Source organism: Achromobacter sp., from assembly GCF_049647645.1.
GTDB lineage: Bacteria > Pseudomonadota > Gammaproteobacteria > Burkholderiales > Burkholderiaceae_B > Achromobacter.
In genome coordinates this window covers 1-94,896 of the sequence record NZ_JBARYB010000306.1, presented here as the reverse complement: position 1 = coordinate 94,896, position 94,896 = coordinate 1, and the positions used below count along the sequence as shown (strand labels likewise).

Annotated in this window: 83 protein-coding genes and 1 tRNA gene; 46 read left to right on the top strand and 38 right to left on the bottom strand. The window is 66.1% G+C overall.

Annotation, left to right across the window (positions count from 1 at the left end; translation table 11 throughout):
- Positions 1-1,878, top strand: a 1,878-nt coding sequence (locus tag WBB14_RS34830) for an acetate--CoA ligase family protein (RefSeq protein WP_424243794.1), incomplete at its 5' end; no start/stop codon positions are given.
- Positions 1,879-1,897: 19 nt separating this feature from the next.
- Here WBB14_RS34830 and WBB14_RS34825 read toward each other — a convergent pair.
- The 4 genes from WBB14_RS34825 to WBB14_RS34810 form a co-directional block, all read right to left on the bottom strand.
- Positions 1,898-3,163 carry a type II toxin-antitoxin system HipA family toxin gene (locus tag WBB14_RS34825; RefSeq protein WP_424243793.1) on the bottom strand — a complete coding sequence of 422 codons (1,266 nt, stop codon included), beginning with the start codon at positions 3,161-3,163 and terminating at the stop codon, positions 1,898-1,900.
- On the bottom strand, positions 3,160-3,429 hold the full coding sequence (locus WBB14_RS34820) for a helix-turn-helix domain-containing protein (protein WP_207469482.1): 270 nt from the start codon (positions 3,427-3,429) through the stop codon (positions 3,160-3,162). Before WBB14_RS34820 ends, WBB14_RS34825 begins: the two co-directional genes overlap by 4 nt.
- 261 nt (positions 3,430-3,690) lie before the next feature.
- Positions 3,691-5,589 (bottom strand): molecular chaperone HtpG, encoded by a 1,899-nt coding sequence (gene htpG / locus WBB14_RS34815; protein WP_424243792.1) that lies wholly within the window; start codon positions 5,587-5,589, stop codon positions 3,691-3,693.
- A gap of 174 nt (positions 5,590-5,763) precedes the next feature.
- Positions 5,764-7,167 (bottom strand): DKNYY domain-containing protein, encoded by a 1,404-nt coding sequence (locus WBB14_RS34810; RefSeq protein ID WP_424243791.1) that lies wholly within the window; start codon positions 7,165-7,167, stop codon positions 5,764-5,766.
- 172 nt (positions 7,168-7,339) lie between these two features.
- Between WBB14_RS34810 and WBB14_RS34805 the strand changes: the two genes are divergently transcribed.
- A complete protein-coding gene (locus WBB14_RS34805) occupies positions 7,340-8,728 on the top strand; it encodes a uracil-xanthine permease family protein (RefSeq protein ID WP_424243790.1) in 1,389 nt (462 codons plus the stop codon).
- A gap of 166 nt (positions 8,729-8,894) precedes the next feature.
- Positions 8,895-8,979, top strand: a tRNA-Leu gene (locus WBB14_RS34800).
- 126 nt (positions 8,980-9,105) lie between these two features.
- Here the strand turns inward: WBB14_RS34800 and WBB14_RS34795 are convergent.
- Both WBB14_RS34795 and WBB14_RS34790 read right to left on the bottom strand, forming a co-directional pair.
- Positions 9,106-10,095, bottom strand: a complete 990-nt coding sequence (locus WBB14_RS34795; protein WP_424243789.1) for a tripartite tricarboxylate transporter substrate binding protein — start codon at positions 10,093-10,095, stop codon at positions 9,106-9,108.
- Positions 10,096-10,294: 199 nt separating this feature from the next.
- Entirely contained in the window at positions 10,295-11,110 is an 816-nt protein-coding gene (locus WBB14_RS34790) for a LysR family transcriptional regulator (protein ID WP_424243788.1), read from the bottom strand.
- A gap of 111 nt (positions 11,111-11,221) precedes the next feature.
- Here WBB14_RS34790 and WBB14_RS34785 point away from each other — a divergent pair, with 111 nt between their 5' ends.
- Positions 11,222-11,956, top strand: a complete 735-nt coding sequence (locus WBB14_RS34785; protein ID WP_424243787.1) for an SDR family oxidoreductase — start codon at positions 11,222-11,224, stop codon at positions 11,954-11,956.
- Positions 11,957-11,990: 34 nt separating this feature from the next.
- On the opposite strand, the gene gstA is transcribed toward WBB14_RS34785, so the two are convergent.
- A complete protein-coding gene (gstA, locus tag WBB14_RS34780) occupies positions 11,991-12,590 on the bottom strand; it encodes a glutathione transferase GstA (protein ID WP_424243786.1) in 600 nt (199 codons plus the stop codon).
- Between the two features lie 99 nt (positions 12,591-12,689).
- Between gstA and WBB14_RS34775 the strand changes: the two genes are divergently transcribed.
- Positions 12,690-13,598, top strand: coding sequence for a LysR family transcriptional regulator (locus tag WBB14_RS34775; protein ID WP_424243785.1), 909 nt, complete (start codon positions 12,690-12,692; stop codon positions 13,596-13,598).
- A 37-nt stretch (positions 13,599-13,635) separates the two neighbouring features.
- On the opposite strand, the gene WBB14_RS34770 is transcribed toward WBB14_RS34775, so the two are convergent.
- Positions 13,636-16,962, bottom strand: a complete 3,327-nt coding sequence (locus tag WBB14_RS34770; protein ID WP_424243784.1) for an autotransporter outer membrane beta-barrel domain-containing protein — start codon at positions 16,960-16,962, stop codon at positions 13,636-13,638.
- Between the two features lie 371 nt (positions 16,963-17,333).
- Positions 17,334-17,783, bottom strand: coding sequence for a hypothetical protein (locus WBB14_RS34765; protein ID WP_424243783.1), 450 nt, complete (start codon positions 17,781-17,783; stop codon positions 17,334-17,336).
- 253 nt (positions 17,784-18,036) lie between these two features.
- Between WBB14_RS34765 and WBB14_RS34760 the strand changes: the two genes are divergently transcribed.
- Complete coding sequence (locus tag WBB14_RS34760) at positions 18,037-18,885, top strand: DMT family transporter (protein WP_424243782.1); 849 nt, start codon at positions 18,037-18,039, stop codon at positions 18,883-18,885.
- 21 nt (positions 18,886-18,906) lie between these two features.
- Here the strand turns inward: WBB14_RS34760 and WBB14_RS34755 are convergent, their stop codons facing one another.
- On the bottom strand, positions 18,907-20,037 hold the full coding sequence (locus WBB14_RS34755; RefSeq protein ID WP_424243781.1) for an FUSC family protein: 1,131 nt from the start codon (positions 20,035-20,037) through the stop codon (positions 18,907-18,909).
- 256 nt (positions 20,038-20,293) lie between these two features.
- Between WBB14_RS34755 and WBB14_RS34750 the strand changes: the two genes are divergently transcribed.
- Positions 20,294-21,310: an amino acid ABC transporter substrate-binding protein gene (locus WBB14_RS34750; protein ID WP_424243780.1), complete on the top strand. Its 1,017-nt coding sequence runs from the start codon at positions 20,294-20,296 to the stop codon at positions 21,308-21,310.
- A gap of 32 nt (positions 21,311-21,342) precedes the next feature.
- On the opposite strand, the gene WBB14_RS34745 is transcribed toward WBB14_RS34750, so the two are convergent.
- Positions 21,343-22,263: a LysR family transcriptional regulator gene (locus tag WBB14_RS34745; RefSeq protein ID WP_424243779.1), complete on the bottom strand. Its 921-nt coding sequence runs from the start codon at positions 22,261-22,263 to the stop codon at positions 21,343-21,345.
- 192 nt (positions 22,264-22,455) lie between these two features.
- Between WBB14_RS34745 and WBB14_RS34740 the strand changes: the two genes are divergently transcribed.
- From WBB14_RS34740 to WBB14_RS34730, 3 genes are all read left to right on the top strand, one after another.
- Positions 22,456-23,430: a tripartite tricarboxylate transporter substrate binding protein gene (locus WBB14_RS34740; RefSeq protein WP_424243778.1), complete on the top strand. Its 975-nt coding sequence runs from the start codon at positions 22,456-22,458 to the stop codon at positions 23,428-23,430.
- 11 nt (positions 23,431-23,441) lie between these two features.
- A complete protein-coding gene (locus WBB14_RS34735) occupies positions 23,442-24,887 on the top strand; it encodes a M81 family metallopeptidase (protein ID WP_424243777.1) in 1,446 nt (481 codons plus the stop codon).
- Between the two features lie 159 nt (positions 24,888-25,046).
- Entirely contained in the window at positions 25,047-25,328 is a 282-nt protein-coding gene (locus WBB14_RS34730) for a peptidylprolyl isomerase (RefSeq protein WP_006385706.1), read from the top strand.
- An 83-nt stretch (positions 25,329-25,411) separates the two neighbouring features.
- Here the strand turns inward: WBB14_RS34730 and WBB14_RS34725 are convergent, their stop codons facing one another.
- The 4 genes from WBB14_RS34725 to WBB14_RS34710 all read right to left on the bottom strand — a co-directional run bounded on the left by WBB14_RS34725 (position 25,412) and on the right by WBB14_RS34710 (position 29,681).
- Positions 25,412-26,152, bottom strand: coding sequence for an ATP-binding cassette domain-containing protein (locus WBB14_RS34725; RefSeq protein ID WP_424243776.1), 741 nt, complete (start codon positions 26,150-26,152; stop codon positions 25,412-25,414).
- A gap of 12 nt (positions 26,153-26,164) precedes the next feature.
- The gene (locus WBB14_RS34720; RefSeq protein WP_424243775.1) at positions 26,165-27,127 is read right to left on the bottom strand and encodes a sugar ABC transporter substrate-binding protein; all 963 of its coding nucleotides are present in this window, start codon (positions 27,125-27,127) and stop codon (positions 26,165-26,167) included.
- 19 nt (positions 27,128-27,146) lie between these two features.
- Positions 27,147-28,088 carry an ABC transporter permease gene (locus WBB14_RS34715; protein WP_424243774.1) on the bottom strand — a complete coding sequence of 314 codons (942 nt, stop codon included), beginning with the start codon at positions 28,086-28,088 and terminating at the stop codon, positions 27,147-27,149.
- An 84-nt stretch (positions 28,089-28,172) separates the two neighbouring features.
- Positions 28,173-29,681 (bottom strand): xylulokinase, encoded by a 1,509-nt coding sequence (locus WBB14_RS34710; RefSeq protein WP_424243773.1) that lies wholly within the window; start codon positions 29,679-29,681, stop codon positions 28,173-28,175.
- Between the two features lie 338 nt (positions 29,682-30,019).
- Between WBB14_RS34710 and WBB14_RS34705 the strand changes: the two genes are divergently transcribed.
- Genes WBB14_RS34705 through WBB14_RS34695 form a run of 3 tightly spaced genes read left to right on the top strand, consistent with a single transcriptional unit; the run spans position 30,020 to position 33,025 of the window.
- Positions 30,020-30,955: a 3-keto-5-aminohexanoate cleavage protein gene (locus WBB14_RS34705; RefSeq protein WP_424243772.1), complete on the top strand. Its 936-nt coding sequence runs from the start codon at positions 30,020-30,022 to the stop codon at positions 30,953-30,955.
- A gap of 29 nt (positions 30,956-30,984) precedes the next feature.
- Entirely contained in the window at positions 30,985-32,184 is a 1,200-nt protein-coding gene (locus tag WBB14_RS34700; RefSeq protein ID WP_424243771.1) for an ABC transporter substrate-binding protein, read from the top strand.
- Between the two features lie 22 nt (positions 32,185-32,206).
- Positions 32,207-33,025, top strand: a complete 819-nt coding sequence (locus WBB14_RS34695) for an SDR family oxidoreductase (protein ID WP_424243770.1) — start codon at positions 32,207-32,209, stop codon at positions 33,023-33,025.
- A 9-nt stretch (positions 33,026-33,034) separates the two neighbouring features.
- Here the strand turns inward: WBB14_RS34695 and WBB14_RS34690 are convergent, their stop codons facing one another.
- The 4 genes from WBB14_RS34690 to WBB14_RS34675 form a co-directional block, all read right to left on the bottom strand.
- Positions 33,035-33,964, bottom strand: coding sequence for a LysR family transcriptional regulator (locus WBB14_RS34690; RefSeq protein ID WP_424243769.1), 930 nt, complete (start codon positions 33,962-33,964; stop codon positions 33,035-33,037).
- Between the two features lie 97 nt (positions 33,965-34,061).
- The gene (locus WBB14_RS34685) at positions 34,062-35,525 is read right to left on the bottom strand and encodes a DUF1254 domain-containing protein (protein WP_424243768.1); all 1,464 of its coding nucleotides are present in this window, start codon (positions 35,523-35,525) and stop codon (positions 34,062-34,064) included.
- Between the two features lie 139 nt (positions 35,526-35,664).
- Entirely contained in the window at positions 35,665-36,213 is a 549-nt protein-coding gene (locus tag WBB14_RS34680; RefSeq protein WP_424243767.1) for an ureidoglycolate lyase, read from the bottom strand.
- Positions 36,210-36,449 (bottom strand): Arm DNA-binding domain-containing protein, encoded by a 240-nt coding sequence (locus WBB14_RS34675; protein WP_424243766.1) that lies wholly within the window; start codon positions 36,447-36,449, stop codon positions 36,210-36,212. The genes WBB14_RS34680 and WBB14_RS34675 overlap by 4 nt, the downstream gene beginning before the upstream one ends.
- A gap of 83 nt (positions 36,450-36,532) precedes the next feature.
- On the opposite strand from WBB14_RS34675, the gene WBB14_RS34670 reads away from it, so the two are divergent.
- Positions 36,533-36,913: a cupin domain-containing protein gene (locus tag WBB14_RS34670; protein WP_424243765.1), complete on the top strand. Its 381-nt coding sequence runs from the start codon at positions 36,533-36,535 to the stop codon at positions 36,911-36,913.
- 7 nt (positions 36,914-36,920) lie between these two features.
- On the opposite strand, the gene WBB14_RS34665 is transcribed toward WBB14_RS34670, so the two are convergent.
- Entirely contained in the window at positions 36,921-38,162 is a 1,242-nt protein-coding gene (locus WBB14_RS34665; RefSeq protein WP_424243764.1) for an MFS transporter, read from the bottom strand.
- A 325-nt stretch (positions 38,163-38,487) separates the two neighbouring features.
- Here WBB14_RS34665 and WBB14_RS34660 point away from each other — a divergent pair, with 325 nt between their 5' ends.
- Both WBB14_RS34660 and WBB14_RS34655 read left to right on the top strand, forming a co-directional pair.
- Positions 38,488-41,616, top strand: coding sequence for a WG repeat-containing protein (locus WBB14_RS34660; RefSeq protein ID WP_424243763.1), 3,129 nt, complete (start codon positions 38,488-38,490; stop codon positions 41,614-41,616).
- The gene (locus WBB14_RS34655) at positions 41,613-44,489 is read left to right on the top strand and encodes a WG repeat-containing protein (protein ID WP_424243762.1); all 2,877 of its coding nucleotides are present in this window, start codon (positions 41,613-41,615) and stop codon (positions 44,487-44,489) included. Before WBB14_RS34660 ends, WBB14_RS34655 begins: the two co-directional genes overlap by 4 nt.
- 10 nt (positions 44,490-44,499) lie before the next feature.
- Here the strand turns inward: WBB14_RS34655 and WBB14_RS34650 are convergent, their stop codons facing one another.
- The gene (locus WBB14_RS34650) at positions 44,500-45,360 is read right to left on the bottom strand and encodes an isocitrate lyase/PEP mutase family protein (RefSeq protein WP_424243761.1); all 861 of its coding nucleotides are present in this window, start codon (positions 45,358-45,360) and stop codon (positions 44,500-44,502) included.
- A gap of 103 nt (positions 45,361-45,463) precedes the next feature.
- Between WBB14_RS34650 and WBB14_RS34645 the strand changes: the two genes are divergently transcribed.
- A complete protein-coding gene (locus WBB14_RS34645) occupies positions 45,464-46,342 on the top strand; it encodes a LysR family transcriptional regulator (RefSeq protein ID WP_424243760.1) in 879 nt (292 codons plus the stop codon).
- Positions 46,343-46,382: 40 nt separating this feature from the next.
- On the opposite strand, the gene WBB14_RS34640 is transcribed toward WBB14_RS34645, so the two are convergent.
- The 4 genes from WBB14_RS34640 to WBB14_RS34625 all read right to left on the bottom strand — a co-directional run bounded on the left by WBB14_RS34640 (position 46,383) and on the right by WBB14_RS34625 (position 49,932).
- Positions 46,383-47,198 carry a siderophore-interacting protein gene (locus WBB14_RS34640; RefSeq protein ID WP_424243759.1) on the bottom strand — a complete coding sequence of 272 codons (816 nt, stop codon included), beginning with the start codon at positions 47,196-47,198 and terminating at the stop codon, positions 46,383-46,385.
- A gap of 25 nt (positions 47,199-47,223) precedes the next feature.
- The gene (locus WBB14_RS34635) at positions 47,224-47,979 is read right to left on the bottom strand and encodes a PadR family transcriptional regulator (RefSeq protein WP_424243758.1); all 756 of its coding nucleotides are present in this window, start codon (positions 47,977-47,979) and stop codon (positions 47,224-47,226) included.
- Between the two features lie 77 nt (positions 47,980-48,056).
- On the bottom strand, positions 48,057-48,950 hold the full coding sequence (locus tag WBB14_RS34630) for a DMT family transporter (protein WP_424243757.1): 894 nt from the start codon (positions 48,948-48,950) through the stop codon (positions 48,057-48,059).
- 91 nt (positions 48,951-49,041) lie between these two features.
- Entirely contained in the window at positions 49,042-49,932 is an 891-nt protein-coding gene (locus WBB14_RS34625) for a helix-turn-helix transcriptional regulator (protein ID WP_424243756.1), read from the bottom strand.
- 96 nt (positions 49,933-50,028) lie between these two features.
- Between WBB14_RS34625 and WBB14_RS34620 the strand changes: the two genes are divergently transcribed.
- Positions 50,029-51,501 (top strand): MFS transporter, encoded by a 1,473-nt coding sequence (locus WBB14_RS34620; protein ID WP_424243755.1) that lies wholly within the window; start codon positions 50,029-50,031, stop codon positions 51,499-51,501.
- A 2-nt stretch (positions 51,502-51,503) separates the two neighbouring features.
- On the opposite strand, the gene WBB14_RS34615 is transcribed toward WBB14_RS34620, so the two are convergent.
- From WBB14_RS34615 to WBB14_RS34605, 3 genes are all read right to left on the bottom strand, one after another.
- Positions 51,504-52,271, bottom strand: a complete 768-nt coding sequence (locus WBB14_RS34615; protein WP_424243754.1) for a phytanoyl-CoA dioxygenase family protein — start codon at positions 52,269-52,271, stop codon at positions 51,504-51,506.
- Positions 52,272-52,276: 5 nt separating this feature from the next.
- Positions 52,277-53,377, bottom strand: coding sequence for an AI-2E family transporter (locus WBB14_RS34610; RefSeq protein WP_207468079.1), 1,101 nt, complete (start codon positions 53,375-53,377; stop codon positions 52,277-52,279).
- 150 nt (positions 53,378-53,527) lie between these two features.
- Entirely contained in the window at positions 53,528-54,595 is a 1,068-nt protein-coding gene (locus tag WBB14_RS34605) for a LysR family transcriptional regulator (protein ID WP_424243753.1), read from the bottom strand.
- 383 nt (positions 54,596-54,978) lie between these two features.
- On the opposite strand from WBB14_RS34605, the gene WBB14_RS34600 reads away from it, so the two are divergent.
- The 3 genes from WBB14_RS34600 (at position 54,979) to WBB14_RS34590 (ending at position 60,971) form a co-directional block, all read left to right on the top strand.
- Positions 54,979-56,175, top strand: a complete 1,197-nt coding sequence (locus WBB14_RS34600) for an efflux RND transporter periplasmic adaptor subunit (protein WP_424243752.1) — start codon at positions 54,979-54,981, stop codon at positions 56,173-56,175.
- Positions 56,176-56,200: 25 nt separating this feature from the next.
- Positions 56,201-59,416 carry an efflux RND transporter permease subunit gene (locus WBB14_RS34595; protein WP_424243751.1) on the top strand — a complete coding sequence of 1,072 codons (3,216 nt, stop codon included), beginning with the start codon at positions 56,201-56,203 and terminating at the stop codon, positions 59,414-59,416.
- 76 nt (positions 59,417-59,492) lie between these two features.
- Positions 59,493-60,971 carry an efflux transporter outer membrane subunit gene (locus WBB14_RS34590; RefSeq protein WP_424243750.1) on the top strand — a complete coding sequence of 493 codons (1,479 nt, stop codon included), beginning with the start codon at positions 59,493-59,495 and terminating at the stop codon, positions 60,969-60,971.
- A 328-nt stretch (positions 60,972-61,299) separates the two neighbouring features.
- Here WBB14_RS34590 and WBB14_RS34585 read toward each other — a convergent pair whose 3' ends face one another.
- Positions 61,300-61,845 (bottom strand): hypothetical protein, encoded by a 546-nt coding sequence (locus WBB14_RS34585; protein WP_424243749.1) that lies wholly within the window; start codon positions 61,843-61,845, stop codon positions 61,300-61,302.
- Positions 61,845-62,780, bottom strand: coding sequence for a LysR family transcriptional regulator (locus tag WBB14_RS34580; RefSeq protein WP_424243748.1), 936 nt, complete (start codon positions 62,778-62,780; stop codon positions 61,845-61,847). The genes WBB14_RS34585 and WBB14_RS34580 overlap by 1 nt, the downstream gene beginning before the upstream one ends.
- Before the next feature lie 167 nt (positions 62,781-62,947).
- Between WBB14_RS34580 and gtdA the strand changes: the two genes are divergently transcribed.
- The 9 genes from gtdA (at position 62,948) to WBB14_RS34535 (ending at position 71,279) form a co-directional block, all read left to right on the top strand.
- Positions 62,948-64,000: a gentisate 1,2-dioxygenase gene (gtdA, locus tag WBB14_RS34575; protein WP_424243747.1), complete on the top strand. Its 1,053-nt coding sequence runs from the start codon at positions 62,948-62,950 to the stop codon at positions 63,998-64,000.
- Positions 64,001-64,077: 77 nt separating this feature from the next.
- Positions 64,078-64,776, top strand: a complete 699-nt coding sequence (locus WBB14_RS34570; protein WP_424243746.1) for a fumarylacetoacetate hydrolase family protein — start codon at positions 64,078-64,080, stop codon at positions 64,774-64,776.
- Between the two features lie 17 nt (positions 64,777-64,793).
- Positions 64,794-65,432 carry a maleylacetoacetate isomerase gene (gene maiA, locus WBB14_RS34565; RefSeq protein ID WP_424243745.1) on the top strand — a complete coding sequence of 213 codons (639 nt, stop codon included), beginning with the start codon at positions 64,794-64,796 and terminating at the stop codon, positions 65,430-65,432.
- A gap of 32 nt (positions 65,433-65,464) precedes the next feature.
- Positions 65,465-66,676: a 3-hydroxybenzoate 6-monooxygenase gene (locus tag WBB14_RS34560; RefSeq protein WP_424243744.1), complete on the top strand. Its 1,212-nt coding sequence runs from the start codon at positions 65,465-65,467 to the stop codon at positions 66,674-66,676.
- Between the two features lie 29 nt (positions 66,677-66,705).
- The gene (locus tag WBB14_RS34555) at positions 66,706-67,881 is read left to right on the top strand and encodes an ABC transporter substrate-binding protein (RefSeq protein WP_424243743.1); all 1,176 of its coding nucleotides are present in this window, start codon (positions 66,706-66,708) and stop codon (positions 67,879-67,881) included.
- A gap of 66 nt (positions 67,882-67,947) precedes the next feature.
- A complete protein-coding gene (locus tag WBB14_RS34550; protein ID WP_424243742.1) occupies positions 67,948-68,862 on the top strand; it encodes a branched-chain amino acid ABC transporter permease in 915 nt (304 codons plus the stop codon).
- An 11-nt stretch (positions 68,863-68,873) separates the two neighbouring features.
- Positions 68,874-69,842 carry a branched-chain amino acid ABC transporter permease gene (locus WBB14_RS34545; RefSeq protein ID WP_424243741.1) on the top strand — a complete coding sequence of 323 codons (969 nt, stop codon included), beginning with the start codon at positions 68,874-68,876 and terminating at the stop codon, positions 69,840-69,842.
- Positions 69,835-70,587 (top strand): ABC transporter ATP-binding protein, encoded by a 753-nt coding sequence (locus WBB14_RS34540; protein ID WP_424243740.1) that lies wholly within the window; start codon positions 69,835-69,837, stop codon positions 70,585-70,587. Before WBB14_RS34545 ends, WBB14_RS34540 begins: the two co-directional genes overlap by 8 nt.
- Complete coding sequence (locus WBB14_RS34535) at positions 70,587-71,279, top strand: ABC transporter ATP-binding protein (RefSeq protein WP_424243739.1); 693 nt, start codon at positions 70,587-70,589, stop codon at positions 71,277-71,279. The genes WBB14_RS34540 and WBB14_RS34535 overlap by 1 nt, the downstream gene beginning before the upstream one ends.
- 14 nt (positions 71,280-71,293) lie before the next feature.
- Here the strand turns inward: WBB14_RS34535 and WBB14_RS34530 are convergent, their stop codons facing one another.
- From WBB14_RS34530 to WBB14_RS34505, 6 genes are all read right to left on the bottom strand, one after another.
- Positions 71,294-71,656, bottom strand: a complete 363-nt coding sequence (locus WBB14_RS34530) for a glyoxalase superfamily protein (RefSeq protein ID WP_207468043.1) — start codon at positions 71,654-71,656, stop codon at positions 71,294-71,296.
- A gap of 534 nt (positions 71,657-72,190) precedes the next feature.
- Positions 72,191-73,207 (bottom strand): Bug family tripartite tricarboxylate transporter substrate binding protein, encoded by a 1,017-nt coding sequence (locus WBB14_RS34525; protein WP_424243738.1) that lies wholly within the window; start codon positions 73,205-73,207, stop codon positions 72,191-72,193.
- A gap of 176 nt (positions 73,208-73,383) precedes the next feature.
- Entirely contained in the window at positions 73,384-74,124 is a 741-nt protein-coding gene (locus WBB14_RS34520) for an amino acid ABC transporter ATP-binding protein (RefSeq protein ID WP_173144228.1), read from the bottom strand.
- Between the two features lie 60 nt (positions 74,125-74,184).
- Positions 74,185-75,285 (bottom strand): amino acid ABC transporter permease, encoded by a 1,101-nt coding sequence (locus tag WBB14_RS34515; protein ID WP_424243737.1) that lies wholly within the window; start codon positions 75,283-75,285, stop codon positions 74,185-74,187.
- A 1-nt stretch (position 75,286) separates the two neighbouring features.
- The gene (locus tag WBB14_RS34510) at positions 75,287-76,477 is read right to left on the bottom strand and encodes an amino acid ABC transporter permease (protein WP_424243736.1); all 1,191 of its coding nucleotides are present in this window, start codon (positions 76,475-76,477) and stop codon (positions 75,287-75,289) included.
- A gap of 131 nt (positions 76,478-76,608) precedes the next feature.
- Positions 76,609-77,625, bottom strand: a complete 1,017-nt coding sequence (locus WBB14_RS34505; protein WP_013396509.1) for an amino acid ABC transporter substrate-binding protein — start codon at positions 77,623-77,625, stop codon at positions 76,609-76,611.
- A 289-nt stretch (positions 77,626-77,914) separates the two neighbouring features.
- Between WBB14_RS34505 and WBB14_RS34500 the strand changes: the two genes are divergently transcribed.
- The 6 genes from WBB14_RS34500 to WBB14_RS34475 all read left to right on the top strand — a co-directional run bounded on the left by WBB14_RS34500 (position 77,915) and on the right by WBB14_RS34475 (position 83,202).
- Positions 77,915-78,670, top strand: coding sequence for a cell division ATP-binding protein FtsE (locus WBB14_RS34500; RefSeq protein ID WP_424243735.1), 756 nt, complete (start codon positions 77,915-77,917; stop codon positions 78,668-78,670).
- Positions 78,667-79,575 (top strand): cell division protein FtsX, encoded by a 909-nt coding sequence (locus WBB14_RS34495; protein ID WP_424243734.1) that lies wholly within the window; start codon positions 78,667-78,669, stop codon positions 79,573-79,575. Before WBB14_RS34500 ends, WBB14_RS34495 begins: the two co-directional genes overlap by 4 nt.
- 286 nt (positions 79,576-79,861) lie before the next feature.
- Positions 79,862-80,608, top strand: a complete 747-nt coding sequence (gene cheD, locus WBB14_RS34490; protein WP_424243733.1) for a chemoreceptor glutamine deamidase CheD — start codon at positions 79,862-79,864, stop codon at positions 80,606-80,608.
- A 47-nt stretch (positions 80,609-80,655) separates the two neighbouring features.
- Positions 80,656-81,186, top strand: coding sequence for an RNA 2',3'-cyclic phosphodiesterase (gene thpR / locus WBB14_RS34485; RefSeq protein WP_424243732.1), 531 nt, complete (start codon positions 80,656-80,658; stop codon positions 81,184-81,186).
- A 46-nt stretch (positions 81,187-81,232) separates the two neighbouring features.
- A complete protein-coding gene (locus tag WBB14_RS34480) occupies positions 81,233-81,793 on the top strand; it encodes a 5'-3'-deoxyribonucleotidase (protein ID WP_424243731.1) in 561 nt (186 codons plus the stop codon).
- 71 nt (positions 81,794-81,864) lie between these two features.
- Complete coding sequence (locus WBB14_RS34475; protein WP_424243730.1) at positions 81,865-83,202, top strand: NAD(P)H-dependent oxidoreductase; 1,338 nt, start codon at positions 81,865-81,867, stop codon at positions 83,200-83,202.
- A 41-nt stretch (positions 83,203-83,243) separates the two neighbouring features.
- Here WBB14_RS34475 and WBB14_RS34470 read toward each other — a convergent pair whose 3' ends face one another.
- Positions 83,244-83,990: a FadR/GntR family transcriptional regulator gene (locus tag WBB14_RS34470; protein WP_424243729.1), complete on the bottom strand. Its 747-nt coding sequence runs from the start codon at positions 83,988-83,990 to the stop codon at positions 83,244-83,246.
- Positions 83,991-84,092: 102 nt separating this feature from the next.
- Positions 84,093-84,830 carry an SDR family NAD(P)-dependent oxidoreductase gene (locus WBB14_RS34465; RefSeq protein ID WP_424243728.1) on the bottom strand — a complete coding sequence of 246 codons (738 nt, stop codon included), beginning with the start codon at positions 84,828-84,830 and terminating at the stop codon, positions 84,093-84,095.
- A 239-nt stretch (positions 84,831-85,069) separates the two neighbouring features.
- Between WBB14_RS34465 and WBB14_RS34460 the strand changes: the two genes are divergently transcribed.
- The 10 genes from WBB14_RS34460 to WBB14_RS34415 form a co-directional block, all read left to right on the top strand.
- Positions 85,070-85,894 (top strand): shikimate dehydrogenase family protein, encoded by an 825-nt coding sequence (locus tag WBB14_RS34460; protein ID WP_424243727.1) that lies wholly within the window; start codon positions 85,070-85,072, stop codon positions 85,892-85,894.
- Between the two features lie 42 nt (positions 85,895-85,936).
- The gene (locus WBB14_RS34455; RefSeq protein ID WP_424243726.1) at positions 85,937-87,172 is read left to right on the top strand and encodes a branched-chain amino acid ABC transporter substrate-binding protein; all 1,236 of its coding nucleotides are present in this window, start codon (positions 85,937-85,939) and stop codon (positions 87,170-87,172) included.
- Positions 87,173-87,340: 168 nt separating this feature from the next.
- Positions 87,341-88,282 (top strand): branched-chain amino acid ABC transporter permease, encoded by a 942-nt coding sequence (locus WBB14_RS34450; protein ID WP_424243725.1) that lies wholly within the window; start codon positions 87,341-87,343, stop codon positions 88,280-88,282.
- Positions 88,279-89,547: a branched-chain amino acid ABC transporter permease gene (locus WBB14_RS34445; protein ID WP_424243724.1), complete on the top strand. Its 1,269-nt coding sequence runs from the start codon at positions 88,279-88,281 to the stop codon at positions 89,545-89,547. The genes WBB14_RS34450 and WBB14_RS34445 overlap by 4 nt, the downstream gene beginning before the upstream one ends.
- A complete protein-coding gene (locus WBB14_RS34440; RefSeq protein WP_424243723.1) occupies positions 89,544-90,296 on the top strand; it encodes an ABC transporter ATP-binding protein in 753 nt (250 codons plus the stop codon). The genes WBB14_RS34445 and WBB14_RS34440 overlap by 4 nt, the downstream gene beginning before the upstream one ends.
- Positions 90,293-91,012 carry an ABC transporter ATP-binding protein gene (locus WBB14_RS34435; RefSeq protein WP_424243722.1) on the top strand — a complete coding sequence of 240 codons (720 nt, stop codon included), beginning with the start codon at positions 90,293-90,295 and terminating at the stop codon, positions 91,010-91,012. Before WBB14_RS34440 ends, WBB14_RS34435 begins: the two co-directional genes overlap by 4 nt.
- A gap of 34 nt (positions 91,013-91,046) precedes the next feature.
- Entirely contained in the window at positions 91,047-91,835 is a 789-nt protein-coding gene (locus WBB14_RS34430) for an SDR family NAD(P)-dependent oxidoreductase (RefSeq protein WP_424243721.1), read from the top strand.
- 35 nt (positions 91,836-91,870) lie between these two features.
- Positions 91,871-94,054: an alpha-ketoacid dehydrogenase subunit alpha/beta gene (locus tag WBB14_RS34425; RefSeq protein WP_424243720.1), complete on the top strand. Its 2,184-nt coding sequence runs from the start codon at positions 91,871-91,873 to the stop codon at positions 94,052-94,054.
- Entirely contained in the window at positions 94,051-94,539 is a 489-nt protein-coding gene (locus WBB14_RS34420) for a VOC family protein (protein WP_424243719.1), read from the top strand. The genes WBB14_RS34425 and WBB14_RS34420 overlap by 4 nt, the downstream gene beginning before the upstream one ends.
- A 10-nt stretch (positions 94,540-94,549) precedes the next feature.
- Positions 94,550-94,896 (top strand): biotin/lipoyl-containing protein (locus WBB14_RS34415; RefSeq protein WP_424243718.1); only part of this gene is annotated, 347 nt, incomplete at its 3' end.

Below are 94,896 nucleotides of genomic sequence, written 5' to 3'. Positions count from 1 at the left end.
GGCCAGGTCGGCGCGGCGGTGGTGTTCACCTCCGGCTTCTCCGAGACCGGCGCAGAAGGCGCGGCGCAGCAGGAGCGGCTCTGCGCCATCGCGCGCGAGCGCGGCATCCGCCTGCTGGGCCCCAACTGCCTGGGCTTCATGAACGTGCGGCGCAAGGTCTATGCGACGTTCTCGCCGGCCCCGGCCAACGGCGTCGTCGCCCCCGGCGGCATCGGCATGGTGTCGCAGAGCGGCGCATTCGGCGCCTACGCCTACAGCATGGCGCGCGATCGCGGCCTGGGCCTGTCGCACTGGATCAGCACCGGCAACGAGGCCGACATCGACGTTGCCGACTGCATCGAATGGCTGGCGCGCGACGCCGAGACCCGCGTCATCATGGCCTATATGGAAGGCTGCCGCGACGGCGCCAAGCTGCGCCGCGCGCTGGCCGCGGCGCGCGCGGCTGGCAAGCCCGTGGTCGTCACCAAGATCGGCCGCACTCAAGCCGGCGCGCAAGCCGCGGCCTCGCATACGGCAGCCCTGGCCGGCGACGACGCCGTGTACGACGCGCTGTTCCGACAATACGGCGCCCTGCGCGCGCGCACCATCGAGGAATTCTTCAATCTGGGCTATGCGCTGGACACCTGGAAACGACCGCCGCAAGGCCGGCGCCTGGGGATTTTCACCATCTCCGGCGGAGTCGGCGCGTTGATGGCCGACGAAGCCGCCGACACCGGCCTGGCACTGCCCGAGCCCGCCGCCGATGCGCAAGCCCGGCTGCTGGAGCGCGTGCCCTTCGCCAGCGGTCGCAATCCGGTGGACGTCACCGGCCAGGCAGTGTCCGAACCGGGGTTGCTGCTGGCCACCGCCGACGACATGCTGGCCGACGGCCGCTACGACGCGCTGGCCGTCTTCCTGGCCGCCGCCGGATCATCCGAAATCCTGTGGCCCACCTTCGAAGCCTTCGCACGGCAAATGCAGGCTCGCCATCCCAACGTGCCGCTGGCGATCTGCGCGCTGTTCCCCCCCGCGCGCCGCCGCGAACTGGAACAGCTGGGCTGCCTGGTGTTCCCTGACCCCAGCGCCGCCATCCGCACGATAGGCGCGGTGGCCGGGCTGGCGGCCAATGCGGATCACGACAAGGCTGAGGAAGATCCCGCAACCCAGTCAGCCGACACTCCGCCGCTGCTGGGCGCCTATAACGAAGTTCAGGCAATGGAGCTGCTGCGCCAGGCCGGCTTGCCCGCCTCTCCCTGCACGCTGGCCACCGACGCCGACGCCGCAGTGCGCGCCGTTGCCGCCATGAGCGCAACCGGCCGCGAGGCCTCGGGCGATAGCGTCCCCGTGGTGCTTAAGGTGGTATCGCCCGACATCACGCACAAGAGCGACGTGGGCGGCGTGAAACTCAACATCCGCGGCGAGGACGCGCTGCGGCGCGCCTACGCCGACATCATGGCCTCGGTGCGCCAGCACCGGCCCGACGCCCGCGTCGACGGCGTGCTCGTCGCCCCCATGGCGCCCAAGGGCGTCGAATGCATCGCCGGCGTGCATTGCGATCCGGTCTTCGGCCCGGTCGTCATGTTCGGCCTGGGCGGCGTCTTCGTCGAAGTGCTCAAGGACGTGAGCTTCCGCCTCGCGCCCTTCGGCCGCGACGAGGCCATGGCGATGATCCGCGAGATCAAGGGCTACGCGCTGCTGCAAGGCGCGCGCGGCGCGCCCCCTTGCGACATCGATGCGCTGGCCGACGCGCTGGCAGCTCTGTCCCGTTTCGCCCACGCGCGTAGCGCGGACTTCAGTTCGGTGGAGATCAATCCCTTGCTGGCGCTGCCCGAGGGACGAGGCGCCATGGCGCTGGATGCAGTGGTGATACGGGGCGGGGGAGTTGCCCAGACGGTCTAACCCATGCGGCCACGGGCGGCTACGCGCCCATTGCCCACCGCTTGGCATGCTTGCGGGTGTTGGCCTTGATCCAGCGCCCCAAGCGCTCGATCAGCGTGCGTTCCGCGCCCTCCGACACCTGCGCCATCAGCCCTACCTGCACCTCGTCCAATGCAGCGGGAAGCGCATCCACCAAGGACTCCCCTACCGCCCTGACGTAGCGCAGGGCAAAGCCCAACTCCTTGGCCATGGCCGCGATATGTTCCGCGTCGATGCTGCCGGGCTTCATTTCGCCGCCAATCGCAAACGCGAAATTGCGGGCCAGCCCGGAGTACATGCCCGTGCACATCAGGTCATAAAAGGGAGCCAGCCGGTACAGGCCGTCCGGCGTCTGCAGCACGGACAGGTTCTTGGCATGGCTATCGTTGTTGCCGACGCACAAGTTGAAGAATATCCATTGCAGGAAACGCTTCAAATCCGCGGCGCCTATGCCCATGCCTCCCAACAACTCCCGACATTGCTGCAGCGATGGACCACCGTCGGACTCATACTTCACGTCGGACGGCTTGCCGGCCAGCTGGCAGAGATCCAACTGATGCAGACGCAGCAAGCCGCCCTTGCCGTCAGGCTTGCGGTCATACCGAGTAATCAGGCATGCGTGCGTATCGGGCTGATAGTGGACTTCCGCCACGCCCAGGCCCATTCTGGCGGCCAGCTGCATGACCAGCGTCTCGTTCAAGGCCGACGACCACACGCCGTCGAGGCCGCGAATATCCGGCTTCAGAATATGCGTGGACGGCGCCGCACCCTCGGGGATCGCCGGCGAACCATCGGGCATGACCGTCAATAGGAGCTTGTCTTGCGCTCCGGCCAGAGAAATGCGGGCGCCCTCGGCGTTCTCTGCCGCCAACGCGGGCACAACCACGTCCTGCAAGCGCACTGCCACGTCCCGCCACGTCGCAGGCCGGTGGCGCGCCGGCGCGGGCTGCTCGCCTTGCGGCAATATGGTCAACCCACTGGCGGTGTCCCCGCCCACGCTGCGCAACAGACCGAAGACCGTGGTGGCATGGCGGCTGACCTGCAAGAACTTGCGCACATGCCCTTCGGGCAACAGGTTTTCAAAGAATGCATGCGCCGCATCGTCCGCATGATCGCCGCTGCGCAAAGGCATCGATGGCGAAATGGCGTGCGCACCAGCCCAATTCAGCCAAGCGTCGTCATACACGAAGCGCAACGGCCGCTCGTCGAACAAGCGACCGACCTTGCGGTCCGCGTGATAGATGTCCAGCGCGTCGGCGACGGTCATGGCAGCCTCGGGCGCTTGGGCGCCACCTGCACTTCCAGGCCCAGCAGATCCAGCATGTCCAGCACCTTCTGCAATTGCAGCGTGGGCTTGCCGCGCTCCAGATCCACCACATAGCGGTTGCCGGTGCCGGACAGACCGGCCAGGTCAGCTTGCAGCAAACCCTGCGAGCGCCGGACGGCCTTCACCAACTCGCCCAGTTCGGTCGAGGTGCGGATCGTTACGCCGGCCCCGCCTGCAAGCGCGGCAGGAATATCGTTCGCGGGCATGAGCGCCTCCAAAATTACCGTTCGGTAATTTTAGGACAATAATATGATCGGCGTGGCAAAAAAATTACCGATCGGGAAAAATTTACCGCAGCATGGTTTTCTTAGTCCGCAAGATTACCGAACGGGAAGAATTTTTCGATCCAGGCCTGATTTTCACACAAAATTACCGATCGGTAATTTCTTGGCCGTCGTCCATGGAGCGGCGCCTCAAACGAAAAAAGGCGCCCAAGGCGCCTTTTCGTCTTCAAGCACGCGTCCCGCTTACTTCAGCAGCAACGCATTCAACCGCTTCACAAACGCAGCCGGGTCGGCAATCTGCGCGCCTTCGGCCAGCAGCGCCTGATCCAGCAGCAGACGCGCCCACTGGTCGAACTCGCCGTCTTCGGCGGCGCGGATGCGGGCCAACAACGGGTGTTCGGGATTGATTTCCAGCACCGGCTTGACGTTGGGCGCTTCCTGGCCGGCTGCCTTCAGCATGCGCAGCAGGTGCGGGCTGAGTTCGTTCTGGCCCACCACCACGCAAGCCGGCGAATCCACCAGGCGCAAGGTCACGCGCACTTCCTTGACCTGGTCTTCCAGCGTCTTCTGCAGGCGCTCGACCAGCGGCTTGAAGTCCTCGGCCACCTCGGCCTGGTGCTTCTTTTCTTCCTCGTCGGCCAGCTCGGCCAGGTCCAGGCCGCCCTTGGCCACCGACACCAGCGACTTGCCGTCGAATTCACGCAGATAGGACAGCATCCATTCGTCCACGCGGTCCGACAGCAGCAGGACTTCAATGCCCTTCTTGCGGAAGATTTCCAGATGCGGGCTGTTGCTGGCCGCGGCGAAGGTATCCGCCGTGACGTAGTAGATCTTGTCCTGGCCTTCCTTCATGCGCGACACGTAGTCGGCGAAGGACACGGTCTGGGCCTGGTCGCCCGTCTGCGTCGACGCAAAGCGCATGAGCTTGGCAATGCGTTCCAGGTTGGCCGAGTCCTCGCCCGCACCTTCCTTCAGCACCTGGCCGAACTCCGACCAGAACGTGGCGTAGTCTTCCGGCTTGTTCTCCGCCATGTCTTCCAGCAGCGACAGGATGCGCTTGGCCGAACCTTCGCGGATCGCGCGCACGTCGCGGCTTTCCTGCAGGATTTCACGCGAAACGTTCAGCGGCAGGTCCGCCGAATCGATCACGCCGCGCACGAAACGCAGATACGAGGGCAGCAGCTGGTCGGCATCGTCCATGATGAAGACGCGCTTCACGTACAGCTTCACGCCGTGGCGGCCGTCGCGGTCCCACATGTCCATGGGCGCATGCTTGGGCACGTACAGCAGCTGCGTGTATTCGCTGCGGCCTTCCACGCGGTTGTGGGTCCAGGCCAGCGGGTCGTCGTAGTCGTGCGACACCGTCTTGTAAAACTCGCGGTACTGCTCTTCCGTGACGTCGGACTTGCTGCGGGCCCAGAGCGCATTGGCCTGGTTCACCGTTTCCAGTTCTTCGGTCTTGACCTGCTCGCCCTTTTCCTGGTCCCACTCTTCCTTGGCCATGCGGATGGGCAGGGAGATGTGGTCCGAGTAGCGGCGCAGGATCTCGCGCAGCTTCCAGCCATTGAGCAGTTCGTCTTCGTCGGCGCGCAGATGCAGCGTGACGTCCGTGCCGCGCGTGGCTTTTTCGGCGGCGGCAATGGTGAACTCGCCCTGGCCGTCCGATTCCCACTGGATCGCGTCCGTGACGCCGGCGCGGCGGCTGACCACCGTGACCTTGTCGGCCACGATGAACGAGGAATAGAAGCCCACGCCGAACTGGCCGATCAGCTGCGCGTCCTTTTGCTTGTCGCCCGTCAGCTGGGAGAAGAACTCCCGCGTGCCGGAGCGCGCGATCGTGCCCAGGTTGGCCACCGCCTCATCGCGCGACAGGCCGATGCCGTTGTCCGAGATCGTGATGGTACGGGCGGCCTTGTCGTAGCTGACCGTGATGGCCAGTTCGCCATTGCCTTCCAGCAGCTCGGGCCGATCGATGGCCTCGAAGCGCAGCTTGTCGCAGGCATCCGATGCGTTCGACACCAGCTCGCGCAGGAAGATTTCCTTGTTGCTGTACAGCGAATGGATCATCAGGTGCAGCAGCTGCTTCACCTCTGCCTGGAACCCCAGGGTTTCGGACGTGGAAGGCGTGGCGGTTTGGCTCATAGTTCTACGTGGCTAGGTAAGTAAATTGGGGACAGATATTGGCTGCCGGGACATCTGGCCCGCGCGGCCGCCGGGAAACCCTACTGATGTGGGGGCCACTGGCGCGTTTTCAAGGGCAGGCGGAAATTCCCGCCCCGTTTGCAGCCTCCCATTTTGGGGAGTGGCGGCGGCGCATCAGAAAATCGAGAACACCTTGCGGTAGCGTGTTTTCGCCTCCAGCACGGCTTCATGCTGCGGCACCGCCAGCTTGCCGCCCCGGATCAGCTTGCGGATGTCCGCTGCCGTGATCTGCCGCGTCTCCTGCGAGCGCAGCAGGAAATCCGCCGTACCGCGGTCCAGGATTTGGTAGATCGAGTTGGAGACAAGCTGCGTGGGGCCCAGCTCGTCCAGATAGTAGAGCGTGTCGCCCTTTTGCCAGACCGTGCCGAAGCCGTGATAAACCGCGCCCAGCTTTTTCCAGTTCCCATCCGGCGCGCCCTCCAGCCGATTGATCAGCGTGGACCGCGAGACCAGCCCGCCGCCACTGCCCCGGGAGGAACGAGCCCAGGATTCCTGCGCCCGCAGGAACAGCGTCTGCCTGCCGTCCGTGTACACGTAGGGCGACAACTCGATGTATGCCCCCGAGACGAACGGATCGTCGCCAGCCCGCTCCACCTGCCGCGTCTGCGTGTTGTAGAAATAGATACCGTCCTTGGTCGCGAATAGTGCGTGGTAGACGTGCCGCCCCTGCTCGTTCAGCAGCCGATACGGCGCATGCGCCGCGTCGAAGGGCTGCGCGCCCACGTACACCATGCCGTCGCGCGGATCACGGAGATAGGGTTGGCGGTACAGGTCGCCCACCATGAAGGTGTACAACGCCGGATCGTCCGACAGCGGCAGCAACTGCTCGTGGAAGTAAACGCGGCGGCCATCGGCGAAGAAATCGTCGCTGGGCCGCACGTCGCCATCCCTGCCCGCCGGCAGGCGGCGCAGCGAGGCCGGCTGCGCCTGCGGCATTTCGCGGCCCCGGTAGTACACGCGCGCATCGTCGGTGGCCAGCTCGCTGTCAAGCAGCGGCCGGTAGGGCCGGGCGCTGGCCGGCAGGGCGACGAACGGATACAGGTAGGTCTGTGGCTTAGGGCCGGCATCCGCCCGGTACAGGATCTTCTGCCAGAACTCGTCCAACATGCCCAGTTCCTCGTTGCGCACGCTGTGCATCGAGCAGAAATACGTGGCCGCGCCATCGCTGAAATAGCTGTTGCCCAGATAACGCGCCAGCGCCGGCTTCAAGTCCGGCAGAACCTGGTTGCCGCAATACACGTGACGCTGGTCCCGGGCCGCCTGCCTGCCGTCGAATGCCCCGGTATCGAATGCCTGGAAACTGGCGGGATCGGCCTGGTCCAGGCGGTAATAGCCATTGCTGGGAACGGCGGCGTAGACGCCGCCCTGATGGTTCTTGTAGATGCTGTTGCCGTAGGACTGCCCATGGTCGACGGCCGCGAAATCGTCGCCGTCCATCAGCCAGAACAGCAGGAACATCGGCAGCGCGGCGATGATCAGGACCAAGGTAATCACGGTCCATTTGGCGCGTTTTTGCATGGAGAGGCAGCGGCTGACGGCCCTTGATTGGCGACCAGGGATTCTAACCAGCGGCCGCAATGCCGGCCTCAACCTGGTCCCTACCCGAACCTACCCCGGACGGCGCGGGGCCTTCCCCGCTAAAATCCCGCACTTTCCTCCCCTACCCCGCCCCCTGGCCGGCCCATCCGCCATGCAACCCGCCTCCCTGACCCAACCCGCCCCCCACGGCGCCTCCGAAGCCGATCCCAGTCACGACCTGGTCTACGGCCCCGATGACCGCCCCGCGCCTCCCGTCGCCTTCGTCGCCGCCCTGCAGCACCTGCTGGCCATCCTGGTTCCCATCGTCACCCCCGGCCTGTTGATCTGCCAGGCCCTGGGCGTCAGCAGCCGCGACACCACCCTGATCGTGTCCATGTCGCTGGTCATCTCCGGCATCGCCACCTATGTCCAGTGCAAGCGCTTCGGCCCCCTGGGCGCCGGCCTGCTTATCGTGCAAGGCACCAGCTTCAACTTCGTCGGCCCGCTGATCGCCGGCGGCTCGGTCATGGTCAAGCAAGGCACCCCGGTCGAAGCCGTCATGGCCGCGATCTTCGGCGTGGTCATCGCCGGTTCCTTCGTCGAAATGGGCATCAGCCGCATCCTGCCCTTCGTCAAGCGCCTGATCACCCCGCTGGTCACAGGCATCGTGGTGCTGCTCATCGGCCTGACCCTGATCAAGGTCGGCCTCATCAGCATGGGCGGCGGCTACAGCGCCATGGGCAACGGCACCTTCGCCAGCGCCGAGAACCTGACCCTGTCCGGCCTGGTCCTGGGCACCATCATCCTGCTGAACCGCGTGCCGGTCGTGTGGGTGCGCAGCACCGCGCTGGTGCTGGCCCTGGCCGTCGGCTACATCGCCGCCGCCTACATGGGCCGCCTGGACTTCACCGGCGCCCGCGAAGCCGCCCTGTTCCAGATCCCCACGCCGCTGCACTTTGGCCTGGGCTTCTCGTGGGCGCTGTTCGTGCCCATGCTGATCATCTACCTGGTCACGTCCCTGGAAGCCATCGGCGACGTCACCGCCACCAGCAAGGTGTCCAAGCAGCCCGTCGAGGGCCCGCTGTGGATGCAGCGCATCAAGGGCGGCGTCCTGGTCAACGGCGCCAACTCGCTGCTGGCCGGCGTCTTCAACACCTTCCCGAGCTCGGTCTTCGCGCAGAACAACGGCGTGATCCAGCTGACCGGCATCGCCAGCCGCCACGTCGGCGTGTGGATCGCCGGCATGCTGATCCTGCTGGGCCTGTTCCCGGCGGTGGCCGGCATCCTGCAGGCCGTACCCGAACCCGTCCTCGGCGGCGCCGCCATGGTCATGTTCGGCGCGGTCGCCGCGTCCGGCATCAACATCCTGGCCGGCATCCACCTGGACCGCCGCGCGCTGCTCATCATCGCCGTGTCCCTGGCCCTGGGCCTGGGCGTGTCGCAAGTGCCGGAAATCCTGTCGCACCTGCCGCATGCCGTGAAGAGCGTGCTGGAGTCGGGCGTGGCCACCGGCGGCATCTGCGCGCTGGTGATGAACTGGTTCCTGCCCGAGAAGAAGTAAGGCGGCGGGCCCCTCAGGGAGCCGGTCCCGGCCGCGCCTGCGCGCGGGGACTGGCTCCTGTCAGACGGCTTGCTTCGGGGCCGCCTGACAATTTATGAAAGACCGCATATAATCGCCGTCTTCGCTTCTCCCGCGACCGTCATCTGGACGTGTCCGCGACCTCCTTGCCCGGGTGGTGAAATTGGTAGACGCAGGGGACTCAAAATCCCCCGCCGCAAGGCGTGCCGGTTCGATTCCGGCCCCGGGCACCAGAATTCGAAAAAAGCCGCTGACGTTTACCGTCAGCGGCTTTTTTCATGGCCGATTACTGAAGGCCGAGGCCATTGCCGCCTCGGCCCAGGCCGCAGAGGCAGAGGCAGAGGCAGAGGCAGAGGCGATCAATTGACCGTCACGCCCGCCTCGCGCACCACATCGCCCCACAGAGAGATCTCCTTGACGATCTGATCGCGAAAGGCCTGCGGACTGCCCGGCGCGGCTGCTTCCCCGGTTGCCTTGAGACGGTCGGCCATCTCGGGCATCACGACGGCCGCATTGATCGCGGCGTTGAGCTTGGCCTGCACCTGCGGCGGCACGCCCTTGGGTGCGATGATGCCGTACCACACCGTCACGTCGTACGGGACGCCGGCCTCGCGCACCGTCGGGATATCCGGCGCCGAGGACACGCGCTGCGGCAAGGTCACGGCCAACACCTTCAGGCGCTTGTCCTCGCGGTAAGGCAGGGTCGAGCCCGCCGTGGTCAGCATCGCATCGACCTGGCCTGAGACGGTGTCCGTCAACGCCGGCGCGGACCCTTTGTAGGGCACGTGGACCATGGAAATGCCGGCCGTTTTCAGAAGGGCCTCCATCGCCAGATGCGAAATCCCGCCCGTGCCGGACGAGGCATAGGTCAGCCCGCCCGGTTTCTTCTTGGCCAGGGCCAGCAGACTGGCCAGGCTGTCCACCGGCACGTTGGGATTGACCGACACGAAGAACGGCGCACGCGCGATCATGCCGATCGGCGTCATGTCCTCCACCGGGTCGAACGGCAGCTTGTACAGGCTGGGGTTGACTGAATAGCTATTGGAAATCAAGGTCAGGGTGTAGCCATCGGGCGCTGACCTCAGGCCCTGCTCCACGCCCAGCTTGCCGCCCGCGCCGGGGCGGTTCTCCACCACCACGGGCTGCTTCAGGCCATCGGACAGCAACTGCCCCAGCAGACGCGCAATCCCGTCATTGCCGCCGCCGGCGGCAAAGGGCACGATCAGCTTGATCGGCTGCGAAGGATAGTCATCCGCGCGTGCATTGGAAACCGATGCGGCAAACGCCACGGCAGCCAGCGTCATCCCCAATACCGCCCTGCCCAGCTTGGCGCCGGATAGCATCGTCATATTTCTCTCCTCTTTGATCGGCCGCTGCGCGGCCACGTTTTATGGTGAAAGGCGCCAGACTACAACTTAACGAGTGAAGTTGTAGTCTGGCGCCTTTCCTTCCGGAACTCTCGATTGCGCCGAACGGCTTTTCTCCAACCCGGCGCCGGGGGTTCATCAGCATTCAAAGAGCCATTGACGCTCGTCGCCAACGGCTTTTTCATGTTGCATGCCAAGCCTGCAGCGGACGATCCCGGAACCGCTCCACAAGCGTTGCCACCGCGGATTTGTCCAGCGACTGCACCGCGTAGCAAAGTCCAATGCGGCGCGACATTTCCAGTCCATCGATGGGGCGGATTTCCACGCCGGCCTGGCTCCGCGCCAGCGACTCTGGCGCCACGCACATGCCGGCGCCCGCGGCCGTCAACGCCAATGCCAGGCGCAGCGACCCCGCGTGCGCGGCCGGCGTGTTTGCCGCCTCGCCATAAAAGGGAAGCAGGCGCTGATGTGTCGGATGGTTCGGGCACACGATCCACGGCAATGCGGTTCCGGCGCCGCTGCCTTCGGGCATGGCCAGTACATAAGGATCGACGGACAGCGGCAAGAACAGCTCGTCCTCGCAGCGCTCGTCTTCGGTCGCCAGCCGGGCATCGCCATCGCAGCCCTCAAGCAGGCTCACGAAAAGCGTCGGCACGACCTCCCGCGCCGCGCGCATGAAGGCGGCGATATCCCGCCCGGAGATATCCGCCTCCACACCGATCTCGATGCGCAACGCGTGCGGACCATGGCGGAACTGGTGTGTCATCGAGTCCGTTTGCGACAGGATGCGCCGCGCCTGCGGGTACAGGATACGGGCGTCCTCGGTCACGGCCACGCCGCGCGCCTGCCGCGTGAACAATTGCGTGCCCAGCAAGTCCTCCAGGCTTTTGATCGTGCCCGACAGCGCCGGCTGGCTCAGATGCAGGCGGCGGGCGGCGCCGGTTATGTTGCGCTCTTCGAAGACGGCAACAAAGGCCTTGAGCTGACGGCTATCCATAAGATTTTCCGATTTCTCCCAAAGAAATAAACCATTTCTCAAGGATTATTCTCTAGCATAGAATCATTCCAGACACTCAAGCATACATAAAACCGATACCTGGAGCCCACCATGCCTTCTTCGAAAAAACCGCTGGTCATCATCACCGGAGCCAGTTCCGGCATCGGTCTAGCCACCGCCCGCCTGTTCTCGGCTAACGGCCATCCTCTGTTGCTGCTGGCCCGCCGGCTGGAAACAATGCAGGCATTGAACCTGCCCGACACCCTGGCGCTATCCGTGGACGTGACCGACCGCGCCGCGTTGGCCGCGGCCGTGCAGCAAGGCGAAGCCCGCTTCGGCCCGGCCGATGCGCTCATCAACAACGCGGGCGTCATGCTGCTGGGCGACATCACGCGCCAGGCCCCCGATCAATGGGACCGGATGCTCGACGTGAATGTCAAAGGCGTGCTGAACGGCGTGCACGCGGTCGCGGCGGGCATGGTCCAGCGCAAGCGCGGCAGCATCATCAACATCAGTTCGGTGGCCGGCCGCAAGACCTTCCCCAATCACGTGGCCTACGTGGGCACCAAGTTCGCCGTGCACGGTTTGTCGGAGAACCTGCGCGAGGAATTGTCGGCGCACAACGTGCGCGTGACCACGATCGCGCCGGGAGCCGTGGAGACCGAACTGCTGGGCCACACCACCGACGCGGACATCAAGACGGGCTATGAAGCCTGGAAGGCCGACATGGGCGGCAAAGTGCTGGCCGCGGAGGACGTGGCCAACGCCATCCACTACGCCTATATGCAACCGGACGGGGTGTGCGTGCGTGAAATCGTTCTGGCGGCCACGCGCCAGCAGGCTTAGTCCATCGATTGCGGTAACCGCAAGACGTTCATCCCTACGCTTCCGCGCGCAGCGCGGCCTGCACCGCCGAGCGCTCCCCAATGCGGGCGACGTATGCCGTCAAGAACGGCCAGCGATCCAGGTCGATCGCGAAGAACCTGCACCATCCCAGCACGGTAAACAGATAGGCATCGGCCACGCTGAACCGCTGGCCCATCAAATGGCTGCCCCGGGCCAGGATGCCGTCCAGGTAATCAAAGCGCTTGAACAGCCGTTCGCGGAAATGCGCCTTGGCGGCTTCCGGCAAGGCCGCCTGGAACAGGGGAGCCGATCCCGCGTGGATCTCGCTGGTCACGAAGTTGAGCCATTCCTGCAGCCGCGTGCGCTCGCGCGTGCCGTTGGGCGGCGCTAGCTGCATGTCGGGCCGCAGGTCTGCCAGATACTGCACGATGGCCGGCCCTTCAGTGAGCACATCACCGTCGTCCAGTTCCAGCGCGGCAACATAGCCTTTCGGGTTGATCGTGCGGAAATCGCGGCCGTCGGCGGTCTGCTTGGTCTGGTTGTTCACCTTGACCAGTTCGAACGGCAATTCCAGTTCGCGCAAGACAATGTGCGGCGACAGCGAGCAGGTGTGCGGGGCGTAGTAGAGCTTCATGACATCTCCGATGGAACAACGGGGATGGAAGTGTCTCGCGCCGCTGCGTGCAGGTAAAATTAATGCTTTATTTTCTTACCATTAGCTCAGCTACTTAACATGTTGAACCTGGGACACTGGCGCCTGCTCGTCGCGACGGCCGACATGGGCAACATCTCGCGCGCGGCCGAACGTGTCGGCATTACCCAGTCCGGCGCAAGCCAGGCCATCGCGCAACTGGAAGCGTCATTGGGGATCCAGGTATTCACCCGCTCGCGCAAGGAAGTGGCGGCAACGGCGCTGGGCGAACAGGTGATCGAACACGCCCGCGCGATGCTGTCTCACCTGGAGTCCATCCGCGTGCTCGCCGACGACAGCAAAGGACTCAGCCAAGGCCGCATCCGCCTGGGCAGTTTTCCCTCGGTCATCTCGACGTTGTTGCCGCCGCTCCTGCACGGCTTCCGGCAACGCCACCCCGGCATCGAGGTCGTGGCATTGGAAGGCACGGACGAAGAAGTCGAAGATTGGCTGTCGCGCGACGCCATCGATCTCGGCGTGGTGATGAATCCCGCCCCACAAAGGCAGGCGCTGATCCTGGGCCGCGACCGCTGGATGGCGCTGTTGCCCAACGCACACGTATTCAGCCGCCGCGCGTCATCGCAGGGCGTCACGCTGGCCGAGCTGGCCGACGAGCCGTTCATTCTGGCGACCGGCGGCTGCTCCGTGAATGGCCTGAGCCTGGCCCGACAAGCCGGAACCGAGCTGAGCAACATTCGCGTCACGGTCCGTGATTGGGCTAGCGCCTGCGCGCTGGTCCGCGAGGGCATGGGCGTTGCAGTGGTGCCGGAGTCCACCTTGCCCCCGGAAATGCGCCAATTGCGGGCCGTCCCGCTGGCGCCGGCGATCCGGCGGGAATTCGGACTGGTGCGCTCGGCTGCCGGACGGCAAGCCGCGGCGGTCGGCGCCTTGTGGAAGCATGCAACCCAGGGAATGAGCCCCAAGGCTTCCGCCAAGGCGCGCGCGGGCTGAGACGAATCGGGCGCCCATATCTGGCCCAAGAGTCCCCTCAAAAGCGCCACGTCGCCGAGACCGTGCCGGCGACATCGGAATCTCCGCCCCGATAGAAGTTGCTCGATACGGCGGCACCGATAGTCGTGCTCCGCCCCATTTTGTAAGACAGCCCGGCTTGCAGGCCAAGGCTATCGCGGCCCACCACTTCGCTGCGGGTGCTGAAGCTCGCCTGGGGATATCCGGCAAACGACGCGGTTTGGGTGATCGCGCCACTGGTCAGTTCATGATTCCAGGTCGATTGCAGATTGGCCGTCATCGTATTGCCAGCGGATGTCGGAAATTTGTAGCGAATCTCGCCGCCAAGGCGCGTGCGCAATGAGTTGAAGGTCTTGCCATCGAGATCCAGTCCAGCGCCATCGCTGCGCTTTTCGGAGACGTCAGGCCGATGCAATGCGCTGTAATCAAGCGCCGCAACGGGGCCGACGCTTGAGCCTTCGCCGAGTTTCCACCGCCAACCGCCGCCGATCGTGACGGTCGCGGTGGCGCCGGTCCAGCTGCTGCGCGGCTTCGCGGAATAGCCGTTCACGTCTATCGTGCGATTGACGCGTACGTCTTCGGCGCCGATCCGCGCCAACGCAAACGCATGGGGACCGGCGTTCGCATCGGAGGCGTAGCGTGCTTGCACACCGATGCCGAACGCTGTCGACTTGCCCGAAGCAGGAGTCTGGTCATCGAGCCGGGTTGATTGTCCGCTGACCGCCGCGTGTACGCCGACGGTCCACGCGCGCTCCTCTTCCGCGACCTTTTCCGCGCCAAAAACCAAGCCGTACGTATTGCCGCTGGAACCTGCCATGTCGCCGCTACGGCTGGTTCTGTATCCGCTGCCGAACGGCACGGCGAACGCGCGCCACGTCCCGCGCGCTGCGGTGCCACCAGCAGGCTCCGTGGCGTCCGTGCCGACGGCAGAGGCCACCATATCGGTGATCTGGCGCTCGCGCAGCAGGCCGCCGGTGAACATCGCGCCATACGCGGACGGAGAGAGTTGGCGCAGGGCTGACTGCACGTCGCTTCCGTTCGGCGCCGAAAAGTCCAGCGCGGCAACCAGCGGCTGCAAACCGGCGCCAGCATTGCCGGCGATCTTATCCAGCGCGGTTCCGACGCTCCGGCCATTGCCATCAGCGCCAAGCCGCGCGTAGGCGTCCGCGTCGCGTGTGAACGCGATGCGATAGGTATTGTTGCCCTGCGCCATGGCGGTGGCTCTCAGGGATGGCGAGTCCAGCACCGCGGACACGCTGGAGAAAGCGCCGGTGACGCTGTCCGCGCTCAACCACTCGTCCGACGTGACACTGTAGCCTGTCGCGTACCAGCCGCGCTGCGGGGCTATCGCCAGAGAGCCGGCCAGCGACGCATTGCCGCTCACGGCAAGCCCGCTGATTTCGCCTGAGCTATCAAGCGCTACTTGCAAGCGTCCCGTGGGGGTTTGCACATAGTCGCCATCTACCTCAATGCTGCCCCAGGGCGTTGGCGCGACGGTGCCGTTGTTGACGAAGAGGCCAGCTGGGTTGAGCAGGTAGCTGCTGTTTCCGGTCAGCGTGGCGCCCTGCGCCACGTTCACGTCGTACACGGCATGATTGCCATTGATTTGCGTGACGCCGCCCGCCATCTGCAGCGACAGATTATTGATGCCGACGATGTTGCCGTCGTATCGGAATGCAAAGTTGGGGTCTGGCCGGTTCGTCGATCGCCCGTTTGCGTCGGGCGCCGTACCGAAACTCAGCTTCGTGAGACGCAACGCGCCGTTCTCGTCCTCTTGCGCGTAGGACGACAGGATGTCACCGGACAGCGAGGCGCCGCGCATGACATTGATCTGGCCAACGTAGCCGCTCTCGCTCATGTAGATCGCTGCGTGCTTGCCGGCAAGACGCCCGGTCAGGTCGACGGTGGCAACCAGCGGACCATTGATTTCGTCGAGCAAGTCATCCGGCTCGCCTTGCACATCGCGTATGTATGAGCCACGGTAGTCCGTGTCGTCTCCCATGGCGTTGTGGCCGAAGTCGAAGCTTGCCGCAATGCCGTGCTCGCCCAGGGCCTGCACATCGCCACGCTGCACGAAGTTGTGATTCTTGCCATAGGCGAACATCACCCCGCGCGCGTAGGGGCCGTCGGCATAGACGCGCGTGCCAGGCAGGACAGTGACCGTGTTGCCTTCGCCATCGACACGAATGCCGCCGCCACCGCGGCCCGCCGACAGCAGGTCTGCCCGCTGGTAGACCTCATTGAAACTACCATAGACGTGCAAACCCAGGCCTACCTGCGCCGTATTGTAGGTATTCGGGATGTAGGCGGTGCCGGCAGCGTTGCGCCCGAAAAAGGGGTTGTCGTTAATGATCTTCAGGCCGCTGCCATAGATCGAGGAGCCGAAGAAGTTACGGCGGTCGATCTTGTAGCCCAGGTCCTGCATGACCGCCAGCTCGGCCTCCATGAACACGGTGTAGTTCTGATAATTCTGGTGGCTCATCATGCTGTTCTTGAGCTCGATGTGCGACATGAAGTTGTCATCGACGTCGCCGGAGTCGCCCAGCATACGCACGGGAACGCCGCGCATCGCGCCTGCCAGCACCTCGTTGACATGGTCACCAGAAAAATAGGCTTGATCGCGTCTTGCGTCGAACATGTCGTCGCTGACGGGATTCTCGCAGCCAGTGCAATAGATCGCCTGGCCGGGCTGTGCCGCACGGCCGTAGTCATCGCGCAGATGCGTCGTCCAGGCGCTGCTATTTGGAGCGAAATAAGGGGAATATCGACCTGAACGTGTGTCGGCATTGAGCGTCGAGCTTGATATGCCTAGCGCGTGAGCGACCTCGTGATACACGGTAGAGGGCAGATCGAATTCAACATTGAGCGGCAACTGCGATGGAATGTATGGCGCATTCGAAAATCGTAGCGTACCGATGACGATCACGCCGTGCGCACCGTGCGTCAAGTCGCCGGGCGGCCGATTCTGAAGCGCGGCCTGAACCTGGGTAGGTAGGTTTTGGTCTCCATCGACTAGCGGACTATACGCGTATGCGTTGTCGTCATTGTTCGTTCCGATATTGATGATCGCGGGCGCCTGACCCGGCACGACGTTGATGGTCTGCGCCCAATGCCGCAGCCCACCCAGCATTCCCGCCTTTTGCGAGGACGACAGATTCCACAGGGACTTTTCCGGCCCATCGTCGTCATCATCGGTGTACGGACCATCCTCCACGCCAAAGACGCGCACAAGCATGAACGGCACGCCCTGGGAATCGTTCACCTCATAGGTTTCCACGGCCTGTGCCGAAGTGCTTCCGAGGGAAAGCGCCGCAACGGCAGCGGCCGACAATCTGAACCTTTTCATTCAAAACTCCGATTGCAGCGCTTTCTATTCGTTGTGAAGTGCGCAGGCATTGCATGGCCGATGGCTTCTGGACGCTGCGGCCTTTTCTGACCAGCGTCGCACGACATCTTTTGATGCAATTTGCTGACGAAATTTAAATCAAAGTGTTGCGATCGAATATCACTGAAACTTGTGATTCTGTCCGTTGGGCGCTGGTTGTCGATTGGCGTCCGGACTGACCCGGCGTATTGCGGGAATGGCTACGCCGCCACCTAGCCGGAGCGGTCAAAGCAGCGGGCAAGCACAGGAGGGAAGAGGCATGCGGAAAAGCAACGCGTAGCGGAAATCCGCCGCGAAGCACGGCGCTACGACGGGGCCAGGACTGAAACCGCTCAGCCGCCCAGCAGAATTCCAAGGCGGCTGTTCCACACGTCGCCATAGCGTTTGCCGGTGACGGGGACCCGGACCAAGGGATTTTTGAGGTCGCTGGTGGAGAAGTCGAAATGGACATTCTTGAAAGAATGCGAGCCATTGCCGGAAACCTCGGTCCACTTCAACTGCCACTGCCTGATGTACGAAAAGTCGAGGACTTCTCCGCGATCCTTGGCGCCGGACACCATGCAAATTTTTCGCGTTTGGGGGTCGAACGCGATGAAAAATTTCTTATTCGCGTCGCTGAGTATCAGTTCGTTGTCGACGCTGTCCTCCGGAAAGGACGTACCCTGCCTTTGATTGTGTTCGCGAAACTTCGCCAACAACGCGTTGTGCCGCTTCTTTTGGCGGTGGATGACCCAAGCGATCACGGCGATGATCGTTACGGCGAACGAAATGAGATTAAACATAGCTGCTTTTTTTCGGTGGATTTTGGAGGCTGTATCGGCAATAACGGCCTCCGCAGCAGAAACTTGAGGAAATTCCCGCTTTAATTCAGCGTCCGGCGCCGTTCACGCGTCCGGGCGGGGAAATATCGCAACGTCCCGCCGCAGCCCCCCTCTCCCACCAATGCCGCAGCAGCGACGGGAATCATGCCTTGCGCTACGATCCCCGAATCGGTGGTCCGTCGCTCTCCGCGGCACCGAAGGGAACTCCTAGGCCATGACGCCCCGCCTGTTCGTGCTCACCCTGCTTTCCCTGCTGGCCTTCGCCGGCAACTCCCTGTTGTGCCGCCTGGCGCTCAAACACACCGCGATCGACCCCGCCACCTTCGTCGCCATCCGCATCGGGTCCGGCGCGCTGGTGCTCTGGCTGATGCTGCGGCTGCGCAAGCCCGCCGGGCGTATGGAGGGCAATTGGCATGGGGCGTTGGCGCTGCTGGCCTATGCGCTGGCCTTCGCCTATGCCTACACACAGATCTCCGCGGGCACGGGCGCCTTGCTGCTGTTCGCGTCCATTCAGATCAGCATGATCCTGTACGGACTCTTCATCGGCGAACGGCTGAGCGTCACGCAGGGGCTGGGCATAGGCCTGGCGGTGGCCGGCCTGGTCATCCTCATGCTGCCCAGCGTCAGCGCGCCGCCCTTGTTCCACGCCTTGCTGATGATCGTGGCCGGCATCGCGTGGGGCGCCTATTCCTTGCTGGGCCGCAGCGCCAAGGATGCGGCGTCGGCGACGGCGGGAAATTTCATCCGCGCCACGCCGGTCGCGCTGCTGCTGTTCCTGCTGCATGCCCTGGCTGCCCGCGTGGGCTACGATGCCGCCGGCGCGGTGTACGCCGTGGTTTCCGGCGCGGTGACCTCGGGCCTTGGCTACATCTTCTGGTACGCCGCGCTCAAGGACCTGAAAGTGACTCACGCCGCCACCGTGCAGCTCAGCGTGCCGGTGCTGACGGCGTTCGGCGGGACCGTGTTCCTGGATGAACCGGTGACCGGCATCCTGATGGCCGCCTCGGCGCTGATACTGCTGGGCATCGCCCTGGTGGTGTTGGTCAAGAAACGGACCGCCTGACGGCGCCCGGACGCCGCGCCGTCAGTTGACGCGCTTGGGCAGCACCGCGCGCATCCAGCGCGACAAGCGCGGCCGTATGCGCTGGTTGTGCAGCAGCACGGCGCCCACTGCGCCGATGAAAGCGCCAACCACCGTATCCAGGAATCGCGCCTCGATGACGGCCTCGGGATAGCCTTGCCCCAGGTGCGGCGCTTCGGCCAGGAAGATCGTCAGCGGCGTGATCAGCACAACCGCGCTGGCGTAGTGGCGCACCACCAGCGTTTCTATGCCGAACGACAGCGCCATCATCACCAGGCTGAGGGTCCATACGTTCAACGGCAGGCTGAGCAAGGCCCACGCCACGCACAAGCCGACGGCAGTACCCAGAATGCGATGCAGCTGGCGGTTCCAGGCCGCCATCAGGCTTGCGCCCTGGATGATCGCCAGGCAGGTCACGGGCACCCAATAAGGTCGCGGCAATTGCAGCAGTTCGGCCACCAGCAGAGACACGCCCACGAACATGCCGATGATCACGGAGTCATAGACCACGAAGTCGAAGGTGGGCTTGGGCAACGCTGTTTCGGGCGGAGGCGGCGCGACCCGCGTCATGTGCAAGGAATAGGCGAACGCCACCAGGCACGCGACCAGACTTCCCAGGGCCACCATTCCCACGCGCATGGGAATGTCTTCCACGCGTCCCGGCGTGTAGGCCGCGATGGCCGTGGCCATGATGAAGAACAGACTGCCCGGCGGACCCAGCCGGTAGCAACGGCAGACCATGTTCACCACCATGGCGATGAAGGTCAGCGCGACCAGCATCACCGTGGGCCAGAACTGCGTCAGCGCGCCGACCGCATAGCAAGCCACCATCCCGAACGAGGCCGCCAGCAACATCATCATCCTGTGTTGCAGCGAGGAATTGGGCAGGCTCAGGAACACCATGCCGCCCAGACTGGACATCAGGCCGTAGTCCATGCGCCCGAAATACGCGCCCACCAGCAAGGGCAGGCCGGAGGACAGGGCCGCGGCCAGGGGCATTTCCCAGCGCCTATCGCTGGCGTTGACCCGGATCAGCTCGCGCCAGACGCCCAGCAGCCGTTGTTTCGCAAAGGCCACCGAATGCCATGAGTCGGGGCGGCGGTCGCGGTCCTGAGGTTCGTCGTTTTTATTCATATATCGGTCTACTGGTAGGCCCAACCTTGCCATTGTCCACGCCTGCCCCTGATTAGGCAGGCAATAGGGTCCAATATGGGCAATCGGCCCACAGCCGGCAATCCAGCATTGAGAACACCATTGACGCCGAACAAATTCCGCCCGGCGGATTTAACGGGAATTCCCTGATTCTCCCCCCTTTGGCCGCTGGCTACCATTCCGCGCACCTCAGCCTTCGGCTGATCGCTACACATGCGCCGGATAGCGCGGAGACATCATGAAAGCACTCAAACTGGCCGCGGCAGGCACCGCTTTGTTCATCTCGTCCTGGACCGCCCACGCTGGCGTGACTTTCGAAGCCGTCAAGAACAAGGGCTTCGTCCAATGCGGCGTATCCACCGGCGTCGCCGGCTTCTCGGTCAATGACAGCAAGGGCGGCTGGATCGGCCTGGACGTGGACCTGTGCCGCGCGCTGGCCATCACCATGTTCGGCGATGCCTCCAAGGCCAAGATCATGGCCGTCAGCGCACTGCAGCGCTTCACTGCCCTGCAGTCCGGCGAAGTCGACGTCCTGCCCCGCAACACCACGCTCTCGCTGACCCGCGACACGACCCTGGGCCTGATCGGCGTGGCCGTTAACTACTACGACAGCCAGGGCATCATGGTGAACAAGTCCCTGAACGTGAAAAGCGCCAAGGAACTGGACGGCGCCACGGTCTGCGTGCAGCCCGGCACCACCACCGAACTGAACCTGGCCGACTGGTTCCGCTCGCAGAACATCGTCTTCAAGCCCGTGGTGGTCGAACGCCTGGACGAGATCATCCGCGCCTTCGCGGTAGGCCGTTGCGATGCCTTCACCGGCGACAAATCGCAGCTGGCCGCGGCGCGCAGCAACCTGGAGAACCCGGAAAAGTACGACATCCTGCCGGAGAACTTCTCCAAGGAGCCGCTCGGCCCCATGGTCCGCCAGGGCGACGAACAATGGTTCAACGTGGTCCGCTGGACCCTGTTCGCCATGCTGGAAGCCGAGGAATACGGCATCACATCCAAGAACGTCGATGAAATGCTCAAGAGCACCAACCCCAACGTGCAGCGCCTGCTGGGCGTGACCCCGGGCATGGGCAAGAACCTGGGCGTGGACGACAAGTGGGCCTACAACATCATCAAGAATATCGGCAACTACGGCGAGAGCTTTGAGAAGAACCTCGGCCCCAGCAGCCCGCTGAAGCTGCCGCGCGGCCTGAACGCTTCCTACCGCGACGGCGGCCTGATGTACGGCTGGCCGGTGCGCTAAGCACACGGCATGACCTTGCCAGGCATCGCCCGCTACGGTTTCGCGCCGTGGAACAGCGGCGATGCCTGGATTCTTTCCAGCATCCCTCTCGCCGCACTGGTCAGCGGCCGATTCGCCCGCACGATCAGCCGCGTCTGCGCCGCTTCGAAGATGGGATTGGTGGTGCGCAACGCCACCAGCTCGCCTCTGGCGACCTCCTTCACCACTGAATTCGCCGACGTGAAGGTCAGCCCCAGGCGGCTTTCCACGTAGCGCTTCAAGGTCACGATCGAGTTGGCAATGAAGCTGGGCGACAGCACGATGTTCTCCGAGAGCTCGGCCATCTCGATCAACTGGCGCAGGCCGAACCCCGGCCCCATGAGCGCGATCGGATGGCTCGCCACGTCCTTCAGCGTCGGCCGCTTGCGTTGCCGCGCCAGTGGATGATCCGGCCACGCGATCACGCACAGCGGATGGTTGCGCGTATGGACCACGCGTATGCCAGGGTCCGCCGGGGCGCCGAACACCACGCCGATATGTGCGTCGTCGTGCACCACGGCGCGCACCGCGTCGGAAGCGCCTGCCACCTTCAGCGACACCCGCACGCCGGGATGCTGTCGGCAGAATTCGTCCACCACGCCGCTCATCAGGATATCCACGAATCCCTCGCTGGTGACGATCTGGATATCGCCGCGTTGCAAGCCGTTGACCTCGTCCAGCCGGGCGCGCAGGGCCTGCTCGCTGGCTTGGCGGTCGCGGCAATGGTCCATCACGATGGCGGCCATATCGGTGGGCACGATGCCGCGGCCCTTGCGTTCCAGCAGCGCCACGCCCAGCTCCGTTTCGAGCAGCTGGATCTGGCGGCTGACGATGGAGGGTTCCACACCCAGGCGCTCCGCCGCCCCGCGCACCGATCCGGTGTTAACCGCCTCGAAGAAATATTGCAAACGCCGCGCGCTCAAGCCGCCGTCCATGCCTCCTCCCATTTCCACGATTTCTATAAATCGTTGCCTTTTAGGCAACAAACTCGCTCTCAGCTTACATTGATTTACAGGGCCGCGATTGCGAATAATGCGCGTACTTTCAAATCCGCTCGGTTGCGAGCCTCAAGCTGGAAACCAGCGGCGGCGGCAATGCGAGGTAACGCCCATTTCGAGCCTTAAAGCATGAAACTCTTCGCTTCGATCCTCGCTGCCGCAACCCTGAGCGTGTTCAGTCAACAAGCCGCATTCGCCGCGCCGGAAGCCGCCTACCCGAGCAAGCCCGTCAAGGTCGTGGTCGGCTACGCGCCGGGCGGCTCGTCCGACGCCGTCGCGCGGCTGATCGCCGGCCGCCTGTCGGACAAGCTGGGCCAGACCTTCGTGGTCGAGAACCGCCCCGGCGCCGCCAGCAACATCGCCGCCGCCACCGTGGCGCGCTCGCCCAACGACGGCTACACCATCCTGCTGGGCTCGAACGCCAGCACCATCAACGTGTCGCTGTACAAGGAACTGTCCTTCGACTTCCAGAAGGACTTCGCGCCGGTGGCGCTGTTGACGCGCTTCCCCAACATCATGGTGGTGAACAACACCGTGCCCGCCAAGACGGTGCAGGAGTTCATCACCTACGCCAAGGCCAACCCCAAGAACATCTTTTTCGCTTCGTCGGGCGCAGGCTCGTCGACCCGCCTGTCGGCTGAACTGTTCAAGATGATGACCGGCGTGGAAATGGAACACGTGCAGTACAAGGGCAGCGCGCCCGCCCTCACCGACCTGATGGCCGGCCGGATCCAGGTAATGTTCGATACGGCGCCTTCCGTCATGCAGCTCATTCAGGGTGGCAAGCTGCGCGCGCTGGGCGTCACCAGCGCGGCCGTCCAGCCCTTCGCGCCCGAGATCCCCACCATTGACGCAAGCGTCAAGGGCTACGAGATGACGTCCTGGTACGCGCTGTTCGCGCCGGCCGGCACGCCCGCGGGCATCGTGGAAAAGCTGAACAAGGAAGTCAACGCGATCCTGGCAGAAAAGGACATCCAGGAGAAGCTTGCCGGCATGGTCGCCACGCCCGGCGGCGGCACGACTGAAGAACTGCGCCAGCACGTCGCTTCCGAAATCGCCAAGTATGCCGACGTGGTCAAGGCCTCTGGCGCCACCGCGGACTAAGCACTCGTACCATGCGCGTTTTCACCGGTTCGCTGTCCACGGAAACCAATACGTTCGCTCCGCTGCCCACCTCGCTGGATGATTTTGCCGACCGGGGCTATTACCCCGCCGGCACCCATCCTCCCGAGATGACCATCTTCAGCGGACCCCTATGGGCAGCGCGCCAGCGCGGCGCGCAACACGGCTGGACCGTGATCGAAGGCATGGCCGCCGGCGCCCAGCCCGGCGGCATCACCACCCGTCATGCTTACGAGACGCTGCGTGATGAACTGCTGCGAGACCTGCAAGAGGCCTTGCCCGTCGACATGGTGGTGTTGGGCCTGCACGGCGCCATGGTGGCCGATGGCTACGAAGACTGCGAAGGCGACCTGCTTGCGCGGATACGCGAGATCGTCGGCCCCGGGGTCGTGGTAGGTGCGGAACTGGATCCCCATTGCCATCTGTCGGACGCCATGGTGGCCAACGCCGACATGCTGGTTGCGTACAAGGAATACCCCCACACCGACATACGCGAACGCGCTTTGGAGCTGGTGGACTTCTGTGCGGCCATCGTCGAGCGTCGCATCACGCCAGTCGCCGCCGTCGTTGACTGCGGGATGGTCGTCACCATACGCACGCCGCAGGAACCGGCCCGCGGCTACATCGACCGCATCAGCGCGCTGGAGGGCAAAGACGGCATCCTCTCCATTTCCGTGGTGCACAGCTTCGCCTGGGGCGACGTGCCAGACATGGGGACCAAGCTGCTGGTCTATGCCGACGGCGACACCCAGACCGCCCAGCAGCTCGCACGGCGCCTGGCCGACGAGCTGATAGGCATGCGCGAAGCATTGACGCCTGTCTATCCCAAACCGGACGAAGCCATCGACCAGGCTCTGGCATGGGGCGGCCCCCCCGTCGTCATCGCCGACGCTTCCGACAACCCTGGCGGCGGTGGTGCGGGCGACTCCACCTTCCTGCTGCGCCGCCTGTTCGAGCGCGGCGTGCGCAACGTGGCGATAGGCCCCATGTGGGACCCCATAGCCGTCCGCATCGCCTTCAGCGCCGGCGTGGCCGCGCGCTTGCCCTTGCGCATCGGAGGCAAGATCAGCCCGCTATCCGGAGAGCCTCTGGATCTGATGTGCACGGTCAAGGCGCTGGTCCCGGACATGGTCATGACGGGATTGTCCGGATCGCCAGCGGTGGTGGGAAATTCCGCCCTGGTCGAGGCCGATGGCATCGAGATCGTGCTGATCACAATACGGGCCCAGGCCATGGATACCGATGTTTTCACCCAGCTGGGATGCCGGCTGGAGGAAAAGGCGCTGATCGTGGTGAAGTCGGCGCAACACTTCCAGGCTTCGTTCGCGAAGGTGGCGCGACGTGTGGTCTTTGCGGACGCGCCGGGATCGGCGGCGTTGGATCTGGGTGGACTGCCGTATGAACATATCCATAGGCCAAAGTGGCCGATCGATATGTGACAAAAATTCCTGCGCGCTTGCCCCCGGCATCCTGTATTGAAGGGATACACAACTGTCTTCAGCGGTTCATCATCGGCGAGTTACCCTAGCCGATCCAGCGCCTGTCCGCTGAATGCGTTACTCTCCCCCTCCCCAATTCAAGTCCGCAAGGAGCCCCAAATGGCACAAGCCTCCGCCCGCCACATCCTCGTCTCCACCGAAGCCAAGGCTAACGAACTGAAGACCGCCATCGAAAACGGCGCCGACTTCGCTCAGCTGGCCAAGGAAAACTCGAGCTGCCCGTCCTCGCGCGACGGCGGCAACCTGGGTACGTTTGGTCCGGGCCAGATGGTCAAGGAATTCGACACCGTGGTGTTCAGCGCCCCGGTCGGCGAAGTCCAGGGTCCGGTGAAGACGCAGTTCGGCTACCACCTGGTTGAAGTGACCAGCCGCAAGGACTAAGTCCCGCTGCTGCACACAAAAAGGCCGGCGCCAGGAAAACCTGGCGCCGGCCTTTTTTTCCGCTCAGACTATGAGCGAGAAATCTATTCCTTGCCCGTCATCACCATATGCGCCAGCGCATCCGCATCCAGCCCGGCCACGTCGCGCTCGATGACCTTGGCGCCGCTCTTCAGAATCGCGACCCGGTCCGCCAGCGCCACCACGTCGGCCATGTTGTGGCTGATGAGGATCACGGTGCGTCCTTCTTCGCGCAGCTTGCGCACCAGATTCAGCACCAACGCGGTTTCCTTGACGCCCAGCGCGGCGGTGGGCTCGTCCATGATGACGACGCGGGCGTCCCAGCGCAGCGCGCGGGCGATGGCGACCGCCTGGCGCTGGCCGCCGGACATGCGTTCCACGGGCCGGTCCATGTCGTCGATGGGCACGGACAGGCGCTGCAGGTAGCCGCGCGCGTCCTGGGCCATGCGGCGCTTGTCCAGGACGCTGAACGGGCCCGCGCGGCGCACCAGTTCGGCGCCCATGAAGATGTTTTCCCAAATGGACAGGCGCGGGGCCAGCGCCAGGTCCTGGTAGATGGTGGCGATGCCTTGCACCAGGGCGTCGTGGGGCGAGCCGAATACGACCTGTTTGCCGTGCAGGCTCATCGCGCCGCCGCTGGGTTCCTGCGCGCCGGAGATGATGCGGATGAGCGTGGACTTGCCTGCGCCGTTGTCGCCGCAGATGGCCATGACCTTGCCCTGGGGCACGTCCAGGTCCACGCCCTTCAGAGCTTCGACGGCGCCGTAGGATTTCTTGATCTGGCGTAGCGACAACGCGGCGGTCATGGCTGCGGGCTCTTACTTGGCGGGTTGCAGGAATTTCTGGACGTTGCTGGCGTCGACCAGGACCGAGTCCATGAACAGGTAGGGGCCGGCGGCGATGGTTTCCCTGGGCTCTTTCTTCACGACGATACGTTCGAGGGCGTAGATGGCCTTGGTGCCCATCTGCTCGAAGGGAATCATCATGGTGGCGGTCATGAGGCTGTTGGGGTCAGCGATGCGGCGGTAGGTTTCCGGGCTGCCGTCGACGGACACCAGGGTGATGTCGCCCTTCTTCATGCCCTGGGCCTGGAGCAGGTCGTCGATGACGTAGGCCTGGCCGTCGAACGAGGCCCAGATGCCTTTGAACTGGCCCTGGTGGCGCAGCAGCAGCGCCTGCATGCCGTTGCGCACGTCGTCGCGCCAGCTCTGGGTGCGCGCCATGCTGAACTTGGCCAGGTCCTTGACCGCGGTGTTCTCGGTCAGGACGGCGTCCAACATCTTGCCGCGGATGCGGGTGCCGGAGTTGCCATCGAAGCGGGCGGACAGGATGTTGCCCTGGTAGCCCATCTTGCCCAGCAGGTACAGCACGGACTGGGCGCCGGTGGCGTATTCGTTGACCTCGACGTCGAACAGCATGTGGGGGCTGGCGCCGGACATCACACCGACCACCGGAATGCCTTTTTCCTTGGCGGCCTGCAATTGCGCATCGGTTTCGACGGGCTTGCCCATGGCGATGACGATGGCGTCGACCTTCTTGTTGACCAGGGTGTCGAGTTGCTCGGCCAGCTTGGGCAGCGACCCCTCGGCGTTCAACTGGGTGACCGTCCAGCCTTTGGCGCGGGCGGCTTCGGCAGCGGCGTTGGCGACGCGGGCATGGGTTTCCGAGGACATCTGGAACGCGACCACGCCCACGTCGAAGGCGTGCGCGGCGGCGCCCAGGGCCAGGGCCTGTACCGAAAACGCGGCCAACAGCAGATTTCGCATCAAGGATTTACGCATGGTTCCCTTCCCCTTCCGATCAGAATTTGAAAGCCGCTTTCTTCAGCACGGCCGATGACACCGCGACCGACGCGATGATGATGAAGCCCAGGACGATGTCCTGCACGTAGTACGGCGCGCCCATGAGGACCAGGCCGTTGCCCAGCACCTTGAGGATCAGCGCGGCGACCAGCGTGCCGGGTATGTTGGCGTGGCCGGGGTTGAACATGGTCATGCCCAGCAGCACCGCGGCGATGGCGTACAGGAAGTAGTCGCCCGCCATGTTGGGCGCGGCGGACGACAGGCTGGACGTGAGCAGCACGGCCGCCAGGCCCGCGCACAGGCCGGACAAGGCCAGGCCTATGCTTTTCATGGCGCGTATGTTGATGCCGGCCAGCCGGGCGGATTCGCCGGCCTCGCCCGTGGCCGTCATGCGGGCGCCGGTGCGGGTCCATCTCACCAGGAAGAACGCGAACAGCACGGCGCCCAGCATCCACAGCACCAGGGCGGGAATGCCGAAAGGCTTGCCCCGGGCCAGATCGGTAAAGGCGGCGGGCCAGCGGCCCACATAGGACACGCCGTCGGTCAGCATGAAGGCAAAGCCGCGCGCCATGGCGGCCATGCCCAGCGTGGCGATGAGCGAAGGCACGCGCAGCCGCGTGACGGCGATGCCATTCACCAGGCCGCACAAGAGGCCCACGCCCAGGCCCGCGCCGATGGCCAGGAGCACCGGCTGACCGGTATGCACCAAGGCGCCAGTGACGACTGCCGCCAGGCTGGCGACGTCGGCAACGGACAGGTCCAGTTCGGCGGTGACCAGCGCCAGCGTGAAGCCGATGGCGATGATGGCCAGGAAACTGGTTTCCTTGGCGATGTTCAGAAGATTGTTGGGCGCCGCGAAATTCGGGGCAGCCAATGCGAAAAAGCCCACCAGGACCAATCCCGCGATTGCCGTGCCGTACTTCTCCAGGATGCCGCGCATCGACTCGACCCTTGCTGCGTTTTGTTTGTTATGCGGGCGCATGGTTGCGCCCCGCTGATGGCGTCGTAGTTTATACCCGGGCCATCAGCCCATGTCGATGCCGGCCAGCGCGCGCGATACCGGCGCCAGCGCGGCTTCCGCGGCGCGGAACTGGTGGTACATGCGGCGATAGGCATGGGCCCGCTCGGCTTGCGGCTCGTAGCGTTGCGCCACGCGCACCAGGGCGTCCTGGGCGGCGGCGAAGCTGCCGTAGCGTCCCAGGCCCGTCCACGCGGCAACCGCCGCGCCCAGCACGCCGGGCTGCTCGGCCTGCCCGACCACCAGCGGACGTTCGCAGATGTCGGCCTTGACCTGGCACCACTGGGCATTGGACGCCGCGCCGCCGCCGAAGCGGATTTCTCCGACGGGGCTGCCCAGCGCGCTTTCAGCGCGTTCCAGCACGATGCGGTTGAGGAAGGCCACGCCTTCCAGCACGGCCCAGGCCAGATCGCCGGGGCCATGGCGGCGGTTCAAGCCGAGGAAGGCGCCGCGCAGGTGCGGATCCCAGTAAGGCACCCGCTCGCCCTGCAGATAGGGCAGGAACAGCGCCGGCTGCGGGTCTCGCGGCGCATCCAGCAAGGCGTCCATGGCCTGGCCCACGCCGGCCATGCCTTCGTCCCCCAGGCGGCCCAACAGAGGCAAAAGCCACGCCACCGTGTCGGCGCCGTTCTGGCCCGGCCCGCCGATCTGATGATGGCCGCCGCCCCAGTCCACCGTCATCAGGCCTTGCGCCTGCACCGGCTCGGCGCCCACGGCGCCGAACACTTCGGTGGTGCCGGAGATGTTGTAGGCATAGCCCGGCCGCAAGGCGCCCAGGCCGGCCACGGCCGCCCAGGTGTCGTTGGCGCAAGCCACCACGGGGCGACCCGACAGGCGCGCCAGCGCGCCCGGCAGGCCCGCTTGCACGGCGCCTACGACCTCCAGCGGATCGAGCAGGCGCGGGACCCAGGCCGGATTGGCGCCTGCCGCCGTCAGCAGGTCGGCGCACTCGGGCGTCGCCGTCGCGGCCGCCGCCAGGCGCGCCATCGACACGGTGTCGCTCACAGCGCGTCCGGTCAAGCGGAAATTCAGATAGTCCTTGGGTTCCAGCACTACTCGCACCCGAGCCGCATTCTGGGGCTCGGCGCGCAGCAGCCAGGCCACGCGCGCCCAAGGATGAAAGGCGTTGATCTGCGCATGTTCGGGATGGGCAGACGGCATGGACGCGAGCCACGCGCCCACGTCCGCCGCCGCACGCGTATCGCGCCAGGTGATCGCGGGCCGGATGGCCGCGCCATGCGCGTCGATGAAGACCTGCGTGCGCGTGACGCCGCAAATCGCAATGGCCTCCACCGCGTTGAAAGCCGTGTCTGACTGCGCCGCCAGGGCCTCGGCCAGGGCTTGCAGCCCGCCCCACCAGGCATCAGCGTCGATCTCGGCCCAGCCGGATTGAGCGGCCAGGCTGCTGCGCGCCGGGCTGTCGATGAAACATGCATGCGCGATGCCGCCGCGCGCGTCCACCAACGCGGCGCGAAAGCGCGTGCCGCCGAGATCCACCGCCAGGACGTAGCTCATGCCGGCACCTGCATGAGGCGGATCTGGCCGCGCCCGGGCTGCATGGCCCGCAGCGGGCGAAGGGTCTGGATATCAAGCATGGGAGGCGACTTCTGCGTGATCGGATGGCCGTCGGAACGGGCGTTCCGGCATAGGCAAATTGTAGTCCTGTCAGGAATCCCGCGCAGCGCTGGCGCCTTTCGTCGCTGCACCGCAGCACCGGAAATCCTATCAATTGATTATTTCTGTTCAGGTGACACGGGCGGCGGGCGTGGGACAGAATGGCCCACACCCGGAGGAGACAGCCGGGGCCATGAAAACCATCAGAACCGCATGCGCAAGCGCGCAGCCCAAGGCCCATGAAAAAGTCCAGGAACAAGGTCATCATCACCTGCGCCATCACCGGATCGGTCCACACGCCGTCGATGTCGCCGCATCTGCCCGTCACGCCCGATGAGATCGCACAGTCCGCGCTGGACGCCGCCCAGGCCGGCGCGGCCATCGTGCACCTGCATGCGCGCCAGCCCGATACCGGGCAGCCGACCCAGGACCCCGCGCTGTATGCGCAGTTCCTGCCGCGCATCAAGAACGCTTCGGACGTAGTGATCAACATCACCACGGGCGGCTCGCCCGTGCTGCCGCTTGCCGACCGCATGGCGCCGGCGCTGCAGTTCAAGCCCGAGGTCGCGTCGCTGAACATGGGCTCGATGAACTTCGGCATGTACGAGCTGCTGGAGCGCTTCAAGGAATTCAAGCACGCCTGGGAACGCCCCTACCTGGAAGGCAGCGATGACCTGATCTTCAAGAACACCTTCAAGGACATCGAACGCATCCTGACAGCGTGCGGCGACAACGGCACGCGCTTCGAGATCGAGTGCTACGACATCGGACACCTTTACACCGCCGCGCACTTCGTCGATCGCAAGCTGCTCAAGCCGCCGTTCCTGATCCAGTCCGTGTTCGGCATCCGCGGCGGCATCGGCACGCATCCCGAAGACGTGATGATGATGAAGCGCACTGCGGACCGGCTATTCGGTGACGACTACATCTGGTCGGTACTTGCCGCCGGACGCAAGCAGACGCCGCTGGCGACGATGGCGGCGACCATGGGCGGCAATGTGCGCGTGGGGCTGGAGGATTCGCTGTGGGACGGGCCGGGCGAGCTGGCGCGTTCGAACGCCGACCAGGTGCGGCGGATCCGCAGCATCCTGGAAGACCTGTCACTGCAAATTGCCACGCCCGACGAGGCGCGCGAGACGCTGCAATTGAAGGGCCGCGACAACGTCGCGTTCTGACCGAAATTCTATCCATTGGGGAGACAGACATGAAAAGAACATTGTGCGCGACGGCGATGGCTGCGCTGTTGGGAATGGCCGGCGCGGCGCACGCCGACGACGGCGTGATCCGCATCGGCTTCATTACCGATATGTCCGGCCTGTCGGCGGACGCCGACGGCCCCGGCGGCGCCGAGGCGATCAAGATGGCCGTGGCGGACCTGGGCGGCGTCGTCGCAGGCAAGAAGGTCGAGGTACTGGTGGCGGACCATCAGAACCGCGCCGACATCGCTTCCTCCAGGGCGCGCGAGTGGCTGGACCAGAAAGGCGTGAACATGCTGATCGCAGGCGCGAACTCGGCGGCGGCGCTGGCGATGGCGAAAGTGGCCGAAGAAAAGAAGACGCCGTTCTTCGTGGTGAGCGCGGGCGCTTCCGAACTGACGAACGCCCAATGCACGCCCTACACCGTGCACTACGTGTACGACACGGTCTCGCTGGCGCGCGGCACGGCGCGGGCGATGATGAAGGAAGGCGACAAGAACTGGTACTTCCTGACGGTGGACCACGCCTTCGGACATGCACTGGAGCGCGACGCCTCGGCCGTGGTGCAGGCCGACGGCGGCGCCGTCAAGGGGCGGGTCAGGCATCCGCTGAACGCGGCGGATTTCTCGTCCTTCATCCTGCAAGCGCAGGCATCCGGCGCGTCGGTGCTGGGGCTGGCGAACTCGGCCAGCGACACCAGCAATGCCGTCAAGGCCGCCAATGAATTCGGCTTGACGCCGAAGATGAAGATAGCCGGCCTGCTGGTGCTGATCACCGACGTCCACGCCCTTGGCCTGCAGGCCGCGCAGAACATGTACCTGACCACGGCCTGGTACTGGGACCAGGACGACGCCTCGCGCAAGTGGGCTTCGCGTTTCGAAGCCACCATGAAGAAAAAGCCGTCGATGCTGCAGGCCGGCGACTATTCCGCCGCCACGACTTACCTGAAGGCAGTGGCAGCCACCAACAGCACCGATGGCGACACCGTCATGAAATGGCTGAAGGCGAATCCGGTGAACGACTTCTTCGTGAAGGACGGCAAGATCCGCGCCGATGGCCTGATGGTGCACGACATGTTCCTGATGCAGGTGAAGACACCTGCGGAATCCAAGGCGCCCTGGGACTACTACAAGCTAGTGGCCCGGGTGCCGGGCGACCAGGTCTATACCACCCCGGCGGAATCGACCTGCCGATTGATGAAGCCCTGAGCCGCAACACAAAGGATCTGGCATGACTGTGAAGAACGCTGTCCCCGCAGACATTTCCGCGCTGCCCGTGGATCTATCCGGCAAGCGCGTGATCGTGACCGCGGGCGCGGCCGGCATCGGCGCGGCGATCGCCGCCGCATTTTCCGACCGCGGCGCCCGGGTGCACGTCTGCGACGTGGACGAGCAGGCCCTGGCGGCCTGCCCCCATCCCTGGTCGCGGGCCGACGTGAGCCGCCGCGACGAGATCGACCGCTACATGCAGGAAGCGCTGGCGCAGCTGGGCGGCCTGGACGTGCTGGTCAACAACGCGGGCATCGCAGGCCCTACGGCCGGCATCGCGGACATCAAACCGCAGGATCTGGACGCGACGCTGGACATCAACCTGGCATCGCAGTTCCACACGGTGCGGCATGCGCTGCCGGCGCTACGCGCCTCGGGCGGCGGCAGCATCATCAACATCAGCTCGGTGGCAGGCCGCATGGGCATACCGATGCGCACGCCCTACGCGGCGACCAAATGGGGCGTGGTGGGGCTGACCCGTTCGCTGGCGGTCGAGCTGGGCGGCCATGGCATCCGCGTCAACGCGCTGCTGCCGGGGCTGGTGGCCGGACCGCGTATCGACCGCGTGATCGAGGCGCGCGCGAAAAACATGGGCCTGACGGTAGCCGAAGAGACCCGGCTGGAACTGTCCGGCGTGAGCCTGCGGCAGTTCGTGCGGGCGGCGGACATCGCCAATATGGCGCTGTTCCTGGCCAGCCCGTTCGGGGCAATGATCAGCGGGCAGGCGATCAGCATAGACGGCGACCTGCAATCGCTGCCCTGGCAGCCGCCGGCGGACTGAGGCCGCGCCCTACTCCAGCAACTGGACCGTTTGCGCGTAGACGCCTTGGCGGCGCGCCTGCGCCGTGGCGCGCAAGGCGTCGAGCAATCGCTCGGCCAGGTCCTGGTTGCGCGGTTCCTTGCGGGTGATGAGATAGAAATCGAACCACTGCCGCGACGCCAGCGGCCGGGCGACCAGGTCGGGATAGGCGGCCACGATATCCCACGCGGATAGCGCGTTGACCAGACTGATGCCCTGTACCGCCCGAACCGTGCCGGGCAGGAGCGACATGTGCGCCCGCATGCCGGAACTCAGCAGCAGTGAGTCCGCGATGTCGCCCTGTGCGACCACATAGTCGGACCACAAGGGCTTCACGTAGGTGTCTGGCGGAATATCGCCCGCCGCGATGGTGTCGCGCGCCGCCAAGGGATGGTCGCGATGCGCGATGGCCATGACGTCGGCGCGCAGGAACGGCGTGAATGCCAGCCGGGCGCTGTCGCGCTCGACCGCGCCCAGGCCGAAGTCCGCGCGCATGGTCTCGACCGCGCTGATGGCCTGCACGGACGATTCGATGTCTATGGAAAAAGGCCGGGTGCCGTTGGCGTCCAGGTAGCGCCGCACGGCATCGGGCGCGTAGCCCAGCGCCAGCGCGGGCGACGACGCAATGCGCAGGCCGCGCCCGCCGAACTGTTCGATGCTGTGCAGCGCCTCGTCGATACGGACCAGCTCGTCCAGCACGAACTTCGCTTCGCTGTAGAGGTACTCGCCAGCCTCGGTGGGACGCAAGGTCTTGTGGGACCGATCGAACAATTGCACCCCAGTCGCGCTTTCCAGGCGGGAAATCGCGTGGCTGACCGCGGGCTGGGTCAGGTGCATGGACTGCGCGGCCTGACGGGTCGACCCGGTCATGACTACCGCGTAGAAAATGCGCAGGTCGTGAATGTTGAAATTGCGCTTCATGCGGCGCGAGGCTCCCTGTGTGGGCGTCTACCCGACTGCGCCTGGCCGGATGGCAATGACTGGCCTGCGCGAGGCCTTCTTGTAGCCCAGACGGCCTCTAGTGTCGAACCTGGGGCGGGAACGGCGCCGGACGCGCCTGCGGCGCCTGCCTGGCGCGCTCGATCTGCGGCGAGGCCCACTTGCCTTCCAGCAGCGCCGGCTTGGGCCAGTAGTACCGCAGCGTGACCATGAAGGGCCCGGCCGGCGCGGGCAGCCAATTCGATTCCTTGCCCTTGCCCGGAGACTCCGACTGGAGGTAGATCGTGATCCCGCCGTCGCGGTCGCGCTTGAGCGACGGCAGCATGGATGAGTTGATCAGATAGCGCTTGAGCGGATTGGGCGCCAGCAGCTGTTCGGGCAGGCGGTACATGGTCATGGACCAGAAGGCGTTGACGGGCGGAAAGCTGCGCGGCGCGAAGCGCAGGATGTATTTATTGCGGCCGTCCAGCGGCTGGCCGGCGCTGTCGTTCTCCAGCACGGGATAGAGCGCTTCTTCACGGCTGTTGCCGCCGATGCCGACCTGCGTGCCGGTAGCGCGCGCCAGATAATCGTTCTTCAGCGTGCTGCGGTCGCCGAACAACCCGTCGGTCTTTCCGTTGAGGGCTTCGCGATTCTTGTCGATGTCGTTCTGGCCGTCGTGCATGCCTTCCTGCAGGGCGCGGCGCAATGCGGGGTTCATGCGGGCGAAGTCGAATTGCTGGCCGGGTTCCAGGCCGATGCTGGCAAAGCGCTCGCGCAACGACTGTTCCGAAGAGTGCGCGGGCGCGAACTGCAGCAGGAAGGCAAGCTGGTTGTAGAACTCCAGCGAACTGCGCATCTGCGCGGGCGGCTCGGGCGCGATCCAGTCCATGGCCGGCGCCGGCTCGAGCGCGCGCTGCTTGCGGAAAGCCGACAAGGTCTGGATCTTGTAGCGCGACTGGATGCGCTTGACGCTGGGCAGATCACCGGCGCTGAAGAGCTGGGTGCGCCCGACCAGGTTGACCAGGTCGGTTTCCGACCTGATCACCTTGGTGATGCCGGCCGGCGCCTTGCCCTTCCAGCGCGGGCCCGCGACAAGGAACCGGCCGGCGCCATTGCCCGTGCTGCGGCTGCCGATATAGGCGAAGTTGTAGGTGTACAGGTCCATCAGCTGCAGCACGTAGTAGCGGCGCGGTTCCATCGCGGGCACGGTGATGACCACGGGTTCGGCGCGCAAGTCCAGGACCGCGAACGTATATGGCGTGTCGGCGTTGGGCGTGACGAAGGCGGTGTCTTCCGGCGTGAAGACGCGCGCAACGTTGTTGACGGTGTTGAACGGGCCTTTGTACTGGGGGTTGTGCTTGTCGATGCTGAAGGCATGCATGGTCTGGTAGCTTGCGACCATGGGCGTGCCGTACAGATAGGCCTCGCGGGCGATGCCGCGCGCCTGCTGCGCGGTGACCCCGTCGATGCCGACCGATTGCGAACCGCTCGGATCTTGCGAGGTGTAGGCGCATCCCGCCATGCTGCCGATCAGCGTCAGCGCCAGAAGCAGCCGGGCCATGCAAGAGAATCCGATGCCAGTCTGACGGTCGCGCATTCATTGCTCCAACACTTCGTGATGTTGGCAGCGCCCGACGGAAGCGGCACTGCATGCAAGGCGTGAATTTTCGGGGAATTCTGGCACATTTCCCCGTATGCGCTCAAGCCGCCTGGACCTGGCCTTCGAGCCGCTGGACGGGGATCGCCACGATGGCGCTTTCGCTGGCGGAGGCCTCCGTGGTCAGGTGCTGGATCAAGTCGACGGTGGTGGACCGGCGGGTCAGCATCAGGCAGGTGACTTCCTCGTCCGTGACGCGCGTGGCGTGCCAGCAGCCGGGGCGCATGCAGACGCCCTGCCCCTGCGGCACGCGGAATGCCGCCAGCGTGGCCAGGTCGGGGCTGCCGTCGGCCGCGCTGCGCGCCACCACCTGAATGATCTCGCCGGTCAGCGGCACGAGGGCCTGCTGCGTCAGCAGGTGCTTTTCGAGGCTGGAGATCTCAAAGGACTGGCTGCGGTAGTTGACCCACAGCAGTTCGGCGTCGCCGCCCGCGCCCGTGTTGAACAGATGCTCTTGCCAGAAGTCGGTGGCCGGATTGGAGAACAGCGGCACGCCGTTGCCGTCGGGCATGGGCTTGCCCAGCATCCAGCCGTAGGCCCTGAAGGCGTCCGGCGTCAGATCGTTGATGTCCAGTTGCTTGTCGCTTGTCATGCGGAACCCTGTGTTGGCTTGGTCGCGCCGCCGCGCTTGGGGAACTCGGCGTCGTAATCGAACTCGCCGCGCGCGATGGCCTCGAGGATGGCGGCCCGCCGGTCGGCGGCACGCTTGAGGTTGGCGGCGGTAGGCTTGGCCCGGATGCGTACCACGCGATGCCGGCCTTCATGGAAGAAGCCGATCTCGATGGAAGACTCGGACGCGGGCCTGACGCCGTCGAATCCCTGGCGCATCGCCTTCTCCTGTTATAGCCGATGAAGATGCACATGATATCGCTTTACACTGGCCCGACATCCCTCACGCCAGGAAGCGCAACATGACTACCAATCTGTCGTCGCACTATCTCCTGCTGGACGCATCGGGCGCCTGTACCGCCGTCGAAGGCGGCAACGCCTTCTGGTCGCAGCCGGAAGAAGAACTGGAAAGATTCGGCCGCGGCTGGCTGGTGTCGGAATACTCCTTTGAGACGGACTGGCCGCAATGGGAGATGCATCCACAGGCCGACGAGGTCGTGCGCCTGATCGAGGGCTCGGCGGAACTGCGGCTGGAATGGCCGACAGGCGAGCAGGCCGTGCGGATGCAGGCGGGCGACGCCTATGTGATCCCCAAGGGCATCTGGCACACGCTCAAGGTGGCCGGCCCCTGCAGAATGCTGCACATCACCATGGGCGCGGGCACGCAGCACCGGCCGCTGTAAGCCGCCGCTAGCCCGGCGCGCCCGCGGTGTGGACACGCTGGATCTCGCGGTCGTCTATCGGCCAATGCAGCGCCGCCGACAGCACACCCAGCGCCATCGCGCCCAGCCAGATCAGGTCATAGGATCCCGTAGCCTCGAACACCACGCCACCCAGCCACACGCCCAGGAAAGAACCCAGCTGGTGGCCGAAGAACACGAAGCCGAACAGGGTCGTGATGTAGCGCACGCCGAATACCTGGGATATCAGGCCGTTGGTCAGCGGCACCGTGCCCAGCCAGACGAAGCCCATGACCGCCGCGAACACGTAAACAGTCCATGACGACAGCGGCAGCAGCACGAACAGCGCGATGGCGGCCGTGCGCAGCAGGTAGATGCCGGCCAGCAGGTACTTGCGGCGGTGGCGTCCGCCCAGGACGCCGCACACGTAGGTGCCCATGACGTTGGTCAGCGCGATGATGGCCAGCGCCGCCACCGCGTCTGACGCGCGCAGTCCCTTGTCCATCAGGTAGACGGGCAGGTGCGTGCCGATGAAGGCCAGCTGGAAGCCGCAGGCCAGGAAGCCCAGGTTCAGCAGCCAGAAGCCAGGTTGGGCGAAGGCCTCGCGTATGGCTGCAGACATGGACAGCCCTGCATCCGCCGCGGCCGCGCCCTGCTGTCGCCCGGCGGACTCCCTCAACGGCAGCGCCAGCGGCAGCAGCATGGCCAGCACCAGCGCGAACGACAGCAGGGCCACGACCCAGCCCCAGCCGCTGATCAGCCATTGCGCGGCCGGCACCATGGTGAATTGGCCCAGGCCGCCCACAGCGCCCGCCACGCCCAGCGCCCAGCTGCGGCGTTCAGGCGCCACCAGGCGGCTGAGCGCGCCGTAGATCGCGGCGAATGCGGTGCCGGACAGCGCGATGCCTATGCACACGCCCGCCGTCCACAGGAACCCGGCGGGCGTGGCGGCATGCGCCATGCCCGCCAGCCCCAGCGCATAGAACACCAGTCCGCCCGCGATCACCTTGGCCGAACCGTAGCGGTCGGCAATCATGCCGGTAAAGGGCTGGACCACGCCCCAGGTCAGGTTCTGCACCGCCAGCGCCATGGCGAAGGTCTCGCGGCTCCAGCCCCGGTCCATCGTGACAGGCAGCAGGAACAGCCCCTGCACATGGCGCACGCCCAGCGCCAGGCCCATGATGACGCCGCCAGCCAGGACCAGCAGCAATAGTTGGGAGGCATCCAGGGAAGACTTGCGCGGGACGGGCATGGCGGACCTCGGCTGTGGATCGTCGCCTCCGTGCAGGCAGGCACCGGCATCCATTACAGGGCCGGCGCGTGCGCGCATCAACCGATTATTTTTTGTCCGCTGCATGCTTTGCGGGAATGTCAGCGGCGGGACTGAAACCGGCGCGTTTCCGCCAAAGTCATCGGTGTTGTTAACGGTTTGTTTTCGACAGTTACATTTGCCACGTAATTGCCCGCTGACGATGGTTACAGTGCTGCCTTCCCATCTCTCTTGGCAGGCATACGACCATGTGGCACGCCCAGCCCGGCCTTTACGCTTGCGCGGTTGCAGTCCGCGCCGCTGCACGATGAAGACCCCGCCCGCCCTCAAACCCCTGACGCTGGCGATGGCGCTGGCGGTCCTGTCCGTTGCCTCCGGCGCGGCGCAGGCCAGTTGGATAGACCGGTGCCGCCCTGGCTACAACGAATACAACGGCGCCGACCTGGAATGCCAATTGGCCTTCCACGAGGGCCTGGCTGCCGTGCTGGCCGGATCGGCCGACGATGACGCCGGACGCTGGGGCTACCTTGACAAGCAAGGCCGCATGGCCATTGCGCCGGCCTTCCAGGAGGCCAAATCCTTCCAGAATGGCCTGGCTGCCGCCAGCCAGGACGGGCTCTGGGGCTACATCGACAAGCAGGGGCAATGGGCCATCAAGCCGCGCTTTACCGAAGCGACGGGTTTCAATGCGGAAGGCACCGCGCTGGCCGAAGAGCAAGGGCACGACGTGCTGATCGACCGCCAGGGCAAGGTCGTCAAGACCTTCGAGCTGGGTACGCGCTCCTGGGGCTTCCAACGGGGGCAGAAGCTGGCATCGATGGAAATGCCCATGCCGCCACGCCTGTTCAACACCGCGACCGGCAAGGCGACGACGCTGCCCGCCGGCGTGATGGCGCTGGCCGCGCCCAGCGGCGGCTACCTGCCTGCCCAATTGCGCGATTCGCGCTACGGCGGTTGGTGGGGCCTCTTGGACGACCAGGCCCGCTGGGCGATCGCGCCGGACATGTTGCGCGCCCGCCAACCCGCGTTGCGCGATGGCGACGTGCTGGCGGTGAACCGCGAGGAAGGCTGGGAATTCGTGGATGCGCACGGCAAGAGCATCCATGCGCAGCGCTATGAACATGTACAACTGGCGGGACCCGGGCTGTGGCTGGTCAAGCAGAAAGGCGCAGGCAAGGCGCTGCTGCTGAACGGCAAACTCGGCGTGCAGCATGCCTTCAAGGGCAATTACATCGGCCTGGATGAACGCGATGGCTGGCGCGTCATGATCGATGACGAGGCTGTGCTGCTGATCGATCCCGCCGGAAAGTTCCGCAAGATAGACGCGCGCCACGGCCGGGTGCAGATCAGCAACGGACAAGCCTGGGTGACGGCATCGCTGGCGCCGCGCGCCGTGGATATGGCGGCCGATGCGGCAGCCGCAGCTGCGGCAGATGCCGCGGCGATGACGGGCGATGCCGCAGCCGCTGGTACTGCCGCAGTCTCTGACGAAGATGGACCAGGAGAGGCAGTCGAGGCCTCGGCCGACGCAGCGATCGCCTCGCAGGACGCGAGCGCAGCAGAAGCGGTCGCGGCGGCTTCCGAGGCCTCGGCAGCCGCGACCGTGGCGGTCGACATCGCCACGCCTGCCGCGATGGATGCAGCCACGGCGGCGGTGGACATCACCGGGGCCGCCGCCGCGGAAGCGACGAGCGCGGATGCAGCGCCCGATGCCGGAGGCGGCCTGCTGCAAATCTATACGCGCGACGGCAAACCATTGCTGGACGCCGACACGGTCGCGCGCCTGCAGGACTTCGACATCAGGGCCTTTTCCGCCAGCGAGTCCGCCCGCGGCCGCGCCACCGCGGACAGCTTGCCGCTGGCCTTGCTGCGGCCCCTGGACTACAAGCAGCCCCAGGGCATCCTGACGTCCAAGGGCAAGATCGTGACCAATCCGGACTGGGAGGACATGTCCAGCCATGACGCGTCCATGCCCTTGCCGGTGCGCACCGTCAACGGCAAATATGGCGCCATCGATGCCGACGGCAACTGGTCGGTGCCGCCTCGCTACAGCGTCGTCCGCCCGTTCCGCGGCGCCTACGCGCTGGCGGGCGGCGGACGCAGCCGCAGCGACGACAGCCTGGTGATCGACGCCCATGGCAAGGCCGCGCAGGTCCCGGCCGAGGTGCTGGACGGCGCCATGAATTTCGACGGCGAACTGATCCAGTACCGCGCGCCAGATGAAAACCGCGAGAACCGCTGGGGCATCTGGAACATCGCCCGGGGCGCGCTGGCGGTCAAGCCGGTGTACGAAAGCATGGAAAAGTTCGAGGACGACTGGACCAAGGTCCAGCACCAGGACCGCTGGGGCGTGATGAACCGCGAGGGCAAATGGATGGTGCCCCCCACGCAGGAAAGCTCCTACAAACTGGAATACCTGGGCAATGGTCTGATGCTGGTCGAGGACAACGGTTCCGGACGGCGCGCCCGCAGCTCTTACGACACCCATTACCGCCTGGTGAACCTGCGCAGCGGCAAATCCAGCGAGCTCGTGACCGGCAAGCCGGACCGGCTGCAGGACGGGCGCTACCTGGGTGCGCTGGCGGACGGCGGAACCGTGGTGTTCGACGCCAAGGGCAGCGCCACGCGCGTATCCGACAGCCGGGCCAAGAACAAGGAGCTGTACCAGCACTGGCTCTACATCGAGCACGAAGACGGCGAAGGCGCCATCGATGCCCGCGGCAACATGAAGGTTCCCGCCATCTACGGCGAGTTCAATCCCTTCTTCGCGCAGCCCGAAGGGCTGGCGCGCGCCTACACCGGGTCCGGCTACCACCTGATCGACCAGGACGGCAAGGCCGTGCTGCCCAAGCTGGGCGACGGCTCGCCCCTGGCCTCCATGCAGCGCATCGTGTTCCACGATTCGGAAAACTCGGTCAGCGTCATGACGGACCTGCAGGGCCGCGAGATCACCCGCATCGATGGCACGTATAGCGTGGAAGACCGCCACGCCAACGAAGGCGTGGCGACCTACCGCAACGCCTCGGGCAACGGCAGGAACGGCTTCATCGATGCCAGCGGCAAGCGCATCGTGGGACCGCACTTCGACACGCTGGGCCCGCTCAACAACGGCCTGGCCGTGGCGCGCCGCCTGCAGTATTCCGGCAAGCTGTACGGCTACATCGACCTGACGGGACGCTATGCCATCCCGCCCGTCTTCACCTGGGCCGGAAACTTCAGCGAGGAACGCGCGCTCGTCCGCAGCAATTACCAGAGCCGCAACACGCAGTACATCGATACCAAGGGCGTGGCCATCGCCACGTTTACCGTGGTGTGCGACACGGTGACGATCCTGGACGACCAGGGCAGGATCACCTGGCCGCTGCAGAAAATGGATTGCCCCGTGGCCGACAAGTTCGAACTCGCCCCCGACAACGCCAAAGCGAAACAACCATGAAGTCACGCGCGATACGCACCACCCGCCTTGCCTGCGCCCTGGCCGCGCTGGGCGCGTCCCTGTCGGCGCATGCGCAGTTCGGCAATTCATACTGCATCGAAGAAAAGCCCTACAGCCTCACGGTCGACGATGACGTCAGCCCCTACGCCAACGGCTGCATCCGCGCGCTGGCAGACCAGCGCGCCGCGGTGCTGCTGCCGTCCGCGCTGGTGAACATCAACCGCGTGCCGCCCGACCAATCGCTGCGCCGCCATGCCTGGGGCTTCCTGGACCAGAACGGCCGGCTGGCGATCTCGCCCATCTTCGAAGCGGTGGGCGACTTCAGCCATGGCCTGGCGGCAGTGAAATGGAAAGGCAAGTGGGGTTTCATCGACACCAAAGGCCGGATGGCGGTGCCGCCGCGCTACGACGCCGTGCAGGACTACGCCGAGATCGGCCTGACCGTGGCCATACTGGACGGCCGCTATCTGCTGATCGACCGCAAGGGCCAGCCGGTGGGCGAACCGATGGACGAAGGCGTGCAATCGCTGCATCTGGGCGCGGGCGTGCCGGCGCTGGCGACGGTCGAGTACAAGCCGGAGTACCGCTCCAGTACCGGCGAGCGCCGCTACAACGACGTCGGCGTCAGCCTCATCAAACCCTATGGCAACGGCCTTTACATCGCCATCAATGCGGAAGGCCGGTACGGCCTGGTGGACCGGGACTGGAAGTGGGTGCTGGAGCCCGACTATCAGGAAATTTCGATACCGGGCGAAGACGGCTCGATGGCCGTCGCCTATAGCGACGGCGACGTGCTGCTGCTGGACGCGGATGGCAAGGCCGTGGGCGCGGACCAGGGCTACCGCAACATGATGCCCGTGACCCCGGCATTCTGGAGCGCCGAACTCGGCCGCGGCGCTTATGCCGTGCTGGACAGCGACGGCAAGCCTGTCACAACTCTCAAGTCCGCCGAAGCGCAGGGATCCCAGCGCTACGGCGACGCCATCATCTACCCCTCGGGCGGCAAGCAGATGGCGCTGGTGCCGGGGCGCGCGGAACCGCTGACGTTGGGCGCGGGCCTGTTCGTGGCCGAGGACAAGCAAGGCTATGTGCTGTTCTCGAACGAGGAACGCGTTCCCGTGGGCCTGCTGACTCCCATGGGCAACTGGCTATATGCCGAGACCGCCCCCGCGTGGCTGAAGGACACGGGCAGGATGGTGGTCAGCCAGGGCAAGCTGTGGGTCTTCAAGCAGGAAGGCGAACTGCTCAACGTGCTGGACGACGAAGGCCGCGCGCTGCTCAAGCCCGAAACGGTCGAGGCCGCCAAGAGCCGCTCGCTCAAGGAGCTGCCGCTGGACATACCCGGCAGCGCCCTGGGCCTGCTGGCGCAGGACCACTGCCAATGCGCCGAGGACGGCGCCGGCCTATTGCTGGCCGACGGCGGCATCGCCTCCGATCCGGCCTGGAGCAACATCGTCCCGCTGGACGGATCCGAGGATGATTACGGCGCGCAGGCCGATGCGGAAGCGGCCGGACTCAAGGCGGAGCAACTGCGCTACGCCGCGCAGACCGCCGAAGGCCTGCTGCTGCTGGATGCCATGGGCAAACCCATGGACCTGCCCGCGCAGCAGCACATCGGGCCGTTCCGCCACGACTTTGCGCCGGCCTACGCAGACGGCGTGAGCCGCATGCTGGGCCGCGACGGCAAGACCTATGACCTGCCCCGCGACTTCTTCGAAGCGCAGATCGTCGCCCCCGGCGTGGTCCGCTTCCTCAAGACCGCGGCCGAGGGCTCGCCCTGGGGCCTGTATGACTTTCTCGCCGGCAAGGAGCTCGCCCCGCCCGCGTTCCAGGACGTCGGCCTCTTCCAGGACGGCCAGGCGATCGCCTCGTTGGGCCAGGACCGCGTCGGCATCATCGACCTGCAGGGCAAGTGGATCGTGCCTCCCAGCCACCACAGCGCCGAACGCATCACGGCCCGGATCTGGAAGCTGCGCCAGGCCGGCCCGCAGGAGAACGAGTATGAGCGCCCCGCCGCCGTCTTCAACGCCGAGGGCCGCGCGCTGACCGCCTTCCGGGCCAAGCTCTCGGTCGGCGTGGACAGCGACGGCGCAATCGCGGCCAGCGACGACAAGCACCGCTGGACCATCACGCCGGACGGTTCGGAAGCGGTGGACATGGAGGACGCGGATTACCTGCGCATGGGCGACTGGACGGTGCTGCGGCGCGGACCGCGCATCGGCTATCTGGACAGCCAGGGGCAATGGCAGATCGCGCCTTTGGCCGCCACCGCCGGCACCTTCCGCGGCGAACCTGCCCGCGCCCTGCTGACGGGTGAAGACGGTCCACGCGTGATCGACGACCAGGGCAAGACCGTGACCGCGCTGCCGGCCGGCGAATGGCGCTGGCCGCTGGGCTCCGACATGCTGCTGCGGCACTACTACGCGGGCAACCGCGAGATGACCGACTACACCGGCCTGGACGGCAAGAAACGGCTCTCCGTCGAGGGCGTTGCGTCGGCCTACTCCGAAGGACGCGCCGTGGCTCGCGTGTCCAACCGCGGCATGCGGGCGGTGGACGGCAAGGGCACGCTGGCCGGCCCCGCGTTCGACGCGCTGGGCCTGCTGCGCGAAGGCCTGGCGCCGGTCGGCATGGATAGCGGCTACGGCTATGTGGATGCCCAAGGCAAGCTGGTGATCGCCGCCGACTACCGCGCGGTCGCGCCGTTCCGCAATGGCCGCGCGGTGGTGTCCACGTTGGAGAAGTCGATGATCATCGATCCCGCCGGCAAGCAGGTGGCGCGCGTGGAACTCGAATGCGGCGTGCGCACGCTGTATGGCTCGCACGACCAGCGGCTGTGGCCGCTGAGCCTGCCCAGCCGCTGCGCCCGCTAGCGCCGCGCGCCTACTGCGAGTCCAGCGCCAGATAGCGGCGTGTCTGCACGATCTCTTCCCGCTCCTTGAAGCTGGTGAGCTGATCGGCCAGCGCGCTGCTGTCGCCGGTCTGTTTGATCGCCGCGAGCGTGGCCTGCATGGCATGGATGGCGGCGCGCTGCAGATCCGACGGAATGATCGCCAGGCGGTAGCCCATGGCTGCCAGGTCGGCCAGCGGCGTAAGCGGCGTCTTGCCGCCGTAGAACATGTTGATGAGCTTGAGGCCGGGCAGGCGTTCGGCGATGGCGCGGATCTGCTCCAGCGTCTCGGGCGCTTCCACGAAGATCATGTCCGCTCCCGCCTTCAAGTAGCGCTCGGCACGCGATAGCGCCGCCTCGAAGCCTTCGACCGCGATGGCGTCGGTGCGCGCGATCACCAGCGCGTCGGGGTCGCTCAGGGTCTGGCGCGCGATGTGCACCTTGCGGCACATTTCCTCGGCATCCACCAGGCTCTTGTCGTCCAGATGGCCGCAGCGCTTGGGAAAGGACTGGTCTTCGATATGGAAGGCCGCCACCCCGGCGCGTTCCATGATGCGCACGGTGCGCTCCACATTGGCCGAACCGCCGAAGCCGGTGTCGGCGTCGGCCACCACCGGCAGGCCGCTGGCATCCACGATCTTTTCCACTCGGTCCATGACTTCCGTGAAGCTGAGCAGCCCGATGTCCGGATAGCCCGCGGCGCGCGCGATGGCGCCGCCGCTGGCGTAGACGGCGGAAAAGCCTGCCGCCGCCACCAGCCGCGCCGACATGCCGTCATAGGCGCCGGGCGCCACGACGATGTCGCGGGCCAGGTGCTGGCGCAACAGGGTGCTGGGTTTGATGGGGGCAGTCATGGGGCTTCCTTTGCGGGTGTCGTCGATGTATGCATGATCGGCGCGCCGCAATAGAATGTCCAATATATGAAAAATTGATAATCGATACTTAAAAAGTACAGATATGGAACTGCGCCACCTGCGTTACTTCGTCGCCACCGCCGAAGCCCAGCACTTCACTCGCGCTGCGGAACAGCTGGGCATGGCGCAGCCGCCGCTGTCGCAGCAGATCCGCCAGCTGGAGCAGGAAGTCGGCACGCCGCTATTCGACCGCACCGGGCGCGGCGTGGCGCTGAACGACGCCGGCCGCGCCTTTCTGGTCTGCGCGCAGGACATCCTGCAGCGCGCCCAGGCTGCCGTGCTGACCGCGCAACGCGCCGCGCGCGGCGAAGTGGGCGAGCTGACGTTGGGGTTTACGGAATCCGCGTCTTTCAGCGGCGTGGTGACGGAACTGATACGGCAGTACCGGCAGCAGTATCCGGACGTGGAGATGACGCTGTCGCAGGGCGATAGCGAAACGCTGGTGGCGCAACTGCGCAGCGGCGCCATCGACGCGGCGTTCGTGCGCCCGCCCTTCGCGCTGGACGGCGGCCTGGCATTCACGCAACTGGCGGAAGAGCCGCTGGTGGTGGCGTTGCCGCTGGGCCACCCGCTGGCGCGGCGCAAGCGGCTGGCGCCCGCCGACCTGGAGCAGGAGCGCTTCATCCTGTATTCGCGCAAATCCGGCTATGGGCTCAGCGCCGACATCATGGCGGCCTGCCGCCAGCATGGGCTGAATCCGCAGATCGGCCAGCGCGCGCCGCAACTGTCGTCGGCGGTGAACCTGGTGGCGGCGGGCATGGGCGTGGCCGTCGTGCCAGAGTCCTTGCGCCACCTGCGCCCTGACGGCGTGGTGTACCGTCCCTTCGCGCTGGACTGGCCGCGCGCGGTGCTAGGCCTGGCAGTGCGCGAGCAGGCCGCAGGCGGACGCGTGCGCAATCTGCTGGCGTTGGCCGGCGGCTGAGGCCCTAGCCCCCGCGCCTGCCGACGGATCGAGGCCGGGCTCAGCCTTCGTGCGACTCGTGCACGGCTACCGCTCCGCGCTTCCAGTAGCTGGCGGCGCGGATGCGGCTCTTGTCGATGCCGTGCTGCGTCACCATGATTTCCCGCACGGCCTTGGCCGCGGCGGATTCCGCGGCAACCCAGGCATAGCCTTCGCCCGGCGGCAGTTTCAGTTCGCGCGCCGCTTCCAGCAGCAGGGTGCTGTAGCCAGGCGCGGTGCCGTTGCGATGCAGCCAGCGCACGGAAGCCCGGGCCTGGGTAGGCAGCGGAATCTCGTTGGAGGCCTGCGGCACTTCGATCAGCACCAGCGCCTGCGCGGTGGCGGGCAGCTCCTCCAGGCGGCGGGCGATGGCGGGCAAGGCGGTCTCGTCGCCGATCAGCACGTGCCAGTCGAAACCCTTGGGCACGACGAAAGAACCGCGCGGACCGCCTATGCCCAATTGCTGGCCGGGTTCGGCCTGCTCAGCCCAGGTAGAAGCGGGGCCGTCGCCATGCAATACGAAATCGATGTCCAGCTCCCTGCGCGCCGTGTCGAAACGGCGCGGGGTGTAGTCGCGCGCGGCAGGCTTGGGCGCGTCTTCGGGGAACTTGATGCCGTCCGAGGTGACGACCGGCAACGCCGGCGGCAAGGACGGATCGGCGGGGAAAAACAGCTTCACATGGTCGTCGAACGAGGCGGACACGAAGTCCTGCAGGTCGTCGCCCGTGAAGGTGACGCGGGCCAGCAGGCCGGCAATGCGTTCGACGCTGGCCACGGTCAGCGTGCGCATCTTCAGGTCGTGGCGGACGCGTTCGACATTCAGGTCGTTGCGGGTCATGGATACTCCAGGAAAAGAATCGGAATCAGGAACAGCTCGGGTCCGTGATTTCCGCGGTGGCGCGGGCCAGGATGGCCGCGATGCGCCGTTGTTCTTGGGGCGATGCGTCGGTGCGGTCCAGCAGCGCGCGCTTGAGCGCCTGGCGCGCCGCCACGAATTCCGGCAGCCAACCCGTGGCGGCGTCTTCGCCTTCCGGACCGACCGTGCGCGGCTGGCCGCTCCAGGCCTGGCGCATCCAGTCCATCTTGCGCGCCACGTGCTTGAGCTTGTTGAACATCAGCGCCAGGCGCTCGCGGTTGCCGTCCAGATACGCGCGGCCCGGCTCTGACAGGTGGTAGCGCTTCTTCGCGCCCTCTTGCTCGACGGTGGCGTAGCCCAGCTCTTCCAGGTAGGTCAGCGCGGGATAGACCATGCCGGGACTGGGCGTGTAGAAGCCGTTGCTGAGCGCGCCCAGCGCCTTGATCAGCTCGTAGCCGTGGCTGGGATTCTTTTCCAACATGCCCAGCAGCATCAGCTGCAGGTCGTCGGCGCTGACTTTGCGGCTGCGGGTCCAGCCGCGGCCGTCGTCGCCAAAACCGCCGCCGAAGCCGCCGCCCTCGCCGCGCTCGTCGGCCGGACCGGAGAACCAGTCGCCGCCCGCGCCGGCGTGGCGCTGATGGTGGCCATGGCCTTCGCCGTGGTGGCGATGGTGCGCATGGGGATGATGGGAATGATCGTGGCGGCCCTCCGGCTTCTGGCGGGCACGGCGCACGAATGCGGTAAGGAATTGGGCATCACGCATGGTTTACCTCCGGTGTCTATCGCAAGCTCTATATCTTACGACATATATCTTACGATATATCTGCGATAGCCCGGCCGTCAAGCGCGACGTTCGATCACTCCTGCCGCGATCCCACCCACGATGAGCGCCATGCCCGCCAGCAGCGAGGCACTGACCGGCTCATGCAGGAACACGGCCGAGCACAGCAAGCCGAACACGGGCACCCCCAAAAGCCCGATGGAAGTCACCCCCGCAGGCAATGCACGATTGACGTTCACGGCAGCCCAGTACGCCACCGCGATGCCGAACACGCCGGCGTAGCCCAGCAGCCATGCCAGATCCGCACTCCAGGTTACTTGCGGCGCGCCTTCGGTCGCGTAGGCCACCGCCGACAGCACGGCGCAGGCCAGCAGGGCCTGCCAGAACGCCAACTCGAATGGTGGCGTCACCCAGCGGTGCGCGCGCACGTAGACGATGTTGGCCGCCCAGCACAGCGCCGCCAGCAGGATCAGCCCGTTGCCCATCAGCGCGTCGCGGCTCCCCCAGTCGAAGTCCAGCGGATTGAAGATGACGGCCAGGCCCAGCAGGCCCAGGGCCAGCCCCAACCGCCTGGCCCGGCCCACGGACTCGCCCAGGAACAGCCAGGCTCCCGGGATCACCCACAGCGGCGTGGTGTAGGCCAGCACGGCCGAGCGGCCCGCCGGCACGTACAGCATGCCCAGGCTGACCAGCGCGGCGAAGGCGCCCATGTGCAGCAGTCCCACGCTGAGGATCACGGGAAGGTCGGCCTTGACCGGCCAGGCCACGCGGCGCAGCGCCAGGCCCAGCAACAGCAGCGCAACTGCGCCCACAAGCGTGCGCGCGGCCGCCGCCCAGATCGGCGTCATGTATTGCAGCAGCTGCTTGTTGACGATCCAGGTGAAGCCCCAGGCCAGCACCACCACGCCCAAAAGCAGCAGAGCGTGGCGGCGGGAGAGCATGGCGGTGGACATGAGCGGCGGAGACGTCCGCGAGGACGTGGCGGTACGAAGAAGACCCGACTATAGGAGTCGTGCGCCATGGCGCCGTAGACCCACGGCGCGCTTAATCCCTGGTGCCACGCGCGGGCTTGGACAGGGTCGTCGCGCCGCTCATGAGCCAGCGTTCGAAAGCCGCCGCCTTGGCCTCATCGGGCGCGGGCGCGTAGACCACCAGCCGCAAGTGCCGGCTCTCGTCCACCGACAAGGTGGAATGCTCGAACGCCAGCTCACCCAAGGACTCCAGCCGCAGGCTGCGCAGGCCCATGCAGGATCCATGCACATCGTGCGCCCGCCACCAGGTCTTGAAATCGGGCGACACACACTCTAGTTCGTCCACCAGTTCCGCCACGTCGGGCGCCTGGCCCGCGCTGGCGAAGTCGCGCCGGAAAGTGGACAACATGGCGGGCGCCTGCGCCGGCCAGTCCACGAACAGTCCACGCATCGCCGGATCGGCGAACAGCATCCACAACAGGTTCCTGCGACCCTCCGCCTGCGCCGAAAAATTGAACACCCGGTCCGCGGCCGCGTTCCACACCACCACGTCCCAGCGCAGATTAAGGATGTAGGCCGGGCGCGCAGGCAGATCGTCCATCAGCCGGCGCACCTGCGCGGGCACCGTGCACCAGGTGCGCCCCGGTTCCGACGGCGGACGCTGGTGCGCCAGCAGGTACAGGTGCCGGCGTTCCGCGTCGTCCAGCTTCAGCACCCGCGCCAGGTTGTCGAGAAAACCGGCCGACACGCTGATGTTGCGGCCTTGTTCGAACCAGGTGTACCAGGCCAGCCCCACGCCGGCCAGCGCGGCCACTTCCTCGCGGCGCAATCCCGGCGTGCGCCTGCGGCCTCCAGCAGGCAATCCGACTTCGACGGGGCTGAGCCGTTCGCGGCGCAGCCGCAGGAATTCGGACAGATCGGCGCGGGTGCGCTCCAGGCGCTTCGGGGCTACGGCAGCGGTCATGAGTCTATTGCACCCAGTAATAGCATAAACAGCTAAATTGTATAAGGCTAAAAGCCTCTCCAGAATAGCGCCATCCTCACTCCGATGGCGCTTTTCATGACGTCCTCCACGCTTCCCTGCCCCGGCCTGCGGGCCGCGCCGCCTCCCGTCCTGGGCCGCCTGGGCCTGGCCGTGCTGCTGTCGGGCGGCTTCATCACGATCTTCGATCTGTTCGTGGTGAACGTCGCCATCCCCAGCATGCAGTCCACCCTGTCCGCCAGCTTCGCGCAGATCAGCTTCATCATCGCCGCCTACGAATTGGCCTATGGCGTGCTGCTGATCGCGGGCAGCCGCCTGGGCGACCGCCACGGCCGGCGGCGCCTGTTCATGCTGGGCATGGCGGGGTTCGCGCTGGCCTCGGCGCTGTGCGGCGTCGCCCCCACGGCCGACACGCTGATCGCCGCGCGCATCCTGCAAGGCATGGCCGCGGCCATGCTGTTTCCGCAGGTCTATGCGCTGATCCGCGTCAGCTATCAGGGCCAAGAACGGCAGCGCGCCTTCGGCTTGCTGGGGATGACGCTGGGATTGGCGGCGATCGCGGGACAGGTGCTGGGGGGCTGGATCGTGCATGCCGATCTGTTCGGCCTGGCGTGGCGCAGCATCTTCCTGCTCAATGTGCCGCTGGGCCTGCTGGCGTGGCGGCTGGCCCGTCACATTCCCGAATCGCGTGAGCCTTCGGGCGCGCGTATGGACTGGCCTGGCGCGGCGCTGGTGGGCGCGGGACTGGCCTTGCTGCTGCTGGCGCTGATCGAAGGCCCTACGCGGCACTGGCCCGCGTGGACGGTGGCTTGCGGCGTAGCGGCGGCAGCCGCGCTGGCGCTGTTCGTGCGCATGCAGCGGCGCATCGCGGTACGCGGCGCCGCGCCCTTGGTCGACATGGCTTTGTTGACACAACCGCGCTTCGCGGCAGGCTGCCTCTTGGTGATGCTGGTGTACTCCACCGCCAGCGCGATGTTCCTCTGCTACGCCTTGCTGGTGCAGACAGGCTTCGGCCTGGACGCGCTCACGGCAGGCCTGATCTTCGCGCCCGCCAGCGTGGGCTTCGTGGCCGGATCGATGGCGGCGCCGCGGCTGGTGGCGCGCTTTGGCACGCGCGCCATCGCGCTGGCCGCGCTGCTGTACGGCGGCGCCACGGCGACCTTGATGCTGCAGGTCGGCGCAGCCGGCGCCAGTCTCGCGCCGTGGTCACTGTTGCCGGTGCTGGTGTGGCTGGGCGCCGCACAAGGCGCCGTCAATACGCCGCTGGTGAACCTGGCGCTAGGACTGGTGGAGGACCACCAAGCCGGCATGGCGGCGGGCGTGGTATCGACCTTGCAGCAGGTGGGCGCGGCGCTAGGCGTGTCGGCAGCGGGGATGCTGTTTTTCGGCACGCTGGACGCGTATGCCGATGCCGGCGAGGCCGAAAGCCATGCGCGGGCCTTCGCCAGCGCCCTGCAGTTCAACGTCGCGGCGATACTGATCGCGGCGGCCCTGCTGTGGTGGCTAGGGCGCCGCGCGCGCGACGCTGGATCAGGCCAGCAGCCCCGCTGAACTCAGACCGCCCAAGCCAGCGGCACGCCCGGCTGGCTGGCCGAGCGCGTGCCCGGCAGCGGATGACAGGACTGCGGATGGTAGGTATGCACCAGCGACAGCTTGACGCGATCGCTGCTATTGCCCTGGGCCGCATGCAGGGTGCGGCAATGGAAGAACACCACGTCGCCCGCCTGCAATTCCGGGCAGACCGCGCGCGCGATCCACTCGGCGTTCTGGGGTGCGTCGTCGCGGAAGAACTTCTGCGGGTCGAACTGTTCAGGCGCGAAGGCGGCGACGTGCGAACCCGGGATGAACGACAGGCCGCCGTTGGCACGGGTTTCCGGGCCCAGCGCCAGCCAGGTGGACACCAGGTCCGTCTCGGAAAACGACCAGTAGCGGATGTCCTGGTGCCAGCCCGTCAGGCTGCCATAGGCCGGGCGCTTGGTCATCACGCAGTTGTGGTGCACCGTGGACAGCACCGGCGTTTCGCCGAAGTAGCGTCCCAGCCACTGGCCGATGCGGGCATCGGTGGCCCACTGCGCGAACAAGGGATCGCGAGCGTAGGCGCTCAGCAGGCGACGTACGGTCTGTCCGCCTTCGGCGGCGCGCGACTCGGGCGCGCCGGGATAGCGCAGGTCGGCTTCGTACTCGATGGGCGCGACGTGCTCGCGCAAATGGCGTTCGGCCACGGCGCGCAGCGCCGCTACCTGTTCCGGGCTGGCGAACTGGCGCGCCACCACGAAGCCCTGCTCGCGCAGGACGGCTATCTGATCATCAGGCAACAACATGGCATTCAGGTTGCAGGAGGTTGGGCGGGAGGATTGATGCGGGCGGCATCGCGTTCCTGCACTTCATGGTGCACCCATTCGCGCCATACCGCCACCAGCAGGGCCATCAGCACCGGACCGACGAACAGCCCGACGATGCCCATGGTCTTCACGCCGCCCACCAGGCCGAAAAAGGTCGGTAGGAAGGGCAACTTGACCGGCCCGCCCACCAGCCGCGGACGCAGGGTCTTGTCGACGATGAAGAGTTCCACGCTGCCCCAGACCATCAGGGCGATGCCCGCCACCACGTGGCCCGAGCCCACCAGATACAGCGACACCAAGGTGAACGACAGCGGCGCGCCGCCGGGAATCAGCGCCATGAAGCCCGTGACCACGCCCAGCAGCACCGGCGACGGCACGCCCGCCACCCAGTAGGCAATGCCCAGCACCAGGCCTTCGCCCAGGGCGATCAGGCCCATGCCGGTGACGGTGGAGTTGATGGTGGCCGGCACCACGCGAGAAAAGCGCTGCCAGCGCGCGGGCAGGATGCGTTCGCCCAGCACGTCCAGCTGGGCCACCATGCGGATGCCGTCCTTGTAGACGAAGAACAGCGTGATCAGCATGAACAGCACGGTCAGCAGCAGCTGGAACACATTGCCCGTGGCCGCCAGGACCATGCGGTAGATATTGCCCAGGTGTTCGCCGCTGACAGCCTCGACCAGGGCCCCCAGCGCGTGGGGCTGGCCGATATAGGCCTCCCAGTACTGGCCCAGGCGCTCGCCCACCACGGGCATGGAGGTGATCCAGTTGGGCACGTCCACGCCATGGCGGTTGGCCGCGATGGCCCAGGCGAAGAAGGTGCTGGCTTCCTTGATGGCGTAGGACAGCGCCAGCGACATCGGCACGATCAGCACCACGATCACCACCAGCAGCGCCAGCGAGGCGGCCAGCGCGGTGCGACCGCCGCAGCGGGCGACCAGGCGTTGGTACAGGGGCCAGCTGGCCAGGCCGATGATGAGTGCGGCGAGCGCGGGGACCAGGAAGCCGCTAAGGAAGTACACCCCCGCCAACAGCACGAGCAACAAAAGCCAACGGGCGATCAGGTAAGCGGGTAGTACAGGCTGCATGGAGCGGATCGACAGTAAGGGCGTTGTAGGCTTTGACTGTCGGACTATACAGACGTTTCATGCAAATCGAGGGACGCAAGGCCTGTATTTACTACGGGGTTTCCCGTGTCCCCTTGGGCGGAGGGCGCATCCGCCCTCCGTGCCAGATGCTTACAGGGCGTACTCGGCAGCCTCTTCGCGCGCGCTGCGGCGGCGCGGCGGCAGGTATTCTTCCAGCGTCGGCCTGGGCGCGGTGGACGCCAGGGTGTTCGCCTGGCTGACCTGGCGCGCGTAGACGCCGCAGCTCGCGGCGGCCGGATCGGTCTCGTCGCGGCCGCTCAAGAGCGGGCAGCTGGCGAACAATTCGGCGGTCCAGTCGGCGAAGGCGCGTACCTTGGGCGACAGCTGGCGGCTTTGCGGGTACAGCACCGAGATCGCCGTGGGGCTGGGCTTCCATTGCGGCAGCACTTCGATGAGTTCGCCCGATTGCAGATGGGGCAGCGCCATGTAGCGGGCGGTCTGGATCAGGCCAAAGCCCTTCAGCCCGCAATCCAGGTAGGCGCCGGCTTCGTTCACCGACACCACGCCCTTCATTTCCACCTCCTGGTGCTTGCCGTCCACCCTGAAGTCCCAGGCGCAATTGCGGCCGGTACGGCTGGAGAAATAGTGCACGGCATGATGGTCGCGCAGCTCGTCGATGCTCTGCGGCAGACCGTGGCGCGCCACATAGCTGGGCGAGGCGCAGGTCACGGTCTGCAGGGTGCCGATACGGCGCGCGACCAGGCTGGAATCCTCCAGGTCGCCGGCGCGGATCACGCAATCCACAGCCTCCTGCACCATGTCGACCGGGCGGTCGCCCAGGCCCAGCACCAGTTCCACGTCGGGATACTTGTCGTGGAAATCACACAATGAGGGAATTAGGATCAGCCGCCCGATGCAGGTCGGCACGTCGATGCGCAGCCTGCCCTTCAGGCGCAGGGCCGCTTCCTGGAAGCAGGCCTCGGTTTCCTCGACGTCGGCCAGGATGCGCACGCAATGCTGGTAATAGCCGGCGCCGTCGGGTGTCAGGCCGATACGGCGCGTGGTGCGGTTGAGCAGACGCACGCCCAAAAGGCGTTCGAGGTTCTGGATGATGGTGGTGACGGTGGTGCGCGGCAGCGAGAGGCTGTCGGCCGCCCGCGTGAAGCTGTTGGCGTCCACGACGCGCACAAACACCTGCATAGCCTGAAAACGGTCCATGGCGACGGTGTCCTTTGGGGAAATAGTCGGTGTGGACGGAGCATAACCCGATTTCGGCATCGATTAGTCGAACCTTACGACTAGTGTTGCCGAAACATACGGGTTTATCCGCCCCCCTAAACCGCTCAGAATGCAAACCATCTTGAAGTGCCCTTGCCGCCAGGCGCCGTCAAAGGGCATGCCTACCCTCAGATTCCGGTAACCGCAAAGACCCGCCCCGACCAGGCGCCTTTGCCTGGGATGCGCAGCCGTATTGCATGCTGCATCGCAGCATTTTCACCGGGTCCTGAGGACAGGCCTGCCCAGACCGCCACAGCCGCCTCCCGCCCCCAGGCTCACCCAGGCAAGCGCGCTTTCGCCCCATCATCTCTCAAGGAAACACCATGGTTTCGCGCAATCGTATTGCTGTGCTCGCCGTATTTGCAGCCGTCATCGCCGCTGGCGGCGGTTACGCCCTGTTCCGCGCTCCGGCCGGCGCCAACGCCGCACAGGCGCAGACCGCCCCCGCCGCCACGCCGGTCGAAGTGGCCGAAGTCCTGCAAAAGACCATCGTGGACTGGCAGCGCTATTCCGGCCGCCTGGAAGCCATCGACCGCGTCGACATCCGGCCCCTGGTGTCCGGCACCCTCACCGCCGTGCACTTCCAGGATGGCAGCATCGTCAAGAAGGGCGACGTGCTCTTCACCATCGACCCGCGCCCCTATGCGGCCGAGGTCGACCGCGCCGCCGCCGCCCTGACCGCCGCCAAGGCCCGGGCCTCGTACACCGCCAGCGAACTGGCCCGCGGCCAGCGTCTGCTGACCGACAACGCCATCGCCCGCCGCGATTTCGAGGAAAAGCAGAACGCCGCGCGCGAAGCCGCCGCCAACCTGCAGGGCGCGCAGGCCGCGCTGGACTATGCCCGCCTGAACCTCGGCTACACCCGCATCGAAGCCCCCGTGGCCGGCCGCGTGTCGCGCGCCGAAGTCACCGTGGGTAACGTGGTGGCCGCCGGCGCCGCGTCGGTGCCGCTGACCCGGCTGGTATCGGTCTCCAAGATGTACGCCTCGTTCGACGTGGACGAACAGACCTTCCTGCGCTACGTGAACCCCGCGCGCGGCGGCCGCAGCGGCGCCGTGCCGGTGGAGCTCGGCCTGGCCAACGAGGAAGGCTATTCGCGCACCGGCGTCGTGCAATCGGTGGACAACCGCTTGGACACCACCTCCGGCACCATCCGCGTGCGGGCCGAATTCGACAACGCCGACGGCATGCTGCTGCCCGGCCTGTATGCCCGCGTCCGCCTGGGCGGCAGCGAGCCGCGCCAGGCCGTGCTGATCGACGAAAAAGCCATCGGCACCGATCAGGACAAGCGCTATGTGCTGGTGCTGGACGACAAGAACCACGCCGTCTACCGCCAGATCAAGCTGGGCGCCAACCAGGAAGGCCTGCGCGTGGTCGATTCGGGCCTTGCCGCCGGCGAACGCATCGTCGTCAACGGCCTGCAGCGCATCCGTCCCGGCGATGCCGTAACCCCCACCGTCGTCCCCATGGTTGCGGCCCAACGCAGCCCGGTCAAGACCGCCTCGGCCACGCTGAACTGAGCCGGCGCGTCTAACGAGAACGTTCATGAATATCTCGAAATTCTTCATCGACCGGCCGATCTTCGCCGGCGTGCTGTCGGTCCTGGTGCTGCTGGCCGGCCTGCTGGCCATGTTCCAGCTGCCTATCTCCGAATATCCGGAAGTGGTGCCGCCGTCCGTGGTCGTGCGGGCGCAGTATCCGGGCGCCAACCCCAAGGTCATCGCCGAAACCGTGGCCTCGCCGCTGGAGGAATCCATCAACGGCGTCGAGGACATGCTGTACATGCAGTCGCAGGCCAATAGCGACGGCAACCTGACCCTGACGGTGAACTTCAAGCTGGGCGTGGACCCGGACAAGGCCCAGCAGCTGGTGCAGAACCGCGTGTCGCAGGCGCTGCCGCGCCTGCCGCCGGACGTGCAGCGCCTGGGCGTGACCACCGCCAAGAGCTCGCCCACGCTGACGCTGGTGGTGCACCTGCTCTCGCCCAATGACCGCTACGACATCACCTATCTGCGCAACTACGCCATCCTGAACGTCAAGGACCGCCTGGCCCGCATCACGGGCGTGGGCGAAGTGACGGTGTGGGGCTCTGGCAACTACTCCATGCGCGTCTGGCTGGACCCGCAGAAGGTCGCCCAGCGCGGCATGACCGCCAGCGAAGTGGTCGCCGCCATCCGCGAACAGAACGTGCAGGTCGCCGCCGGCGTCATCGGCGCGTCGCCGACCCTGGGCGACGTGCCGCTGCAACTCAACGTGAACGCCCGCGGCCGTCTGCAAAGCGAAGAGGAATTCCGCGACATCATCCTGAAGACCTCGCCCGACGGCGCCGTGACCTACCTGTCGGACGTGGCCCGCGTGGAACTGGACGCCCAGGAATACGGCTTGCGTTCGCTGCTGGACAACAAGCAGGCGGTGGGCATGGGCATCATGCAGTCGCCGGGCGCCAACGCGCTGGACGTGTCCAGCAAGGTGCGCGCCGCCATGGCCGAGCTGGAGCAGGACTTCCCCCCGGGCGTGGAATACCGCATTGAATACGACCCCACGCAATTCGTGCGCTCCAGTATCGAAGCCGTGGTGACCACGCTGCTGGAAGCGATCGCGCTCGTGGTGCTGGTGGTGATCCTGTTCCTGCAGACCTGGCGCGCGTCCATCATCCCGCTGCTGGCAGTGCCGGTATCCATCGTCGGCACCTTCGCCCTGCTGCTGGTGTTCGGCTACTCCATCAACGCGCTGTCGCTGTTCGGCATGGTGCTGGCCATCGGCATCGTGGTGGACGATGCCATCGTGGTGGTCGAAAACGTGGAGCGCAATATCGCGGCCGGCTTGAGTCCGCGCGACGCGACCTACCGCGCCATGCGCGAAGTCAGCGGTCCCATCATCGCCATCGCGCTGACCCTGTGCGCGGTGTTCGTGCCGCTGGCCTTCATGACGGGCCTGACCGGCCAGTTCTACAAGCAGTTCGCCATGACTATCGCCATTTCGACGGTGATCTCGGCCTTCAACTCGCTGACCCTGTCGCCCGCGCTGTCGGCCATCCTGCTCAAGGGCCACCACGACAAGCCTGACTGGCTGACCCGTGGCATGAACCGCGTCTTCGGCCGCTTCTTCAACTGGTTCAACAATATGTTCGGCCGCGCGTCCGAGTCCTACGGCACCGGCGTGTCCAGCGTGATCCGCCGCAAGGCCGGCGCCATGGGCGTGTACGCCGTGCTGGTGGCCGCCACCATCGGCGTCTCCTACCTGGTGCCCGGCGGCTTCGTGCCGGCGCAGGACAAGCAGTACCTGATCGCCTTCACGCAGTTGCCCAACGGCGCCTCGCTGGACCGCACCGAAGCGGTGATCCGCCGCATGAGCGACATCGCCCTGAAGGAACCGGGCGTGCAGAGCACCATCGCCTTCCCCGGCCTGTCGATCAACGGCTTCACCAACAGCTCCAGCGCCGGCATCGTGTTCGTCACGCTCAAGCCTTTCAAGGAGCGCAAGGACGCGGCGCTGTCGGGCAACGCAATCTCGGGCTCGCTCAACCAGAAGTTCGCGGCCATCCAGGATTCGTTCATCGCCGTGTTCCCGCCCCCGCCCGTGATGGGCCTGGGCACGCTGGGCGGCTTCAAGTTCCAGATCGAGGACCGCGGCGCCGCCGGCTATGCCGAGCTGGACAAGGCCAAGCAAGCCTTCCTGGAGAAAGCGCGCCAGACGCCGGAGCTGGGCCCCGCCTTCTCCAGCTACGAGATCAACGTGCCGCAGCTGGACGTGGACCTGGATCGCGTCAAGGCCAAGCAGTTGGGCGTGCCGGTGACGGAAGTGTTCGACACCATGCAGATCTACCTGGGCTCGATGTACGTCAACGACTTCAACCGCTTCGGCCGCGTCTTCCAGGTGCGGGCGCAGGCGGACGCGCAGTTCCGCGCGCATGCCGACGACATCCTGCAGCTGAAGACCCGCAACGCCGCCGGCGAAATGGTGCCGCTGTCCTCGCTGGTCACCGTCAACCAGACCTTCGGTCCGGAAATGGTGGTGCGCTACAACGGCTACACCGCTGCCGATATCAACGGCGGTCCGGCGCCGGGCTACTCGTCCGACCAGGCCCAGGCCGCGGCCGAACGCGTGGCCGCCGAAACCCTGCCGCGCGGCATGAAGATGGAATGGACCGACCTTACCTACCAGCAGATCCTGGCGGGCAACGCCGGCCTGTGGGTGTTCCCGATCAGCGTGCTGCTGGTATTCCTGGTGCTGGCCGCCCTGTACGAAAGCCTGACCCTGCCGCTGGCCGTGATCCTGATCGTGCCGATGAGCATCCTGGCCGCGCTGACGGGCGTCTACCTGACTGGCAACGACAACAACATCTTCACGCAGATCGGCTTGATGGTGCTGGTGGGGCTGTCGGCGAAGAACGCGATCCTGATCGTGGAATTCGCCCGCGAACTGGAAATGAACGGCCGCAGCCCGCTGGAAGCCGCCATCGAAGCCAGCCGCCTGCGCCTGCGCCCCATCCTGATGACGTCCATCGCGTTCATCATGGGCGTGGTGCCGCTGGTGCTGTCCTCGGGCGCGGGCTCTGAAATGCGCCAGGCCATGGGTATCGCCGTGTTCTTCGGCATGTTGGGCGTGACCCTGTTCGGCCTGTTCCTGACCCCCGTGTTCTACGTGCTGCTGCGCACGCTGGGCGGCAAGACGCTGCACTCGGCCGCGCCGCACGAGGCTCCCGTGTGCGTCCCGCACCTGGACCCGAACGCGCCGCCCTCCACGCAGCACCAGGCCTGAGCCGGCAGACCAGAACAAGCATAGCCAGCGCCTCCCGCCCTCCGCGGCGGGAGGCGCCCACAAGAGAATAGTCATCATGATCAAAAGACTGACCCGCGGTTCCGCCCTGCTTGCCGTCCTGCTCGTGCTGGCCGGCTGCGCGGTGGGCCCCACCTACGAACGGCCCTCGGCCGCGGTGCCCGCGGCCTTCAAGGAAGCCGCCCTGCCCGCCGCCGAAGCCGGCACCTGGAAGACCGCCGAACCGTCGGAAGACGCGCTGCGCGGCGCCTGGTGGAAAGTGTTCGGCGACGAAGGCCTCAACCAACTGCAGGAAGAAGCGCAGCAGGCCAACCAAAACCTGCAGGCCGCCTCCGCCCGCCTGACCCAATCGCGCGCGCTGCAACGCGAAGCCCGCGCCGGCTTCTTCCCCAACCTGGACGCCGCCTTCGGCCCCAACCGCCAGCGCCCCTCGGCGGTGTCGCAAGGCTTGCCCGACGGCACCTCGACCAGCCCCGTCACCACCTGGCGCGCTCAGGGCGCCGTGTCCTACGAAGCCGACCTGTTCGGCCGCGTCGCTTCCACCTACGACGCCGCCAGCGCCGACGCCCAGCAAAGCGAAGCGCTGTACCGCTCCGTGCTGCTGGCCCTGCAGGCCGACGTCGCCACCACCTACTTCCTGGTGCGCGAACAGGACGCCGAATCGCAGCTCTACCGCCAGACGGTCAAGCTGCGCACCGACACCCTGCAACTGATCCAGCGCCGCTACGACGCCGGCGACATCAGCGAACTCGACCTGGCCCGCGCCAAGGCCGAACTCGCCAGCGCGCAGTCCGAAGCCCTGGGCATCGACCGCCGCCGCGCCACCTCCGAACACGCCCTGGCCGTGCTGCTGGGCCGCGCCCCCGCGGACTTCGCCATGCCCGCGCAGCCGATCCAGAAGGTCGCGCTATCGATCCCGGCCGGCCTGCCATCCGCCCTGCTGGAACGCCGCCCCGACATCGCCGCCGCCGAACGCGCCATGGCCGCCGCCAACGCCCGCGTGGGCGCAGCCAAGTCCGCCTTCTTCCCGCGCCTGGACATCACCGGCGCCTTCGGCTACGAGTCCTCGGACCTGGGCAACCTGTTCCAGTGGTCCAGCCGCACCTTCCTGCTGGGTCCGCTGGTCGGCGCCGCGCTGTCCATGCCCATCTTCGACGGCGGCCGCCGCCAGGCCGGCCTGGACCGCGCCCGCGCCGTCTACGAGGAGGACGTCGCCGTCTACCGCCAAACCGTGCTGAACGCGTTCCGCGAAGTGGAAGACAACCTGGCCAACCTGCGCATCCTGGCCGACCAGACCAAGGCGCAAGACGCCGCCGTCGACGCCGCCGCCCGCGCCGCGAAACTCTCGCACACGCAATACCGCGAAGGCTCCATCAGCTTCCTGGACGTGATCGAAGCCGACCGCAGCGTGCTGCTGCAGCAACGCGTCTCGGTACAACTGAACGGCGAACAAGCCCGCTCCGCGGTAGGCCTGATCCGCGCCATTGGCGGCGGCTGGGAAAACCCCGTACCACCCGAGACGGTGGCGGCCAAGTAAGGAACCAGGCCCGCAAGGGAAAGGACAAAAGCAAAAAGCAAAGGCAGCGGCAAAGGCAACAGGGCAGGCAACCGCAACCGCAACCGCAAGACAAAGCGTAAGCCCCAAAAGGCCGCCCGCGCGGCCTTTTGGGGCGGGCTCCGCAAAATCTTCCACCGCCCCTACCGCCAGCAAGAACGCCAAGCACACCACCCGCCCCAGCGCCCGTGAAGATTCAACCAGCCGAGCCTGTCGCGTCGGTGGCCTGCGGGGCGCGGAGCGTCGATAAGCCCAACGGAATCCGAAGGAACCGCCGCAGGCGGTGACGAGGATGAGGCAGGGGCAGTCTTCACCCTCCCCGCTCCATATACCGACGAGCCATCTGATACCCAGCAAACACATAAAACCCATTGCTGTTAAGCACCAGCCAAGCCCCCAACCCGCCTAGCAAAGCCACCACAGGCCCCACCGCCCGCAAATCCCCCTGCGTCCAGGCAATCCCCCCCAGAAATCCAACAGCGATCAACCCCAAGGCCAGCCGCTTCAGCACCACCAGCCCGAACGCGTGCCCGCCCATGAACGCCACCACGCCGATAGCCAACGCCAAGGCCGTCGCCGCGCAAACCAGCACCAAGGCAAACGCCGCCAGCGCCGGCCCCGCGCCGCTTAGCAACAGGCTCAGCATGCCTATCCCAACGCCCAGTCCGCCAGTCATCACCAGCACCGCCAGCACCAGCGGCGACCACATTCCAGGCGGCGCGCGACGCGCATCCATATCCGCCACGAAGCGATGCAGCGCCGCCGACATGGCGGGCTGGTCCTGCTGCTGCAACGCCGCCTCCAGCTTGCGGCACTGCGCGATCAACGCGTTCAGCCCCGCTCGCGGCGCGTCCATCACTCTCTCGCCGCGCCCGGCGCGTGTTCCGCCACCGTACTCCGCAATGCCGCCATCGCCTCTTCCACCGCAAGCGGCCGGAAAGCATCCTCGCGCCAGTACATCGCCACCGATCCGAATCCCGACAGCCGCACCGGAATGATCCGCATCGCCCGCATCTGCGAAAACCGCAGCGCCGCCCGATGCGAAGCCACGCCGATCATGTCGCTGTTGTTGATCAACGTGAGATTGACGGTGACCGAATTGGACTCAACGTGGTCCGGCGGCGGCGCCTGCCCCGCCGCGGCCAGCGCTGCGTCCACCGCATTGCGGATGGGCGTGCCCTTGGGCCACAGGATCCAGCGGTAGGACAGCAGGTCCGGCCAGCACGGCTGCTCGATCGCGAACAATGGATGGCGCGGCCGCGCCACCAGGTGGATGGGTTCCAGGTATAAGGCCTCGAAGCGGATCGCCGGATCATGATGCTCGGGCGCGGAACGTCCCACCACGATGTCCAGGTCGCCCTGCGCCAACTGCGCCAGCAGGCGGTCGGTCGTACCCTCCACCAGCTTCACCCGGGCCTGCGGCATGCGCTCCAGCAGCTTCATCACCGCCAGCGGCACCGTGTCCGACGCCGACGCGCCAGACGCGCCTATCACCACCCGGCCGCCGCCGCCCTCGCGCAACGCCGCCATGTCGGCGCCAGCGCGGTCCAGCTGCGCCTCCACCCGCTGGGCATGCACGATCAGCACGTCGCCATGCGGCGTCGGTCGCAAGCCGCGCGCGTGCCTTTCGAACAACGGCAGCCCGATATCGTCTTCCAGATCCTTCAGCCACTTGGACAAGCCTGGCTGAGTCGTATTGAGCATCGCCGCCGAATGGCTGATATTGCGCGTTTGGGCCAGGCTCAGCAGCATTTTCAGGTTGCGCAGGCGCAACCGGTGGGTCCAGTCCATGAAGCCCCTCGTCTCGTCTAAGTATATTTTTATTGATATGGATAATAAGATAATTTCATTTCAAAACACATAGCTCCGTACGCATAATCGTCTCCATACCAGAACCAGCCGCGAACCACGCGGCGGCCACGCGAAACCGGCGCCAGCCGGATATTCCGGAGACAAGCATGCAAGACGCTCATCCCCCCGGCGCGGATCGCGCCACCTATTACGCACGCATCGCCAAGAAGCACATGGCCCCTCTGTGGGAATCGCTGCACAACCTGGTGCCGCCCGAACCCGCACCGCGTTGCGTCCCCGCCATCTGGAAGTACGAGGACGTGCGCAACGACGTCATGGCGTCCGGCTCGCTGATCTCGGCGGAAGAAGCCGTGCGGCGCGTGCTCATCCTGGAAAATCCCGGCCTGCCCGGCCAGTCCAGCATCACCCAGAGCCTGTACGCAGGCCTGCAGCTGATCCTGCCCGGCGAAATCGCGCCCAGCCACCGCCATACGCAGTCGGCGCTGCGCTTCATCGTCGAAGGCCGCGGCGCCTACACCGCCGTGAACGGCGAGCGCACCACCATGCATCCCGGCGACTTCATCATCACGCCGTCCTGGACCTGGCATGACCATGGCAACGCCGAGACCTCCGAAGGCGGCGAGCCCGTGATCTGGCTAGACGGCCTGGATATTCCGCTACTGCGCTTCCTGGACGCGGGCTTCGCCGAAAACTACCCGTCGGCCACGCAGCCCGTGACCCGCCCCGAGGGCAACAGCATGGCGCGTTACGGCCACAACATGGTGCCCGTGCGCCACCAAACCGCAAGCGGCACTTCGCCCATATTCAACTACCCCTACGAACGCAGCCGCGAGGCGCTGGACCAGCTCTACCGCCATGGCGAACTGGATCCCTGGGACGGCGTGAAGCTGCGCTACCTGAATCCGGCCACCGGCGGCTATCCCATGCCGACCATGGCGACCTTCATGCAGTTCCTGCCCGCCGGCTTCCAGGGCAAGACCTACCGCAGCTCCGACTCCACCGTCTACAGCGTGGTCGAAGGCCGCGGCACCGCCCGCATCGGCGACCAGGAATTCCACTTCGGCCCGCGCGACGTCTTCGTCGCCCCGTCCTGGCAGCCCGTGCAACTGGCGGCGCTGAACGATGCCACCCTGTTCAGTTATTCGGACCGCCCCGTGCAGGACGCGCTGGGCGTTTGGCGCGAAGCGCGCGTCGCCTGAAGCCGGCGCTCTCCTTCTTCTTCCGTTCCAGGTCGGGGCCACGCCGGGCCTCGCCCCGTATTCATCAAAGGTGACCCATGTCTTTCGTCTTCGATCCCGCCGCCCCCGTCGCCGTGCCCATCGCCGGCAGCCAGGATAGTTTCCCCGTGCGCCGCGTCTATTGCGTCGGCCGCAACTACGCCGCCCACGCCCGCGAAATGGGCTTCGACCCCGACCGCGAACCCCCGTTTTTCTTCTGCAAGCCGGCCGATGCCGTCGTGCCAGTGGCCGAAGGCAGCACCCTATCGCTGCCCTATCCAACCCAAACCAACAACCTGCACTACGAAATCGAACTGGTCGCCGCTATCGGCAAGGGCGGCGACAACATTTCCGTTGAGCAAGCGCTGCAACACGTGTGGGGCTACGCAGTCGGTCTGGACATGACCCGCCGCGACTTGCAGATGAAAATGCGCGGGGCGGGACGCCCCTGGGAGCTGGGCAAAGCCTACGACCTGAGCGCTCCCATCGGCCCGTTGCATCCGGCCGACTCGGTCCAGAACATCAACCAGGCCGCCATCTGGCTGCAGGTCAACGGCGTCGACAAGCAAAGAAGCAACATCGGCAAGCTGATCTGGTCCGTCGCTGAAACCATCGCCGATCTCTCCAAGTACTTCCGCCTGGAACCCGGCGACCTGATCTATACCGGCACGCCCGAAGGCGTCGGGCCGGTGGTGCGCGGCGACAAGATGGTCGGCAGCGTGGATGGCCTGGGCACGCTCAGCGTGCAGATTGCGTGACCCATCCAGGAAACCGCATGCAACTGCACAGCTTCTTCAATAGTTCCACCTCCTACCGAGTGCGCATCGCGCTGGCGCTCAAGGGCCTGCCCTACGAGTACCTGCCCGTGAACCTGCGCAGGCAGGAACAGCGCGCCGCCGACTATGTGGCCAAGAACCCCTCGGCGGGCGTGCCCTTGCTGATCGATGGCGACATCCAGCTGTCGCAGTCGCTGGCCATCATCGACTACCTGGACGCCACCCATCCCGAACCGCGCCTGATCCCGGCCGGCACGGTGGAGCGAGCGCGCGTGCTGGAGTTGTCGGACGCCATCTCCTGCGACATCCATCCGGTCAACAACATGCGCATCCTGCGCTATCTGCAAGACGTGCTGGGCGCCAGCGAGGAACAGAAGACCGCCTGGTACCACCACTGGATCCACGCAGGCATGACGGCCGTGGAAGCGCTGCTGGTCCGCCACGGCCACGGCGCCTACTGCTACGGCGACGCGCCCACGCTGGCGGACTGCTGCCTGGTACCGCAAGTGGCGAACGCCCAGCGCATGGGCTGCGATCTTTCCCCCTATCCGCGCGCACTCCGTGTGTACGAACACTGCAACGCGCAGCCCGCCTTCCAGCGGGCCGCTCCCGCCCAGCAACCGGACTACGCCAAGTGAGCCGCCAGGACTAAACGGCTCGGAGGCCACGCATGAACGCAAGGCAGACAGGAAAATCCGTGATCGTGGTGGGCGGCGGCATCGGCGGCCTGGCCGCTGCACTGGCGCTGACCCGGCAAGGCATCGCCGTGCAACTGCTGGAACAGGCCGCCCACATCGGCGAGATCGGCGCCGGCATCCAGCTTGGCCCCAATGCCTTCGCGGCGCTGGACGCCCTGGGCGTGGGCCAAACCGCGCGCAACCGTGCCGTGTTCACCGACCACATCATCATGATGGACGCGGTGGACGCCCGGGAAGTGGTGCGCATCGATACCGGCGCGGCCTTCCGCGAGCGTTTCGGCGGCCCCTATGCCGTGATCCACCGCGCCGACATCCATTTGTCCATCCTGGAAGCCGTGCAGCAGAACCCGCTGATCAGCTTCCGCACCTCCACCCAGATCGCCTCCATGTCGCAGGACGACAAGGGCGTGGACGTGGTAGACACGCAGGGCAAGCGCTACCGCGCCGACGCAGTGGTGGGCGCGGACGGCGTGAAGTCCGTGATCCGCGAGCGCATGGTGGGCGACCCGGCGCGCGTGACGGGCCACGTGGTGTACCGCGCCGTGGTCGAGCGCGACAACATGCCCGAGGAACTGCGCATCAACGCCCCCGTGCTGTGGGCCGGTCCGCATTGCCATCTGGTGCACTACCCCTTGCGCGGCGGCCAGCAATACAACCTGGTGGTGACCTTCCATAGCCGCGAACAGGAAGAATGGGGCGTACGCGAAGGCAGCAAGGAAGAAGTGCTGTCCTACTTCCAGGGCATACACCCGCGCCCGCACCAGATGCTGGACCGCCCCACTTCCTGGAAGCGCTGGGCCACCGCCGACCGCGAGCCGGTCGAACACTGGGGCCAGGGCCGCGTCACCATCCTGGGCGATGCCGCCCACCCCATGACGCAATACATGGCCCAAGGCGCCTGCATGGCGCTGGAAGACGCAGTGACGCTGGGCGAGGCCGTAGAGCATTGCGGGCACGACCTGGAAGCCGCGTTCCGCCTGTACGAATCCATCCGCATCCCGCGCAGCGCGCGCGTGGTGTGGTCGACGCGGGAGATGGGCCGGCTGTATCACGCGCGGGGCGTGGAACGCACCGTGCGCAACATGCTGTGGACCGGCCGCAGCCAGTCCCAGTTCTACGACGCGTTGCAGTGGCTGTACGGCTGGAAGGTGGAAAACTGCCTCGCGGGGCATTCCTCACTATAGAAAAAATGCAGGCACCCAAGGAGACAACCATGAGAAAAACCGCAATCCGCGGCACCGCCGCCTTCACGCTTGCACTGGCCGCGTTCGCGGCCGGCGCGCAGCAGAAGCCGGTGGACATCGGCTTCATCGGCACGCTGTCCACGCCCGCCGGCTACATCGGCGAAGACGAGCGCGACGCCTTCATGCTGGCGGTGAAGGAAGGCGGCGGCAAGCTGGGCGGCGTGCCGGTCAACGTGCGGGTCGAGGACGACGCGCTCAAGCCCGCCAACGCCAAGCAGATCGCCGACAAGATGGTGCAAGGCGGCGTGCGGCTGTTCACCGGCATCAACTTCTCCAACGTCATGGCGGCCGTCGGCCCGACCGTGCTGAACGCGGGCGCCTTCTACGTCAGCCTGAACGCCGGCCCCTCCAATTACGCCGGCAAGGCCTGCAACCCCAACTACTTCTCGGTGGCGTTCCAGAACGATTCCTACGCCGACACCGCCGGCCTGGCGGCCAACGAACTGGGCGCCAAGCGCGTGGTCATCATGGCGCCCAACTACCAGGCCGGACGCGACGCGGTCGCCGGGTTCAAGCGCACCTACAAGGGCGAGATCGCCGACGAGATCTACACCAAACTGGAGCAGGCCGACTTCTCGGTGGAGCTGGCGCGCATCCGCTCGCTCAACCCCGACGCCATCTTCCAGTTCCATCCGGGCGGCGCCGGCATCAACCTGACCAAGCAGTTCGCCAACTCCGGCCTGGCCGACAAGATCCGCATGATCACGCCCATCTACTCGATGGACGACCGCATGCTGGCGGCGACCGGCAACGCGGGCAAGGGCTTCTACCTGAGCTCGCTGTGGAGCGCCGATCTGGACAATCCGCAGAGCAAGCATTTCGTCGACGCCTTCACCAAGGCCTACAACCGCGCGCCCACCGCCTATGCGGCCCAGGCCTACGACACCGCCAACCTGATCGGCTCCGCGCTGAAGGCCGTGAACGGCGACATCACCGGCCGCACCGACGATTTCCGCAACGCGCTGCGCCGCGCGGACTTCCCCAGCGTGCGCGGCAAGTTCAAGTTCGGCCCCAACCAGCATCCGATCCAGGACTGGTATCTGCTGCACATCGAAGCCGGCCCCGACGGCAAGCTGGTCTACAAGAACCTGAAAGTCATCGCCCGCGACCACACCGACGTGCACGCCGTCGACTGCAAGATGTAAGTCCGCGCCGCGCCCGGCGGATTGCGCGCATTCCGCCGGGCGCCGGCCACTCCACAAGGAGTCCCCATGCTGATGTTCCTGGAGCAGGTCCTCAACGGCCTGCAGTACAGCGCTTTGCTGTTCCTGTTGTCGGCGGGCTTGACGCTGGTGTTCGGCATCATGAACGTCATCAACCTGACGCACGGCTCGTTCTACATGGTCGGCGCATTCTGCGCCGCCAGCGCGGCCGCCGCCACCGGTTCTTTCGTCGCTGCGCTGCTGGCGGCGCTGGCCGGCGCGGCGCTCTACGGCCTGGTGGTAGAGCTGCTGGTGATCCGCCACCTGTACCGCCGCGATCACCTGGACCAGGTGCTGGCCACGCTGGGCCTGACGCTGTTCACCAACGAGATGGTGACCGTGCTGTTCGGCCGCAGCCCGCCCTTCATGGACATCCCGCCGTTCCTGTCGGGTTCCGTGGAGCTTCTGCCCGGCCTCAACTATCCCCTGATGCGACTGGCCTTCATCGGCGCCGGCGTGCTGGTGGCGCTGGGGCTGTGGCTGCTGATCTCCCGCACTCGCGTCGGCATGCTGGTGCGCGCCGGCGCCGACGATGGCGAAATGGTCGACGCGTTGGGCGTGAACATCCAGCGCCTGTTCACGCTCATCTTCACGCTGGGCGCGCTGCTCTGCGGCTTCGCTGGCGTGATGGCAGCGCCGCTGCTGGCGGTGGAGATCGGCATGGGCGAGCGCATCCTGATCACCACCTTCGTGGTCATCGTGGTGGGCGGCGTGGGGTCGGTGCGCGGCGCGCTGGTCGGTTCGCTGATGATAGGCATGACCGATGCGCTAGGACGCGCCTACATTCCGTTCTGGATGTCGCGGCTGCTGCCGCCGGAGCTGTCGGATTCGGCAAGCTCCAGCCTGGTCTCGGCCAGCATCTACATCCTGATGGCCATCGTGCTGCTGTTCAAGCCGCGCGGCCTGGTGCCCGCGCAGCGATAGGAACGATATCCATGACCAGAAAAATCATCGTCAACACGATCGGACTGCTGCTGTTCGTCCTGGTGCCGGCCATCGCCTCGGCCACGGGCGAGAGCTTCCTGATCAACCTGATGACCCGCTTCCTCATCTACGCCATTGCCGCCGTCAGCCTGGACCTGATCCTGGGCTACGGCGCCATGGTCAGCTTCGGCCATGCGGCCTTCTTCGGACTGGGCGGCTACGTCATCGGCATCGCAGGCTTTCACCTGACGCAAGGCGATACGCTGTTCGGCTGGAGCGGCAGCAACGCGGCGCTGGTCATGTGGCCGCTGGCTGTCGCCGGCGCCGCGCTGGCGGGCCTGGCGGTGGGCTTCCTGTCGCTGCGCACCTCGGGCGTGCAGTTCATCATGATCACGCTGGCGTTCGGGCAGATGCTGTACTTCATCCTGGTCGGCCTGATGGTCTATGGCGGCGACGACGGCCTGTCCATCGACGCGCGCAACACCCTGCCCGGCCTGGACATGAATGATCCGACCACCTTCTACTACGTCTGCCTGGCGCTGATGACGGCCTGGGTGCTGGCATGCCGCCGCATCGTCAATTCGCCCTTCGGCATGGCGCTGCAAAGCATCAAGCAAAATCCGCGCCGCAGCATCGGCCTGGGCCTCGCGCCGCTGCGCTACCGCCTCACCGCCTTCGTGCTGTCGGCCGCGGGCACCGGCCTGGCGGGAGCGCTGTGGGCCAACTACGCGCTCTTCGTCAGTCCCGACATGTCGGCCTGGCAGAAGTCCGGCGAACTCATGGCCATGGTGATCCTGGGCGGCATGGGCTCGATCTTCGGTCCCGTGCTGGGCGTGGCGGTGTACCTGGGCCTGGAACAGGTCGCCACCGCGTGGACGGAACACTGGATGCTGATCCTGGGCCCCGTGCTGGTGCTGGTGGTGCTGTTCGGCAAGCGCGGCGTCTATGGCTGGCTGGTGGGAGGCAAGCACCATGACTGATCATTCCAAGCTTGAAATCCGCGAGCTGCAAAAATCCTTCGGCGCCGTGCGGGCGACGCAAGGCGTCAATCTGCAAGTCCGTCCCGGCGAACTGCATGCCCTCATCGGCCCCAACGGCGCCGGCAAGACCACGCTGCTGTCGCAGATCAGCGGTGAAATCCTGCCGGATGCGGGCGCCATCCTGCTCGACGGCCACGACATCACCCGCATGCCCGCCCACAAGCGGCCCGCGGCCGGGCTGGCCCGCTCGTTCCAGATCAGCCAGCTCTACCCCGCCTTCACCGCCGAGGACAATGTCGCCATGGCGGTGCAGGCGCACAGCCCCGGCGGCTTCAACCTATGGAAAAACGCCCGCCGCCTGCCCCAACTGCGCCAGCCCGCCAGGCAGGCGCTGGCACGCGTGGGCCTGGGCGAGCGCGCCCACGTACGCGTATCGGAACTGGCCCACGGCGAAAAGCGGCAGCTGGAACTGGCGATGGCGCTGTCGCTGGATGCATCGCTGCTACTGCTGGACGAGCCCATGGCCGGCATGGGCGCCGAGGAATCGCAGCGCATGACCGCGCTGCTGCAAGAGCTGAAGGGCCGCTACGCCATCCTGCTGGTCGAGCACGACATGGACGCCGTCTTCGCCCTGGCCGACCGCATCACCGTGCTGGTCTACGGCAAGACCATCTACACCGGCACGCCCGACGAGGTGCGCCGCCACCCGGACGTGCGCGCCGCCTATCTGGGCGAGGAGGACTGATGCTGCAAGTCAAACAATTGCAGGGCGGCTACGGCGCCAGCAAAGTGCTGTTCGGCGTGGACCTGGACATCGCCAAGCGCCAGGTCGTATCCCTGATCGGACGCAACGGCATGGGCAAGACCACCACAGTCAAAACCATCATGGGCATGCTGCCCGCGCAGGGCGGCAGCATCCTGCTCGACGGCCAGCCCATAGAAGGCCTTGCGCCGCACCGCATCGCCCAACTCGGCATAGGCCTGGTACCCGAGGGCCGCCGCGTCTTCGGCTCGCTGTCGGTGGAAGAAAACCTGATCGCCACCGCCCGCAACACCCGCGCAGGCTGGCATGTGGGCCGCGTCTTCGACCTGTTCCCCCGCCTGAAGGAACGCCGCGCCCAATCCGCCCGCACCCTGTCCGGCGGCGAACAGCAAATGCTCGCCGTCGGCCGCGCCCTGCTCATCAACCCGCGCCTGCTCATCCTGGACGAAGCCACCGAGGGCCTGGCCCCCCTGATCCGCCAGGAAATCTGGAACTGCCTGCGCCGCCTGAAGGAAGAAGGCCAGACCATCCTGGTGATAGACAAGAACCTGAAGGAAATGGCCACCTTGGTCGATCGCCACCACGTCCTGGAAAAAGGCCGCGTCGTCTGGCAGGGCAGCCCCGCGGAACTCGCCGCGCAACCGGAACTGGCGCAGCGGTATCTGGGCGTCTAGGGGGTCTAGGGCGTCTAGTCGGACGATTCGCAGAAGCTCAGCCGATTGCCGAACGGATCAATGACATCCATCACCCGCCCCCACGGCATCTCTTCCACGCCCGGCCGCATATAGCCATAACCCTTTGCGTTTACCTCGGCCTGGAACTCGTCCACGCCCCGCATCCGCACGAACACCGCGGATCCGGGCGTGCCATCACCATGGTGCTCGCTCAGGTGCAGCACCAGGTCACCGCGATGCACTTGCGCGTACAGCGGCAGACCAGGCTCGAAGCGATGCTCCCAGTCCCACTCGAACCCCAGGAAATCCAGATAGAACTCGCGCGCCTTCTCCACGGAGAAGATACGCAGGATGGGAATGGCAGCTTGTAGGTGCATGACGGCCCTCGGCGATAGGTGGAGGACCATCAGCATAGATCACGAGACGCGTTCGTGGTGACAGCCCCAAGAAAAACCGCGCCCCGACCAAGCCCCGGCACCTGCACCGGCACCTGCACCTGCACCTGCACGGCCTTCACGATACACACGACTCACCAGGCAACACCACGACGCAAGACATCGCGTAAGCCCCAAAAAGGCCGCCCGCGCGGCCGGCCTGGGGCGGGCCCCGCAAGACCCGCCATCACCAAACAATGACGGCAAGAACCCTAAGCACGCCGCCCGCCCCAGCGGACGTCACGATTCAAACACCGGAGCCTGTCGCGTCGTCGCCCAGCGGTGTGCGGGGCGTCGATAAGCCCGAGGGAATCTGAAGGAACCGCCGCAGGCGGTGACGAAGATGACGAAGGGGAAGTCCGGAGCGAACGCTCCGGACCGCAATCGCAGCCCCGCACACCGCTGGGCGACGACGCGACAGGCGTCTCAAGAACTCAAAACTGCAAGCAGCTCAAGACGCCCTGAAAGCAAACAAACTCAATTCAAGCTAGCCCCAGAGATCTTCACAATCTCCTGATACTTCGCCTTCTCACCCTTCACGAATTCAGCAAACGCCTCAGGCGTCATCGGCGCAGCCTCAGACCCCATCGTCAGCAAGCGCTGCTTCACATCCGCCTGCTGCATCGCTTCCGTGTAAGCCTTGTTCAGCTTGGCTACGACCGGCGCCGGCGTGCCGCCCGTCGTGAACACGCCGAACCAGGTTCCCAGGTCAAAGCCCTTGATCCCCGACTCTTCCACCGTAGGCACATCCGCCAGCAGCGACGAACGCTTGGCAGTCGTCACGGCCAGCGCCTTCACCTTGCCGTCCTTGATCAGCGGAGCCGAAGCCGCCAGGTTGTCGAACATGAAATCCGACTGACCCGACAGCAGCGCCAATTGCGCAGGCGCCGCGCCCTGGTAAGGAATGTGCTCGACATTGATCCCCGCACGCGCCTTCAACAGCTCGCCCGACAGATGGCCCGCGCTGCCGTTGCCGCCCGAACCATAGTTCAGCTTGCCCGGGTTCTTCTTCGCATAGTCGATCAGATCGGCCAGCTTCTCGATCTTGTTCTTCTCGGCGAATTCAACGTTCATCACCAGCACATTGGGCACCGAAGCCACAATGGTCACCGGCGCAAAATCCTTCACCGGGTCATACGGCAGATTGGCGAACAGCCAGGGATTGATGGCGTGGGTCGCGACCGCTCCCATCACCAGCGTGTAGCCATCGGCCGGGGCCTTGGCCACCAGGTCGGCGCCGATATTGCCGCCCGCGCCCGACCGGTTCTCCACGATGACCGGCTGGCCCAGGGAGCCGCGCACCTTCTCGGCCAGCATGCGGGCCATGGTGTCCAGCGGGCCGCCAGGCGGATAAGGCACGACGAAGCGCAGCGGCTTGGTCGGGAAATCGGTGGCCTGGGCCAGCGCGGGCGCGCCAAAAGGCAGGGTGGCGGCCAGCGCCACGGCGCCTTGCAACAGGGCGCGGCGCACAGCGCTGCGGGGGGTCTGCGTCATGATGTTGTTCTCCTCGCTTCGGATCAATAGCGGTCAGTAGCATACCGCAGCAAGGAACACGGCGTAACAAAGAGATACCTGCAGAACCGCCGGCTGTTCTCGGAACAACGCAGGCCCTTGACCCCGCGCAAACGCCCCGCCGCAGCATGAAAAAACCGCCCGAAGGCGGTTTGGGGTCAGTGCAGGATCTGGCTCAGGAACAGCTTGGTCCGCTCGTTCTGCGGATTGTCGAAGAACTCGTCGGGGCTGTTCTGCTCGATGATCTCGCCGCGGTCCATGAAGATCACGCGGTTGGCGACCTTGCGCGCGAAGCCCATTTCGTGGGTCACGCAGATCATGGTCATGCCGCTTTCCTGGGCCAGGGTGACCATCACGTCCAGCACTTCCTTGACCATTTCCGGGTCCAGCGCGGAAGTCGGCTCATCGAACAGCATGATCTTGGGGCTCATGCACAGCGAACGCGCGATCGCCACGCGCTGCTGCTGGCCGCCCGACAGCTGGCCGGGGAATTTCTTGGCCTGGTCTGGAATGCGCACGCGTTCCAGGTACTTCATGGCCGTCGCCTCGGCTTCGGCGCGCGGCTTCTTCAAGACCCACATGGGCCCCAGCGTCAGGTTCTCCAGCACCGTCAGGTGCGGGAACAGGTTGAAGTGCTGGAACACCATGCCGACGTCCTTGCGGATGGTCTCGATGTGCTTGAGGTCGTTGGTGAGCTCGGTGCCGTCCACGATGATGTGGCCCTTCTGGTGCTCTTCCAGGCGGTTGATGCAGCGGATCATGGTGGACTTGCCCGAACCCGACGGCCCGCACACCACGATGCGTTCACCCGGCGCGACGTCCAGGTTGATATTGCGCAGCACGTGGAACTGGCCGTACCACTTGTTCACGTCCTGCAATTTGATGATGGCATCAGACATGCCTGTACTCCCGTAAGTATCGCGGTGCGCGCCCGCCCGGGGCGGACGCGCTGCAAAGTTCTAGCGTGCGTGTCCCGTGGCCAGGCGTTTTTCCAGCGCCTGGCTGTATTTGGACATGGAGAAGCAGAAGACGAAGTAGATGAGCGAAATGAACAGGTACGCCTCCACCCCGAAGCCGCGCCATGCCGCGTCGGACAAGGCCGCCTTGGCCGCCAGCGTCAGGTCGAAGATGCCGATGATCACCACCAGCGAGGTGTCCTTGAACAGCGCGATGAAGATGCTGACCAGCGGCGGGATCACGATCTTCAGCGCCTGCGGCAGGATGATCTTGCGCATCTGCTGCCAGTAGTTCAGGCCCAGCGAATCCGCGCCTTCGTACTGGCCCTTGGGAATCGCCTGCAGGCCGCCGCGCACGGTTTCGGCGATGTACGCCGCCGCGAACATGATGATCGCGATCTGCGCGCGCAGCAGCTTGTCAATGGAGAAACCTTCAGGCAGGAACAGCGGCAGCATCACCGAGGACATGAACAACAGGCTGATCAGCGGCACGCCGCGGATCAGCTCGATGTACACGACGCACAGCGCCTTGATGGCGGGCATCTTGGAGCGCCGGCCCAGGGCCAGCAGCACGCCGATGGGGAAGGCGAAGGCGATGCCGAACGTGGACAGGATCAGCGTCAGCGGCAGGCCGCCCCAGCGCGCGTTTTCCACGTAGGTCAGGCCGAACACGCCGCCCCACATCAGGAGCGCCACGGCCGTCAGGCCCACGGTCCAGATGACAGCAAGCTTCCAGTTCCAGAAGCGGCGGATGCCGCTGCAGACGATCACCGCCACCAGGATGACGGTCGCGATCAGCGGACGCCATTGCTCGTCGAACGGATAGGTGCCGAACAGGATCAGCCGGTGCTTCTCGATAATGAAGGCCCAGCAGGCGCCGCCGGAAGCACGGCACTCCTGTGCGTTGGTCGCGGAGAAGTTCGCCTTGATGAAGGCCCATTCCACCAGCGCCGGCACTGCCATCAGCAGAAACCAGGCCACCAGCACCGTGATGAGGATGTTCAGCGGCGACGAGAACAGGCGCGACTTGATCCAGGCCCAGAGACCCACGTGGGTGCTGGGCGGCGGCAGCCCTTCGGCGGGGATATGCGTAGTGCTGCTCATATCAACGCTCCACCAGCGCGATGCGCTTGTTGTACCAGTTCATGAATATCGAGATCGACAGGCTGACCGTGAGGTAGGCGCCCATGATGATGAGAATGCCCTCGATGGCCTGGCCGGTCTGGTTCAGCGTGGTGTTCACCACCGACACGATGTCGGGGTAGCCGATGGCCACGGCCAGCGAACTGTTCTTGGTCAGGTTGAGGTATTGGCTGGTCATCGGCGGAATGATCACGCGCAGCGCCTGCGGCAGCACCACCAGGCGCAGCACCTGCTTGCGGCGCAGGCCCAGCGAACCGGCGGCTTCCCATTGGCCAGTATTGACCGCCTGGATGCCCGAACGCACCACTTCGGCGATGAAGGCCGAGGTGTAGACCACCAGCCCCGCCATCAAAGCGGCAAACTCCGGCGACAAGGTCAGGCCGCCCGAGAAGTTGAAGCCCTTGAGTACCGGCATGTCCAGGGTCAGCGAAGCGCCGCTGGCCAGCCAGCCGACGATGGGCAGGCCGATCAGCAGGCCGATGGCGGCGCGGCCCAGCGGGAACACCCGGCCGGTCGCCTCCTGGCGTTTCTTGCCCCAGTGGCCCAGGAAGATGATTGCAACGATGGCCAGGCCCAGTCCGCCCAGCATCCAGTCCAGCGAATTGCCCTCCAGGCCGGGCACCTTCAGACCGCGGTTGGAGATGAAGACGCCTGGCAGCGGGTTGTGCGCCTGGCGCGGACCCGGCATGTTTTCCGTGATCAGCGCGTACCAGAAGAACAGCTGCAGCAGCAGCGGCACGTTGCGCATCACTTCGACGTAGACCGACGTGATCTTGGCGACCAGCCAGTTCTTGGACAGGCGGCCGATGCCGATGAGCGTGCCGAGTATCGTCGCCAGCACGATGCCGATGACGGCCACGCGCAGCGTGTTGAGCAGGCCGACCAGGATGGCGCGGCCGTAGGTGTCGGAGGGGGTGTAGGCGATGGGCGTTTCGCCGATGGCGAAGCCGGCCTCGCGTTGCAGGAAGCCGAAGCCCGTGGCGATATTGCGCACGGACAGGTTGTGCAGCGTGTTTGAAACCAGGAACCACACGGCCCAGGCCACGGCGGCCAACGCCAGCACCTGGTAGACCACGGAGCGCACCCCGGGATCGTTCCAGTTCAGACGCCGGGGGGGTGCCGATGCAGGCGCGCTTTTATTGGGAGTATTCATGAGTGAATCTACAGAAGTCGGAATACCGGGCGGCGAAGCCGGCAAGGCCGCGCCACCCACTCCTGCCACCCGCCCTCAGGCGGGAGAGGAAAAACGGAGCGCCGGGCTCCGTTTTTCCAGGCAGCCGTGTGTTAGCGCACCGGCCAGCCGTACATCAAGCCACCATTCTTGTAGGAAGCGTTCAAGCCGCGTTCCAGCTTCATCGCGCTGCTCTTGCCCAGCGTGTTTTCGAAGCTTTCACCGTAGTTGCCCACGTTCTTGATGATGTTGTAGGCCCACTTGTCGTCCACGCCCAGGTTCTTGCCCATGCCCGGGGTCACGCCCAGGATGCGCTGGATGTTGGGATTGGGGCTCTTCGCCATTTCGTCGACGTTGGCCTTGGTGATGCCGTATTCCTCGGCTTCGAGCATGGCGTTGAGCGACCAGCGCACGATGTTGAACCATTGCTCGTCGCCCTGGCGCACCATGGGGCCGAGCGGCTCCTTGGAGAAGTCTTCCGGCAGGATGACGAACTTGTCCGGATTTTCCAGCGTGGTGCGGGTGGAGGCCAGTTGCGACTTGTCGGTGGTGAAGGCGTCGCAGCGGCCGGCCGAGAAGGCGCGGATGATTTCGTCGTACTTGTCGATCACGACAGGCTTGAATTCGATCTTCTGGCCGCGGAACCAGTCAGCCAGGTTCAGCTCGGTGGTGGTGCCGGGCTGCACGCAGATGGTGGCGCCGTTCAGTTCCTTGGCGCTCTTGACGTTCAGGTCCTTGGAGACCATGACGCCCTGGCTGTCGTAGTAGTTCACGCCCACGCCGATCAGGCCCAGCGTCGTGTCGCGCGTCAGCGTGACGGTGGTGTTGCGGGTGAGGACGTCCACTTCGCCGGATTGCAGGGCGGTGAAGCGCTGCTGCGTGTTCAGCGGGGTGAACTTGACCTTGGTGGCGTCGCCGAACATGGTCGAGGCGATGGCGCGGCACAGGTCTACGTCGATACCCTTGTATTCGCCCTTGCTGTCAGCGATGGAGAACCCCGGGATGCCCGTCGAAACCCCGCACTGGACAAACCCTTTTTTCTTGACGTTATCGAAGGTTGCGCCCGCATTGGCAGCCGCGGATGCAGCGAACAAAGCGGCGCCGACCGCAGCGAGTTTCAGTACTTTCATCGTGTTCTCCGTGTGGGATAAAGCGAAGTCGCGCGCAGGCCGGGTTGGGTCCACGCATGGGGCGGATGGTAGCGTCCGCGCCACTCGCGGCGCATCCGGGAATTCCCTTGAAATATAGGGACACTGGATGAAATGAAACGCTGTTTCCCAACAAAAAAGGGACGCCCTTTGAGCCACGACAAACGCTGCCGGACGCCTTGCGCGTAAAGATTTATCCGCGCCTCCTCCTGGCGGTTTAGGCCACCTTAGTGTCCCCGAGTTACTATTGCGGCTTCATCTGACAGCCGCCATGATCGAATTCCAGCACGTATTCAAATCATATGGTCGCGGCCGCAATATCCTGGCCGACATCAACTTCCGCGTGAGCGCGGGAGAGTTCGTTTTCGTATCCGGGCCGTCCGGCGCCGGCAAGTCCACTTTGCTCAAGCTGATCGGCGGGCTGGAGCCCGCCAGCCGGGGGTCGATCCAGGTCAACGGCCAGCGGCTGGACAAGCTGCCCGCCCGCGCCCGGCCGTACCTGCGCCGCGCCGTGGGCGTGATCCTGCAGGATACGCACCTGCTGTTCGATCGAACAGCGTTCGAAAATGTCATGCTGCCGCTGGCGGTCACGGGCCACGCCTGGAACTCGGCCGCGGCGCGCGCCCGCGCCGCCCTGGACAAGGTGGGGCTGTCGGGCAAGGAAGACCTGAATCCGATCGAGCTGTCCGGCGGCGAACAGCAGCGCCTGGCGATCGCGCGGGCCATCGTGAACCGGCCCGCCATCCTGATCGCCGACGAGCCCACCGCCAACCTCGACCACGACAACGCGCAGCGCATCATGAATGTGTTCCGCGATTTCAACCGCGTCGGCGTGACCACGCTGATCGCCTCGCACGACCAGGACCTCATGGCGCGCTACGCCACCCGCACCTTGCGCATCGACCCGGGCAAGTTCGCCGACTCCCAGGGCGCCGGGACGGCCCAGCCTGAGACTGGCGCAGGCCAAGCCGGCACCGGGCAGCCGGGCGCCGCGCTCGGCCGGGCCTATCCTGGAGAATCCGCATGAACGCCTGGCTGCGGCAACACCGCTATGCGCTCCTGGTCACCCTGCGCCGCCTGATCAAGCAACCGTTCTCATCCCTGGCCAACCTGCTGGTCATGGCCCTGGCCCTGGCCCTGCCGCTGCTGGGCAGCGCCATCCTGGTCTCGGTCCAGCCGGTGGCGCGCCAGATGTCGGTCACGCCCGAAGTCACCGTCTTCATGCGCGTGGACGCCCCCACGGGCGCCGCCGCGGACGTGGCCAAGCGCATCCAGGACGAATACAAGGACGACATCCGCGCCGTGCGCGTGGTGGGCCGCGAGGACGCCCTGGCGGATCTGCGCGCCAACCCGGCGTGGCAGCAGGCGCTGGCGGTGCTGCCGGGCAACCCACTGCCGGACGCGGTGGTGGTGACGCTGGCCGACGGCGACAACCTGGCCGGCCGGGCCGACAAGCTGGCGGCGTCCTGGAAGCAATGGAATCACGTCGACCTGGTGCAGTTGGACAGCGCCTGGGTGCAGCGCCTGGAGGCCATCCTGCGCTTTGCCCGCATCGGCCTGGGCTTCCTGGCCGCCTGCGTGGCGGTGGTGGTGCTGGCTACCGTCTTCAACACCGTACGCATGCAGGCGCTCTCGCAGCGCGAGGAGATCGGGGTGGCCCGGCTGGTGGGCGCCACGGAATCCTTCGTGCGGCGCCCCTTCCTGTATCTGGGCGCGCTGTCTGGCGCGGTAGCCTCGCTTCTGGCCATAGGCGTGGCGGCGGTCGCGCTGTCGCCACTGAACGACGCCCTGGTCGGACTGGCCCGCAGCTACGGGGCCGAGTTCGCCCTGCACCTGCCCGGCCCGTCCGTGCTGGTCGGCGCGGTGATCGCCTCGGCCGCGCTGGGCGCCCTGTCGGCGCGCTGGTCGGTCACCCGCAGCACGCGCTTCTGACGCGCGGCGCCTAAAGCTCCGTATAAAGCCCCTTCCTCCCCGTGATCCGGGGAACGACTTCCGTCCGCCTGTGTAGGATGCTTGCATGCCTGCCAGCGGGCGGTCGTGGCTATGGGCCGGGCGGCAAAAACAGGACACATTACTGCGTCCGTTACATAGCAATTCACCCGCTGGAAGCTTGAGTATGCAAGAATAAAGCGACATTTTCTTACATATTTTGATACATTCGTACCCCGAGCTGCCGCCTTCGTGTCCAAATCGCTGTTCTTGCCTTTAATCGAGTCCCATGGCCGCCCGTCTTGAAGCCCGTGCGACGCGCCACTATTTTGACAGCGCGTTCCAGTGTCAGGCGGTGAAAGTACTGCCCAACGAGTACTACGTCACCAACGAAGACCTGATGATCTCGACCGTCCTGGGGTCTTGCGTCGCCGCCTGTATCCATGATCCGGTCACCGGCGTGGGCGGCATGAACCATTTCATGTTGCCGGAAGGCGACATGCAATCGCCCGCCTCGGCCACCATGCGCTATGGCGCCTTCGCCATGGAAGTGCTGATCAACGAACTGCTGAAGGCCGGCGCGGTGCGCGACCGGCTCGAAGCCAAGGTGTTCGGCGGCGGCGCCGTGCTGTCCGCCATGCAGCAGATGAACATCGGTGAGCGCAACGGCCAGTTCGTGCTGAGCTATCTCAAGACCGAAGGCATTCCCGTCAAGGCGCAAGACCTGGGCGACGTGCACGCGCGCCGCATCAATTACTTTCCGCGCGACGGCCGGGTGATGGTCCGCAAGATGGCGCCGCACCACCAGCGCGCCGAGGAAATCATCGCCAAGCGCGAACAGGCGGCCGCCCAGAGCGTACAGGCCAAGACCGAAAGCCCGCAGCGCGTCGAGCGCTTCACCCGGCCCGGCGTGGAGCGTTTCGACCGCCCGGCCCGTCCCGGCGTCGAACGTTTCGACCGTCCAGCGCGCCCCGGCGTGGAACGCTTCGACACCGCGCTGACCCGCCTGCGCCGCACCGAGACCGCCAGCGACTAAGCCGGTCCGCATGCGCATTGCGCCGCACGCGCCCCTACAATCAGCGCATGTCCACCGTCCGCCTGTTCTACGCCCTGTGGCCCGCCCCCTCGTTGGCGGCCCAGCTCGCAGCCTGGGCGGAACAGGCGCGGCCCGATTGCGGCGGACGCGCCATGCGCACGGAAACCCTGCACCTGACCCTGGCCTTCCTGGGACCAGTGGAGGCGGCGCTCGCCGACGAGCTGGCCGCAGCCACGCCTGAACGGCGTCTCGCGCCCGAGGGCATGACCCTGGACCGCTACGGGGTCTTCGGCCGCCAACGCATCCTGTGGGCCGGCCCTGGCGACACGCCCGCGGGCCTGCAGGCCGCCCACGACGAACTCTGGCTGTGGCTGTCGGGCTTTGGCCTGGCTGCGCCGCCCCAGCCCTTCCGCCCGCACGTCACCCTGCTGCGCAATATCGAACAGGCCCACCCGCCTGCCGAAGCGCCCGCACCCCTGCCCTGGCGCTACGACCGCATGGTGCTGGTGGCATCGGAATCGCAATCGGGCGGCAGCCGCTACCGCATCGTGGCGCAGTCGCGGCCTCAATATTCCTGACACCCGCTCTGGCACAATCTACCGGTTGCCACCACCCGGGATCGTCATGATCATCCTGCTGGACCAAGACGGCGTGCTAGCCGATTTCGAACACGCCTTCATCGACGCTTGGCGCGCGCGCCATCCGGATATCGCGCCGGTGGCGTTCGAGGACCGCAAGTCCTTCTACATCCGCCAGGATTACGCCCCCGAGTTGCGCGGCATGGCCGAAGCCATCTACACGGCGCCCGGCTTCATCCGCGACCTGCCGCCGGTGCCCGGCGCACTGGACGCCGTGAAGGAATTGCTGGCGCTGGGCATGGACGTGCGCATCTGCTCCTCGCCCCTGTCGCAGTTCGAGAACTGCGTCGCGGAAAAGTACCTGTGGGTGGAAAAGCACCTGGGACGCGAAGCCACCAACCGGCTGATCCTGACCAAGGACAAAACCCTGGTGCACGGCCATCTGCTGATCGACGACAAGCCCCTGATCGAAGGCGCGGTGAAGCCGCGCTGGAAGCACATTCTGTTCGACGCCCCCTATAACCGCGAGGTGTCGGGCCGTCCCCGGATCAGTTGGCAGAACTGGCGCAACGTGCTGGCCGGAGAGCTGTATACGGCAGATGAGTGAGTCCTGTTCAGCTGCCGCGATTTGGGACTATTCTGTGTTGCTGTACCCCCCACACCGGAGGAGCCTGCACCATGAACCTGTACCGCCTGCTCAAGCAGCGAGAAGCCGACCACAAGCCTTTGCGTGTTGCATTGCTGGGCGCCGGAAAGTTCGGCGCGATGTTCATGAGCCAGGCCCCGCGCACGCCGGGGATGCGGTTGGTCGCCGTGGCCGACCTGGCGCCCGACCGCGCCCGCGCGGCGCTCACCAGGGTGGGTTGGCCGGCCACCGCGCTCAACGCCAGCAGCACCAATGACGCGCTGAAGAACGGCAAGGTCTACTTCAGCGACGACCCCCATGCCGTGATCGCCAGTCCCGACGTCGATATCGTCATCGACGCCACCGGGCAAGCCGCCGCCGGCATCAGCCACGTGCTGGCCTGCTGCGAATACGGCAAGCACATCATCATGGTCAACGTCGAGGCCGACGCGCTCGCCGGCCCGCTGCTGGCGCGGCGCGCGCGCGAAGCCGGCATCGTCTATTCGCTGGCCTACGGCGACCAGCCGGCCCTGATCTGCGAAATGGTGGATTGGGCCCGCGCCAGCGGCTTCGAGGTCATGGCCGCGGGCAAGGGCACCAAGTATCTGCCGGAATTCCATACGTCCACGCCGGACACCGTCTGGCCCTATTACGGCTTCACCGCCGAAATGGTCGCGGCCGGCGACTTCAACGCGCAGATGTTCAACAGCTTCCTGGACGGCACCAAGAGCGCCATCGAGATGGCTGCGGTCTCCAACGCCACGGGACTGCTGCCCTCGCCTTCCGGCCTGCACTTCCCGCCCTGCGGCGTGGACGACCTGGCGCGCGTGCTGCGTCCGCGCGATAGCGGCGGCATCCTGCACCACCGCGGGCAGGTCGAGGTGATTTCCTCGCTGGAGCGCGATGGCCGGCCGGTGTTCCGCGACTTGCGCTGGGGCGTGTACGTGACCCTGGCCGCCGACAGCGACTACGTGCGCCGCTGCTTCAAGGAATACGGACTGGTCACCGACCCCAGCGGCAACTACACCGCCATGTACAAGCCTTATCACCTGATAGGCCTGGAGCTGGGCATCAGCGTGGCCAGCGTGGGCTTGCGGCGCGAACCCACCGGCGCGCCCGCCGGCTGGCACGGCGACGTCGTCGCCACCGCCAAGCGCGACCTGCCCGCCGGCCAGATCCTGGACGGCGAAGGCGGCTATACGGTGTACGGCCGGCTGATGCCGGCGCGCGATTCAGTGGACGAAGGCTATCTGCCGCTGGGCCTGTCGCACCAGGTCAAGCTGAAGAACCCGGTGCGGCAATCGCAGGCGATCCGCTGGAGCGACGTGGAATACGACAACAGGTCCACGGCGGTGCAGTTCCGCCGCGAAATGGAACAGACCTTCGCTTAGGGCTTGCCCGCGCCGCAGGCCCGCCCGAGCGGCCCGACGCCTTAGACCGGCGCCGGCCGTTCCGCCTGGAACAGACGCAGGCGGTCCGCGGCGTTGCGCAAATGCCGGTCGGCGGCGCGACCGGCGGCGTCCGGATCGCCCGCGTCTATGGCCGCGAAAATCGCCTGATGTTCGCTCTGCACCGCTGCCATGCGTTCGGCATACATGCGCGCCGTGTTGTTGCGCGCGCTGCGGATGACGCGGCGCACGTTGGCTTCCAGATAATCGTTCAGGGCCACCAGATGCGGATTGTGGGTGGCCTGCACGATGGCGTGATGGAACTGGTAGTCCTCTTCGTCGCCTAGCTTGTCATTGAGCAGCGCGTACTCCATGCCCACCAGCGCCTGGCGCATCTTCTTCAGGTCGGCGTCGGTGCGGCGCTGCGCGGCGTAACGCGCGGCGGTGACTTCAATCGACAGCATCAGCTCCAGGATGTGTTCCAGCTCCTGGTTGTCGCCCGGCGTGGGCGCGGCGATGCGGAACGCATTCTTCTGGAAGTTCGGATCGACGAACACTCCGCTGCCTTGCTGCGACGTGATCAGGCCTTCGGACTTCAGGCGCGCCAGCGCTTCGCGCACGACGGCGCGGCTGACCGAATAGGTTTCGGTCAGCTGCTTTTCCGTGGGCAGGCGATCGCCGGGCGCGAGCGCCCCCTGGCGGATCTGCTCCGCCAGCGCATCGCCCAGCGCCGCCGAAAGCGAACTCTTGGGCGCGGCGCGCGGCGGATCCTGTTCTTGGTTGGGCTGCATGTCGAATGGTTGAAACGTGCAGGCGGCGCGCAGGCGCGCCGCCTCGTGTTTATGGGAATGCCTGGCCGGCCGCGGCATCGATAGCCGCGCCATCCCGGGACTTTACGCGATATAGATGCCGCCGTTGACCTGCATGACCTCGCCCGTGACGAAACCGGCTAGCGGCGAGCAGAGGAAAGCGATCGAGCCAGCGATCTCCTCGGCCGTGCCATAGCGGCGCAGCGGCGTGCTTTCCAACAGTTGCGCGCCCTTCTGCCCGATCAGGTCCTGCGTCATGGAAGTGGCGATGATGCCCGGCGCCACCGCGTTCACGCGGATCTGCGGCGCCAGTTCCAGGGCCAGGCTGCGCGTGAAGCTCTGCACCGCGCCCTTGGACGCGGAGTAGGCCGCATGCGCGTAGCTGCCGCGCTGCGCCGCCAGCGAGGTCAGCAGCACGATGGAGCCATCGTGGCGCAAGTGGCGCTGCACGGCGCGGCACACATAGAAGGTGCCGTCCAGGTTCACCCGCATCAGCGTGCGCCAAGCCTCGTCGCTGGTGTCCTTGACCAGCTGCTCCGGGTAGATGCCGGCGCAATGCACCAGATGGTCCAACCCGCCGAAATGCTTGGCCGCGGCTTCAAACACGCGTTCGCAGTCGGCCGATGCCGATACGTCCAACGCACGCGTGTAGACGCGCTGCCCGCTGGGATCCAGCTCGGCCGCCACTTCTTCCAGGCGCGCATTGTCGATGTCGGTCAGCACCAGCCTGGCGCCATGCGCCGCCATCAGCCGCGCCGTCGCCAGACCGATGCCGTTGCCTGCGCCGGTGATGGCGGCGACCTTTCCTTCGAACGAAATCATTCTGTCTCCTGAAGCACACGTATGCGGGCTGGAACGTCCTGGCGGCAGCCGCCGGAATTCCGATTGGACTCCCGAAACGGCCGCTTGACACGGGAAAAACGCTTGCCCTATGATTTATCGGACAACTTAATAAAGTTGCCTGACAACTTATTCCGAAAGCGTAAAGCAACTGACGCTTTCAGGCAAGAGAGTCGGCAACGACACGGCGGCAAGCCGCCGCCCAGGCAGGGGACAATCAGGTGGAAATCACCGGCAGCACTACCGTTTTCGCGATAGCGGCGGACCCGATCGCGCACGTCAAGACGCCCCAGCGGCTCAATGCCCTGCTGCGCGAGCGCGGCGTGGACGCGGTCATGGTCCCGTTCCACGTCGCCCCCGAGGCCCTGCCCGGCCTGTTCGCCGGCATCCGCGGGCTGGCCAACCTGGGCGGCATCGTTGTCACGGTGCCCCACAAGGAAAATGCCGCCGCGCTGTGCGACGCCCTGACGCCGTCCGCCCAGCTGAGCGGCGCGGTCAACGCGGTGCGCCTGCGCGACGGCGTGCTCACGGGCGGCAACTTCGACGGGCTGGGCTTCGTCGCCGGGCTGCGCAGCCAGGGCCATGATCCGGCCGGCCGCCATGTCTACCTGGCCGGCCTGGGCGGCGCGGGCAAGGCCATCGCCTGCGCCATCGCCGACGCCGGTCCCGCCAGCCTGCGCCTGTACAACCGCAGCGCCGACAAGGCCGTCTCCTTTGCCGCGCATCTCGTCCGCCAATACCCCGGCCTGGCCATCAGCGTGGCCAGCGCCGCGCCCGAAGCCTGCGACATCGCCATCAACGCGACCTCGCTGGGCCTGAATGACACCGATCCCCTGCCCTTCCAGTTGAACGCGCTTGCCGCCGGCACCGTCGTCGCCGACGCCGTCATGAGCCGCGTGGATACGCCCCTGCTGCGCGCCGCCGCCGCGCGCGGCTGCCGCACGCATCCTGGCCTGTACATGCTGGAAGGACAGATCGCCGAAATTGCCCGCTTCCTGGGCATGGAAGAAACGCGCCGGGGCCTGCCCGCCAGCGCGCTTGCTTGATCCACAAATTCACCACACTCCCGTTCCACGGAGGAGACACGCATGAAATTGGCTTTCACCACCGGCCTGCTGTGCCTGGCCGGCATCGCCGCATCGGCCCAGGCCGCGCCCGTCAAGATCGGCCTGATCGAAACGCTGTCCGGCCCGCAGGCCTCGACCGGCCTGATTTTCCGCGCCGCGGTCAAATATGAGCTGGACCGCATCAACGCCGCCGGCGGCTGGAACGGCCAGCCACTGGAACTGGTCGAGTTCGACAACCAGGGCGGCCCGGTCGGCGCCTCCGACCGCTTCCGCGCGGCGGCGGCCGAAGGCGTGCAAATCCTGGTGCAAGGTTCCTCGTCGGCCATTTCCGGCCAGCTGACGGAAGACGTCCGCAAGCACAACCTGCGCAACCCCGGCAAGGAGGTCGTGTTCCTGAACGTGGGCGGCGAAGCCTTGGAACTGACCGGCCAGAAGTGCCACTTCTATCACTTCCGCTTCGCCACCAACGCCGACCTGCGCGTGAAGGCGCTGGCTTCCGTCATGTCGGCCGACGGCACGCTGGGCAAGCGCGTGTACGCCATCAACCAGAACTACTCCTGGGGCCAGGACATGGAAGGCGCGACCGAGCGCTTCGCCCAACAGTACGGCTATGAGGTGGTCGGCAAGACGCTGCACGAAGTCAACAAGATCCAGGACTTCGCGCCCTACGTGGCGCGCATCCGCTCGGCCACGCCCGATACCGTCATCACCGGCAACTGGTCCAACGACCTGCTGCTGCTGATGAAGGCCACGCAGGCCGCGGGCCTGAAGGTCCGCTTCGGCACGGTGTTCCTGGACCAGGTGGGCAACCTGGCCAACGCCGGCGAAGTCGCGCTGGGCCACTACATCGCCCATCCGTACAACATCGAGGCCGCGGGCGAGGAAGGCGCCAAGTTCGCCGAGGACTACAAGGCCAAGACCGGCCACTACCCCAGCTACACCGAGCCGCAGACCGTGATCGGCATCGCCTTCCTGGGCGAGGCGCTCAAGCAGGTCAAGCCGCAGGACGGCAAGCTGTCCGTGCCGGAACTGGCAAAGGCGCTGGAGAAGGTCACCTACACCTCGTCGCTGGGCACTTACACCATGCGCGCGGAAGACCATCAGGTGCAGCTGCCCATGGTGGTGTCCAAGGTCGGCAAAAACGCCAAGTACAAGGCCGACGGCACCGACATGGGCTTCGAACCGGTGAAGGTGCTGGCCGCGGCCGAGGTGTCGGCGCCGGCGCAGGCGACTTGCAAGATGCAGCGGCCGAATTGACGGGTTGCGCGGCCGAACCGTTAGCTTGCGCGTGACGGTTTGGCCGCGCGCAACCCATCATCGCCCCTCGCAAACCAATAAGCGCACCGCCGGCGCGGGCCGGAAAAACCTCGGTGCGCATCGCTCGCAAGACGTCCGTCGTCTTAGCGCAAGAATCCTGGAGCGGACATGGAATACTTTACCGTCTCGCTGTTGAACGGCGTGATTTACGGCCTGCTGCTATTCATGGTGTCGGCAGGCCTGACACTGATTTTCGGCATGATGGGCGTGCTCAACTTCGCGCACGCCTCGTTCTACATGATAGGCGCGTACGCCGCCTACACCCTGACGCCCGTCACCGGCTTCTGGGCCGCGCTGGTGCTGGCCACCCTCATCGCCGGCCTGCTCGGCATGGGCGTGGAGCGCTTCTTCCTGCGCCGCGTCCACAAGTTCGGCCATGCGCAGGAACTGCTGGTGACCTTCGGCCTGGCCTTCATCGTCGCCGAGCTGATCAAGCTGTTCTACGGCGACTTCCCGGTCGACTACCGCGTGCCGCAGTTCCTCAATTTCCCCGCTTTCCGCGTGTTCGGCGCGGACTACCCGTTCTACCGCCTGCTGATGGGCGGCGTGTCGCTGGCGATGTTCGCCATGATCTATCTGCTGCTGTCGCGCACCCGCGTCGGCATCGTGGTGCGTTCGGCCATTTACCGTCCGCGCATGGCCGAGGCGCTGGGCCACAACGTGCCGCTGGTGTTCATGAGCGTGTTCGGCGTGGGCGCGGCCATGGCCGGCCTGGCCGGCGCGGTGGCGGGCGCCTTCTACACCACCAATCCGAACATGGCGCTGGAACTGGGCGTGCTGGTGTTCGTGGTGGTGGTGGTGGGCGGCCTGGGTTCGCTCGAAGGCGCGATGATCGCCTCGCTGCTGATCGGCCTGATCAGTTCCTTCTCGGTGGGCATCGACGCCAGCCTGGCGTCCTTGTTCGGCCTGTTCGGCGCCCGTGAATGGGCCGAGAGCGTGGGCGGCCTGATGACCGTGAAGATTTCCAGCCTGGCCGCGACCCTGCCCTTCCTGCTGATGCTGGTGGTGCTGCTGGTCAAGCCCTCGGGCCTGAAGGGAGAGCAGGCATGAGCCAGACCCGCCGCACTTCCGCGATCTTCCTTCTGATCCTTTGCGTGGCCGCGCTCTGCGCGCTGCCCTGGCTGCTGCCCCCGGGCCAGTTGGTGGCCGCGGTGCAGATGCTGATCGCCGCGTTGTTCGCCTGCGCCTTCAACCTGCTGGCAGGCCAGGGAGGCATGCTGTCCTTCGGCCATGCCGCCTACTTCGGCGTCGGCACCTTCGCCACCATCCACGCCATGAACGCGCTGGGCGGCGCGGGCTTGCTGCCCACGCCGCTGATGCCGCTGGCGGGCGGCGTGGCCGGCCTGCTGTTCGGCCTGGTCGCAGGCTGGTTCGCCACCATGCGCGCCGGCGTCTACTTCGCCATGATCACGCTGGCGCTGGCCGAACTGCTGCACGCGCTGGCGCCGCACCTGAAGGGCGTGTTCGGCGGCGAGGCGGGCGTGTCCGCCATGCGCATGCCGGCCTGGGGCTTCACTTTCGGTTCCGACATCGAGGTCTATTTCCTGGTGCTGGCCTGGGTGCTGGTGTCGCTGGCCGCGCTGTATGGCCTGACACGCACGCCGCTGGGCCGGCTGACGCTGGGGCTGCGCGAAAACGCCAACCGCCTGCGCTACCTGGGCTATCGCCCGCATACGCTGAAGACCCTGGTGTTCGCGCTGTCGGCCATGTTCGCCGGCATCGCCGGCGGCCTGCAGGCGCTGAACATCGAGGCCGGCAACTACGTGCTGTTCGACGTCAAGCTGTCCACCGATGCAGTGCTGTTCGCCTACATCGGCGGCGTCAATGCCTTCCTCGGCCCGGTGCTGGGCGCGTCCATCCTGACCTTCCTGTCGCAGACGCTAGCCGACATCACCCGTTCCTGGCTGCTGTACCAGGGCATTCTTTTCGTACTGGTGATGCTGTTCGTGCCGGATGGCCTGGTCGGCCTGGTGCAGGGCGCCGCCAGGTCGCTGCGCGAGCGCGGCCCGGGCAACTGGCTGCCGCGCGCCGCGGTGTCGGTGGCCGGCGGCCTGCTGCTGACCTGCGCCACGGTCTTCACGGTGGAACTGCTGCAACGCATGTTCGCCCGCGACTACCGCTCGCTGCTGGCCATGAACCCCGAGGCCGGCTGGCCCGACATTCCGCTGTTCGGCCACGATTGGGCGCCGCTGGCGCCATCGACCTGGCTGATTCCTTTGGCGCTGTTCGCCGTGGGCCTGGCCGCCTGCCGCTGGGCGCTGGTCCTGTGGCGCGACGACGCCCAAGCCGCTCCCGCGCTGGAGGCCGCACAATGAGCCACGAGATCCTTACCCTGACCGACGTGCGCAAGTCTTTCGGCGATGCGCAGATCATCCGCGGCGTGAACCTGAAAGTCGAAGCCGGCGAACGCCACGCCGTCATCGGTCCGAACGGCGCGGGCAAGTCCACCTTGTTCCACCTGATGTCGGGTTCGTTCGCGCCGACCTCGGGCGACATCAGCCTGCATGCACGCTCCATCGGCGGCCTGCCGCCGGAGCGCATCAACCGCCTGGGGCTGGCGCGCTCGTTCCAGATCACCAACGTATTCCCGCGCCTCTCGGTGCGCGAGAACCTGCGGCTGGCGGTGCTGCGCATGCATGGGCTGGTCTACAACTTCTGGCGCCCCATCGCCCGCAACCGCGCCGTCAACGAAGACGTCGAGCGCCTGCTGGAGAAAGTGCGTCTGGCCGCCAAGCAGCACACCGCCGCCGGCGACCTGAACTATTCGGAGCAGCGCTCGCTGGAAATCGGCATGACGCTGGCCTCGCGCCCCAAGGTCATCCTGCTGGACGAGCCCATGGCGGGCATGTCCCAGCACGAAGTGGACTACACGGTCGAACTGATCAAGGACGTGACCCGCGATTGCACGCTGCTGATCGTGGAGCACGACATGCAGGTGGTGTTCTCGTTGGCCGACCGCATCAGCGTGCTGGTCTACGGCGAGATCCTCGCCACCGGCACGCCGGCCGACATCCGCGGCGACGCCCGCGTGCGCGAAGCCTACCTGGGAGAGGAAACGGTATGACGACGCAATCCCCCTTGTTGAGCCTGCAAGGCGTGCACGCCCACTACGGCAAGAGCCATATCCTGCACGGCATCAATCTCACCGTCGGCCGCGGCGAAGTGGTCAGTCTGCTGGGCCGCAATGGCGCCGGCCGCTCCACCACCATGAAAAGCATCATGGGCCTGGTGGACGTGACCGGCGGCAGCATCGCCATCGAAGGCCGCGACATCACCAACAAGCGCCCCTTCGAAATCGCCCGTGCCGGGCTGGGCTTCGTGCCGGAAGAGCGCGAGGTATTCGCCAACCTGAGCGTGGACGAAAACCTGCGCATGGGCGAACAGCCCAAGCGCGACGACGCGCCCTACTGGTCGACCGAGCAGATGTTCGACTACTTCCCGCGCCTGAAAGAGCGCCGCGCCACCAAGGCCGGCAACCTGTCCGGCGGCGAGCAGCAGATGCTGACCATGTGCCGTTCGCTGCTGGGCAACCCCAAGGTCATGCTGATCGACGAACCCACCGAAGGGCTGGCGCCGAAGATCGTGGAAGTGATCGCCGACGTGATCCGCGACATCCACAAGCGCGGCGTGTCCGTGGTGCTGGTGGAGCAGAAGCTGACCATCGCGCTGAAGGTCTCCACCCGCGTCAGCGTGATGGGCCACGGCCGCATCGTTTTCGAAGGACCGCCCGCGCAGCTGCATGAGCGCCAGGACGTGGTCCAGGAATGGCTGGCGGTCTGAGCGCCAGCAAATACATCGCTAAGAGGCAAACATCGTGGACCAAACCCCGGAAGTCATCCATCCCGACCTGCGCGGCCAGAGCGTCGTCATCACCGGCGGCGCCAAGGGCATAGGCCTGGCCACGGCGCAAGCGTTCGCGCGGCAAGGCGCGCGCGTGGCGCTGCTGGATATGGAAGCGGCCGCCCTGGATGAAGCCGTCGCTGGCTTGGCGGCGCTGGGCGCCGCAGCCCTGGCCGTACAAGCCTCGGTGACCGACGCCGACGCGGTTGAACGCGCCTTCGCCCAAGTCGAACAGGCCTGGGGCTGCATCGACGTGCTGGTCAACAACGCGGGCGTATCGGCCAACAAGCCCACGCTGGAAGTCACCGTGGACGAATGGCGCCGCGCCGTGGACATCAACCTGACCGGCGTGTTCCTGTGCGCCCAGGCCGCCGGCCGCCGCATGGTGCCGGCCGGCGCCGGCAGCATCATCAACCTGGCCTCGATGTACGGCGTGGTGGCGGCGCCCGACCGCGCCGCCTATTGCGCCACCAAGGGCGCCGTGGTGCTGCTGACCGAGACCCTGGCCGTGGAATGGGGCCCGCTGGGCGTGCGCGTGAACGCATTGGCGCCGGGCTACGTGGAAACGGATCTGGTGCGCGACCTGGCCGCGCGCGGCCGCCTGGACCCCGAACGCCTCAAGCAGCGCACGCCGCTGCGGCGCCTGGCGCAACCGGCCGAAATGGCCGACCTGGCGGTGTTCCTGGCCTCGCGCCAGGCCGGCTACATCAACGGACACACCCTGGTGGCCGATGGCGGCTGGAGCCGCTACAGCTACCTCTAATCGCAAGACACATACACATCTCTGGAGATTCATTCATGGCCACCCACCAACCGCTCGAGCCCCAGGCGCCCTGGCGGCAACTGACGGTAGACGCCAAGGACTGGCAACGAGCGGATCCCGCCCTGCTCGGCACCATGCTGACCCAGTTGCACTGGATCCGCGCCTTTGAAGAGGCCGTGCTGGACCTGGCCGCCGAGGGCCTGGTGCATGGCCCGGCGCATTCGTCCGTGGGCCAGGAAGGCGGCGCGGTCGGCTCCGTGCTGGCGCTGGGCGCCGGCGACCAGATCAACGGATCCCACCGCGGCCACCACCAGTTCCTGGCCAAGGCGCTGCAGCACGTCGCGCCGCTGGGCCTGGACCCGCGCAATCCGCTCACGCCGGCCATCGACGAGGTTCTGCAGAAGACGCTGGCCGAGATCATGGGCCTGGCCCAGGGCTATTGCTGCGGCCGGGGCGGCAGCATGCACCTGCGCTGGCTGGAAGCCGGCGCGCTGGGCACCAACGCCATCGTGGGCGGCGGCGTACCGCTGGCCGCCGGCGCGGGCTGGGCGCACAAGCACGCCGGCACCGACCGCGTTGCCGTGACCTATTTCGGCGACGGCGCGGTGAACATCGGCTCGGTGCTGGAAACCATGAACCTGACCGCGGCGTGGAAGACGCCGCTGTGCTTCTTCATCGAGAACAACCGCTACGCCGTTTCCACCACGGTGGAAGAGTCCACCGCCGAACCGCGCCTGTCGGCGCGCGGCCTGGCCTTCAACATCCCGTCGTGGAAGGTGGACGGCATGGACCCGCTGGCGGTCCACCTGGCCATGTCCGAAGCCGTGGCGCACATGCGCGCCGGCAACGGTCCGACCATCGTCGAGGTCGACGTATACCGCTTCTTCCACCAGAACGGCCCCTTCCCCGGCAGCGCCTTCGGCTACCGCAGCAAGGATGAAGAAGCGCAATGGCGCCGCCGCGATCCGCTGGACAAGATCGCCACGGAGATGATCGGCCGCAAGCTGATCACGCAAGCCGAAGTGGACGCCCTGCGCCAGCGCTGCAAGGACGTGATGAGGGACGTGTCCGGCCGCCTGACCGAAGCCGCCGACGGCGGCAAGCGCCGCGTGCGCGCCGACCTCTGGCCCAGCCCCGATTTCCGCGACGTGGGCCTGCGCAGCGACGGCTCGGAACTGGCCGGCCTGCGCTACCAGGAAGCCGCCGACTACGCAGGCCAATCCGCCGAGCGCAAGTTCGTGGACGCGGTCGCCGACGTGCTGGACCGCCGCATGGAAACCGATGCCGGCGTGGTGGTGCTGGGCGAGGACGTGCACCGCCTGAAGGGCGGCACCAACGGCGCCACGCGCGGCCTCAAGGACAAGTATCCCGACCGCGTGCTGGGCACTCCCATTTCCGAAAACGCCTTCGCCGGCCTGGGCGGCGGCCTGGCCATGGACGGCCGCTACCGGCCGATTGTGGAATTCATGTACCCCGACTTCATGTGGGTCGCGGCCGACCAGATCTTCAACCAGATCGGCAAGGCCCGCCACATGTTCGGCGGCGACATCGACGTGCCCTTCGTGCTGCGCACCAAGGTCGCGATGGGCACGGGCTACGGCTCGCAGCACTCGATGGACCCGGCCGGCATCTTCGCCACCGCGCCCGGCTGGCGCGTGGTCGCGCCGTCCACGCCCCACGATTACGTCGGCCTGATGAACACCGCGCTGGCCTCCAAGGACCCGGTGCTGGTGATCGAACACGTGGACCTGTATGCCTCGTCGGGTGCCGTGCCTACGGACGACCTGGACTACGCCATTCCGTTTGGCCGCGCCTGCGTGCGCCGCGCAGGCGGCAAGGTCACCATCCTGACCTATCTGTCCATGGTCAGCCGCGCGCTCAAGGCCGCGGAAGAAGCGGGCGTGGACGCCGAGGTCATCGACCTGCGCACGCTGGACCGCGCCAGCCTGGACTGGGACACCATCGGCGCCAGCATCATGAAGACCAACAACGTGCTGATCGTGGAGCAAGGCGCGCGCGGCACGTCCTACGGCGCCATGTTGGCCGACGAGATCCAGCGCCGCTACTTCGACTGGCTGGACCAACCGATCAAGCGCGTGACCGGCGGCGAGGCCTCGCCCAGCATCTCCAAGGTGCTGGAGCGCGCCGCGTTCGCGGATACCGAGGAAGTGATGGCCGGCCTGGCCGACGTGCTGGCCGACATTGGAGAACAGGCATGACCCTGCACATGACCGTGCCGATGGAAGTCGGCATCTGCTGCGCCAACCTGGACGCGCTGCTGGCCTTCTACACCGAGGTGGTGGGCCTGAAACTCGTCAACCGCGTAAGCGTGCCGGCCGACAAGGCCCAGGCCACCGGCCTGACGCGCCATGGCTACGACGTGGCGCGGCTGCAGACCAGCTACGGCGAACGCATCAAGCTGCTGCAGCCCAGCGTACCGCCAGAAGCCGCCGCGCGCGGCACGGCCATTCTGGACCGCCAGGGCGCGACATACCTGACCTTCATCGTGCGCGACCTGCCCGGTGCGGTGCGCGAACTGCAAGCGAAGGGCGTGGTTTTCGACAGCGCGCCCGCGCCGATGGAAGTGCGGCCCGGCACCTGGCTGGCGTTCTTCCGCGACCCCGAAGGCAATGTGCTTGAGCTGGTCGAATACGACGATCCCGCCACCTACCGGCCCGACCTGAACAGCGCCGCCGCAAAATAGGACGAATATCGTGGCACACCTTATCAAGCTCCCCTCCGTAGCGGCCGATACCTCCGGCGGCACGCTGCACCAGTGGCTCAAGAAAGAAGGCGACACCGTCGCCGTGGGCGACGCGCTGGCGGAAATCGAAACCGAGAAGGCCATCGTCGAGATCAATGCCGAGCAGGCCGGCGTGCTGGGCCGCATCGTGGTCCAGGCCGGCGCGGCCTCCGTGCCGGTGAACACCGTGATCGGCGTGCTGTTGGCGCAGGGTGAAGACGCTACGGCCATCGACCGCGCGCTGGCCGAGGCTGGCGCCATGCAGCCCGCGGCAACGCCGGCGGCGGCTGTTGTGGCCAGCGCTGCCCCGGCCTCGGC

Excerpts from the sequence above, each read along its gene's own strand:
- WBB14_RS34535 (WP_424243739.1), top strand. The coding sequence starts at position 70,587 with ATGCTGCAAGTCAAACAATTGCAGGGCGGCTACGGCGCCAGCAAAGTG.
- WBB14_RS34720 (WP_424243775.1), bottom strand. The coding sequence starts at position 27,127 with ATGCGTAAATCCTTGATGCGAAATCTGCTGTTGGCCGCGTTTTCGGTA.
- WBB14_RS34715 (WP_424243774.1), bottom strand. The coding sequence starts at position 28,088 with ATGCGCGGCATCCTGGAGAAGTACGGCACGGCAATCGCGGGATTGGTC.
- WBB14_RS34820 (WP_207469482.1), bottom strand. The coding sequence starts at position 3,429 with ATGCCCGCGAACGATATTCCTGCCGCGCTTGCAGGCGGGGCCGGCGTA.
- WBB14_RS34630 (WP_424243757.1), bottom strand. The coding sequence starts at position 48,950 with ATGTCCACCGCCATGCTCTCCCGCCGCCACGCTCTGCTGCTTTTGGGC.
- WBB14_RS34690 (WP_424243769.1), bottom strand. The coding sequence starts at position 33,964 with ATGAAGCGCAATTTCAACATTCACGACCTGCGCATTTTCTACGCGGTA.
- WBB14_RS34610 (WP_207468079.1), bottom strand. The coding sequence starts at position 53,377 with ATGCAGCCTGTACTACCCGCTTACCTGATCGCCCGTTGGCTTTTGTTG.
- WBB14_RS34810 (WP_424243791.1), bottom strand. The coding sequence starts at position 7,167 with ATGCAAAAACGCGCCAAATGGACCGTGATTACCTTGGTCCTGATCATC.
- WBB14_RS34675 (WP_424243766.1), bottom strand. The coding sequence starts at position 36,449 with ATGCGCCAGGGATTCGACGGCGTCAGGCCCGCGTCCGAGTCTTCCATC.
- WBB14_RS34765 (WP_424243783.1), bottom strand. The coding sequence starts at position 17,783 with ATGTTTAATCTCATTTCGTTCGCCGTAACGATCATCGCCGTGATCGCT.
- WBB14_RS34590 (WP_424243750.1), top strand. The coding sequence starts at position 59,493 with ATGATCAAAAGACTGACCCGCGGTTCCGCCCTGCTTGCCGTCCTGCTC.
- WBB14_RS34595 (WP_424243751.1), top strand. The coding sequence starts at position 56,201 with ATGAATATCTCGAAATTCTTCATCGACCGGCCGATCTTCGCCGGCGTG.
- WBB14_RS34650 (WP_424243761.1), bottom strand. The coding sequence starts at position 45,360 with ATGACTGCCCCCATCAAACCCAGCACCCTGTTGCGCCAGCACCTGGCC.
- WBB14_RS34480 (WP_424243731.1), top strand. The coding sequence starts at position 81,233 with ATGATCATCCTGCTGGACCAAGACGGCGTGCTAGCCGATTTCGAACAC.
- WBB14_RS34710 (WP_424243773.1), bottom strand. The coding sequence starts at position 29,681 with ATGAGCTACGTCCTGGCGGTGGATCTCGGCGGCACGCGCTTTCGCGCC.
- WBB14_RS34795 (WP_424243789.1), bottom strand. The coding sequence starts at position 10,095 with ATGACGATGCTATCCGGCGCCAAGCTGGGCAGGGCGGTATTGGGGATG.
- WBB14_RS34580 (WP_424243748.1), bottom strand. The coding sequence starts at position 62,780 with ATGGACTGGACCCACCGGTTGCGCCTGCGCAACCTGAAAATGCTGCTG.
- maiA (WP_424243745.1), top strand. The coding sequence starts at position 64,794 with ATGCAACTGCACAGCTTCTTCAATAGTTCCACCTCCTACCGAGTGCGC.
- WBB14_RS34625 (WP_424243756.1), bottom strand. The coding sequence starts at position 49,932 with ATGACCGCTGCCGTAGCCCCGAAGCGCCTGGAGCGCACCCGCGCCGAT.
- WBB14_RS34455 (WP_424243726.1), top strand. The coding sequence starts at position 85,937 with ATGAAATTGGCTTTCACCACCGGCCTGCTGTGCCTGGCCGGCATCGCC.
- gtdA (WP_424243747.1), top strand. The coding sequence starts at position 62,948 with ATGCAAGACGCTCATCCCCCCGGCGCGGATCGCGCCACCTATTACGCA.
- WBB14_RS34700 (WP_424243771.1), top strand. The coding sequence starts at position 30,985 with ATGAAAAGAACATTGTGCGCGACGGCGATGGCTGCGCTGTTGGGAATG.
- WBB14_RS34555 (WP_424243743.1), top strand. The coding sequence starts at position 66,706 with ATGAGAAAAACCGCAATCCGCGGCACCGCCGCCTTCACGCTTGCACTG.
- WBB14_RS34640 (WP_424243759.1), bottom strand. The coding sequence starts at position 47,198 with ATGACCCGCAACGACCTGAATGTCGAACGCGTCCGCCACGACCTGAAG.
- WBB14_RS34635 (WP_424243758.1), bottom strand. The coding sequence starts at position 47,979 with ATGCGTGATGCCCAATTCCTTACCGCATTCGTGCGCCGTGCCCGCCAG.
- WBB14_RS34805 (WP_424243790.1), top strand. The coding sequence starts at position 7,340 with ATGCAACCCGCCTCCCTGACCCAACCCGCCCCCCACGGCGCCTCCGAA.
- WBB14_RS34615 (WP_424243754.1), bottom strand. The coding sequence starts at position 52,271 with ATGTTGTTGCCTGATGATCAGATAGCCGTCCTGCGCGAGCAGGGCTTC.
- WBB14_RS34530 (WP_207468043.1), bottom strand. The coding sequence starts at position 71,656 with ATGCACCTACAAGCTGCCATTCCCATCCTGCGTATCTTCTCCGTGGAG.
- WBB14_RS34755 (WP_424243781.1), bottom strand. The coding sequence starts at position 20,037 with ATGAATAAAAACGACGAACCTCAGGACCGCGACCGCCGCCCCGACTCA.
- WBB14_RS34730 (WP_006385706.1), top strand. The coding sequence starts at position 25,047 with ATGGCACAAGCCTCCGCCCGCCACATCCTCGTCTCCACCGAAGCCAAG.
- WBB14_RS34725 (WP_424243776.1), bottom strand. The coding sequence starts at position 26,152 with ATGACCGCCGCGTTGTCGCTACGCCAGATCAAGAAATCCTACGGCGCC.
- WBB14_RS34425 (WP_424243720.1), top strand. The coding sequence starts at position 91,871 with ATGGCCACCCACCAACCGCTCGAGCCCCAGGCGCCCTGGCGGCAACTG.
- WBB14_RS34470 (WP_424243729.1), bottom strand. The coding sequence starts at position 83,990 with ATGCAGCCCAACCAAGAACAGGATCCGCCGCGCGCCGCGCCCAAGAGT.
- cheD (WP_424243733.1), top strand. The coding sequence starts at position 79,862 with ATGGCCGCCCGTCTTGAAGCCCGTGCGACGCGCCACTATTTTGACAGC.
- WBB14_RS34605 (WP_424243753.1), bottom strand. The coding sequence starts at position 54,595 with ATGGACCGTTTTCAGGCTATGCAGGTGTTTGTGCGCGTCGTGGACGCC.
- WBB14_RS34680 (WP_424243767.1), bottom strand. The coding sequence starts at position 36,213 with ATGACAAGCGACAAGCAACTGGACATCAACGATCTGACGCCGGACGCC.
- WBB14_RS34475 (WP_424243730.1), top strand. The coding sequence starts at position 81,865 with ATGAACCTGTACCGCCTGCTCAAGCAGCGAGAAGCCGACCACAAGCCT.
- WBB14_RS34545 (WP_424243741.1), top strand. The coding sequence starts at position 68,874 with ATGACCAGAAAAATCATCGTCAACACGATCGGACTGCTGCTGTTCGTC.
- WBB14_RS34600 (WP_424243752.1), top strand. The coding sequence starts at position 54,979 with ATGGTTTCGCGCAATCGTATTGCTGTGCTCGCCGTATTTGCAGCCGTC.
- WBB14_RS34695 (WP_424243770.1), top strand. The coding sequence starts at position 32,207 with ATGACTGTGAAGAACGCTGTCCCCGCAGACATTTCCGCGCTGCCCGTG.
- WBB14_RS34760 (WP_424243782.1), top strand. The coding sequence starts at position 18,037 with ATGACGCCCCGCCTGTTCGTGCTCACCCTGCTTTCCCTGCTGGCCTTC.
- WBB14_RS34775 (WP_424243785.1), top strand. The coding sequence starts at position 12,690 with ATGTTGAACCTGGGACACTGGCGCCTGCTCGTCGCGACGGCCGACATG.
- WBB14_RS34495 (WP_424243734.1), top strand. The coding sequence starts at position 78,667 with ATGAACGCCTGGCTGCGGCAACACCGCTATGCGCTCCTGGTCACCCTG.
- WBB14_RS34440 (WP_424243723.1), top strand. The coding sequence starts at position 89,544 with ATGAGCCACGAGATCCTTACCCTGACCGACGTGCGCAAGTCTTTCGGC.
- WBB14_RS34785 (WP_424243787.1), top strand. The coding sequence starts at position 11,222 with ATGCCTTCTTCGAAAAAACCGCTGGTCATCATCACCGGAGCCAGTTCC.
- WBB14_RS34505 (WP_013396509.1), bottom strand. The coding sequence starts at position 77,625 with ATGAAAGTACTGAAACTCGCTGCGGTCGGCGCCGCTTTGTTCGCTGCA.
- WBB14_RS34450 (WP_424243725.1), top strand. The coding sequence starts at position 87,341 with ATGGAATACTTTACCGTCTCGCTGTTGAACGGCGTGATTTACGGCCTG.
- WBB14_RS34500 (WP_424243735.1), top strand. The coding sequence starts at position 77,915 with ATGATCGAATTCCAGCACGTATTCAAATCATATGGTCGCGGCCGCAAT.
- WBB14_RS34560 (WP_424243744.1), top strand. The coding sequence starts at position 65,465 with ATGAACGCAAGGCAGACAGGAAAATCCGTGATCGTGGTGGGCGGCGGC.
- WBB14_RS34705 (WP_424243772.1), top strand. The coding sequence starts at position 30,020 with ATGAAAAAGTCCAGGAACAAGGTCATCATCACCTGCGCCATCACCGGA.
- WBB14_RS34435 (WP_424243722.1), top strand. The coding sequence starts at position 90,293 with ATGACGACGCAATCCCCCTTGTTGAGCCTGCAAGGCGTGCACGCCCAC.
- WBB14_RS34445 (WP_424243724.1), top strand. The coding sequence starts at position 88,279 with ATGAGCCAGACCCGCCGCACTTCCGCGATCTTCCTTCTGATCCTTTGC.
- WBB14_RS34685 (WP_424243768.1), bottom strand. The coding sequence starts at position 35,525 with ATGGCCCGGCTGCTTCTGGCGCTGACGCTGATCGGCAGCATGGCGGGA.
- WBB14_RS34735 (WP_424243777.1), top strand. The coding sequence starts at position 23,442 with ATGCGCGTTTTCACCGGTTCGCTGTCCACGGAAACCAATACGTTCGCT.
- htpG (WP_424243792.1), bottom strand. The coding sequence starts at position 5,589 with ATGAGCCAAACCGCCACGCCTTCCACGTCCGAAACCCTGGGGTTCCAG.
- WBB14_RS34665 (WP_424243764.1), bottom strand. The coding sequence starts at position 38,162 with ATGCCCGTCCCGCGCAAGTCTTCCCTGGATGCCTCCCAACTATTGCTG.
- WBB14_RS34670 (WP_424243765.1), top strand. The coding sequence starts at position 36,533 with ATGACTACCAATCTGTCGTCGCACTATCTCCTGCTGGACGCATCGGGC.
- WBB14_RS34515 (WP_424243737.1), bottom strand. The coding sequence starts at position 75,285 with ATGAGCAGCACTACGCATATCCCCGCCGAAGGGCTGCCGCCGCCCAGC.
- WBB14_RS34540 (WP_424243740.1), top strand. The coding sequence starts at position 69,835 with ATGACTGATCATTCCAAGCTTGAAATCCGCGAGCTGCAAAAATCCTTC.
- WBB14_RS34655 (WP_424243762.1), top strand. The coding sequence starts at position 41,613 with ATGAAGTCACGCGCGATACGCACCACCCGCCTTGCCTGCGCCCTGGCC.
- WBB14_RS34465 (WP_424243728.1), bottom strand. The coding sequence starts at position 84,830 with ATGATTTCGTTCGAAGGAAAGGTCGCCGCCATCACCGGCGCAGGCAAC.
- WBB14_RS34620 (WP_424243755.1), top strand. The coding sequence starts at position 50,029 with ATGACGTCCTCCACGCTTCCCTGCCCCGGCCTGCGGGCCGCGCCGCCT.
- WBB14_RS34585 (WP_424243749.1), bottom strand. The coding sequence starts at position 61,845 with ATGGACGCGCCGCGAGCGGGGCTGAACGCGTTGATCGCGCAGTGCCGC.
- WBB14_RS34740 (WP_424243778.1), top strand. The coding sequence starts at position 22,456 with ATGAAACTCTTCGCTTCGATCCTCGCTGCCGCAACCCTGAGCGTGTTC.
- WBB14_RS34520 (WP_173144228.1), bottom strand. The coding sequence starts at position 74,124 with ATGTCTGATGCCATCATCAAATTGCAGGACGTGAACAAGTGGTACGGC.
- WBB14_RS34420 (WP_424243719.1), top strand. The coding sequence starts at position 94,051 with ATGACCCTGCACATGACCGTGCCGATGGAAGTCGGCATCTGCTGCGCC.
- WBB14_RS34660 (WP_424243763.1), top strand. The coding sequence starts at position 38,488 with ATGAAGACCCCGCCCGCCCTCAAACCCCTGACGCTGGCGATGGCGCTG.
- WBB14_RS34570 (WP_424243746.1), top strand. The coding sequence starts at position 64,078 with ATGTCTTTCGTCTTCGATCCCGCCGCCCCCGTCGCCGTGCCCATCGCC.
- gstA (WP_424243786.1), bottom strand. The coding sequence starts at position 12,590 with ATGAAGCTCTACTACGCCCCGCACACCTGCTCGCTGTCGCCGCACATT.
- thpR (WP_424243732.1), top strand. The coding sequence starts at position 80,656 with ATGTCCACCGTCCGCCTGTTCTACGCCCTGTGGCCCGCCCCCTCGTTG.
- WBB14_RS34550 (WP_424243742.1), top strand. The coding sequence starts at position 67,948 with ATGCTGATGTTCCTGGAGCAGGTCCTCAACGGCCTGCAGTACAGCGCT.
- WBB14_RS34645 (WP_424243760.1), top strand. The coding sequence starts at position 45,464 with ATGGAACTGCGCCACCTGCGTTACTTCGTCGCCACCGCCGAAGCCCAG.
- WBB14_RS34745 (WP_424243779.1), bottom strand. The coding sequence starts at position 22,263 with ATGGACGGCGGCTTGAGCGCGCGGCGTTTGCAATATTTCTTCGAGGCG.
- WBB14_RS34750 (WP_424243780.1), top strand. The coding sequence starts at position 20,294 with ATGAAAGCACTCAAACTGGCCGCGGCAGGCACCGCTTTGTTCATCTCG.
- WBB14_RS34510 (WP_424243736.1), bottom strand. The coding sequence starts at position 76,477 with ATGAATACTCCCAATAAAAGCGCGCCTGCATCGGCACCCCCCCGGCGT.
- WBB14_RS34525 (WP_424243738.1), bottom strand. The coding sequence starts at position 73,207 with ATGACGCAGACCCCCCGCAGCGCTGTGCGCCGCGCCCTGTTGCAAGGC.
- WBB14_RS34825 (WP_424243793.1), bottom strand. The coding sequence starts at position 3,163 with ATGACCGTCGCCGACGCGCTGGACATCTATCACGCGGACCGCAAGGTC.
- WBB14_RS34770 (WP_424243784.1), bottom strand. The coding sequence starts at position 16,962 with ATGAAAAGGTTCAGATTGTCGGCCGCTGCCGTTGCGGCGCTTTCCCTC.
- WBB14_RS34790 (WP_424243788.1), bottom strand. The coding sequence starts at position 11,110 with ATGGATAGCCGTCAGCTCAAGGCCTTTGTTGCCGTCTTCGAAGAGCGC.